The organism is Terribacillus saccharophilus, assembly GCF_000725365.1.
GTDB lineage: Bacteria > Bacillota > Bacilli > Bacillales > Amphibacillaceae > Terribacillus > Terribacillus saccharophilus.
Genome location: NZ_CP008876.1, coordinates 875,003 through 990,345, shown reverse-complemented (window position 1 = coordinate 990,345; position 115,343 = coordinate 875,003). Strand labels below are relative to the sequence as shown.

General features: G+C 42.9%; 123 protein-coding genes and 1 other annotated feature (2 of these 124 running past the window's edge). Of the genes, 41 read left to right on the top strand and 82 right to left on the bottom strand.

Going from position 1 to position 115,343, the window contains the following annotated elements; genetic code table 11:
- On the top strand, positions 1-182 hold the final stretch of the coding sequence (locus GZ22_RS05105) for a polysaccharide deacetylase family protein (protein WP_038559440.1). It extends 694 nt beyond the left edge of the window; the window shows 182 of its 876 coding nt (coding positions 695-876); its start codon lies off the left edge, out of view; it ends in the stop codon at positions 180-182.
- Positions 183-190: 8 nt separating this feature from the next.
- Here GZ22_RS05105 and fosX read toward each other — a convergent pair whose 3' ends face one another.
- Positions 191-595 carry a FosX/FosE/FosI family fosfomycin resistance hydrolase gene (fosX, locus tag GZ22_RS05100; RefSeq protein WP_038559437.1) on the bottom strand — a complete coding sequence of 135 codons (405 nt, stop codon included), beginning with the start codon at positions 593-595 and terminating at the stop codon, positions 191-193.
- Entirely contained in the window at positions 592-1,203 is a 612-nt protein-coding gene (locus tag GZ22_RS05095) for an HD domain-containing protein (RefSeq protein WP_038559436.1), read from the bottom strand. Before GZ22_RS05095 ends, fosX begins: the two co-directional genes overlap by 4 nt.
- Positions 1,204-1,405: 202 nt before the next feature.
- Between GZ22_RS05095 and GZ22_RS05090 the strand changes: the two genes are divergently transcribed.
- The 9 genes from GZ22_RS05090 to GZ22_RS05050 all read left to right on the top strand — a co-directional run bounded on the left by GZ22_RS05090 (position 1,406) and on the right by GZ22_RS05050 (position 7,877).
- Positions 1,406-2,335, top strand: coding sequence for a metal ABC transporter solute-binding protein, Zn/Mn family (locus GZ22_RS05090; RefSeq protein ID WP_038559435.1), 930 nt, complete (start codon positions 1,406-1,408; stop codon positions 2,333-2,335).
- A gap of 11 nt (positions 2,336-2,346) precedes the next feature.
- Entirely contained in the window at positions 2,347-3,096 is a 750-nt protein-coding gene (locus GZ22_RS05085) for a metal ABC transporter ATP-binding protein (RefSeq protein ID WP_038559434.1), read from the top strand.
- Entirely contained in the window at positions 3,093-3,764 is a 672-nt protein-coding gene (locus GZ22_RS05080) for a metal ABC transporter permease (protein WP_051748050.1), read from the top strand. The genes GZ22_RS05085 and GZ22_RS05080 overlap by 4 nt, the downstream gene beginning before the upstream one ends.
- Positions 3,761-4,627 (top strand): metal ABC transporter permease, encoded by an 867-nt coding sequence (locus GZ22_RS05075; protein WP_038559433.1) that lies wholly within the window; start codon positions 3,761-3,763, stop codon positions 4,625-4,627. Before GZ22_RS05080 ends, GZ22_RS05075 begins: the two co-directional genes overlap by 4 nt.
- Before the next feature lie 142 nt (positions 4,628-4,769).
- The gene (locus tag GZ22_RS05070; RefSeq protein ID WP_038559432.1) at positions 4,770-5,165 is read left to right on the top strand and encodes a VOC family protein; all 396 of its coding nucleotides are present in this window, start codon (positions 4,770-4,772) and stop codon (positions 5,163-5,165) included.
- 188 nt (positions 5,166-5,353) lie between these two features.
- The gene (locus GZ22_RS05065) at positions 5,354-6,079 is read left to right on the top strand and encodes an alpha/beta hydrolase (RefSeq protein WP_038559430.1); all 726 of its coding nucleotides are present in this window, start codon (positions 5,354-5,356) and stop codon (positions 6,077-6,079) included.
- 96 nt (positions 6,080-6,175) lie between these two features.
- The gene (locus GZ22_RS05060; RefSeq protein WP_038559429.1) at positions 6,176-6,691 is read left to right on the top strand and encodes a 2'-5' RNA ligase family protein; all 516 of its coding nucleotides are present in this window, start codon (positions 6,176-6,178) and stop codon (positions 6,689-6,691) included.
- 2 nt (positions 6,692-6,693) lie between these two features.
- Positions 6,694-7,116: a GNAT family N-acetyltransferase gene (locus GZ22_RS05055; protein WP_038559427.1), complete on the top strand. Its 423-nt coding sequence runs from the start codon at positions 6,694-6,696 to the stop codon at positions 7,114-7,116.
- 80 nt (positions 7,117-7,196) lie between these two features.
- A complete protein-coding gene (locus GZ22_RS05050) occupies positions 7,197-7,877 on the top strand; it encodes a DUF421 domain-containing protein (protein ID WP_038559425.1) in 681 nt (226 codons plus the stop codon).
- On the opposite strand, the gene GZ22_RS05045 is transcribed toward GZ22_RS05050, so the two are convergent.
- Both GZ22_RS05045 and GZ22_RS05040 read right to left on the bottom strand, forming a co-directional pair.
- Positions 7,874-8,149, bottom strand: coding sequence for a hypothetical protein (locus GZ22_RS05045; RefSeq protein WP_038559422.1), 276 nt, complete (start codon positions 8,147-8,149; stop codon positions 7,874-7,876). The genes GZ22_RS05050 and GZ22_RS05045 overlap by 4 nt on opposite strands.
- Positions 8,150-8,238: 89 nt before the next feature.
- Entirely contained in the window at positions 8,239-8,619 is a 381-nt protein-coding gene (locus GZ22_RS05040) for a hypothetical protein (RefSeq protein ID WP_038559419.1), read from the bottom strand.
- 220 nt (positions 8,620-8,839) lie between these two features.
- Between GZ22_RS05040 and GZ22_RS05035 the strand changes: the two genes are divergently transcribed.
- Positions 8,840-9,328, top strand: a complete 489-nt coding sequence (locus tag GZ22_RS05035) for a CotY/CotZ family spore coat protein (RefSeq protein WP_038559416.1) — start codon at positions 8,840-8,842, stop codon at positions 9,326-9,328.
- A gap of 56 nt (positions 9,329-9,384) precedes the next feature.
- Here GZ22_RS05035 and GZ22_RS05030 read toward each other — a convergent pair whose 3' ends face one another.
- Complete coding sequence (locus tag GZ22_RS05030) at positions 9,385-9,819, bottom strand: CotO family spore coat protein (protein WP_051748049.1); 435 nt, start codon at positions 9,817-9,819, stop codon at positions 9,385-9,387.
- Between the two features lie 116 nt (positions 9,820-9,935).
- Positions 9,936-11,303 (bottom strand): magnesium transporter, encoded by a 1,368-nt coding sequence (mgtE, locus tag GZ22_RS05025; protein ID WP_038559414.1) that lies wholly within the window; start codon positions 11,301-11,303, stop codon positions 9,936-9,938.
- Between the two features lie 229 nt (positions 11,304-11,532).
- On the opposite strand from mgtE, the gene GZ22_RS05020 reads away from it, so the two are divergent.
- Both GZ22_RS05020 and prpE read left to right on the top strand, forming a co-directional pair.
- Positions 11,533-12,711 (top strand): FtsW/RodA/SpoVE family cell cycle protein, encoded by a 1,179-nt coding sequence (locus GZ22_RS05020; protein ID WP_038559410.1) that lies wholly within the window; start codon positions 11,533-11,535, stop codon positions 12,709-12,711.
- A 62-nt stretch (positions 12,712-12,773) separates the two neighbouring features.
- Entirely contained in the window at positions 12,774-13,511 is a 738-nt protein-coding gene (prpE, locus tag GZ22_RS05015) for a bis(5'-nucleosyl)-tetraphosphatase PrpE (protein ID WP_038559407.1), read from the top strand.
- Here prpE and GZ22_RS05010 read toward each other — a convergent pair.
- Genes GZ22_RS05010 through yjbM form a run of 3 tightly spaced genes read right to left on the bottom strand, consistent with a single transcriptional unit; the run spans position 13,500 to position 15,810 of the window.
- On the bottom strand, positions 13,500-14,363 hold the full coding sequence (locus GZ22_RS05010) for an RluA family pseudouridine synthase (protein ID WP_038559405.1): 864 nt from the start codon (positions 14,361-14,363) through the stop codon (positions 13,500-13,502). The two genes, prpE and GZ22_RS05010, sit on opposite strands and share 12 nt — an antisense overlap.
- A 5-nt stretch (positions 14,364-14,368) precedes the next feature.
- A complete protein-coding gene (locus GZ22_RS05005) occupies positions 14,369-15,166 on the bottom strand; it encodes an NAD kinase (RefSeq protein ID WP_038559402.1) in 798 nt (265 codons plus the stop codon).
- A 14-nt stretch (positions 15,167-15,180) separates the two neighbouring features.
- Complete coding sequence (yjbM, locus tag GZ22_RS05000) at positions 15,181-15,810, bottom strand: GTP diphosphokinase (RefSeq protein ID WP_038559399.1); 630 nt, start codon at positions 15,808-15,810, stop codon at positions 15,181-15,183.
- A 131-nt stretch (positions 15,811-15,941) separates the two neighbouring features.
- Here yjbM and GZ22_RS04995 point away from each other — a divergent pair, with 131 nt between their 5' ends.
- The 4 genes from GZ22_RS04995 to GZ22_RS04980 all read left to right on the top strand — a co-directional run bounded on the left by GZ22_RS04995 (position 15,942) and on the right by GZ22_RS04980 (position 18,797).
- Positions 15,942-16,520 (top strand): CYTH domain-containing protein, encoded by a 579-nt coding sequence (locus GZ22_RS04995; protein WP_038559395.1) that lies wholly within the window; start codon positions 15,942-15,944, stop codon positions 16,518-16,520.
- A 100-nt stretch (positions 16,521-16,620) separates the two neighbouring features.
- Positions 16,621-17,022, top strand: a complete 402-nt coding sequence (locus tag GZ22_RS04990) for a globin domain-containing protein (RefSeq protein ID WP_038559393.1) — start codon at positions 16,621-16,623, stop codon at positions 17,020-17,022.
- Positions 17,019-17,897, top strand: a complete 879-nt coding sequence (locus tag GZ22_RS04985) for a ClpXP adapter SpxH family protein (RefSeq protein WP_038559391.1) — start codon at positions 17,019-17,021, stop codon at positions 17,895-17,897. Before GZ22_RS04990 ends, GZ22_RS04985 begins: the two co-directional genes overlap by 4 nt.
- 102 nt (positions 17,898-17,999) lie before the next feature.
- Complete coding sequence (locus GZ22_RS04980; RefSeq protein WP_038559389.1) at positions 18,000-18,797, top strand: alpha/beta fold hydrolase; 798 nt, start codon at positions 18,000-18,002, stop codon at positions 18,795-18,797.
- A gap of 436 nt (positions 18,798-19,233) precedes the next feature.
- Here GZ22_RS04980 and pepF read toward each other — a convergent pair whose 3' ends face one another.
- The 11 genes from pepF to GZ22_RS04920 form a co-directional block, all read right to left on the bottom strand.
- Complete coding sequence (pepF, locus tag GZ22_RS04970; RefSeq protein WP_425427798.1) at positions 19,234-21,045, bottom strand: oligoendopeptidase F; 1,812 nt, start codon at positions 21,043-21,045, stop codon at positions 19,234-19,236.
- 139 nt (positions 21,046-21,184) lie between these two features.
- Positions 21,185-22,291, bottom strand: a complete 1,107-nt coding sequence (locus tag GZ22_RS17980; RefSeq protein ID WP_051748048.1) for a competence protein CoiA — start codon at positions 22,289-22,291, stop codon at positions 21,185-21,187.
- 108 nt (positions 22,292-22,399) lie between these two features.
- The gene (gene mecA / locus GZ22_RS04960; protein WP_038559382.1) at positions 22,400-23,071 is read right to left on the bottom strand and encodes an adaptor protein MecA; all 672 of its coding nucleotides are present in this window, start codon (positions 23,069-23,071) and stop codon (positions 22,400-22,402) included.
- Positions 23,072-23,353: 282 nt separating this feature from the next.
- Positions 23,354-23,749, bottom strand: a complete 396-nt coding sequence (gene spxA / locus GZ22_RS04955) for a transcriptional regulator SpxA (protein WP_038559379.1) — start codon at positions 23,747-23,749, stop codon at positions 23,354-23,356.
- 225 nt (positions 23,750-23,974) lie between these two features.
- Positions 23,975-24,565 carry a GNAT family N-acetyltransferase gene (locus GZ22_RS04950; protein WP_038559376.1) on the bottom strand — a complete coding sequence of 197 codons (591 nt, stop codon included), beginning with the start codon at positions 24,563-24,565 and terminating at the stop codon, positions 23,975-23,977.
- A gap of 92 nt (positions 24,566-24,657) precedes the next feature.
- Entirely contained in the window at positions 24,658-25,857 is a 1,200-nt protein-coding gene (locus tag GZ22_RS04945; protein ID WP_038559374.1) for a putative glycoside hydrolase, read from the bottom strand.
- Between the two features lie 198 nt (positions 25,858-26,055).
- On the bottom strand, positions 26,056-27,000 hold the full coding sequence (locus GZ22_RS04940) for an ABC transporter ATP-binding protein (RefSeq protein WP_038559371.1): 945 nt from the start codon (positions 26,998-27,000) through the stop codon (positions 26,056-26,058).
- The gene (locus GZ22_RS04935; protein ID WP_038559368.1) at positions 27,000-28,052 is read right to left on the bottom strand and encodes an ABC transporter ATP-binding protein; all 1,053 of its coding nucleotides are present in this window, start codon (positions 28,050-28,052) and stop codon (positions 27,000-27,002) included. The genes GZ22_RS04940 and GZ22_RS04935 overlap by 1 nt, the downstream gene beginning before the upstream one ends.
- Positions 28,053-28,070: 18 nt before the next feature.
- The gene (gene opp3C, locus GZ22_RS04930) at positions 28,071-29,222 is read right to left on the bottom strand and encodes an oligopeptide ABC transporter permease (RefSeq protein WP_038565657.1); all 1,152 of its coding nucleotides are present in this window, start codon (positions 29,220-29,222) and stop codon (positions 28,071-28,073) included.
- A gap of 4 nt (positions 29,223-29,226) precedes the next feature.
- Positions 29,227-30,153 carry an oligopeptide ABC transporter permease gene (gene opp3b / locus GZ22_RS04925; protein WP_038559366.1) on the bottom strand — a complete coding sequence of 309 codons (927 nt, stop codon included), beginning with the start codon at positions 30,151-30,153 and terminating at the stop codon, positions 29,227-29,229.
- 135 nt (positions 30,154-30,288) lie between these two features.
- On the bottom strand, positions 30,289-31,992 hold the full coding sequence (locus GZ22_RS04920) for a peptide ABC transporter substrate-binding protein (protein WP_038559363.1): 1,704 nt from the start codon (positions 31,990-31,992) through the stop codon (positions 30,289-30,291).
- Positions 31,993-32,328: 336 nt separating this feature from the next.
- Here GZ22_RS04920 and GZ22_RS04915 point away from each other — a divergent pair, with 336 nt between their 5' ends.
- Both GZ22_RS04915 and trpS read left to right on the top strand, forming a co-directional pair.
- Complete coding sequence (locus GZ22_RS04915; protein WP_038559361.1) at positions 32,329-32,685, top strand: DUF3899 domain-containing protein; 357 nt, start codon at positions 32,329-32,331, stop codon at positions 32,683-32,685.
- A gap of 55 nt (positions 32,686-32,740) precedes the next feature.
- Positions 32,741-32,946: a binding site (T-box leader), on the top strand.
- A gap of 56 nt (positions 32,947-33,002) precedes the next feature.
- Positions 33,003-33,989: a tryptophan--tRNA ligase gene (trpS, locus tag GZ22_RS04910; RefSeq protein WP_038559358.1), complete on the top strand. Its 987-nt coding sequence runs from the start codon at positions 33,003-33,005 to the stop codon at positions 33,987-33,989.
- Between the two features lie 32 nt (positions 33,990-34,021).
- On the opposite strand, the gene GZ22_RS04905 is transcribed toward trpS, so the two are convergent.
- Positions 34,022-34,774, bottom strand: coding sequence for a YjbA family protein (locus GZ22_RS04905; RefSeq protein ID WP_038559356.1), 753 nt, complete (start codon positions 34,772-34,774; stop codon positions 34,022-34,024).
- A 198-nt stretch (positions 34,775-34,972) separates the two neighbouring features.
- Positions 34,973-36,211, bottom strand: coding sequence for a beta-ketoacyl-ACP synthase II (gene fabF, locus GZ22_RS04900; protein WP_038559353.1), 1,239 nt, complete (start codon positions 36,209-36,211; stop codon positions 34,973-34,975).
- A 226-nt stretch (positions 36,212-36,437) separates the two neighbouring features.
- Between fabF and GZ22_RS04895 the strand changes: the two genes are divergently transcribed.
- A complete protein-coding gene (locus GZ22_RS04895) occupies positions 36,438-36,644 on the top strand; it encodes a hypothetical protein (protein WP_038559351.1) in 207 nt (68 codons plus the stop codon).
- Between the two features lie 23 nt (positions 36,645-36,667).
- Here GZ22_RS04895 and GZ22_RS04890 read toward each other — a convergent pair whose 3' ends face one another.
- The gene (locus GZ22_RS04890; protein WP_123921887.1) at positions 36,668-37,270 is read right to left on the bottom strand and encodes a hypothetical protein; all 603 of its coding nucleotides are present in this window, start codon (positions 37,268-37,270) and stop codon (positions 36,668-36,670) included.
- Between the two features lie 98 nt (positions 37,271-37,368).
- On the opposite strand from GZ22_RS04890, the gene GZ22_RS04885 reads away from it, so the two are divergent.
- Positions 37,369-37,548 carry a DUF2929 family protein gene (locus tag GZ22_RS04885; protein WP_038559346.1) on the top strand — a complete coding sequence of 60 codons (180 nt, stop codon included), beginning with the start codon at positions 37,369-37,371 and terminating at the stop codon, positions 37,546-37,548.
- A gap of 29 nt (positions 37,549-37,577) precedes the next feature.
- Here the strand turns inward: GZ22_RS04885 and GZ22_RS04880 are convergent, their stop codons facing one another.
- The 3 genes from GZ22_RS04880 to GZ22_RS04870 all read right to left on the bottom strand — a co-directional run bounded on the left by GZ22_RS04880 (position 37,578) and on the right by GZ22_RS04870 (position 39,152).
- On the bottom strand, positions 37,578-37,901 hold the full coding sequence (locus tag GZ22_RS04880) for a hypothetical protein (protein ID WP_245609700.1): 324 nt from the start codon (positions 37,899-37,901) through the stop codon (positions 37,578-37,580).
- A 91-nt stretch (positions 37,902-37,992) separates the two neighbouring features.
- Positions 37,993-38,304 (bottom strand): metal-sulfur cluster assembly factor, encoded by a 312-nt coding sequence (locus GZ22_RS04875; RefSeq protein ID WP_038559343.1) that lies wholly within the window; start codon positions 38,302-38,304, stop codon positions 37,993-37,995.
- A gap of 83 nt (positions 38,305-38,387) precedes the next feature.
- A complete protein-coding gene (locus GZ22_RS04870) occupies positions 38,388-39,152 on the bottom strand; it encodes an alpha/beta fold hydrolase (RefSeq protein WP_038559340.1) in 765 nt (254 codons plus the stop codon).
- 155 nt (positions 39,153-39,307) lie between these two features.
- Between GZ22_RS04870 and GZ22_RS04865 the strand changes: the two genes are divergently transcribed.
- The 3 genes from GZ22_RS04865 (at position 39,308) to GZ22_RS18430 (ending at position 40,553) form a co-directional block, all read left to right on the top strand.
- A complete protein-coding gene (locus tag GZ22_RS04865; protein ID WP_038559338.1) occupies positions 39,308-40,135 on the top strand; it encodes a Cof-type HAD-IIB family hydrolase in 828 nt (275 codons plus the stop codon).
- A gap of 105 nt (positions 40,136-40,240) precedes the next feature.
- Positions 40,241-40,384: a hypothetical protein gene (locus tag GZ22_RS18560; RefSeq protein WP_164072032.1), complete on the top strand. Its 144-nt coding sequence runs from the start codon at positions 40,241-40,243 to the stop codon at positions 40,382-40,384.
- A gap of 1 nt (position 40,385) precedes the next feature.
- The gene (locus GZ22_RS18430) at positions 40,386-40,553 is read left to right on the top strand and encodes a DUF3813 family protein (protein ID WP_164072030.1); all 168 of its coding nucleotides are present in this window, start codon (positions 40,386-40,388) and stop codon (positions 40,551-40,553) included.
- A 38-nt stretch (positions 40,554-40,591) separates the two neighbouring features.
- On the opposite strand, the gene GZ22_RS17975 is transcribed toward GZ22_RS18430, so the two are convergent.
- The 4 genes from GZ22_RS17975 to GZ22_RS04845 form a co-directional block, all read right to left on the bottom strand.
- Positions 40,592-43,801: an ATP-binding protein gene (locus tag GZ22_RS17975; protein WP_051748046.1), complete on the bottom strand. Its 3,210-nt coding sequence runs from the start codon at positions 43,799-43,801 to the stop codon at positions 40,592-40,594.
- Positions 43,794-44,156 (bottom strand): response regulator transcription factor, encoded by a 363-nt coding sequence (locus GZ22_RS04855; protein WP_038559335.1) that lies wholly within the window; start codon positions 44,154-44,156, stop codon positions 43,794-43,796. Before GZ22_RS04855 ends, GZ22_RS17975 begins: the two co-directional genes overlap by 8 nt.
- A gap of 13 nt (positions 44,157-44,169) precedes the next feature.
- A complete protein-coding gene (locus GZ22_RS04850) occupies positions 44,170-45,738 on the bottom strand; it encodes a diguanylate cyclase (protein WP_038559333.1) in 1,569 nt (522 codons plus the stop codon).
- Positions 45,739-45,822: 84 nt separating this feature from the next.
- Positions 45,823-46,263, bottom strand: a complete 441-nt coding sequence (locus GZ22_RS04845) for a hypothetical protein (RefSeq protein WP_038559330.1) — start codon at positions 46,261-46,263, stop codon at positions 45,823-45,825.
- A gap of 129 nt (positions 46,264-46,392) precedes the next feature.
- Between GZ22_RS04845 and GZ22_RS04840 the strand changes: the two genes are divergently transcribed.
- Entirely contained in the window at positions 46,393-46,656 is a 264-nt protein-coding gene (locus GZ22_RS04840) for a NifU N-terminal domain-containing protein (RefSeq protein ID WP_038559326.1), read from the top strand.
- A gap of 33 nt (positions 46,657-46,689) precedes the next feature.
- Here the strand turns inward: GZ22_RS04840 and GZ22_RS04835 are convergent, their stop codons facing one another.
- The 4 genes from GZ22_RS04835 to GZ22_RS04820 all read right to left on the bottom strand — a co-directional run bounded on the left by GZ22_RS04835 (position 46,690) and on the right by GZ22_RS04820 (position 51,301).
- On the bottom strand, positions 46,690-47,538 hold the full coding sequence (locus tag GZ22_RS04835) for a YitT family protein (RefSeq protein WP_038559323.1): 849 nt from the start codon (positions 47,536-47,538) through the stop codon (positions 46,690-46,692).
- Positions 47,539-47,688: 150 nt separating this feature from the next.
- Positions 47,689-49,536, bottom strand: coding sequence for an asparagine synthase (glutamine-hydrolyzing) (gene asnB, locus GZ22_RS04830; RefSeq protein ID WP_038559320.1), 1,848 nt, complete (start codon positions 49,534-49,536; stop codon positions 47,689-47,691).
- A gap of 117 nt (positions 49,537-49,653) precedes the next feature.
- Positions 49,654-50,025 (bottom strand): DUF1516 family protein, encoded by a 372-nt coding sequence (locus GZ22_RS04825; protein ID WP_038565649.1) that lies wholly within the window; start codon positions 50,023-50,025, stop codon positions 49,654-49,656.
- A gap of 70 nt (positions 50,026-50,095) precedes the next feature.
- On the bottom strand, positions 50,096-51,301 hold the full coding sequence (locus GZ22_RS04820) for a DUF418 domain-containing protein (protein ID WP_038559318.1): 1,206 nt from the start codon (positions 51,299-51,301) through the stop codon (positions 50,096-50,098).
- Between the two features lie 116 nt (positions 51,302-51,417).
- Between GZ22_RS04820 and GZ22_RS04815 the strand changes: the two genes are divergently transcribed.
- Complete coding sequence (locus GZ22_RS04815; RefSeq protein WP_038559315.1) at positions 51,418-52,032, top strand: PH domain-containing protein; 615 nt, start codon at positions 51,418-51,420, stop codon at positions 52,030-52,032.
- 35 nt (positions 52,033-52,067) lie between these two features.
- Here the strand turns inward: GZ22_RS04815 and GZ22_RS04810 are convergent, their stop codons facing one another.
- The gene (locus GZ22_RS04810) at positions 52,068-52,343 is read right to left on the bottom strand and encodes a GNAT family N-acetyltransferase (RefSeq protein ID WP_038559312.1); all 276 of its coding nucleotides are present in this window, start codon (positions 52,341-52,343) and stop codon (positions 52,068-52,070) included.
- A 129-nt stretch (positions 52,344-52,472) separates the two neighbouring features.
- Between GZ22_RS04810 and GZ22_RS04805 the strand changes: the two genes are divergently transcribed.
- Entirely contained in the window at positions 52,473-53,837 is a 1,365-nt protein-coding gene (locus GZ22_RS04805; protein WP_038559310.1) for a DUF2254 domain-containing protein, read from the top strand.
- A gap of 30 nt (positions 53,838-53,867) precedes the next feature.
- Here GZ22_RS04805 and addA read toward each other — a convergent pair whose 3' ends face one another.
- From addA to GZ22_RS04785, 4 genes are all read right to left on the bottom strand, one after another.
- Entirely contained in the window at positions 53,868-57,593 is a 3,726-nt protein-coding gene (gene addA / locus GZ22_RS04800) for a helicase-exonuclease AddAB subunit AddA (protein ID WP_038559307.1), read from the bottom strand.
- A complete protein-coding gene (gene addB / locus GZ22_RS04795) occupies positions 57,577-61,080 on the bottom strand; it encodes a helicase-exonuclease AddAB subunit AddB (RefSeq protein WP_038559304.1) in 3,504 nt (1,167 codons plus the stop codon). Before addB ends, addA begins: the two co-directional genes overlap by 17 nt.
- A 128-nt stretch (positions 61,081-61,208) precedes the next feature.
- Positions 61,209-61,751, bottom strand: coding sequence for a signal peptidase I (lepB, locus tag GZ22_RS04790; protein ID WP_038559302.1), 543 nt, complete (start codon positions 61,749-61,751; stop codon positions 61,209-61,211).
- A gap of 53 nt (positions 61,752-61,804) precedes the next feature.
- Positions 61,805-62,452, bottom strand: a complete 648-nt coding sequence (locus GZ22_RS04785) for a TVP38/TMEM64 family protein (RefSeq protein ID WP_051748044.1) — start codon at positions 62,450-62,452, stop codon at positions 61,805-61,807.
- A 199-nt stretch (positions 62,453-62,651) separates the two neighbouring features.
- Between GZ22_RS04785 and GZ22_RS04780 the strand changes: the two genes are divergently transcribed.
- Entirely contained in the window at positions 62,652-63,041 is a 390-nt protein-coding gene (locus tag GZ22_RS04780; RefSeq protein WP_038559299.1) for a YhjD family protein, read from the top strand.
- Here the strand turns inward: GZ22_RS04780 and GZ22_RS04775 are convergent.
- The 4 genes from GZ22_RS04775 to GZ22_RS04760 all read right to left on the bottom strand — a co-directional run bounded on the left by GZ22_RS04775 (position 62,989) and on the right by GZ22_RS04760 (position 66,679).
- Positions 62,989-63,513 carry a competence protein ComK gene (locus GZ22_RS04775; RefSeq protein WP_051748042.1) on the bottom strand — a complete coding sequence of 175 codons (525 nt, stop codon included), beginning with the start codon at positions 63,511-63,513 and terminating at the stop codon, positions 62,989-62,991. The two genes, GZ22_RS04780 and GZ22_RS04775, sit on opposite strands and share 53 nt — an antisense overlap.
- Before the next feature lie 128 nt (positions 63,514-63,641).
- A complete protein-coding gene (locus GZ22_RS04770) occupies positions 63,642-64,811 on the bottom strand; it encodes a M48 family metalloprotease (RefSeq protein WP_051748040.1) in 1,170 nt (389 codons plus the stop codon).
- Positions 64,812-64,861: 50 nt separating this feature from the next.
- On the bottom strand, positions 64,862-65,857 hold the full coding sequence (gene lplA, locus GZ22_RS04765) for a lipoate--protein ligase (protein WP_038559297.1): 996 nt from the start codon (positions 65,855-65,857) through the stop codon (positions 64,862-64,864).
- 90 nt (positions 65,858-65,947) lie between these two features.
- Complete coding sequence (locus tag GZ22_RS04760) at positions 65,948-66,679, bottom strand: MBL fold metallo-hydrolase (RefSeq protein ID WP_038559294.1); 732 nt, start codon at positions 66,677-66,679, stop codon at positions 65,948-65,950.
- 155 nt (positions 66,680-66,834) lie between these two features.
- Between GZ22_RS04760 and GZ22_RS04755 the strand changes: the two genes are divergently transcribed.
- Positions 66,835-67,392, top strand: a complete 558-nt coding sequence (locus GZ22_RS04755; protein ID WP_038559292.1) for a DUF6434 domain-containing protein — start codon at positions 66,835-66,837, stop codon at positions 67,390-67,392.
- A 57-nt stretch (positions 67,393-67,449) separates the two neighbouring features.
- On the opposite strand, the gene hemY is transcribed toward GZ22_RS04755, so the two are convergent.
- The 4 genes from hemY to GZ22_RS04735 form a co-directional block, all read right to left on the bottom strand.
- Positions 67,450-68,871 (bottom strand): protoporphyrinogen oxidase, encoded by a 1,422-nt coding sequence (gene hemY, locus GZ22_RS04750; protein ID WP_038559289.1) that lies wholly within the window; start codon positions 68,869-68,871, stop codon positions 67,450-67,452.
- Positions 68,864-69,811, bottom strand: a complete 948-nt coding sequence (hemH, locus tag GZ22_RS04745) for a ferrochelatase (protein ID WP_038559286.1) — start codon at positions 69,809-69,811, stop codon at positions 68,864-68,866. The genes hemY and hemH overlap by 8 nt, the downstream gene beginning before the upstream one ends.
- 15 nt (positions 69,812-69,826) lie before the next feature.
- Positions 69,827-70,876, bottom strand: a complete 1,050-nt coding sequence (hemE, locus tag GZ22_RS04740) for a uroporphyrinogen decarboxylase (RefSeq protein WP_038559283.1) — start codon at positions 70,874-70,876, stop codon at positions 69,827-69,829.
- 123 nt (positions 70,877-70,999) lie between these two features.
- Positions 71,000-73,183, bottom strand: a complete 2,184-nt coding sequence (locus GZ22_RS04735) for a transglycosylase domain-containing protein (protein WP_084160652.1) — start codon at positions 73,181-73,183, stop codon at positions 71,000-71,002.
- Between the two features lie 167 nt (positions 73,184-73,350).
- On the opposite strand from GZ22_RS04735, the gene GZ22_RS04730 reads away from it, so the two are divergent.
- On the top strand, positions 73,351-73,848 hold the full coding sequence (locus GZ22_RS04730) for an antibiotic biosynthesis monooxygenase family protein (protein WP_038559280.1): 498 nt from the start codon (positions 73,351-73,353) through the stop codon (positions 73,846-73,848).
- Between the two features lie 45 nt (positions 73,849-73,893).
- On the opposite strand, the gene GZ22_RS04725 is transcribed toward GZ22_RS04730, so the two are convergent.
- Positions 73,894-74,550 carry a phosphatase PAP2 family protein gene (locus GZ22_RS04725; protein WP_051748038.1) on the bottom strand — a complete coding sequence of 219 codons (657 nt, stop codon included), beginning with the start codon at positions 74,548-74,550 and terminating at the stop codon, positions 73,894-73,896.
- A gap of 97 nt (positions 74,551-74,647) precedes the next feature.
- Here GZ22_RS04725 and GZ22_RS04720 point away from each other — a divergent pair, with 97 nt between their 5' ends.
- Both GZ22_RS04720 and GZ22_RS04715 read left to right on the top strand, forming a co-directional pair.
- A complete protein-coding gene (locus GZ22_RS04720; protein WP_038559277.1) occupies positions 74,648-75,109 on the top strand; it encodes a ferritin-like domain-containing protein in 462 nt (153 codons plus the stop codon).
- A 124-nt stretch (positions 75,110-75,233) separates the two neighbouring features.
- Positions 75,234-76,397: a M20 family metallopeptidase gene (locus tag GZ22_RS04715; protein ID WP_038559275.1), complete on the top strand. Its 1,164-nt coding sequence runs from the start codon at positions 75,234-75,236 to the stop codon at positions 76,395-76,397.
- A 35-nt stretch (positions 76,398-76,432) separates the two neighbouring features.
- Here GZ22_RS04715 and GZ22_RS04710 read toward each other — a convergent pair whose 3' ends face one another.
- Genes GZ22_RS04710 through GZ22_RS04700 form a run of 3 tightly spaced genes read right to left on the bottom strand, consistent with a single transcriptional unit; the run spans position 76,433 to position 79,111 of the window.
- Entirely contained in the window at positions 76,433-77,146 is a 714-nt protein-coding gene (locus tag GZ22_RS04710) for an EcsC family protein (RefSeq protein WP_038559272.1), read from the bottom strand.
- Positions 77,147-77,157: 11 nt separating this feature from the next.
- Entirely contained in the window at positions 77,158-78,372 is a 1,215-nt protein-coding gene (locus GZ22_RS04705) for an ABC transporter permease (RefSeq protein WP_038559269.1), read from the bottom strand.
- On the bottom strand, positions 78,365-79,111 hold the full coding sequence (locus GZ22_RS04700; protein ID WP_038559265.1) for an ABC transporter ATP-binding protein: 747 nt from the start codon (positions 79,109-79,111) through the stop codon (positions 78,365-78,367). Before GZ22_RS04700 ends, GZ22_RS04705 begins: the two co-directional genes overlap by 8 nt.
- Positions 79,112-79,554: 443 nt before the next feature.
- Between GZ22_RS04700 and GZ22_RS04695 the strand changes: the two genes are divergently transcribed.
- Positions 79,555-79,980: an HIT family protein gene (locus GZ22_RS04695; protein WP_038559262.1), complete on the top strand. Its 426-nt coding sequence runs from the start codon at positions 79,555-79,557 to the stop codon at positions 79,978-79,980.
- Positions 79,981-80,049: 69 nt separating this feature from the next.
- A complete protein-coding gene (locus GZ22_RS04690; protein WP_318540562.1) occupies positions 80,050-80,424 on the top strand; it encodes a YtxH domain-containing protein in 375 nt (124 codons plus the stop codon).
- Positions 80,425-80,453: 29 nt separating this feature from the next.
- On the opposite strand, the gene GZ22_RS04685 is transcribed toward GZ22_RS04690, so the two are convergent.
- From GZ22_RS04685 to GZ22_RS04655, 7 genes are all read right to left on the bottom strand, one after another.
- The gene (locus tag GZ22_RS04685) at positions 80,454-81,380 is read right to left on the bottom strand and encodes a class F sortase (protein WP_038559256.1); all 927 of its coding nucleotides are present in this window, start codon (positions 81,378-81,380) and stop codon (positions 80,454-80,456) included.
- A gap of 65 nt (positions 81,381-81,445) precedes the next feature.
- Positions 81,446-82,780: a hypothetical protein gene (locus GZ22_RS04680; RefSeq protein ID WP_038559253.1), complete on the bottom strand. Its 1,335-nt coding sequence runs from the start codon at positions 82,778-82,780 to the stop codon at positions 81,446-81,448.
- Positions 82,781-82,911: 131 nt separating this feature from the next.
- A complete protein-coding gene (locus GZ22_RS04675; protein ID WP_038559250.1) occupies positions 82,912-83,664 on the bottom strand; it encodes an anti-sigma factor in 753 nt (250 codons plus the stop codon).
- Between the two features lies 1 nt (position 83,665).
- Positions 83,666-84,217 (bottom strand): RNA polymerase sigma factor, encoded by a 552-nt coding sequence (locus tag GZ22_RS04670; protein ID WP_038559247.1) that lies wholly within the window; start codon positions 84,215-84,217, stop codon positions 83,666-83,668.
- Between the two features lie 189 nt (positions 84,218-84,406).
- On the bottom strand, positions 84,407-85,294 hold the full coding sequence (locus tag GZ22_RS04665; RefSeq protein ID WP_038559244.1) for a glycine betaine ABC transporter substrate-binding protein: 888 nt from the start codon (positions 85,292-85,294) through the stop codon (positions 84,407-84,409).
- 61 nt (positions 85,295-85,355) lie between these two features.
- Complete coding sequence (locus tag GZ22_RS04660; protein WP_038559241.1) at positions 85,356-86,210, bottom strand: ABC transporter permease; 855 nt, start codon at positions 86,208-86,210, stop codon at positions 85,356-85,358.
- On the bottom strand, positions 86,203-87,399 hold the full coding sequence (locus GZ22_RS04655) for a quaternary amine ABC transporter ATP-binding protein (RefSeq protein WP_038565638.1): 1,197 nt from the start codon (positions 87,397-87,399) through the stop codon (positions 86,203-86,205). Before GZ22_RS04655 ends, GZ22_RS04660 begins: the two co-directional genes overlap by 8 nt.
- Before the next feature lie 324 nt (positions 87,400-87,723).
- On the opposite strand from GZ22_RS04655, the gene GZ22_RS04650 reads away from it, so the two are divergent.
- Entirely contained in the window at positions 87,724-88,161 is a 438-nt protein-coding gene (locus GZ22_RS04650) for a GbsR/MarR family transcriptional regulator (protein ID WP_123921885.1), read from the top strand.
- Positions 88,162-88,251: 90 nt separating this feature from the next.
- On the opposite strand, the gene GZ22_RS04645 is transcribed toward GZ22_RS04650, so the two are convergent.
- The 4 genes from GZ22_RS04645 to GZ22_RS04625 all read right to left on the bottom strand — a co-directional run bounded on the left by GZ22_RS04645 (position 88,252) and on the right by GZ22_RS04625 (position 92,112).
- Positions 88,252-89,142, bottom strand: coding sequence for a glycine betaine ABC transporter substrate-binding protein (locus GZ22_RS04645; protein ID WP_038559238.1), 891 nt, complete (start codon positions 89,140-89,142; stop codon positions 88,252-88,254).
- 59 nt (positions 89,143-89,201) lie between these two features.
- Entirely contained in the window at positions 89,202-90,062 is an 861-nt protein-coding gene (locus GZ22_RS04640; protein WP_404819753.1) for an ABC transporter permease, read from the bottom strand.
- Positions 90,049-91,245, bottom strand: coding sequence for a quaternary amine ABC transporter ATP-binding protein (locus GZ22_RS04635; RefSeq protein ID WP_038559232.1), 1,197 nt, complete (start codon positions 91,243-91,245; stop codon positions 90,049-90,051). The genes GZ22_RS04640 and GZ22_RS04635 overlap by 14 nt, the downstream gene beginning before the upstream one ends.
- A gap of 519 nt (positions 91,246-91,764) precedes the next feature.
- Entirely contained in the window at positions 91,765-92,112 is a 348-nt protein-coding gene (locus tag GZ22_RS04625) for a DUF1878 family protein (protein ID WP_038565632.1), read from the bottom strand.
- Between the two features lie 174 nt (positions 92,113-92,286).
- On the opposite strand from GZ22_RS04625, the gene GZ22_RS04620 reads away from it, so the two are divergent.
- Complete coding sequence (locus GZ22_RS04620) at positions 92,287-92,823, top strand: DUF3267 domain-containing protein (protein ID WP_038559226.1); 537 nt, start codon at positions 92,287-92,289, stop codon at positions 92,821-92,823.
- Between the two features lie 153 nt (positions 92,824-92,976).
- On the top strand, positions 92,977-93,855 hold the full coding sequence (locus GZ22_RS04615; RefSeq protein WP_038559223.1) for a peptidylprolyl isomerase: 879 nt from the start codon (positions 92,977-92,979) through the stop codon (positions 93,853-93,855).
- 43 nt (positions 93,856-93,898) lie between these two features.
- On the opposite strand, the gene GZ22_RS04610 is transcribed toward GZ22_RS04615, so the two are convergent.
- The 8 genes from GZ22_RS04610 to GZ22_RS04575 form a co-directional block, all read right to left on the bottom strand.
- A complete protein-coding gene (locus GZ22_RS04610; protein WP_038559221.1) occupies positions 93,899-94,078 on the bottom strand; it encodes a sporulation YhaL family protein in 180 nt (59 codons plus the stop codon).
- A 64-nt stretch (positions 94,079-94,142) separates the two neighbouring features.
- Positions 94,143-95,408 carry an MDR family MFS transporter gene (locus GZ22_RS04605; protein WP_038559218.1) on the bottom strand — a complete coding sequence of 422 codons (1,266 nt, stop codon included), beginning with the start codon at positions 95,406-95,408 and terminating at the stop codon, positions 94,143-94,145.
- 35 nt (positions 95,409-95,443) lie between these two features.
- Positions 95,444-96,391 (bottom strand): 3'-5' exoribonuclease YhaM, encoded by a 948-nt coding sequence (yhaM, locus tag GZ22_RS04600; RefSeq protein WP_038559216.1) that lies wholly within the window; start codon positions 96,389-96,391, stop codon positions 95,444-95,446.
- Positions 96,392-96,457: 66 nt separating this feature from the next.
- Complete coding sequence (locus GZ22_RS04595) at positions 96,458-97,006, bottom strand: GbsR/MarR family transcriptional regulator (RefSeq protein WP_038559213.1); 549 nt, start codon at positions 97,004-97,006, stop codon at positions 96,458-96,460.
- 84 nt (positions 97,007-97,090) lie between these two features.
- Positions 97,091-99,916 (bottom strand): ATP-binding protein, encoded by a 2,826-nt coding sequence (locus GZ22_RS04590; RefSeq protein ID WP_084160651.1) that lies wholly within the window; start codon positions 99,914-99,916, stop codon positions 97,091-97,093.
- Entirely contained in the window at positions 99,913-101,142 is a 1,230-nt protein-coding gene (locus GZ22_RS04585; protein WP_038559208.1) for a metallophosphoesterase family protein, read from the bottom strand. Before GZ22_RS04585 ends, GZ22_RS04590 begins: the two co-directional genes overlap by 4 nt.
- Before the next feature lie 116 nt (positions 101,143-101,258).
- Entirely contained in the window at positions 101,259-101,609 is a 351-nt protein-coding gene (locus GZ22_RS04580; protein ID WP_038559205.1) for a YlbF/YmcA family competence regulator, read from the bottom strand.
- Between the two features lie 72 nt (positions 101,610-101,681).
- A complete protein-coding gene (locus tag GZ22_RS04575) occupies positions 101,682-102,809 on the bottom strand; it encodes a DUF445 domain-containing protein (protein WP_038559202.1) in 1,128 nt (375 codons plus the stop codon).
- A 92-nt stretch (positions 102,810-102,901) separates the two neighbouring features.
- On the opposite strand from GZ22_RS04575, the gene GZ22_RS04570 reads away from it, so the two are divergent.
- On the top strand, positions 102,902-103,783 hold the full coding sequence (locus tag GZ22_RS04570; protein ID WP_038559200.1) for a PucR family transcriptional regulator: 882 nt from the start codon (positions 102,902-102,904) through the stop codon (positions 103,781-103,783).
- Between the two features lie 45 nt (positions 103,784-103,828).
- On the opposite strand, the gene GZ22_RS04565 is transcribed toward GZ22_RS04570, so the two are convergent.
- The 6 genes from GZ22_RS04565 to GZ22_RS04540 form a co-directional block, all read right to left on the bottom strand.
- A complete protein-coding gene (locus GZ22_RS04565; protein ID WP_038559197.1) occupies positions 103,829-104,023 on the bottom strand; it encodes an alpha/beta-type small acid-soluble spore protein in 195 nt (64 codons plus the stop codon).
- A gap of 88 nt (positions 104,024-104,111) precedes the next feature.
- Positions 104,112-105,497: a class II fumarate hydratase gene (gene fumC / locus GZ22_RS04560; protein WP_038559195.1), complete on the bottom strand. Its 1,386-nt coding sequence runs from the start codon at positions 105,495-105,497 to the stop codon at positions 104,112-104,114.
- 314 nt (positions 105,498-105,811) lie between these two features.
- Positions 105,812-106,651: a M15 family metallopeptidase gene (locus tag GZ22_RS04555; RefSeq protein WP_038559192.1), complete on the bottom strand. Its 840-nt coding sequence runs from the start codon at positions 106,649-106,651 to the stop codon at positions 105,812-105,814.
- Between the two features lie 121 nt (positions 106,652-106,772).
- Complete coding sequence (locus tag GZ22_RS04550) at positions 106,773-107,012, bottom strand: IDEAL domain-containing protein (protein ID WP_038559189.1); 240 nt, start codon at positions 107,010-107,012, stop codon at positions 106,773-106,775.
- Between the two features lie 82 nt (positions 107,013-107,094).
- Positions 107,095-108,363, bottom strand: a complete 1,269-nt coding sequence (locus tag GZ22_RS04545) for an MFS transporter (RefSeq protein ID WP_038559187.1) — start codon at positions 108,361-108,363, stop codon at positions 107,095-107,097.
- A gap of 89 nt (positions 108,364-108,452) precedes the next feature.
- Positions 108,453-108,677 carry a hypothetical protein gene (locus GZ22_RS04540; RefSeq protein ID WP_038559184.1) on the bottom strand — a complete coding sequence of 75 codons (225 nt, stop codon included), beginning with the start codon at positions 108,675-108,677 and terminating at the stop codon, positions 108,453-108,455.
- A 118-nt stretch (positions 108,678-108,795) separates the two neighbouring features.
- On the opposite strand from GZ22_RS04540, the gene GZ22_RS04535 reads away from it, so the two are divergent.
- Positions 108,796-109,656 carry a cation diffusion facilitator family transporter gene (locus GZ22_RS04535; protein WP_038559182.1) on the top strand — a complete coding sequence of 287 codons (861 nt, stop codon included), beginning with the start codon at positions 108,796-108,798 and terminating at the stop codon, positions 109,654-109,656.
- Positions 109,657-109,691: 35 nt separating this feature from the next.
- Here GZ22_RS04535 and map read toward each other — a convergent pair whose 3' ends face one another.
- Both map and psiE read right to left on the bottom strand, forming a co-directional pair.
- Positions 109,692-110,447 carry a type I methionyl aminopeptidase gene (map, locus tag GZ22_RS04530; RefSeq protein WP_038559179.1) on the bottom strand — a complete coding sequence of 252 codons (756 nt, stop codon included), beginning with the start codon at positions 110,445-110,447 and terminating at the stop codon, positions 109,692-109,694.
- A 97-nt stretch (positions 110,448-110,544) separates the two neighbouring features.
- Positions 110,545-110,967 carry a phosphate-starvation-inducible protein PsiE gene (gene psiE / locus GZ22_RS04525; RefSeq protein ID WP_038559176.1) on the bottom strand — a complete coding sequence of 141 codons (423 nt, stop codon included), beginning with the start codon at positions 110,965-110,967 and terminating at the stop codon, positions 110,545-110,547.
- A 145-nt stretch (positions 110,968-111,112) separates the two neighbouring features.
- On the opposite strand from psiE, the gene GZ22_RS04520 reads away from it, so the two are divergent.
- Both GZ22_RS04520 and GZ22_RS04515 read left to right on the top strand, forming a co-directional pair.
- A complete protein-coding gene (locus GZ22_RS04520) occupies positions 111,113-111,835 on the top strand; it encodes an ABC transporter ATP-binding protein (protein ID WP_038559173.1) in 723 nt (240 codons plus the stop codon).
- Positions 111,828-113,462 (top strand): putative ABC transporter permease subunit, encoded by a 1,635-nt coding sequence (locus GZ22_RS04515; protein WP_038559170.1) that lies wholly within the window; start codon positions 111,828-111,830, stop codon positions 113,460-113,462. Before GZ22_RS04520 ends, GZ22_RS04515 begins: the two co-directional genes overlap by 8 nt.
- A gap of 45 nt (positions 113,463-113,507) precedes the next feature.
- Here the strand turns inward: GZ22_RS04515 and GZ22_RS18165 are convergent, their stop codons facing one another.
- The 4 genes from GZ22_RS18165 to GZ22_RS04500 form a co-directional block, all read right to left on the bottom strand.
- Positions 113,508-113,630, bottom strand: coding sequence for a YjcZ family sporulation protein (locus GZ22_RS18165; RefSeq protein WP_084160650.1), 123 nt, complete (start codon positions 113,628-113,630; stop codon positions 113,508-113,510).
- Positions 113,631-113,709: 79 nt separating this feature from the next.
- The gene (locus GZ22_RS04510) at positions 113,710-114,465 is read right to left on the bottom strand and encodes an SDR family NAD(P)-dependent oxidoreductase (protein ID WP_038559167.1); all 756 of its coding nucleotides are present in this window, start codon (positions 114,463-114,465) and stop codon (positions 113,710-113,712) included.
- Positions 114,462-114,989 carry a mismatch-specific DNA-glycosylase gene (locus GZ22_RS04505; protein ID WP_038559165.1) on the bottom strand — a complete coding sequence of 176 codons (528 nt, stop codon included), beginning with the start codon at positions 114,987-114,989 and terminating at the stop codon, positions 114,462-114,464. The genes GZ22_RS04510 and GZ22_RS04505 overlap by 4 nt, the downstream gene beginning before the upstream one ends.
- Positions 114,990-115,068: 79 nt before the next feature.
- A protein-coding gene (locus GZ22_RS04500; RefSeq protein ID WP_084160649.1) for a C39 family peptidase crosses the window boundary here: on the bottom strand, positions 115,069-115,343 show its 3' end. Its footprint extends 478 nt past the window's final position; the window shows 275 of its 753 coding nt (coding positions 479-753); its start codon lies beyond the right edge, outside the window; the stop codon is at positions 115,069-115,071.

The window sequence follows — 115,343 nt, the reverse complement described above, 5'->3', positions numbered from 1 at the left end:
CGAATGACAAGGTTGCTCAAGTTGTCAAAGACGCCGGCTTCGAACAAGCAGCTATTCTTGCGCCGCAATCAATTACTGTAAAAGATGACGCTTATTATTTGAACCGAATTGTTACTAATCCGGAAACATTTGAATCAATCATATTGCCTTATTTAGAAGAACAGAAAAAGGATGAAGCTTAGCTAAAGCTTCATCCTTTTTTATATGCTTTTAATCGCTCATCCAGCGTGCCCGCATACAATTCGAACAAGTTATTGTCAAAGTCGTAGAAATAAATGGATTCCCCTTCTCCGGAAACCCTAGAGCGGGGATGTCTTAATTCTAGGCCCGCCTTCTCTATTCGATCTCTATACTTGTTGAGATCCGTTGCCTTTACATTAAAAGCGACGTGATGATATGTCCGGTTCACAACCTCATCTGCTTGCATGACAGCAATCCATTGACCGCCTATCAAGAAAAACTTTTCCGGATATAAAGAATGGCGTTCACTTCCGCTGTCGTATACTTCTTCTGCATCTAAAATCTCTTTAAAAAAAGCAGCAGTACGATCCAGATTTCTTACAACAAAAGTGATATGGCTGATCCCTTTAATCATTCCGAAAATCCCGCGCTTTGTACAGAATCTTTCTCTTTCAATTTTTCTTCTGCTTCGGTAACGATCATTTTCCGTAGGTCCTCCAGTACCGGATGGAATTCCGTATGAGGTTTCAGCAAATATACCATTTCTCTTTCAACCTCAAGCCATGTATCAATCGATGCTTCATTATGCTGTAGCTGTGCTTCAAGCTTATCTAAAGCGTTGGCAACTTTTGCTTCGAATGTTTTCTTTGCTTCAAATTCCAGCCAAAGCTCCTGCAGTTCCTTCCCTGGCTCTTCTTTAAGCATTGCTTTAATGTTTTCCATAGCTGTTTGTTCTGCCAGCTGCTTTTGTTCTTTTCTTTCCGTATCAAACAACGTATCAAAAGCAGGAACATCCTTTGCCTCTGCTTCCACTAAATCGTGAATCATAATCATCTTCAATAATTTTGCCATGTCTAATTTTTCTTCTATGTATGGTTCAATAAGCACTGCCATCAGACCTACACGCCACGTATGTTCTGCTACACTTTCTTGTCTGCCGTTAGACAGCCAGCTGTGTCGCATCTCAAATTTGAGCTTTTCAGCAAGTCTCAATACTTGCATGATTCCTCTCATCCGCTCCATTGATACCATCCCCTTCCCACCATATTACCATAAATTCCATGCAGCAGATGTCGTTTTTTGCCCTAGGTAAATTTATTTTCTTAATTGATTATTTTTTGCAAACATGCACTTGACTTTCCCATGTACATAATATAATTTTGCACTAAGGCAAAATAAGTGCGCACGCCTAAAGGATTGAATTTACTGAAAAGGAGTGTTTTGTATGAAAAAGCTGTTTTACTTTGTTTCCTCTTTGTTTGCTGTCTTCTTACTTGCTGGTTGTGGTGCTTCCGATTCTGCTTCTAGTTCTGAGGAAAACAAATTGCAGGTGACGACGACTATTGCTCAAATTGCCGATGCTGCTGAACAGATTGGCGGCGAACATGTGGAGGTTGAAAGTCTAATGGGTCCAGGAATTGACCCGCATTTGTACAAAGCAACGCAAAGCGATATGCAAAAGCTTCAAGATGCCGATGTCATTCTTTATAACGGGCTTCATCTGGAAGGTCAGATGTTGGAAGTGTTCGAAAATATGCAGGATAGTACTCCTACAGTAGCAATCGGGGAGAAAATCGACGGCTCGGGTCTGCTTACTGATGCGGAGGATAACTCTTTATCTGATCCTCATATCTGGTTTGACGTTGCAATCTGGAAGGATGCAATTGGCAGTATTACAGACACATTCATCGAAGAAGATCCTGATAATAAAGCAGACTATGAAAATAACGAAGCAGCTTATTTAAAGGAACTGGATGAGCTAAAGGCTTATGCCGAAGAACAGATAGCTTCCATTCCAGAAGAACAGCGGGTTCTTATTACAGCGCATGATGCTTTTCAATATTTTGGTGAGGCATATGACATGGATGTGATGGGACTGCAGGGGTTGTCTACTGACTCCGAATTCGGTCTGGCTGATATCCAAAGACTGGTTGATACGCTGACTGAACGTAAAATTGGTGCTTTATTCGTCGAGTCGAGTGTGTCGGAGAAGTCAATCAATGCTGCGATTGATGGAGCCAAGGAAGCTGGACACGAAGTTAAAATTGGCGGCGAACTTTATTCTGATGCTATGGGTGAGGAAGGCACGGAAGAAGGCACGTATATCGGCATGTATCGTCATAATGTAGACACGATTGTTGACGCTTTGAAATAGGAGGATGACGAATGGAAGCTTTGAATGTAAAGGATTTGCAAGTTGCATATGATAGAAAAGCTGTTCTCGATCAAGTGGAACTCTCTATACCTAAAGGAAGCCTTACAGCCATCGTCGGACCAAATGGCGCAGGAAAATCGACATTAATTAAAGCAATTCTCGGAATGCTGAAGCGTTCATCAGGACAAATCTCCATTCTCGGAAAGCCTTACAGCCCAAAAAATCGGAATGTTGGATATGTACCACAGCGGGGATCAGTTGATTGGGACTTTCCAACGAATGCGCTTGATGTCATTCTGATGGGTCGGTATGGACATATCGGCTGGTTCAAACGGCCTTCAAAGCAAGATATTGCGCTTGCGAAAGAGGCTTTGCACAAACTCGGCATGGCGGATTATGCAGATAGGCAAATCCGCCAGCTTTCCGGCGGACAGCAGCAGCGTGTCTTTTTAGCACGCGCATTGGTGCAGGATGCAGAAGTATATTTCATGGATGAGCCCTTCGTCGGAGTAGATGCTAAAACAGAAAAAGCGATTATCGATCTGTTACGGGAATTAAAGCAAAAAGGCAAAACGGTCATTGTCGTGCATCACGATTTACAAACAGTTCCGGAATACTTCGATCACACACTTCTATTAAATCGCACTGTGATAGCTAACGGACCCACCGAGCAAGTATTCACAAAAGATTTGCTGCAAAAAACCTATGGCGGTGCGTTGGCTTTCTTCTCAACAAATGGCGATAAGCGAGTTATGTCATGATCCAGGATATGTGGAATGCACTGCTGCATCAGCCGAATACGCAATGGGTTGTGCTGAGCACAATGCTGCTTGGGATTGCCAGTGGCGTGCTTGGAAGCTTTGCTCTCTTAAAAAAACAGAGTCTTATTGGTGACGCTGTTGCTCACGCAGCACTGCCGGGCATATGTATAGCTTATCTCCTTATTGGTGAGAAACAGCTGCTTGTCCTGCTGCTCGGCGCAACTGCAACCGGACTGCTGGCAACCTATCTCATCCAGCTCATCACTACAACGACGAGGATTAAAAAAGATGCTGCCATCTGCCTCATATTAAGCGTCTTTTTCGGTACAGGAATTGTTTTGCTGAGCAGAATCACGCAGCAGGCAGGAGGAAATAAAAGCGGACTCGACCACTTCATCTTCGGGCAGGCTGCAGCGATGACCCGAAACGATGTTTATACAATGGCCGGCGCTGCTGGCGGATTGATTCTCATCGCTGGATCTATTGGGGCATGTTCCGGGATAGTTGGTGCGTTGATCAGTACAATCAGTACCGGTTTGGCGACCGGTCCGCTCATCGTTGTCACGGCTGCTGGCTGTTTTATTGTCTCCTTCACTATCGGACCAAAGCGCGGTCTTATTCAAAAGCTGATGGCACATCGTGTACGCCTGAAGGAGGAAAGCATATGACGTATGAGGGCTGGATTTTGTTGACTGCTTGTTTAGTCGGAATCAGCTGTGGTATGGTCGGTTGTTTCTTAATTGTTCGGCGAATGACAATGCTCGCTGATGCGATCAGTCATAGCGTTTTGCTTGGTATCGTACTCGCATTTCTTGTCGCAAACAGTTTGAACGGCATCTATATGCTGATTGGCGCAACCGTAATCGGATTGGTGACGACATTCGCCATCCAATCACTCCATAATTCGGGTGTTCAAGAAGATGCCAGTATCGGTATTGTGTTTACGACTTTCTTTGCCATCGGGGTTATACTTATTTCGCTTTTCGCCAGAGATGTCCATCTCGATGTGGAGCACGCATTAATGGGAGAAATCGCCTTTATTCCATGGAATACGTACACTGTCTTTGGAATTGAAATACCGAAAGCAACAGGAATGCTCCTATGTATCACAATATTCGCATTGCTCGTCATTCTCATGTTCTACAAAGAATTAAAGCTTACTAGTTTTGATGCCGCGCTGGCGGTAACGCTTGGCCTTCCGGTTGCCTTGATCCATTATTTGTTGATGGGTCTTGTATCCATTACGGCTGTCGGCTCCTTTGATGCTGTTGGGGCCGTCCTTGTTGTCAGTATGCTAGTCGTGCCCGGGACCTGTGCTTACCTTCTGACCGATCGACTATCGGTAATGCTGCTTTACAGTTGCTTGTTTGGCGCAGCTAGTGCCATCTTCGGTTATTATGGTGCCTTGTGGCTGGATGCTTCCATATCCGGCTCGATGAGTGCTGCGGGAGGTATTTTATTTCTGCTGACATGGGTGTTCTCCCCAAGATATGGGTTGCTGCGACGTTATCGAGCGATGATCACGTCTTGAACTTAGCCTTCTCTCCTTTACTTAGGTCACACGCTACGCTGTGTGACCTATTTCTTTTTACAAGAATTGAACTTTTTCTTACAGGTAAATCCACGACATTGTTGAATTGTAATAACCAAATACATTCAGAAGGAGAAATTAAATGATTAATTCTGTCGGTCAAATTATGCTGTATGTAAACGATCAGGATCAGGCGGTCCATTTTTGGACAGAAAAACTGGGATTTCAAGTGCTTTCACAAGAAGACGATGGTCAGGGTATGAGATGGATTGAAATCGCACCTTCAAATGGTGCAGAAACAAGTATCATTCTTCACAACAAAGCATTCATCTCCAAAATGGAGCCTGAACTAAATCTAGCTACTCCCTCTTTGATGTTTTTCACAGGTAATCTCGATAAATTGCACAATGTTTTACTAACTGATCATCTTACAGTCGGAGAAATAGTTACAATGCCTTCTGGAAGAGTATTCAATTTTGCAGATTATGAAGGAAATTACTTTGCAGTCATGGAAAAAAAGATTGATTCCATATCATAAGACTAGATATAACACGAAAGGATCTATTTCGATTAATTGAAACAGATCCTTTTTTCTATGGAGTCGAAAATTAAGTAATGCAGTTATTAAGTTGTAAGGTTTTCGCTGACAACCTGTATTATTCTTACTCTTCCTATCATTCATGGTAAAATGACATCACAACCCTTTCATAAAGCGAGGTTTATCAGATGAAACGAAATGGTAAGATGGAAAGCGCCATTATAGACAGTATCTATTTAGATGAGAGCTTAGAAGTACGCTGGTATAAGCCGGAGTCCTTTTCTCCTTTATATAAGTACCAGCTATGCATCATGCAGGATGGCAACGATTATTTCCAAATGGGGCGTATCGCGACATTAAGCGATCAGCTGCATAGTGACGGGCAGATTCAGAATACGGTTTTCGCAGGCATTCATTATCGGGACCGTTACGACCGGATAGATAAATACTATCCTGATGGAAAGAAACATGAAGCTTTTCTGCAGTTCCTTCTGCATGAAGCACTGCCGGTTCTGGAGGATGATTTACCCACGTTACATATGGGAGCTGCAAGGACATTAATGGGCGATTCTCTGGCTGGTACCCTCTCCCTTGTTGCTGCCCTTCGCTTCCCGCATACATTTGGCGGCGTTGTGATGCAATCTCCATTAGTCGATGACGCTGTCATGCGGGAAGTAAGAGATGCAAAGCAGCTAGATAGTTTGTCCATTTATCATACGATTGGAACAAAAGAAACGAAGGTTCCTACTAGCTTCGGAAAAGAGATGGACTTTGTGGAGCCGAATCGCAGCTTGCAAGAATATTTCCGCACAAAGGCTGTTGATTATACGTATCGGGAACTGGAGGATGCGGAACATACATGGAAATATTGGCAGCGTGATATGAAGCAGGTACTGACTGACGTATTCGGCTGAACCTTCGGACGCATACAGCAGGCACTATCTCTGGTATAATAAGACGCATAAAGCAAACGATACGCATGCTATTCATTCTTATTTGGAGGTATTGAGATGAACTACACTGTAGCAATTTTTCCATCTGAGCAAGTGCAGCAAGAAGCCAATTCGTACCGCAAACGATACGACTCTGCTTACGCACTAATCAAACCGCATATGAAGGTAAGACAGCCATTCCCATTGAATGAAGAAGATGATCTTATCGACGCTGTAAGTGAGCTGAAACGAATCGCACGCGAAACAGCTCCTTTCTCTTATCACATTGAGAAAGTAAGTACGTTTGCACCTGCTCATAATACACTCTATTTCAAGGTGACGCCTTCTGAGGAATTAAAAACACTGCACGAAAAGTTGTATCATGGTTTCTTTGAAGGTGAAAAAGCATATGCTTTTATTCCGCATATCACGATTGCGCAAGACCTTTCGAATGGGGAATATGCTGATTTGCACGGAACGCTCAAGCTAAAGCAATTTCAATATGAAGAACAAGCCACACAGTTTCATTTGCTTCAGGAACAAGAAGACGGGAAATGGATTGTGAAAGAAACTTTTACATTAGGTGAGGAATAAACATGGAAATAACGGTAGCAGAAAACAGTATCCAACAGCAAGATGCTTTTCAGGTAAGAACATTAGTCTTCGTTGAAGAACAAAAAGTACCGGCAGATCTTGAAATCGATGAACTGGAAAATGAGAGTATTCACTTCGTTGGATACGAGGATGGAACTCCGGGAGCGGCTGCAAGAATGCGTTTGGTCGATGAGTATTCCAAGATGGAACGCATTTGCATCCTGAAAGAATTCCGAGGCAAACATTACGGAAATGACCTAATGTGGGTCATGGAGGAAGAAGCAAAAAAACGCGGTATGCAGAAAGCGAAATTGAACGCGCAGACTCAGGCAATCCCTTTCTACGAACGATTAGGTTATACAGTCGTTTCAGATGAATTCATGGATGCTGGTATTCCGCATAAAACAATGACAAAACAGCTGTGAGACTTCCTTTTGGAGGTCTCTTTTTTTGTATAGTCACGTTTCCTTTGGGCAAGCTTTCTCTTAGAAGGGGTGTGTTGCACGTGGGAGAATATGGACATATCATCGTAGAAGTAATATTCGGCTTTTTTGGCCTGTTTATATTGACGAAGGTGCTCGGAAAAACCCAAATGAATCAAATTACCGCATTTGACTTCATCGCTGCAATTGCAGTTGGTGAATTGTTTGGTAATGCTATTTTCGATACAGAAGCTGGTATTCCTCATATTGCTGTTGCAATCATCACTTGGGGCTTACTAATGGTGATTATTGAGAAAACCACCCAGCGCTTCAAAGGCACCCGTGGTTTTTTGGAGGGAAAACCAACTGTAATCATTTCCAAAGGCGAGCTCCGGTATGAGGATATGAAAGCCAATAAAATGGATTTTAATCAGCTTATGCACCAGTTGAGGACCAATAGCATTTTCTCACTAGCTGAAGTCGATTATGCCATAATTGAAGCAGATGGCAGTTTAAGCGTTTTAAAGAAAAGCGCCTACCAAAATCCTACACGAAATGATCTCGATTTGAAAGAACAGCCTAACCCGCTCCCTGTTTCCTTCATATTGGATGGTGAAATAATTAAGGATAACATCATTAATAGCGGTCAGACATTGGAATGGTTGCAGCAGGAATTAAAAAAGCAAGGCTTTGGCAGTGTTTCCGAAGTAGCATATGCGGAATGGACACCCACTGATGGACTATTTACCAGAGCATATAATTAACAGACCGTGTTAATATAACGCCCTTTACCGGTTAACAAGCTATAAGTCTGCCCGTCAAATTGTGTCTCTTTGATTGTTTGATTACGCTTTTGACGAGGCATGGCAGCTTGGTAGTCAAGTCGATCCTGAACGCGCTGTTCAAACGTATCCTTCGTTTTATGGGACATAACAGGATTCGTTCTTTCAATTACATAACGATCGCTTTTAGGGCTGTTGATCCTATTTTGATAATCCATATATTGATAAGATGAAACTGGCACTGTCCAACTCATGCAATCTCCTCCTCTTTATAACTTATTCTTCTTTTTCCCTCTTCACTCCTTGTCTAACCATATAAAAAAAGCAGCCTAGGCTGCTTTTATCAGAACCAGAAATTCCGGCGTCTTTTGTCATCATCGTCTTCTTTCTTTTTATCATCATGATCATCATCTTTCTTCCGGCGGAAACCGAAAATCGGATCAAAATCAAAGTTACGATCATGCTTTTTATCATCATGATCGTGTTTATCATCATGTTTTTTATCATCATGTTTATCATCATGATCGTGTTTATCATCATCTTTTTTCCGGCGGGAACCAAAGAACAGATCATAGTCTTGTTTATGATCATGCTTTTTATCATGATCGTGTTTTTTATCGTCATGATCGTGCTTATCTTTGTGTATATCGTCTGCATCCAACACTACTTTGTCTGCTTTGATGATGAGATTTTTCACATGGATGATCTTTTTTTCCTCTGACATGTCTTTCACTCCTTTTTCCTTGGACTCAAGTCTTGATAGTTTATGTAACCCATTAGGATAAGGTGTGCTATCTACGCCTAATCCTGTGTTTTTTCTTCACAAACAAATACCTACCAACTTCTTGCATTATGCGGTTAAGTGCCCACACATAACAGATGCCCCCTCATATCTTATTAAAGACGAAACGTCATTACTTTATCATTTCGAGAGGGGTAAAATCATGAGTAACGCAAGGCGTGAAAGTTCATCAATCGTTGTGGATATCGTCAGAGAAATCGCTAATGCACAAAGAGATATTTCCAGCGAATGCTGTGCAACAAGTGCGGAACAATCCATTAATGATCTTCTTGGTAACTTCGGAGGATCTGCTGGTTTCGATACAGTACCAATCTGCCTTTATAACGACCTTGGAGGTATCTTCCGCGGGTACGGTGTAGCTCCTGGAGCAACTCCAGGAACACTTGGCCCGGTAGCTGCAAGCTACTACTTCCGTGTGAAAGCAGTATACGATGATGACGCTGCTGTATTGGAACTGCTTCGCAGCCCAGCTGATATCACACTCATTCCTGATGGTATAGATGATCAGATTGTTACTGGTCTGGCAGCAACTGGTCTTTGCTTCACTGTTGATCTGACTAAATTCGCACACATCACTACTTTGCCAGCTATATCTGCATTCCTTACTGGCACAACTGGCACAACAGTTTAATCCAGTTCTCAAAACAAGAAAAAGTTCAATCTTGATTTCAAGATTGAACTTTTTTTTTAGAAACCAAGTAATTTTATGTCTTGAATGTCTTCAAGCTTTACTTCCCGTTTAAACGGACGCCGGATAGATTTAAATTGAATTGAATCTCCTTCCATATCTGAAATGATACCAATCAAACTGCCTTCTGTTGTAACAAGTTCACATTTCATACGGGGAATCTGAGAAGGGATATTCAAAATATAATCAATCTTTTCTGCCGTCGATAAATCTTTGAAATTCACTTTTCTATTGGACGGAGCTACCTTTTCGGTTGCCTGTGCTTTCTCTTCTTTCGGCGAAACAGCTTCTTGTTTTACCTCTTCTGTTACAACTTCTTTCTTTTTTCCTTTTGTCGTACGATAAGCCTGCTGCATTTCTGCCTTTGGCAGATCAAGCTTCGGCTGGGCAATGAACAGCAATGGCTGCTGGTGCCTTACCTTTTCTTTGGACACTCTGCGTCCTCCTCTGCATTAGGATTCCTACCCATTATATGCAGTTATAAAATGAGGGTGCCCAATTTCCCCAAAAGAAAGAAGACTGTCTTCAGACAGTCTTCTTTAGCTTTACATTAACCTGTCAGCAGTCCCATAAAAGCTGTTGCCAGCCCAAAATAAATCAAAATAGAAATAATATCATTGATTGTCGTAATGAACGGCCCTGAAGCGATAGCCGGGTCAATGTTTAGCTTATGCATAAGAAGCGGGATGATCGCTCCAGCAAGTGTTGCAATGATCAGCGTTGCAAAAATGGATAATCCGACGAGTAAGCCTAGGAAGAAATCTTTCTGCCAGATAGTCACAACTAAAGTGATGACGATACCACAGCTAAGTCCTGTGATAATACCTGTCAACCCTTCCCTCATTACCATCCGTGTCTTTCCGCGCTTGGCAACATCTCCTGTCGCCATACCTCGGACCGCAACCGCTAGTGCCTGGGTGCCAGTATTCCCCCCCATCCCGCCGATAAGCGGAATAAAGCTCGCAAGTATGGCAACTTGGCTCAGTGTATTTTCAAAACGGCTGATCATGCTGGCCGTAATCATACCGAGAAAAAGAAGAACAACGAGCCATGGCAAGCGTTTTCTAGCAGACACGAAGGCACTGTCCTCTCCTCTTTCTGTATCACTGACACCGGCTAAACGGCTGTAATCCTCATCTGCTTCTTCTTCCATAACATCCAAGATATCATCGACTGTGATGATACCGAGTATATGGTTCTGAAAATCGACAACCGGCAGTGCCAGGAAGTCATAATCTCGCATCATTTGGGCAACATGCTCCTGATCGCCACCGACATCGACACTGACAATCCTGTCGCTCATCACTTCGGATATGAGCCAGTCTTTCTCCGCTATAATGAGATTACGCAAAGAAATAACTCCGACTAGCTTCTTGTCTTGGTCAACGACGTACGTATAATAGATAGTTTCCGCATCTGGCGCTTCCGCTCTAAGATGCAGCATCGCTTCTCGTACCGTATCTGTAGCGCTGACACTGACAAATTCAGTCGTCATGATACTTCCGGCCGTTTTATCTTCATAATGGAGAAGATGCTTGATTTCATCTGCTGAATCCTTTTCCATAATTGCGATGAAACTAGCAACTTTGTTTTTATCCATTTCCTTTAATATATCCACTGCATCATCAGCAGACATCTCAGCTAGTACCTGCGCTGCATAACGAGAGTACATCTCCGTGAAATACAGATCAGCATTCTCCCAGTTAACGTTTTCCATGATTTCTGCTGTTTCATCTGGTGAAAGATAAGAATAAATCTGCTTTCGGATTTCTTCTGGCTGCTCCTCAAAAACTGCCGCCTGATCATACGGGTGGAGTTCTAGGTATTCAGCACGAAATTGGTCAATTTGCTGGTTAACTAGTGCTTCCCTGATTTTATTTTGGTATAGTAAGATTTCTTGGTTTTCCAAATGATCCATACGTCTTCCTCCTCGCTTGCAAGAACACTCAATAGTAAGTAATAACTTGCTCTTTGTCAATGCAATAACGGCTGTTCTGTGAAAGGTTTAAGAAACTTTAATAGAGTTCACTTAATTTATCCGTCATTTTGTTGTAAACTGTAACAAGATTATATTCCACTCATTTGCAAAATCTAATCGCTTTTATAGCAGCTAGAGATGCGGAAGGAACGAAAGAAAGGTTTTGTGTATGAACTCTAACAAATTCCGGTTAGATCTAACAATTATATTAGTCTTGATATTGCTTTGTATTGTCTCTTCATTCACGTTATTCGAGCTGCAGCCGACATTATCTGGTCTGGCAGCCCAAACACAATATATGCCGCGCCAGATTATGTGGTACGTACTTGGTGCTGTTGTCATAGCTGTTATGATGCTGCTCGATTATGACCGGCTTCGCCAGCTTGTATGGATTTTCTATGGAATTGGAATAGTTATGCTCTTGATGCTGTTCTTCAAATTTCCAGCGGCCATCATCAATGAAGCAAATGGTGCGACAAGCTGGTTCATCTTACCAGGTATCGGTTCGATGCAGCCTGCTGAATTTGTAAAGGTGTTTGTTGTTATCGCATTGGCGCATGTCATTATGTCACACAATGAGAAAAATACTGTCCGCACGAATAAAACAGATTTACTCCTGCTTGTGAAGCTGTTTGCTGTTGCACTTCCACCTATGCTTTTGGTTGCGTCACAGCCAGACCTTGGCGGTTTCTTAGTATTGAGTGCAATCCTCGGTGCAACCATTCTAGTCTCTGGAATAAGCTGGCGGCTATTATTGACTATTCTTGGGATTGTACTTGGTATCGGTATATTTGTTGCTATTCTGTCGTTTATCTTTCCGAATCAAGTTGGTGGTTTCTTACAAGAAACGATTTTCAAACACGTTGAGAGTCGTTTCCTTGGATGGCTTTATCCGGAAAAATATCCGGATTCCAGTTACCAGTACAGATTGGGCTTGATGGCGATTGGATCAGGAATTCTTCTTGGAAAAGGTGCATCCAATTTCCAGGTTTCCATTCCAGAACGACATACGGATTATATCTTTTCTGCCATCGCTGAACAATTTGGGTTCATCGGATCAGCAATTGTCCTCTTCCTATTCTTCATTCTCATCTATCGGATGATTCAAGTAGGACTGGAGAGCAATGAACCATTTGGCAGTTATTTATCAGCTGGGTTCATCGGGATGTTTACTTATCAAATATTCCAAAACATCGGGATGTCGGTAGGACTTGTACCTATTACCGGACTTCCGCTGCCATTCCTCAGCTATGGAGGAAGTTCCACGCTCGCCTATATGATTGCGATTGGTATCGTGCTCAATATTCATTCGCGAACGCGTACGTTCATGTTCGAAACGCAGAAATAAGCCGCATTAAAAAAGGGAAAGCTTTTATAAGCTTTCCCTTTTTGTATATAGGAGTGATTCAAATGAAAATAGATTTTATTGGAGATGTGCATGGCTGCTTGCCAGAGCTTCTGGAGCTTTTCAGCAAATTAGGATATGACATAAGTAACAGATTGCCCATTCACCCAGAAAACCGCCGTCCATTTTTCATTGGTGATTTAACAGACCGCGGCCCTGATTCATTAGGTGTGATTGAGCTCGTCTATCGCCTTGTTGAAGAAGAGCTCGGATTTTACGTACCAGGCAATCATTGCGATAAGCTTTACCGTTATTTACTCGGCAACAATGTCCAAGTGAAGCATGGATTGGAAACGACGGTAGCAGAATTGCAAAACTGTGAGCCAAACAAGCGCAGGAAGCTGTCCAATATGTTTATGCAGCTATATAAAAAAGCCCCGCTATACAAACAAATCCCTGAACTCGGGGCCGTTGCAGCACACGCAGGTATCAAAGAATCTCTTATCGGTAAAGAAGGGAAAAAAGTAAAAAGCTTTGTTCTTTATGGGGATACGACTGGTGAAATGGACGAACTGGGCCGCCCAGTCAGGTTGGACTGGGCTAAGCATTATCATGGGAAAGACTGGATTATCTATGGTCATACGCCAGTTCTAGAGGCCCGCGTTATGCATCATACAATCAATATCGATACTGGCTGTGTGTTCGGCAACAAGCTTACCGCCTGCCGTTTTCCAGAACAGTCCTTGCACAGCGTCCCTTCCCAGCAGCCATTCGTTGAAGAGAAATTCCGTTCATTCGATTAAAAAGTCAGCCGGAATCGATGAATGAAAGTTCAAAACGCGCTTCGTAAACGGATGAACGAAGCGTAGCTGCTGTGAATGCAGGGCCTGCCGGTCGATGACATCCGTACTTCCGCCATATAGTGTATCACCAGCCAGTGGATGACCAAGTGATGCCATATGCACACGGATTTGATGAGTCCTTCCGGTCGCAAGCTTAATTTCAACTAATGTATGAGCAGCAAAGCTAGTCTGCTGGCGGAAGTGAGTGACTGCATCTTGTCCATCAGATCGAACTTCCCGTTCAATAATAGAGCCTTCCTTCCTGCCGATTGGTTTATTGATAGTACCTGATGATTCTGTCATACGACCTTCCACTAGCGCGACATAAGATCGCTGGATTTTTCCTTGCTTTTGGTCGGCAGCCAGAAGTGTATGTGCATAGCGATGTTTGGCAACAAGCATCAGCCCCGATGTATCACGATCCAGTCTTGTCAGAATATGTACAGTATATGTAAGACCTTGATTCCGGTAATGCCAAAGCAAACCATTCGCAATAGTACCCGACGGCTGGTTCATCGATGGAATTACCGCCACCCCAGGCTGTTTATCAAGAACAAGTACATGCTCGTCTTCAAAAACAATGGGCAGCTCAAGCGGCTCTGCATCCATATAAGCTCCGGCTTCCTCTTGTGGAAGCTCTACTTCTAAGCAATCACCATTTTTACCGATATGCCAAAGAGGCGCCGGCTGCTGATTGAGTGTTACCAGCTGCGGCTCCTCCTTGAATGTCTTAAATAATCTTCTAGAAACTCCTTGCTGTTTAAGGAAATCCTTAAGAACGATTTCCTCCTGCAAGGTCCAGCTTAATTTCATAGCTTTTACCTCTTATCTGCAATGAATGAGTCGTGCACTCGTTTCCAGAACGGGAACGGACGGAAGCGTGCAAACCGAACGCGCTGCTTCGCGACTGAGCAGGTAATTGACTCGATATCTGAATGATTTTCTGTCATATGATCAATGGCAATCAGGAAACTTTTATCCAAGGTTGGTCTTAGTGTACACGGATGATGGCTTGGCAAAATAAGCGGAGAACCTATCGTCCGGAAGACACGATTATTAATGGAAGCAAGCTCCGTTACTTGAATGGATGCCAAAGAAGGATGAATGATAGCTCCATTCAGTGCCTTGTTATAAGCCGTACTTCCCGAGGGCGTGGAGATGACAAGGCCATCTCCTCTAAATGTTTCAAAATGCTCTCCCTTTATCGAAACATCAAGTACAACTGAACCATCCGGTGTTTTGACGGAGCATTCATTCAGTGCCAGATGCTCGTCCACCCTGCCATCTTTATGGGTAATGGATATATCGAGCAAAGGATACTCCACGATATGGTACGGTTTATTGGCAATCTGCAGCAGCAGTTTCTCCAATTCCTCAGGAACCCAATCTGCGTAGAATCCTAGATGTCCGGTATGGATGCCGATAAATGCTGTACTGTCCAAACGATGGACATATGTATGGAAATTCTCTAGGAAAGTCCCGTCTCCCCCGACAGATATCGCGAGAGCCGGCTCCTTATCATCATACTCGAAATTGAAATGCGCCAGATGTTCGACAATTGTTTCCTTGATCGCATTCGACTTCTCATCTCCCCGTGAAAGAACCGTATATTTCATCCCAGCTTACACCCCTATTTATGCTTTTTGATTTGCTGCTGATCATGATAAATCCGCTGTGCTTCCTGCACTTCATCCCGAATTTTGGACATCTCCTCGTCCAGTCGGAATGCAGCTTCTGCGGCCGTTTTCAATCTTGTTTTTAATTCTGCCGGTATTTGGCTATCGTATTTATAATTGAGCGAATGCTCATTTGTAGCCCAAAAATTCATGGCAAGTGTTCGGATCTGGATCTCGGCCAGTACTTTCTTTTCACCGTGAATCGTCTCGACTGGGTATTCAATGATCATATGATATGACCTATAGCCGCTCTCTTTCGTTTCAACGATATAGTCAATTTCATTTACGATAGTAAAGTCATTTCGTGCTTTTAGCATGCCCACAACCGTATAGATATCATCGACGAACTGTGTCACGATTCTCAGCCCGGCAATATCCTGGATTTCTTGATGCAAAAGGTCGACAGTGACCTGCTTGTTAGCTGCTTTTTGTAGGATACTGCGTACTGGCTTTACCCGACCAGTGATAAATTCAATCGGAGAATGGCGTGATTCATTTTCAAATTGCGATCGCATCCCCTTTAATTTCACTTTCAGTTCTTCTACTACCTGTACATATGGTGCTAAAAATACTTCCCAGTTCATACTTTCATAGCCCCTTTTCTTCCCAGCAGCGTCTAGTTGTTCCAGATGCATTATATCTGCTTTCAGTGTATCATAAAAGCAGCTTGGCATAACAATGGAATACAACAGATGGACGCACAGGGGGTATTAGCATGCCGCAAGAGATAGAAATCGAATTTAAGAATCTGCTGACAAAAGCAGAATTCAACAAATTATATATAGCGTTTAATATGGAAAGTGTGCCTGAAATACAGCAGGTTAACCACTATTTTGAAACAAAGGATTTTCAGCTGAAGCAGCATGGTGCTGCACTGCGAATCAGAGAAAAGAACGGACAATATCAATCTACGCTAAAACAGCCGCAAGGTGAGGGGCTCCTGGAAACGCATGACTATCTGACAGAGCAGGAAGCAAAATCCTGGCTGCAAGGTTCTATTACGCTTGGTCCTGAAATCAGCAAGCAGCTGCAGGAATTGGGTATTTCAGCTGCTGCTTTGACTTATGGCGGATCTTTGGAAACTATCCGCCGGGAGCAGCCATATAATGATACAATCATCGTCCTCGATAAAAGTAAATACAGTGATGTAACTGATTATGAATTGGAACTCGAAGCCCAGAGCTATGCACATGGAGAGCGTGTTTTCAGCACCATCCTCACCGAAAATGACATAGCGAAACGAAAAACACCGAACAAGATTCAGCGCTTCTATGATAGCCTCCGAAACAGATAAGTTGCCCAACTTAGCAGGTGGCTGATAAAATAAATTTACAGTCAACCCCGCTTGGGCAGATGTTATGTTGATTGCTCTTTGCATAAGAAAGGAAGAATCAATGAATCAAGCTGAAACATTGTACGATGGCATAGGCGGACAAGCCATATTAAAGCAGCTGGTAGATGCATTCTACCGACGCGTGGCAGAGAATCCAGATTTAAAGCCGATTTTTCCGGATGATTTGACGGAGACCCGCCGCAAACAACAGCAGTTCCTGACACAATTTCTCGGAGGTCCGCCGCTCTACACAGAAGAGCATGGCCACCCGAAGCTGAGATACCGGCACCTCCCTTTCGAAATTACACCTACACGCAAGGATGCATGGCTTTCCTGCATGGCAGCTGCCCTAACGGAAACTGACATAGAGGAACCTTATAAAAGCATAATATATGAACGACTTGCGTTAACCGCACATCATATGATGAATACACCAGACGAAGAGAAAGGAGAATCGATATGAGCTGGGAATCTTCTAATTCAATACAGCAAAGGCCTGAGGATGACTGTGGCGGATTTTGCGGGTTGTTTCCTTCCTCGAAGAAACCCGTGGAGATTTACGTTTTTATCGATCCGCTTTGCGAAGATTGCTGGTCACTCGAGCCTTTTCTCAAGAAACTTACGATGGAATATGGTCAATATTTCACTTTACGCCCGATACTGACAGGAGATTATCAGCCGCTCGTTCGTGAGCGAAGCGAGTGCAGCTACCCAAAAACGGTTCTGCAGCCAGATAATATCTTGTTGAACAATGCTGTGTCCTTCCCATGGCGCACGTCGCTTGCAATAAAAGCAGCGGAACTGCAAGGAAGAAAAGCTGGTACCCGTTTCCTCCGGACTATTCAGGAAGCACTGTTTTTGAATAAGCAAGATATCACTGCAGATGAGATCCTGATTGAATGCGCTAAAATAGCTAAACTCGATTTGGAAGAATTTCATGAAGATATGTATTCTGCTTCAGCGAAAAAAGCATTTCAATGCGATGTGAAGCTTTCGAAGGAACTGGAAATTGACGAATCCCCTTCCATTGTCTTCTTCAATGAATCCGAAGAAGACTCCGGCATCAAGATTTCCGGTATATATAGCTACGACGTCTATGTCAATGTCCTGCACCAGATGCTGCAGAGAGATCCTCAGCCAGCGGCAAAACCGCCTGTGGAAGAATTCCTTTCCAGCTATAAATTTGTTGGCAGCAGGGAGATTTCATTGATTTATGATTGGACGAATGCGCAGACAGAAAAGGAAATGAAAAAGCTACAGCTTAAACAGATGGTAGAACGCATTCCAATCAAGCACGATACTTTCTGGAAATATAATATTACTTCGAAAGCTGAATAACTTTTTGCAGCACTTATCCCAGACAGCCGTACTTTTGTGCGGCTGTTTTTCATTGTCTGGAATCGGGAATCTAGGAAAGATGTACAGAGGAGGTCAAAACATATGAAACAGCATTATTTCTATTCAAACGGCTTGCAGTTAGCTTATTGGGACAATGGTGTAGAGTCAGAATATGTCCTTGTACTAATGCATGGCTTATTTGCACGAGCGACTCTTTATAAACCATTTATGGAAAGAATAAAAGGCTGGCGAATTATCGCTCCTGATCTGAGGGGACACGGCAGAAGCAGTCATGCAACAGAACTGACAGGGTATGACCGAAAATCATACCTTCAGGATTTGGAGTCTTTACTCGATGAGATTGGCGAGACGAAACATATCATCCTGCTCGGTCATTCTTTATCAGGTGTGACTGCTTATCAATTTGCAGCCAAGTATCCAAACCGAATAAGTGGACTGATTGTAGAAGACATGGGTCATAAGGTTTCCGGTGAACTAACATATGCTTTGCAGTTCCAGCAGCCTGCAGATACTCTTGCTGCTCTGTCTCACAGTATTGAACAAGTACAGAATGAAAACCACTTCCTATATTACGCAGAGAGTGCATATGAAGCAAAAGACGGCTGGAGGCTATGCTTCGACTCTCAAGGTATTAAAGCATCTCAGGATTACCTGAATGGCGATTATACGGATACCTATCAAAAAGTCACATGTCCGACATTGCTTATGCGCGGTGCTCACTCCCCCATCTTGTCGGAAGAAGTATGGGAAGAGATGAAACTGCTAAGACCGGAAGCAGAAGCCGAACAATTTGATAAATGCGGCCATAGTATTCATTTTGAGGATTTGGACAGCTTCACAAGTTCTGTTCACCAGTTCTTAAAAAAATGGAAAGCATAACAAAAAGGCCTGCCTTTCGGCAGACCTTTTTGCATGTATAACTTCTACTGAGGGGATGGGAGAACAATAATCCAAACAAAGGGGACTTGTTTGTGATGTTTCTCACAAATATAATGTACCATAATATATTATTAGATAGCAACTATTATGTGCACAATTTCACAAAAAAGTCACAAGCTCTCTTAGTCTAGTCTTTTCCATATCTGCATAAAGTGATGATAGTTGGAGGTGGTATGGTGAAAGGAATCGGAATTCTGTTGATTGCCTGGGTCATTTTCGCTTTATGTTTCAATATTCTCGGTATGCTACATTTCATTTCCTTGGCGATTACATTACCTTTGCTATTTTTATCGTTACTAGCCGCATGCTTTTTCTTTACCAGAAAAAGAACTTTCAAAGGCATGAAAAAACCGACGCGTTAGCGTCGGTTTTCTTTTTACTTCTGTAATAGTTTTTCCATTTCGTCCAGTTTTGCCTCGAATACATCGAGTGCAGATAGGATAGTCTGTTTATCCGTCATATCTACTCCAGCTGACTTCAACACCTCAATTGGATAGTCACTGCTTCCAGCCTTGAGGAATCCTACATATTTATCGACAGCAGGCTGTCCTTCATCAAGGATTTTAGCAGAAAGTGCAGTTGCAGCTGCGTAGCCTGTAGCGTATTGATATACATAGTAATTGTAGTAGAAATGTGGAATGCGTGCCCATTCCAAACCGATTTCTTCATCGATTGTCAAACCTTCACCAAAGTATTTCTTGTTTAAATCATAATACATGGACGTGAGATTCTCGGCAGTAAGCACTTCCCCGTCCTGCTGATGCTTATGAATCATATGCTCAAACTCAGCAAACATCGTCTGACGGAAAACAGTGCCGCGGAATCCTTCCAGGAAGTGATTCAGCAAATACAGCTTCTCTTGCTCATCATCCACGTTATTAATCATATATTCATTCAGCAAAGCTTCATTACAAGTAGATGCAACTTCTGCAACAAAGATGGAATAATTACCATATCGGTACGGCTGATTTTTGCGTGTATAATAGCTATGCACGGAATGGCCGAACTCGTGTGCCAATGTGAACAAATTATTAACGTTATCCTGCCAGTTCATCAGGATATAAGGATTTGTTCCATACGCACCCGATGAGTATGCACCACTGCGTTTGCCTTTGTTCTCTTCTACATCAACCCAGCGATTCTCGAAGCCTTCCTTCAGGATAGACTGATATTCCTCTCCTAATGGCTCCAGACCCTTAAGAACATAATCCTTCGCTTCGTCATACGACACATTCATGTCGACATCTTTTACTAGCGGTGTGTAAAGATCATACATATGCAAGTCATCAATACCAAGCACCTTCTTGCGGAGTGCCACATAACGATGAAGCAATGGCAGACGCTCATTAACCGCTTCTACGAGGTTATCATAAACCTGTTCAGGAATTTTATTATTATCCAGTGCAGACTGACGAGCTGACTCATAATTCCTTACTTTTGCATAGAAGTTATTCTTCTTCACTGTACCTGAAAGTGTAGAGGCAAAAGTGTTGCGGAATTGACCGAATGTGTCATACATGGACTTGAATGCATCTCGGCGCACACGTTGATCCTTCGATTCCAGAAACGTGACATATCGACCGTGCGTAACGTCTACCTCTTCCCCTTCTTCATTCTTAATGCTTGGGAAAGTCAAATCCGCGTTATTAAGCATACCGAAAGTAGCAGAACCATTATCAGTCACCTCAGAAGCTTGAGCAAGTAATGTCTCTTCCTTCTCAGACAGCACATGCGCACGCTGACGGCTGATTTCGTTCAAAGTATGCTCGTACACTTTAAGCTCGTCATTCTCTTTCAGAAACGATTGGATGCGGCTCTCGTCGATTGCGAGTAATTCAGGAACAATATAACTCATCTTGCTTGAAATCTGCGTAATCAGTAGCTCCGCTTTTGATTGCAATGCCTGATAATGCCCGTTCGTCGTATCTTGGTCATAACGCATGTGAGCGTATGTATAAAGCTTGCCGATACGTTCAGATAGCTCATCCTGCAGCTTGAACATCTTATACAAAGTGTCTGCGGATTCTTCGAGCTTGCCTTGGAATGCAGAGATCTTATCTCCATCCTCTGCCAATGCTTTGCGCTCTTGCTCCCATAAATCATCTGTCGCGAATATATTCTCTAGGTTCCAAGTGTTTTCTACTGGTACCTCGCTTCTTTTTGGTAAAGATTTAGCTGATTTTGACACGAACATCCTCCTCCAATGCTGCTTACCTTTTCTGTTCCAACTAACTATTTCGTAAATTAGCAGGGAAAATCCTTCAACTATAAGCATTTTCTCTCTTATATTATATATAAAAGCGATAGAATCATGCGAAGAATATCCCTCAGAATAGAGATAATCCCTTTTTCTTTACGAAGGTGTCGGAATCAATTTGATCGAACCAGCCGTGCTGGCATAGACGCTGCATGTATGACTGCACGGGATGCTTATTGGAAGATATGGCAAACGGCTTTGTGGCTACTTCCCATTTTCTGCAGATATACATAAGCCGTTTGAGAGATATGCTTTCCGTGACAGATAGGTGATTCAATACTTCAAGCCACATATCAGTTTGCCAAATATAAGGTGGTACAGACATTTGATATTGGGTTTCAACAGGCTGCAAAATGGAGAGCGGTATATCTTGCAGCAGCAATCCGTTATCATACAAGCGCATTACCCATCGCTTCATAGCAACTGGAGCATATGTCAGAGGCTTTGCTATCGCTCTAGCTTGGATACTATGCCAAGCTTGATTAATCTCTAGAAGGTTTTTCGGAAGGGGCTGGAATATTTGTGGAAAACATAAACTTTGGAGAGGACGGAAAAAGAATTGACCAACAGTCTGTTTTTTACCCGTAAGGAGAATATGCTGGACGTTACACAAAGTTTCAGTATCCGAACAATAATATAATAGCTGTAAAGGCATGTTTTGCTTGTGCTGCATTAGGAATCGCTGTTCTCGTTTCGGCAAGTCAAACATATAAGTAGAAGTACGTTTTAAACGATTTCCCCCTAAAATCCATATAGGAACAATTCCATTTCGCTCATATGCTTCATTTCGTCGCATCAGCTCTTCATCCGATATAGATGCACATTGATATTCAATAGCTAGCTCTCTTCCGTTAGAGGTATGCAGCAGCAAATCTGGACGTCTAGCCGAATCTTTGACGCGTTCCTCCAATCTGACTGCATAGCCCTGCTTTTTCAACCAATGAAACAGCTGCAGCTTACCTCGCATATGGTATAAACTTTCCCCTGTTTTATTTAGCTCGCAGTCATGTATTTGTTCATGTGCAAAATGAGGAATAATCTTCTTGCCAGCACGAATGATGACTGACTTTCTACAGGCTGGACAGAAAAAACGCTGCTTTCTGAAATTATGGATTTGCTCTTTTTGATGTGAAGCAAGCAGGATGAGTCTGCCGTCCTCTAACTGGGCCTGCAACATATCTATCACCTCCATGAGGTAAGTATATATCAGGAAATTATCAGCACTGAAAAACTGATCAAAAAAGTCGTTTTAAGCACAAAAAAATAGACATTCTGTAATGAATGTCTATTTACGAGGGAAGTATTGCTTCACGTTGGTAAGTGCGTCTTCAGCGAATATCACCTTGCCGTATTCTTCCAATCGATATATCGTTATCTGGGAATCATAGCCGAATTCAAGTATCTGACTTAGAACATCTTCCTGATCGTCATCTCCAAGAATGGTGTCATCGAATTCTACATACAGCATATATTTGTCTTTGTAATGGAATAATCTGTTTTCGATGCCATACGTTTCTTCGAAGTAGTGGCTAAGCTGGATTACATCCTCGAAGTCACGGAATTGAATAACGAAGGACAATTCCTCTTCATCCTCTTCTTCACTATCTTGCTGATGTGAGCCGAATTTTTCCTCAAGGACAGAATCGACTTTCTCCTCTACAGAGGATTGAATTGTTTTATCATCGACATTCAGCTCTAGGCTTTCTCCATCTTTAGAAAGCTGAGCCTTTGTAACGACAATTTCCAATCCCTTATCCATGGCCTGCACTTGAATCCACAGCGGACCATCGACACTGAAGTCCTCTTTGTAATTGACTTCATCCATCATCTGCCAGAACAATTGCTCACTTCGTTCACGGTTATACCAAATATCTTCTTTATCGAAGCCGCGATCTTCAATATCTATATAAGATATAAAAAATTTGATTGTATTTTCATTTATTCTTTCTATTTCCATGGTTTTCTCTCCCTCCAGTAAAGTGGCAGGTGAAAAACGCCCTCTTGCCTTTACACTTCCCGTATTCCCTTACCCTCAATCTAACTTTTTCTGTGTGTATTTCTATTTTATGATAAATCCTCCCGTAAGGAAAACAGAAAGGCTTAAGATTGCCGAAAAAAGGCGAATGACCTTAGAAGGATTCTGTCCATTGTAGCGCATTTCAGATAATTTGTCATCCGAGGCAGCTGGAAAGAAAAAAGACGCAGATCCGAATGGATCCACGTCCTTTTTTGTATAAGGTCAGTTGACCATACGCTGTGCTTCACGCAACTGGAAAGTACGCACAGTTCTTGGCAAGAAGCGGCGAATTTCATCCTCATTGTAGCCTACCTGCAAGCGTTTCTCATCAAGGATGATCGGACGTCGCAATAGACCTGGGTTTTCTTGAATCAAGCTATATAACTTCTTCAATGGTAATTGATCTAAGTTCATATTTAGGCTTTGGAAAACCTTTGAGCGTGTAGAGATGATCTCATCTGTACCATCTTCTGTCATACGCAGGATTTCCTTGATTTCATCAAGTGATAATGTCTCGGAGAAGATGTTCCTCTCTGTGAATGGAATATCGTGCTCTTCTAACCAAGCTTTAGCTTTGCGGCAAGATGTACAACTTGGTGAGGTATAAAGTGTTACCATTAAACTTCACTCCTCAATACAGAATATGTTTCTATTTCTTTGCCATGGAAAGATTTTATTTAAAATAATTTTAATTTAATCTCTCTATGTACAAGTATACTACAGTGGTCAAGTTATTAAAAGGCTTCCTGGAAGATACCACAGTTTTTACACAAATATACGTATGCAACGTTGTTATGGTTCCTATATACCCTGCCTATACGGTTTGAAACCCATCTTAATAAATTATTTCTGATTTTCTTTCAACGTATTAAAAATGCTATCCTTCTCCGTATCCTTAGAAAATGTCAGCACTTCATTCGATGCTTGATAAGACTCACCATACAGTTGTTTATCCTTGTATGTATGAATCTGCTCGTACATATCCTTCATTGCGTCAAATATTTCCTCCTCTGTCTCTCCATTTGGAGCCCAGTATAGGATTTCCATCGGATTTTCCTCTGCAGTGGCAAGGGAACGGCGGTTGTAACCAATTGTCTGGGCATGCTGGAAACCTTGTTTTTCGTAGAAGCGAAGACGTTTTTGGGAATCAGAATCCTCATACTGCAGTGGCTCCACTTCCAGCAGAATCGGCTTCCCATGTTTCTTCAGCTTATCAATTAACTTGCCACCGATACCTTGACCGCGTGTCTTAGCAGCGACATATACATAATCGATAAATAGAAAATGGTCGAATTCTGCGTACATCAGGACATGCTCTTCGCTCTCATCCTTGAAATATACATCTGCCTTCTCTTTCAACAGTAATTCCATATGCTCCTTCGACTTCATCTCTTCTATCGGAAAATACTTGCTTAGTTTCTCATACCAATTCATAAGGCAGCTCCTTCAGCGAAAGTTTAACTTAGTTATACCCGTGAACACCCTCCATAAACAAAACAGCCTCCCAAAAGAGAGGCTGTTTTAGATTATGGTGTAAAATCGACACCTTCTGTATAGTTGTTAGCTGCATTCCAAATGAGAAATTCATCGATTCCATTCTCATTTAGCGCGCGAATTTGATCTTCTACTTCTTGCTTGCCATACTGTTTAGAAGATACCCATGGTGCTTCGAAATCCTGAATCCAAGGTCTCGATACCGGTTTATTCTCAAGCTTACCTAACACGTCATTCTCCACTTTCGCATACTCAGCCGTCAGCTCATACGGGTGATCATTCGGAACATCCAATCCAAAATACGATGTCCAGTGGCTTGGGTAGATCATCGAGGAAATAACATCAACATTGGATGATATTTTGGAGAAGTTCTGACCAATCCCTGGTGCTTCCTCCAACGTAGCAGCGTAGCCGAATATATCAACTGATGTTTGTACATCATAGTTGGATAATTCCTCTTTTGCATATGCTACGAAATCAGTTACCGCATTCACACGTTTCTGTACATTGTCCGTATTTTCATCGGTATAATCACCATGATCATACTGCAGTTCATCGTCCTTCGTCTCAAACCCTTCCGGGAAACGAACGTAATCAAACTGTATCTCCTGGAAACCCATCATAGCGGCTTCCTTTGCCAGCTCCACATTATACTCCCAAACTTCATGCTGAAACGGGCTGACGAAGGCCTCTCCGCGCCCATTCTTCCATACGCTGCCGTCCGCATTACGGAAGGAAAGCTCAGGCTTCTTCTCGGCTAATAACGTATCTTTGAATACAACGATACGGGCAATCGGATAAATCTTATGCTTTTCTAATTCCTCCAGCATCTTTTGCGGGTCGTCTATGTAGTTTTGTGCTATATCATAATAAGGAGACTTTTCATCAGGAGTGTATGTAATGTTACCATGATCGTCTTTGATATCAATGACCATTGCATTGAGGTCTGTCTCATCCACCAGCTTTACTAAGCTGTCGAATTTCGCTCCCCCTGCACTAGGTCCGGTCACGTAAATACCTCTGACAGCATCGGGATAATCAAATGTTAAATCTGATGAATATGTAAATCGTTTCATCACTTGCGGTACTTCATATGTTTCGACAGTTGAGGAGCGAGCAGTAAGCTGTTTTCCTTCCAATTGTTCCCCTTCATTAGCTGCAAAGGCAGCCGTTGGCATCAACGCAGTAACAGCAAGTGCAGCAGTCATCATCGACTTCTTGAATTTTCCCATTCTATCAATCTCCTATTTGGTAGTTAGTTTCATTATAAGGGAGATATTTGGCAGATGAAACCGTTTTTCCCAAGTCTCTGACGAAATCACCAAGTTTATGTCGGATTATACCCCCTCTTCCTACTTAACCTATTTTTTCATATCGCAAACCTAAATTAACATACAAAAAAACCGCAGCAATGGCTGCGGTTTTGCACATTAGTTTGTAACAGTGTTTTGTTTTTCTTTTTTGTATTCCTCAAATTCCTTCGAGGTGCACAATACCCAATGTCTTGGGCTGATTTCACGGAATTCAGGCTCTTCGCTCGTATCATGCTGGCTTGGATCATATACGATACGTTTACGATTGCGCTCGTAGATTGGATCCGGCAGCGGAATAGCGGAAAGAAGGGAGCGTGTATACGGATGCACTGGATTTTTATAAAGCTCCTCTGCATCTGCAAGCTCAACTAGCTTACCGAAGTACATAACACCAATTCGGTCACTGATGTATTTAACCATGGAAAGATCATGGGCGATGAATAGGTAAGTAAGTCCTTTTTCCTTTTGAAGCTGCTTCATCAAGTTAACGACCTGTGCCTGGATTGATACATCAAGCGCTGAAATCGGCTCATCGGCAATGATGAATTCTGGGTCTACTGCCAAAGCACGAGCGATACCGAGACGCTGACGCTGACCGCCACTGAATTCATGCGGATAGCGGTTGGCATGCTCTTTGTTCAAGCCAACTGTTTCCAGTAATTCATATACTTTTGCTTTTCTTTCTTCTGCATTTTTCGCCAAGCCATGAATATCAATACCTTCTGCAATGATATCCATAACAGTCATACGCGGGTTCAAAGAAGAATACGGATCCTGGAAGATCATCTGCATCTGACGGTTGAATTTCTTCAACTCAGTTTTGTTTTTCTTGCCTTGGACGTTTTCTCCTTTGAAAAGCACTTCACCATCTGTGGAGTTGTACAGACGGATGATAGAGCGGCCAGTTGTGGATTTACCACAACCTGACTCTCCTACAAGTCCGAATGTCTCTCCTTTATAAATATCAAACGTCAATCCATCTACTGCTTTGACGACGTTATTTCTTCCAAGTTTGAAATGCTGCTTCAGATTCTTGATCTCAAGTAATTTTTCCTGACTCATTATCGCGTCGCCCCCTCAGAATGATCCATTGACTCGATCCGCTTTTTAACTGACTCAGGCGGCTCGACCTTTGGTGCATTTTCATGCAATAGCCACGTTGCTGCATAATGCGTATCGGACACTTTGAACATTGGCGGCTGCTCAACAAAGTCAATTTCAAGCGCAAATTTGTTACGCGCTGCAAAGGCATCCCCTTGTGGAGGTGCAATCAAATCAGGAGGTGTACCTGGAATCGCGAACAGTTCCTCTTCGTCACTTTCTAGTGTCGGCATGGAACCGAGCAGACCCCATGTGTACGGGTGCTTCGGATTGTAGAACACTTCATCAGTTGTTCCAATCTCAACAATTTTACCAGCATACATTACTGCTACTCGATCTGCCACATTAGCAACAACACCAAGATCATGAGTAATGAAGATGATAGATGTTTCTACTTTCTTTTGAATGTCTTTCATCAACTCTAGAATCTGAGCTTGAATAGTTACATCCAATGCAGTTGTAGGTTCATCTGCAATCAAAATACGAGGATTACATGCAAGTGCCATAGCGATTACAACACGCTGACGCATACCACCGGAAAATTGGTGCGGGTATTGCTTCATACGTGATTCCGGATTTGGAATTTGCACCAAATTCATCAATTCAATTGCTTTTTTCTTTGCTTCTTCCTTGCCAAGTTTTTGGTGCTTAAGCAAGCCTTCCATGATCTGTGTACCGACTTTCATCGTCGGGTTCAGAGATGTCATTGGATCCTGGAAGATCATCGCCATCTCTTTGCCTCGGATAGCTTGCATATTCTTATCTTTCATTTTCGTAATATCTTTATCGTCGAACAAAATAGATCCTTCTTTAACAAAGCCGTGCGGTTGAGGAAGTAAACCCATTAGCGCTTTTGTCGTTACAGATTTACCTGAACCTGACTCACCTACGATTGCTAGAGTCTCCCCTTTTTTCAGATCAAAGGAAACGCCCCTTACTGCTTGTACTTCACCACTGTGGGTCTTAAATGAAACTTTGAGGTTATTCACCTCAAGGATATTATCTTTTTTCAAGGTAGTCGCCTCCTTTAATTATTTTCTCATCTTAGGATCGAATGCGTCACGTAGTCCGTCACCAAGAATATTGAACACGATCATAAGGACTGAAATTATTACTGCTGGGAACACAAGCAACGTTGGTGTCGTTAACAATGTTTTGAATCCATCATTAATCAATGTACCTAGTGATGCCGCTGGTGATGGCAGACCTAGTCCAATGAAGCTTAAGAACGCTTCGAAGAAGATAGCTGATGGGATCGAGAACATTGTATTAACAATAATCAGACCCATAACGTTTGGCACTAAGTGTCTTGCAATAATTTTCCGGTTAGGCGCACCTAATGTACGAGCTGCGAGAACAAACTCATGTCCTTTAAGTTTCAGCACCTCACCACGTACAATCCTGGCCATACTTGTCCAGCCTGTTATCGTAAGTGCTATGATAATCGCCCAAATACCTGGATCAAGAATCAGAATCATTAGAATTACGACTACCAAGTTCGGTATACCAATAATTACTTCTAAGAAACGCATCATGTAGTTGTCTACACGGCCGCCATAATAAGCAGCGATACCACCGTATGCAACACCAATTACTAAGTCAATCAATGCTGCAGCTACTGCAATTAGAAGTGAAACTCGTGTACCATCCCAAACTCGCGTCCATACATCACGGCCTAAACGGTCGGTACCGAAATAGAAGTATTCATCTTCTACACCTTTAGCTGCATATTTATCATAAGTAGCTTTTACTTCCGCGGAGTTACGACTGCCGTCTCCCTCGTTGACAGTTTCAAATGTTATAAAATCTTCTTGATTATCAAACTGCATTTTTGCTTTCATTTCAGCAGCTTGAACATTATTTCCATTAAATGTCTTTGTTTGTGTACCATCTAGACCGAGGAAAGATATGTTCTCGAGAACAGGAATTCTTGGACCCATCAAGGAACGGTTCAGATCCTGCTCTTTATACGTATAGTCGCTAGCAACCGGAGCGAAGATACTCATTAAGACTATAATAAGTAATAGAACCAGCGAAATCATGAAAAATACATTTTTCCGCAAGCTTCTTACTGCATCCTGTAGAAGTGTAGTACTTTTACGAGCCATAACATCGCTTTGCTCTTCGGTGCGGTCGGCAGGTCGGAAAAGGTTTTTATCCAGCTCTTTTTTTCTGTTTTCCATCATCTCAATCCTTTCCAGAAAGCCTAATTCTAGGGTCGATTAATCCGTACAAGATATCGATGATCAATATCATTACAATAAACACGACAGCGAAGAACATTGTCGTACCCATGATGATAGGGAAATCATTCGATGTAACAGATGTTACGAATTGTTCGCCGATACCAGGAACAGAGAAGATTTGCTCAATAACAAGCGTACCTGTAAGCAATCCTACAGCCAGTGGACCTAGAATTGTAACCAAAGGAATCAAAGCATTTCGGATACCATGCTTGAAGATGATAGCGGTACCAGCCAAGCCTTTTGCTCTTGCAGTAGTAATGTAATCTTCATTCAAAACTTCAATCATCTCTGTCCGCATGAATCTCGCACAAGTAGCCATTGGGAAGATAGCTAGAGCTATAGTTGGCAAAATTGAGTATTCAAATCCATTCCAAGTCGCAACTGGGAGAATTCCCCACTTTACTGCAACAAAATATTGAAGCAGCCCTGCAAAAACAAAGGAAGGGATTGATGTACCTAAAACTGCAACGATAGTAGACAGATAATCTGATATTCCATTGTGATAGATAGCTGATACTAAACCAAGCAAAATTCCCAAAACTGTACCGATAATTAATGCTTGAATACCAAGTTGAGCAGATGGTCCGATTCTATCAGCAAGTATATCGGAAACTCCTCGATTATCATATTTGAAGGAAATACCTAAATCTCCTTGGATAAGGCCCCCTAGGTAGTTTACATATTGAACAGGAATAGGATCATTCAATCCATATTTCTCAAAGATTACTTCTTGCTGTGCTTCTGTCAATTTGTCTGCATTTGCCAAAGGTGAACCCGGTAATAACTTCATCAACACAAATGATATAGTAGCTATTAGAAATAGCGTTATAATCATATAAATGACTCGCTGCCCTATATAACGCGCCATATGAGCACCTCCTAAATTAATTGTCGAAACATTCCTTATTATTTGATAATGGATGTCAATGGAAAAGAGAGTATATGCCATAGCGGGCTATACTCTCTTTTTCCTAATTCACTTCATATAAGTTTATTTTTAAACTTATTCTTCTGCAGCAGCGTTATCCGCATATGCCCATTTGTATTCGAAGTCGTTTCCAGCTGGGTTAGAGAATACACCTTGCAATTTTGGACTCTGTAGGTAAGAGTAACCTGCTTGATACAAAGGAGCAATTGCTGCGTCTTCAAGCAATACTTTCTCAGCATCTAGGAAATTCTGCCAGCGAGCCTCTGGGTTTGTTGCATTATCAGTAGATGCTTGCTCTACTAGAGAATCATATTCCTCGCTAGAATATGCCATGCGGTTGTTTTCACCGTCAGTAACAAATAGATTCATGAAAGTATAAGGGTCGATATAATCCGGTCCCCAACCAGAAACTTCGATATCAAAGTCTCCAGCAGTATCTAGATCAAGTCTTTGTTGGAATGGCACTTGCATGACGTCTACTGTCAAACCTTCCAAGTTCGTTTCCAACTGCTCTTTCAAGTAGTCAACCATTTGTGTAGAAAGATCAGTATCACCTGTAAGGATTTCAAGTGTAATTTCGTCCTGTCCAAGCTCTTCTTTCGCAGTAGCCCATGCTTCTTTTGCAGCTTCTGCATCATAAGTCAATAGATCACCGTTAGTCTCACGGAAGTCCTTACCATCTGGACCTTTTACAAAGTCTTTAGGCATTAGTCCGTTGGATACTGTAGAACCATTGTTCAATACTACGTTAACAAGACCATCTTTATCGATTGCCTGCGCAACAGCTTTACGTGCATTTTCATTCGCAAGAGGAGTTTCCTCACCCATACGGTTTTGGTTCAATTTCAAGTACCAAGAAGCCATGTCTGGTACTGGCAAGTAGTCTTCATCGTTAATGCGTTGATCAACGAATTCAGCAGTTAAAGAAGTTCTATCAACTGCACCAGTATCATAAAGGTTAACCCCTGTAGCTGTATCTTTAACAACTTGAAGATTGATTTCCTCTAGCTGTACAGTATCAGCATCCCAGTAAGTATCATTTTTTACAAATTGCATTGTGCTACCATGGTTCCATTCAGTCATCTTGAAAGGACCGTTAGAAAGCAGGTTATCTGCTTCAAGTGCATAGTTTTCGCCTTGTTCTTCAACGAATTTCTGATTCAAAGGCATAAATGTAGGGAATGTAGTTAATGACTCGAAGTATGGAACTGGCTTTTCAAGCTGCACTTCCAATGTATAGTCGTCAACTGCTTTAACACCTAGTTCATCAAGTTCTGCTTCGCCAGTATTGACAGCAGTAGCGTTCTTGATAACGCCGCCCATCATGTATGGACCGTACTCGGAACCTGTATCAGGATTGATCGCTCTTTGCCAAGCGTAAACGAAATCGTTTGCTGTTACAGGATCACCATTTTCCCACTCAGCATCTTCACGAAGTGTGAATGTCCAAGTAAGACCATCTTCGCTTACTTCTGGATCACCAGTAGCAATACCTTCTGCTAGGGAACCATCTTCTGCTAGACGGTAAAGACCTTCTTGAATCTCGGAAGTCCACTGGATACCATATTGGTCATCCGCAAGTGAGGAATCCATGGATGGAATTTCATCACCAATTGTTAGATTGTATACCTGATCGCCATTAGCAGATCCTGAAGCACTATCTCCGCTTCCTTCTCCGCCGCCGCTTCCGCCTGAGCTGTTAGAGCCGCCGGAACATGCAGCAAGGAATGAACTAAGTACTAAAACAAGTGCAAGCAATAGCCAGTTCGACTTTCTCATGTTAAAACATGACCTCCCCAAAAATTCTAAATTTTATCACTTTTCTACGAACAACTTGTTCGCAATTAGAATTATACAAGTTTTCTCACAATTTGTGCACCCCTAATTTTATACGAATTTTACAAAAGTGCGAAAACATTGCATTTTCATAACAAAAAATAGGACTAATTTACTAGTTTATTTTGCGGATTTCATACTTAATTTTATACTTTTTACACAAATCCAAGTATAATTACCCCTATGAGCAATCATACGTAATAGGAATAAATGTTCTCCCTTGTCCTTTTCGCACTTGTGCTATAATTGTTCATAATCTTTTGAAGGCGGTAATGTAAATTGTTTGGTAAAAGAAACTTGATTCTATTATTAATTAACTTAGCAATCACAGGATTGCTTTTCTTCTTATCAGATCAGCACAATCTTCTTGCTCTAATAAACTCCCTCTTCTATATAGCTTTCTTCTATTTTATCGTAGCACTGCTGTTGTTCGTCATAAAAGGAAGAGTACTGGATGGGATAACAAGAAGTTTCCGGAGATTTGGTAAGTATATGAGCAGAGGTATGATTGACTTAGAAGAAAATGGAGAGCCCTCTGAATGGGTAAATCGTTCTTTCCTAAGTTACATGCAGATTCAAGCTGCTGTCTTAATTGTACTAATGCTTATCTTCCTTGCGATCTACTACCTTATCTAACAGACCGGCTTGCAAACCGGTCGCAACATGCATATAATGAATAACTAACAAGAATATAAAAGCGACGAAGAAAATATAGTACGTTACTCCTCTGGTTGAAGAGAGCTTGTGGCTGGTGAAAACAAGCACCATGGGTAGCGGAAATTGGGTTTTTGGAGCTGCGGGATTATTTCCCGCCGTCTACGCAGGCGTTAACTGTATCAAGTGATCCTTCATATAGGAGGATAATTAGGGTGGCACCGCGGTCTATTCGTCCCTGCAGCAAATGCAGGCAGCGAATGGATTTTTTTGTGTCTTTTTTAGGAGGATGATTTAAAATGAAAACAATTTTTTCAGGTATCCAGCCAAGCGGCAGCTTGACACTGGGCAACTACATCGGCGCTCTTAGCCAATTTCCTGCTTTACAGGAAGAAAACCAATGCTACTTCTGTATTGTTGATGAGCACGCGATTACTGTACCACAGGATAGATTGAAGCTGAAACAACAGATTCGTTCACTCGCAGCACTTTATTTAGCTGCTGGAATCGATCCGGAGAAATCCGTTCTCTTCATTCAATCCGAAGTACCTGCGCACACGCAGCTAGGATGGATGATCCAATCGATCAGCTATATCGGAGAACTGGAACGAATGACACAGTACAAAGATAAGTCAGATGGTAAAGATGGTGTTTCAGCTGCTTTACTAACATACCCACCGCTTATGGCTGCCGATATTCTTCTATACAATACAGATATTGTTCCGGTCGGCGATGATCAGAAACAGCATTTGGAGCTGACGCGCAATGTAGCGGAACGATTTAACAATCGTTTCAATAATATCTTTACTGTACCAGATATCCAAATCACGAAAGTCGGTGCTCGAATTATGTCCCTGCAAGAACCGACGAAGAAGATGAGTAAATCAGATGTGAACTTGAAAGCTTCTATCTTCATATTGGATGAACCGAAGCAAATCGAGAAGAAAATCAAGAGTGCGGTTACCGATTCCGAGGGCGTCGTACGCTTTGATAAAGAAAACAAACCAGGTGTCAGCAACCTGCTTACAATCTATTCGGTTGCAACTAATAAGACAATCGAGGAAAGCGAACAGGAATTTGCAGATAGCGGTTATGGCGAATTTAAACAAGCGGTTGCGGATGCAGTCGTTAACATGCTCTCCCCTATCCAGCAGCGTTATTACGAATGGATGGAAAGCGATGCGTTGGATGAAGTTCTTGATAAGGGCGCAGAACGCGCACAAGCAGTTGCAAACAAAACATTACGTAAAGCGAAAAAAGCGATGGGATTAGGTCGCGGAAAATAAAAAATAACCGGCAGATTACTGCCGGTTATTTTTTATGAGGTTTTTGCTTGATCATTTTGCTCAAGCTCCCATAGCTTTTCATAGAAAGGCTGGCCTTTTACCATTTTTTCGCATAGTTCTTCCTGCTTCTTGCTCCAACCGACGGAAACTCCGTCATAGAGCTTCTGCCATGCTTCCTGAAATTCTAATGAACGGATCACATGGTACTCCTCAGGTTTCCACTCTGTCAGCCAGTATCTAACCTGCTCTAAATTTTCACTTGTCTCAAGCTGATCCATTGTCATCATCAGAAGCTGCTTCAACTGTCTCTCTTTTCTTGTGAGTCCAACCATTAAATCAGGCTTTAAAGATAGGATGTGGTACTCTTTCTTTTCCTCTTCTTCCTGCCAGTTGAAGATTTCGGGCTTAGCATCTTCAATCATCTGGTAAACAAGCCGCTCCTGCCGGGGAATGAGCCTGCTTTTTCTGACAGGCGTGATATATCCCATCGTATCGAGTGCAAGGATTGCTTTTCCGTTCGTTACAATGCAAGCATAGTCGATGGCGATCCGCTCTTGATTCTTGCGAAGGAACGCTTTCCGGTGAATCATGTCCAACATAGGCTTTGGAAGCTCCCTCAAGTCATTCTCGATGTATGCGAACAGCGCATCTTCTATGTAGAGAAGCGGTACCTGATCGAGCAGCTCGATGCCGTCTTCCTTTCGCCATTCATGAAAGGAGCATACGTTATAGCCATTCTCTTCTCCTTCAAACCAGTTCACCCAAATATCATGCATAAATAACATAGATAACCCTCACTTTACTTTTCGATTCTGCTAATCCGACTCCGGTACGCGCTTGCATGCAGCTAAAACATTGGGTGTAGGAGCGCGTGCCGTGTGGCTTGTAGTAGGATACATTATGACCAACCAGCAAGGATTTATTCTTGTATTATATGATTGAACAAAATAAAAAAACCCCTAAGAATTAGGGGGTCTTCTAGATCATTGATATTGTTTGAATACAAGTGCAGCATTATGGCCGCCAAAACCAAGGGAATTACTCAAAGCTGCGCGAACTTTTTTCTCACGCTTCACGTTTGGTACATAATCCAAATCACAAAGCGGGTCGTTCTCCGTTTGATTAATTGTTGGAGGAATCATGCCGTCTTGGATTGCTTTGACACAAATAATTGCTTCTACTGCTCCAGCAGCACCAAGCATATGTCCTGTCATTGATTTAGTTGAAGAAATAGCTGTCTGATAAGCATGATCTCCAAGAAGCTGTTTTAGAGCTGCTGTTTCAAATTTATCGTTAAGCTCTGTGCTTGTCCCATGTGCATTAACATAGTCGATATCTTCTGCCTGCAGCCCAGCGTCCTCAATTGCCTGACGCATCGCACGTACAGCACCTTCACCTTCTGGAGCTGGTGCAGTAATATGATAAGCATCACCAGATGCTCCGTAGCCGACAATCTCTGCATAAATCGTTGCACCGCGTTCCAAAGCGGAATCCAGTGATTCTAAAATCAAGATACCCGCACCTTCACCCATTACGAAACCATCTCGGTTTGCATCAAATGGACGGCTAGCTGTTTTTGGATCGTCATTAAAGGAAAGTGCTTTGGCAGCTGAAAAGCCTGCGAAAGCCATTTTTGTTAAAGGTGCTTCCGATCCGCCTGTGATCATCGCATCTGCATCACCGCGTTCAATTACCTTGAAAGCATCTCCGATTGAGTTTGCTCCGGATGCACACGCTGTAACAGAGCAAGAGTTGATTCCTTTTGCACCAAGCTGGATGGATACTTGTCCGGAAGCCATATCCGGAATCATCATTGGTACAAAAAATGGACTTACTCGACGAGGCCCTTTAGTCATTAGCTTCTCGAACTGTTCTTCATATGTTCCCATTCCGCCAATACCAGAACCAATCCATACTCCAATACGATTTGCATTTTCGTCTGTAATCTCGAGTTTCGCATCTTCGACAGCCATCTTACTCGCTGCCACAGCATATTGCGTGAAAAGATCCATGCGTTTCGCATCTTTCTTTTCCATATAATCTTCAGGGTTGAAGTCTTTTACTTCCGCTGCAACCTTTGCTGGGTAATCATCTTTATTTACTCGAGTTAAGACATCCACACCCGATTTACCTTCTAAGAGATTCTGCCACGTTGTAGCGGCGTCATTTCCAACTGGTGTCACCGCACCTAGTCCCGTGACAACTACTCGTTTCTTTTCCATACAATTGTTTCCTCCTTCTTCAGCAAAAAACATGCTGAAGCTGTTCTGACTGGTCTAATTAAAATAATGACCATGATAAAGTGCATAATCTGAGATATATTGTAACGTATTTTTCATGTTCTGTAAGCTCTTAAGTAAAAACAATCTATCTTCCCTTTCAATATATAGGTAAAGACATAGACAAGATGTTGTCTGCGAACATACTGTAACGTATGGAGGTGCGTTGATGAGAAGAGACAATCGTATGGATGAATTTCTTTTTGGAAAGAGAAGGAATTCAGAGCCGGAACAAGAGGAAGTAAAAAAAGAGGAACCGAAAAAAGAATTTAATTTAATGGAGACAGCAGGCACAATCATGGAGACTTATGAACAGCTCTCTCCATATGTAAAACATTTAAAAAACCACGCAACAAAATTCATTAAGAAAAAATGAAGATTAAACTGGACGGAGCAGGCTTATTCATAAAAAAATCTGAATTGTGCATAGTGTTTGTGTAAAGCAGATAAATCATTCCTTATATTACGCGTGAGAGCAATAGCTGCTCGATCTTCCTGCTCCGGACATACCTCTTTTGTATAAAATCGATATTTGTCCAGGTTTCCATCTCCTGATAACAGCTTGCTAATCGTTTGCATCACAGGTTTGATTGGCAACGCATTTCTGTGGAAATAATCGTCATCAAATAGCATCCGTTTGCCATTCCATTCAACTGCTTCCTCATCTCTTGGCATCCATTCACCGTATAAGATTGGTAACAAAATTTGTTTTTCTTGTTCAGAAGTATCGTCTGTAGCATAACTAATATCTACATGTTGTTGGCTTTCAGCACTCCTTTCCGCAGTGCCGAAAAAACTGACATGTGCCTTATAATCTGTGTCCTGTACACCTTCACGGAACATAGCATGACGCCCTAAATACATACTTAAATGTGTCTCTCTATCTGATAAGGTTTGCTCCTGCAGGCCTGACACTTCATGGCCATCTTCCAATAAAGCTTGGACTAAATGATACCCTTCCCAGGAATAACACTGACTAACGAGGAAACGCATGAAATTCACTTCTCCTATCCATGTGAGGATTTGCACAAGAATCATTTTCTTTTTGACCGGAACCTGCTATGATAGAAGTATATGTGTGAATAATAGAGGTGATACTAATGCGGTTTGTCGCAACAATTATTTGGGCTTTCGTCCTTAGTGCTGTCGCAGCGTTTGTGCTGTCAAGTATGTCCGGTGATCCATACGATATGTCAATAGTTATCGTCATGACAATCATCTTCAGTCTGGGTATTTGGACTCTATCTGCTGTTCTTCCAAAAGGAGAAGAACACGAATAAAACCTTGCCATTTGGCAAGGTTTTTTCTTTTACCACGGAATAAGACTGAGTGCTGCCAAGCCTACAAGCGGTAATACCAACCGGCGAAAACGTCCGCCGGGATATCCATACCCGTATCCGTACCCTGGATATCCATATGGATTGCGATAATCGTCGTCGTCCTCTTCCACATAATCATACTGCTCATCCGCTGGTATTGCGAGATGGACATACTCATCATCCACATCCAATACAATACCATCCATCTGATAGCCATCCATAAGCTGCACAAGGACATATTGATTTTTATGCTGCCTACACATTTCCATCATATGATGGGACTGCGGATGTGATTGTTCATAAGAATTCGTCACGATGAACCTTCCCCCTTTACATCTTCAGCCTATGCCGGGAAAGTGTCCTGTGTGCAAAAAAAGCCCTCCTGCTTACGCAGAAGGACTATTATCAATCCGGAATCCCTAACGCTATTTTCGCATAGCGGGACATGCGGTCCTTAGACCACGGCGGACTCCATACAATATTTACTTTCGTTTCCTTTACTTCTGGAATATCCATAAGGACCCGTTTGACATCTTGTTCGATATGGCCAGCCAGCGGGCAGCCCATCGCAGTTAAAGTCATCGTAACGATACCAGTACCATCTTCATCTATATCTACTCCGTACACTAAGCCAAGGTTAACGATATCAATGCCTAACTCAGGGTCGATTACGTTTTCCAGTGCACCGAGCATATTTTCTTCCAACGCTTGATCCATTTCTGCTCCTCCTTTATGCCAGTTCAAGAAACTGTCTGTCTGCATCTATTTAAACATATTTTCATCAAAATAGAAATAAACTGCTACAGTACCTTCTCCAGCCACGCTGTCCCAGCAAGCATAGCTTTTCTGGAAACTTTGTGGCCCGAACCTTCTTCCGTAACATATGTGAACTGCTCCTGATCTGCGGCTTCGTATTCCAATGTCTCATAGAAACTGCGGGAATGTATATACGGAACGACAGGATCTTGGTCACCGTGCCAAAAGAACATTGGCCGATCACCAATTGCTTCCGGATGAAGAGATAGATCGATTTTCTCAAGAGAGGTAAATAAATGCTCCATTTCTTCTTCTGGTATATTCATTTCGACACCGGATTTCTTTACCGCATCCACCATACCGCGAGCAAATGCAGCAATCTTCGGTGAACCCATCATGACCATACCAGATTTAATCCAATCGAATTGTGTCATCGCAGCACATGTCGTGATACCGCCCATGCTTGTACCGCCAATTGCAAAGCGATCTTGCTGTATTAATCTTCTTTCGGATGCGTATTGATGAATCTGCTGCAAATCATGCAAATTTTCCTTTACGATTGCGAAAAACTCCATCTGACGTTTATTGCTGCTAACACCATCTTCTCGTATACCATGGTGAAGAGCATCCGGCAATAGTACACGGTAGCCTTTTTCAGCCAGCATGTACGCAATTGGAAGATTATGTTCCCTGGCGCTAGTGAAACCATGGAAATATGTAAACACAGGAAGTTCTTGATCTTCGGCACCTGCTTGCTCTATGCGAAGCAATGGCACCTCGTTCCAGACTTCTTCTTTAATGACGATCATTTGCTTCATCCTCTTCAACGTATTCCATTACCTACTGCTTCATCTTAGTATGTCCAGTCAGCTTTTGTAAATCGATACTCCTTCGACTTGACGTTTTCTTTACAGATACGTAAGAGAAGGATACACTATAATGTACAATATAGAGGTGATAATAAATGGAAAAACATTTGATAGCACTTGATTTAGATGGAACACTTTTAACAGATGATAAACACATCTCAGAAAAGAACAAGCAAGCCATAGCGGCAGCAATACATGCTGGCCATGTTGTCGTTATCGCAACAGGAAGACCACATCGTGCTTCCTTGGCATACTATCGTGAACTCGGGCTCACTACGCCAATGGTGAATTTCAACGGAGCGCTCATCCATCATCCGGATGATAAGAAATGGGACGCTGTCCACTCTCCAATGCCGGTCCGGACTGCACGTAAGATTGTGGACACATGCAATAAACTTGATGTGAAAAATATCATTGCAGAAGTGATGGATGATGTATATATCGATCGCTTCGACCAATACTTACTGGATTTGTTCCACTTAGAGGAAGAAGATGATCCAATTAAAGTCGGCAGCTTGAAGCAGGCACTTCAGGATGATCCAACTTCTTTGCTCATTTATCCGCATGAAAACCAGGTTGCTTCCATTCGGGAATCGCTTGAAAAAGAGCATGCTGAAATAATCGAGCATCGACGCTGGGGCGCACCATACCATATCATCGAGATTATTCGCAAAGGACTTAGCAAAGCGGTCGGACTGCAAAAAATCTCCCATTACTATGACATACCGCAGAAAAATATAATCGCCTTCGGTGACGAAGACAATGATCTGGAAATGATCGAGTATGCTGGTGCAGGAGTTGCAATGGGCAATGCAATCGGACCATTGAAAGAAATCGCAAACTATACAACAGGATCAAATATGGAGGATGGCATTGCAACCTTCCTTCATTCTTATCTAAAGCTGGAAGTTCCGGCAAATTAACAATTTTTACAAATCATAATTCCTGCGTACAAGGAGCAAAATAAAAGCGTAATCGGGTAAAGCCGGTTATGCTTTTACTTCTTTAGACGTTCGGAGGGGTAACGAATGAGTAAGAGGAGTAAATCAAAAAGGTTCACAAATCAAGGAGCACAATCGGTTAGGCAGCATGACGATGTTTTTGTCTACCGCGAACGCTTCAGCGATACTGTGAAGAAGCAACAATCAGAAAACCATAATGGAGGGTTTTAGGATGGAAAACTTCTTCGATAGAGCCAAGAAAAAAGTGCAGGGCTTGACAAATAAACCAAGCCAGGATGACTCTGCTACAGCGCAAGAGGCCATTCAATCTGCATACAACGATGCATCTGCAGAAGAAAAGCAGCAATTGCAGGACTTCCAGCAGAAGTTAGACCAGTAACAAAAAAGGCAGATCCGTTTTTCGGATCTGCCTTTTTATTATTCCTCTTCTTTTTTGTATGCAATAAATCCTTTGTTTCCATGCTGCAGGATTGATTGCAAAATAACAGTCGACAACTTATTCGGCGGATATGGTTTGATCAGATAATGATTGATTTGATAGTGCTTTGCCTTGTCCATTTCCTGAATAGCACTAGAAATAAAAATTGGAATTTGCTTTAGTTCTGGATGCTGCTTGATCTCATGAATAACATCCCAACCATCCAAACCTTCACCAAGCATCAAATCGATTACGAATGCCGCTGGTTTTAAATGCTGCAGCTGTTTGATCAATGCCTCTCCAGTGATAAAGCGACTCACAGCAAAGCCAGCATCTTTCAACTCATCCTCTAGAAGAAGTGCTAAACTGCGATCATCCTCAAGCAGGATAATTTGACGGCCGCGTTCTACTTCAGGCAAGAATTGCTTATCTGCTTCAACCATTGGTAAAACAATTGAAAAGACACTTCCCTCACCTTCAGCTGATCTGACCATAATTTTTCCGTCATGTGCTTCAACTATTTCTTTGCAAATTGCAAGACCTAACCCAGTACCCCCAATTTTACGGCTGCTGGAATTATCAAGTCGATTGAATTTCTGGAACAGTCGCCCCAGTTCTTGATCTGGTATGCCGATACCTTCATCTGAAATATGGACAAACAGCTGATGCTCCTGCTGTTGAACAGATACGACCACATCTCCGCCTTCCGGTGAAAACTTGATAGCATTACTGAGCAGATTCGTCAGTACCTGGATCATTTTGTCCCGATCAACACTCACATGATCGTAAGCACTATTTTGTTGTAGAACAAGATTATGTTTGTTGCTTGTAGACTGGAAGTTCTCAATCACCTGCTCTACAATCGGAGTGAAGTGCTGTTTTTCTTTCACATATTCCTGTTTTCCGGCTTCCATACGCTGCAAATCGAGAAAATCATTAATGAGGTTCGTCAGTCTCGTCGCCTCCTGATGAATCGTTTGCAAGTATCTAGCTTGGCGCTCAGGTTTCAGATCCTTCGTGATCATCAGCTCTGTATAGCCTAGTACACTTGCCAGCGGTGTTCTTAGTTCATGACTGACCGTACTAACCAGATTGGATTTCATCTGATCCACTTCATATTCCGCAGTAATATCACGGTAAACAAAAAGAGTACCGATTTTCTCATCATGGCGTTTAATGCTAACGTGGTAAAGAAGCAGCATTTTATTGTGCATTCCGCTAACACGCAGTCTCAAGCCGCCCTCCGGCTGCGCCTCCTCGAAGATGGCTTGTTTTACATATGCCTCGTATTCTTCTTGATTATCAATGTATGTTTTACTATATTCCATCCAACTTCCATAATCATTGCAGGCTTCCCGACGGGATTGTACAGCATCAAGCTGCAGGTATGCCTGCCAATTCGCATTGTACTGCAGCAAATCCCCGGTATTACTGACAAATTGGATACCTTCATTGACATTATCGATAATATCCTGATTAAGCTGTCTATTGTATTCAGTTAGCTCATAGGATTCAATTTTATCAAGGAATAAGCTGAGTCGTTTTAGAATCCAGTTCATTTCTTTCTTTTCTGAATCTCGGAAAGGTCGCTGAAATCTCGTGCAGATAAAAACAGCAACGAGTTCTCCAGCCGAGTTATGCACTGGAATATGAAGATCTTCGCTCATACCAGCTTCACGGTAACCGGCTTCCTCTTTGTCTGCTTGTCTTTCAAGTACATATGGTTGTGGATGTTCTTCAAGACGCTGCATTACTGTCTGGAAATGTGCAGCTACAGGTTCATCAAATTGTTTCGTGATTCCGATTGCAGCGTATTCAGGTGTTTCTGTCATGAAAATGATTCCTTGGTCATACCGATAAAGAGCAGCCAATTCCTTTATAATTGTATTCAACAACGCTTGCTTTTCCATCGTAACGGATAGTGTATTATTCATACGGTTCATTCGTTCGATGCCTTGTTTAGTTTCCTCGGTCTCACTTAGAGAGTCACGAAGCATCTTTTCAGACTCTATAATTCGTGTGATATCCTGTTCGATTACGATAAGCTGCTCCATAACCTGCTCTTCATTTGAATACGGCACAATTGTTGCATGAACCCAGTAGCTTGTACCATCTTTTTTACGGTGTTCCAGCGTACCGCTCCATGCCTGCCCTTTAAACAGCTCAGGAAAAATCTTTCTGACCTCTGTCGTATTCTCTTCGTGTGCGATAATACCAACAAAATTCCTACCGATAAGTTCTTTCTCCGGATACAGGGAAGTGGAACTGAAATTCTCATTCACCTGTTTGACGACACCTTTTTCATCCAGCACTAACACCATAGAAGATTCATTCAATGCCCAATTCAAGTTACGCAAATCATTGACAAAGCTCTCCAGCTGTTCTTGCTGTTCAGTGAGTTTCGTATTCTTTTCAGAAAGGTTCTGCTCCCTATTTCGAATACGTTTCGTCATATCACGGAATGCATCCGAAAGAATACCAATTTCATCGTTACGATCAAGCGGCGCAATGGTTACATTTTTCCCTTGTGCCACATCATAGGAAGCAATAGATAAATCATACAAAGGCTTTCCAATATTCCGCGTGAACTGTCGGTTAAAGAATAACAAGATACCAAAGATAAGCAGAACAAAAAGAAACAGCATATAAGATTCCTGCGTATTATCCTGCATAAATTCATTATGCAATTCGGTTACAGCATCCTCGTTATGCTGTCTCAAGTTTTCCGTAACACGCAAAATATCATTGATTTCATCTATTCGTTCATCTGCTACCTCTTCTGCAATTCCCTGCAGATTATCTGACTCGATAGCTTCCCGCAGCTCTGGATAATAGGTATCCCAATAAATATCCTCAAAAGTCTGTAGACGCATCAGATTATCTCGTTCTTGCAAAGAAAGATCGAATGCTTCCAGCTGGGTCAGGTTATACTCAAGAGAAGCGTGAGAGCTTTCTGCATTTTGTCTTTCCTGCTCATTCGTATAAAGCGCATAGCCCCGCATATGAAATACCATATCACTGAAGTCAGATTTAATATTCTGTAAAACGCCTCGCTTTTCTACTAGTACATTCCGTTCCTTCTCATACTGCTTATTCGTGGAATAATGCATATAAAAGAAGGCGGCAATGCCTATCATCGTAGCTAGCAGAACAAAGAAAAGAATATAAAGAAACTGCCTCTTAATCGATTTTCGAAAGTAATTAGGCATTTAGAATGTCCTCTACTAACAAGACCAGCTGAGCCGGACTAAACGGTTTCGCCATATAATATGGTATTCCCACTTTTTTCGTCTCTTCTATATCAGACTGCTGTGTCTTTGCCGTCAGCATAATGATTGGACAGTTCTGCTTCCATTCTGCTGAAAGTGACTGGGCTACCTCGATACCTGTTTTACCGGGCATCATATTGTCCAGAAGCACTAAATCATAAATCTCTGTTTGCATCTTTTGCAGTGCTTCGTTTCCATCAGCTGCATTATCAATCTCATGACCTTCATCTTCCAAAGTATCAGTAATTAACATCCGCAATACCTCTTCATCATCAGCAACTAATATTCTTGCCATCTTATTCCCTCCTCTAGGTGCGAAGCGTCAGTCTTTTGATTCTCGCTGCCACTTCTTCGACATGAAATGGTTTTGTCATATAATCGTCCGCTCCAAGCTCCAGCGCTTTTACTACATCCTGGTTATCCTGTCTGCCTGTCAGCATCATCACGAACAAATTCTTTTCGTTTGGATATGTGCGTAAAGCTGACAGCACTTCGAGTCCATCCATATCCGGCATGACACCATCAAGAAGAACAATGTGCTTGCCCGCCTGTCTGATCCAATCGGAGTCTAATAAAGAGCTACCGTCTGCAAAAGCCTTTAGCTGTACACGATACCCATCCATTTGCAATCCTTCCAAATTGTCCTGCAGCAAGGAACGAATGATAGTATCATCATCTACTACCGATAGATAAAGAGATTTGTAAGGCTCTTCCTCCATATTATGATGACAAGATTCGTAAACATTCACTTGCTGCTTTCCATTGCGTTTCCCGTAATACAGAGCATGGTCTGCTTGTTCGATTAGCTGATCCAGCATTAATCGTTCATCACTTACTTTTGACGCCACTCCTGCTGTAAAGGATGTATAAATAATTGTCTGTGCCAACTCATGTGGCTGATGTATGTAGCCTTCTAGGATCTCGCGCAAGCGGCTTGCTGCCAGCTCGTCCTTTATTCCTGGCATGAGCAGAAGAAACTCTTCTCCACCATACCGGATGACATAATCCTCTTCTCTCACAGCACCTTTCAAATAGGCAGCAAAATTCCGCAGGACAATATCACCGCTGGCATGACCATATGTATCGTTCACTTGCTTGAAATTATCGATATCAAGTACGGCACAAGTAAGCTCTGACTCACGACCAGCCGGAAAACCAGCTAAGAAGGAGCGGTTATAAACTTGCGTTAATGGATCGACTACAACTCGCTGCTCCATCGTATCTAACAGTTTCAAACGATTGAAAATGATTTCAATTACCAACTCATCCACTTCATGCTGATCAATTATATCTGTGATGCCATTCCGAAAATAACGCTGCTTTTCCTCAAAATTAAGATTTCCGCCAATAAACATAACAAAAGAAAACATCTTCTGCTGAATATAAGCTGTATCTTCTTTCGTAATATGCTCTCTCCATCTGCCATCTATAAGCGTTATAAGCGGATGTGCATCATAAAGATGTGCAATCGCACGTTCCTTGTCCGCAGCTACAATAACTTGGAGGCCTTCTTTCTCGATACGCTCTCTCGCTCGCATAAGCCAGTCGTTATTAATGGATATCAGCAGCACAGGCTCCTGCCTGATGAATACTCGAGGTCTGGCAGGAAGTTCAGCTTGTTGCTGCAATTCTGCTTCGATTGCCTCTATAATAGGCATCCAAACATCTTTTGACAGTCGTTCTCCTTCAATTTCCGCTATACGGAGCAGTTGGGCTTCTGCGACTTCAGACAAGGTATTCAGACCTATGGATGCTCCTGTGCCTTTAATTTGATGGACTAACTGATACAAATCTCCTTTTCGTATCGTGTCCTGCTGCTTGAACATCGCAAAACTTTCATTAATTTTTGTCGTAAATATCTCTTGGTATTTCTTCAAACTTTACACCTCTATCTTTATTAAGCACTTAACTCTTGGTGTATTAGCTAAGATTGCAGGTTGATTATATCACAACAGCAACCTTCAGCTTTGTTTCCCTAAAAATTTACCATTATAAAATAAATCAGTAAGTTTTACTACCAGGAGACCATACAGTATATGACCAGAAAACCAGATAATAATAGCTTGCCAATTATCAACAGTGGGCACGGGCTGGTTGGCAAGAAGTGATAAAGGAAAATAGACACAGGCAGCACAGAGGCTTAAACCAATACCGATTAACCACCTGTTTCTCCCTCGTTTCTTTTTCAACACGATGTAAATAAGGACTATTGCCCAGGAAATAATAATATGAAAGAAATTGAGCATAAAATCATTCCAATCCACTTGTCGAATAAAGGGGATAAAATCGACATTAAGCAATAATGTATAAACCTTAAGAGCCGTCATTTGCTGCCAAAGATACATCCAGGCTGACAGCGCAATACCAGATATACTACCAATACCCAAAACACGAATCACCATCAAATAACCCTCCTCTTTACCTTTTCACTACCCAACCCCGTTTCTGCTTAAGCAAGTTATTTCCCGCTTTTTAAAACGTTCCATATCTGCTATGATAGTGGTAAGTATGGACGCTAGGAGGCCAATAGCATGAGTATAAGAGTAGAAAATACCCCGAATCCGAATGCAAAGAAATTCACTACTGATAAAATTATCTTTGAAGGCAACGGCAGTGTGTCTGTTATGCCTGGACAAACGAGCGAATACGCTATCATGAATCAGCTGATGACAGTTGAAGGTGTTGATAATGTTTTCGGTTTCCAAAACTTTATTACAATTAACAAGCTGCCGAACGCAGATTGGGACAAGCTTTCTGCGAAAGTCGTCGCTGTCATGGAAGAAGCAGGCTATTAAAAAAAGCTGAGGAGCCAAAATGCTCCTCAGCTTTTATTTATCTTTACGGAAGAATCCATAGATACCAGCAGTTTCTACGACGTTCATGAAAGCTGATGGATCCACTTCTTTAATAATATGTTCCAAATCATATAATTCATATCGTGTGATAACGAGCATCAGCATATTTTTGTCCTGCTGTGTGTAACCACCTCGGACAGGTATAATCGTAATGCCTCGTACCATTTTATTATAAATCGCTTTTGATAGCTCGTCCGCCTTTGTTGTGACAATCATTGCAGTCACCTTCTCATAGCGGGTATGGATCGCATCGATAACTCTCGTCGAGACATACAGGGTGACCAGCGTATACAAGGCATTCGCTGGTTCATTAAGGACACCTGCCAAAATAATGATGATTCCGTTTAACAGCAAGAAATACGTGCCAACAGGTCTATCCTTTAGACGGGATAGAATCATGACAACTATATCCATTCCTCCAGTAGAAGCACCCCATTTTAGCGTCAGTCCAACACCAACACCGGCAATAACGCCGCCGAATACAGCATTGAGGATAATATCATCCGATAGAGCATGAATCGGAAGCAACTCAAGCATAACTGTCATACAAGCAACAGAAAAGAGACTATAAATCGTAAAACCCTTGCCCACCTTCATCCAACCCAGGATAGCTACTGGAATATTCAATAGGAATAGCCAGATCCCTGTCCCAATTGAGGTAATGCCAAGAACTTGTGCAAAGAAATCGAATAAAAGCTGTGCAGCACCGGTAAAGCCGCTGCCATATACACTTGCAGGTATCAGGAAGAAATTCAGTGCTACTGCATTGAGTAAGGCTCCGAATATAACGACCACGATACGTTTCACTTCAAAATAGAACAATTATGTACCTCCTCAAAAGTCCCACACATTAAAAAGCTTGCGCAGAACGGCTGAAAGCTATTCCTGCGCAAAGCCCGCGAATTATTATAGCCGAAATAACTCCGAATGAAAATAGTTTTATTATGTAAGGAGCTAAGATAGCTCCCAAAGTCATACACGAATCTTTACATCATGATGTCGTAGCCAAAAGTCAATCTGTCCAAGATGTGCAAGCAACTGAGGACCGGTCATCAATTGACCGAACCATGGCGCAGTCACATCCTGCCCTTTGCTTTTGACAAGAGCATCGATAGACTTTCGGTCGAATAAATCGAATAACCTCGCATCATCATCCCGAAGGATTTCTTCCATCCACTGAACGACAGCAGCCGTATAAACCGGATTATGTGTTTTTGGATATGGACTTTTCTTCCGATAAAGCACTTCATCCGGTAGGATTCCTTCGAGCGCTTTTCGAAGTATGCCCTTTTCCTTATTGCCATACGTCTTTATTTCCCACGGGATGTTCCACACATATTCCACTAATCGATGATCACTAAACGGAACTCGGGCCTCGAAGCTTGCTCCCATGCTCATCCGGTCTTTTCGATCGAGTAATGTCGGCATGAACCAATGCATATTCAAATAAAACATTTGTCTCCGTTTTGCCGCTTCCGCTTCCTCACCAGGAAGGAGTGGTGTTTCATCGATTGTATCCTGATATCTATCTAGCATATAGCCATGTAAATCAAGGTCATGCTGCCATTCTTTTTTTAGCAGACTGTTTCGAACTTGAGCCGACCGGATCCAAGGGAAACCTTCTCTGTTCAAGTCATCCTCCCTGTAAAACCACGGGTAGCCGCCGAAGATTTCATCTGCACATTCACCTGATAATGCTACTGTCACGTTCTCCTTGATTCGTTCACAAAACCAGAACAATGAGGCGTCTACATCTGCCATACCAGGCAGATCACGTAGAATGGTCGCTTCTTTTAGTGAGCCAGCTAATAACAGATTATCCATCACATATGTCTTGTGATTCGTTCCAAAAGCCTTCTGCATTTTCTTGACGAAAGTCTGGTCGCTCGCTGGCTGGAAATCACTTTTCTTGAAAAACGTATCGTTCCCATCAAAATCAATCGAGAATGTTGAAAGCTGCCCTTTGCCTGTTTCCTTATAGTGATTTGCTGCAATAGCTGTTATCGCGCTGGAATCAACTCCGCCTGAAAGAAAGGTACCAAGCGGTACATCCGATACAAGCTGCCGTATGACGGAGTCTGTAAGCAGTTCCCTTACTTTTGCAGCAGTTTCTTCTATTGAATCTGTATGCTCTTTACTTTCCACATTCCAATAACGAGTCAGTTTCAAGCCATTCCGATTAAATCTCCCTATGTGAGCTGCCCGCAATTCCTTGATGCCTTTGAAAACGCCATGGCCAGGTGTCCGTGACGGACCGAGCGCCAAGATCTCAGAAACCCCTTCATTATCAAGCACTGCTTCCACTTCTGGATGAGCAAGGATTGCTTTCAGTTCTGAACCGATCAATAGCCCGCCATCTTGTTCCATAAAGAAGAGTGGTTTTACACCTAATCTATCTCTTGCAAAAAAGAGTGTTTCCGTTTTGTCGTGCCAAATAGCGAATGCAAATATCCCATTAAATTTCTCTACACATGCTTCCTGCCACTCAATATAGCTCTTCAGCAGCACTTCCGTGTCAGAATGCCCTTGGAAGGTCCATCCACGCTGCTGCAATTCTTTCCGAATGTCTTCTGTGTTGTAAAGCTCACCATTGTAAATCAATGTATAAGTCCCGCGCTCATCAGTGTGCTGCATCGGCTGTTTGCCTCCTGCAGCATCTACTACAATCAGACGACGATGACCGAACAAGACATGTGGTGCGCCCCAATCGTTGTACTCATCCGGACCCCGTTTCGATAATGTTTGAGCCATTTTTTGGATCACAGGTTTTTCCTGCTCCAGATTACGTTTGAAATTAACCCACCCGGTAATACCGCACATATGCCCGCTCTACTCCTTTTCTCGCCTATGTCATATATTAAGCCGTTACTTCTACAACATATGAAAAGCGGCGCTAAACGTGAGCAAAAGAAAAAAACCTGCCTTAGTAGGCAGGTTTTATGGCAGGAATCCCATCGGAAGGATACCAAAACCAAGCAATAATGTAATGACGAGCGCGATGAAGAAAATAATCCACCAAGCTTTTGCAGACTTTTCCTTCTTCATTTTCACGAGAATCATCTCCATGCAGACGATGACGATCAGCCCGGCAATACCTTTAATGACGGCTTGGACAGTAAAGGAAGATCCAGATTCGTCAAAATATCTCCATAGTAGTACAAATCCAGTATACAAGATGAGCAGATAATCAAGCCGCAGAATCATATGCGGAATTGTTGCCTTCTTTACTTTCTTTTCGCTATAAAGAACAAGCGCAAAGAAGAAAAGCAGAAGACCGAGTCCCCAGCCGATTATATGTGTAAGTATCATTCCGTCCACGGTGTGCGCCTCCTTTTGTTATGTACCCGTACATCATACCATGTTTCCCATTATTGCCGCATCAAGACACACGTTGTTCGCTTTTCTTACGAAGCGGCTGAATTTTTCCATACGTCAGTATGCGCCACAGCCATTCAACAGGTCCGAAGGTGAAATATCGGAACCAAATGCGGCTTAGTACAACTTGAATTACAAAGACGCCAATAACAAAGCAAATGAAGCCTGCTAATGAGAATGTCGCATATAAGCCGAAGCCGACATTGTAGAACAAGATGAACATCAATAGAGACTGGAATAAGTAATTGGACAAAGACATACGTCCGACATAGCTTAGCTGATGTGCAATCCAGCTGAATACAGGGACATTTGACAGGAGCGTTATCAAAGAAAGATAAAACAAAGCACTTGAAGGTCCACCAATAGAGTCCTGAACAATGCTTAGCCAATATGGAGCACCAATCAAGTACGGTCCAGCTTTAAAGATAAGAAAAAGAAAGCCCGTTACAACTGTAAACCAAATAAGTTTACGGCGATTGGCTACCGGATCATGAAACAGCTTTATACGAGCAAGGTATGCACCAAGCATCAACAATGGCAGCATCAAGAATACGTTGAGGATTATGCCGCCACCCCCACTCGCCATAGACCAGTCCGATAAGTTCTGCTGCAAGATATCAGCGTAGGTTCCATTACCATAAGCAGCCATTTTACTAGGTATATCTATTAAGCTTGCCATAATTTGTTCCATACCCTCATCGATCATTGATGCGGCAAGATATATTAAGGTAAACAGCAGCACCACCGGAAGAAGCAAAACCGGGATCATCGTCAGCAACACCCATCTTGGTGTGTAAAGAAAAGGAATAAGCAATAATCCAAGAATCGCATATGTAAAAAGAATGTCGCCATGCCAAATAAGAAATGCATGCACTGCTCCCAAACCCAGCAGCACTAGCATCCTTCTGCTCAAGAACCAGCCGGGCTTGATACCGTCTCGTTTTCGGCTATCAAAAATTAACTGCATTCCGAATCCGAATAATATGGAAAATAACGTGTAAAAACTAGCTTGGAAGAATATATCGATGCCGCCTAGTAGAAAAGTATCAAGTGGTGAATCCCATTCAGGCGAATCAAATCCTGGCATATAAAAGGGAGATCCGAATGAAGGTGCATTTACCATGAAGATACCGAGTATGGCTGCTCCTCTTGCTGCATCGATCCAATTCAGCCTTTTTGTCTGTGGCATAGGTCTTATTTTTTCTTTCATCTCATTCCGCCTTTCGCTTAGTACAGATGCATCATTTACAAAAATAATATGGATGCTCTCTGTCAAAATTGCTAAAATTAGTATATCACATGCTACATAGCGGAAAGGGTTAAATTATGTTTAAGAAACTAGCTTCTGATGCTCTAGGTCTCTCTGATATCGGCAAGATTATTCCTCCAAGTGATTACGATAAGACGGATGCCGATGATTATGTCATGAATGAAGATAATGAAAAAATCTACTTTTTGATTAAAACGAAGCAGGATGAGTATTGCTTTACAAATCTCTCAATCATCCATGTTGACGGTGAAAGCGCCGTTTCTTCCAAACGCACTCTTCGCCGTTACCCTTATATGCAGCATCGCATCAGCAACGTGTATTTAGAAACGGCCGGTAAAGTGGATCTGGACATCGAAATTAAATTTTCCATCGATAATCAGGTAATCAGTATCGACGTGAAGAAAGACCAGATTGATCAGTTGAAGGATTTGTATAAAGCTCTGCTGCGCATTGCGGAGATCAATTATGAAAACAGCTTATTTACAGATATGGCGCATACCAGTCTGGATAAAGCAGCAGCCATACTCCAGCAATCTCGTTATACAGACGGTACACTGGATGAAACATACAAGAAACTGACTGAATTTGGCTTTGAATGGCTGACATCTACCAAACATAAATATCATGCGCATGATTTCGGTGCAGTTTACGAAAAATATATCAACAACTAAAAAAGAGTGACTCGTACTATGCGAGTCACTCTTTTTTATAGCGGGCCTTCCCAGACCCCGTCGTATTTTTTGTCAGTACTCAATATCTCATGTGCAAATGTGCATACCGGCACGATTTGTTTTTCCTGTTCTCTTGCATAATCTACAACTCGATCTATCAATTGCTTTCCAATACCTGCGCCCTGTTTGTCCTCTATTACCATAGTATGTTCAATGACAATATCATCAGATTCTGTGAATGTCACCTCTGCATCAGGCTGGTCACTATTTCCGATATAAAATCGCCCTTTTTCTTGTTTGATGTCGGCCATCGTACCACTCCTTCCTTTCCTTACTCTACCCGCATGTTCAGCTAGGTATTCATCTGGCTGCCAGGTGTTTGCCGATTGTAAATATAGGGTAAAATCCAATGATCAAACTCAAGTAGAAAGGCGTCCAATATGCTTATCAAACTATTGCCAAGATCCATTCGAAAATATCTACATATGTCAAAACGTCAGCGCAAGTATGAAGCGCAGCTCAATCTTTGGATGATGCCAGCCATCTATATTGCTGGGACACTCGTACTCGTATCAATTCCTCTTTTATTAGATCTCTATTTGGATTTGCCTACGATGACAACTGGTTTCTTTAATGCTTCCGCTTCCAATACAGGGACGCTTGTAAGTGTCCTTGTCAGCGGCACACTGCTATTAGCAGCATATACGTTAAACTCAATCCTAGTAGTCTTAACTAGTTTCAGCTCAGAGTATTCACCGCGAATGCTGTTCAACTTTATCTCTGATCGGACGACACAGCATATCCTCGGTTTATTTTATGGAAGCTTTGTATTTATGCTCGTATCCTTCTTGTTCGTCACGAATAGTTCACGAGATTATTTTACAGCTGTACCGATTGCCTGTACGCTTGTGACACTTGCGGCCGTTATTGGTTTTGCTATCTTTGTGAACCATACGACAACTTGGATGCAGATGCATAATATTGTATATGCCATGAAAACGGAGTCTGAAAGGATCATCCAATCGACGTTGATTGATGAACTGGAACCGTACCGCTGCGATGAACCTGGTTATACATTTGAGGATTATACCGGTTACACATGCAAAGCATCTAGTTCCGGTTATATCCAACTTATTAACTTTGTGGATATGATCAAGCAAGCTAAGGAAGACAATGTCGTTGTAAAGATGAATGCTAAAGCAGGTGACTTCGTATTAAAAGGCAATCGTTTATTCAGCTATCGCGGACCAGGCGCACAGGATGTGCAAATCGAGAAATACAGTAAGCTTATCCAAATCGGACATAAACGATCAGAGATTCAAGATGTGGATATGAGTATGAACAAACTAAGTGAAGTTGCCATCAAGTCAATCGGAAATGATGATCCAACCTCTGCAATCAATACTTTTCATCAAATGGCGGATCTGATGATAAATATCGATGCATCGACCACTCTGCACCCTTACCTGCAGGATGAAGAGGAGCAAACGCGCGTTGTCTATAATACCGTCACCTTTTCTACGTATTTGCATGAAGGCTTCGGGCGGATACGGCATTATACACAAAAGGATTATCTTCTCATCTTGGAAATGATTCAAGTTTTCATCCGGATGACTGATACTATCTCTGAAAAGAACTTCCCGATTATTTGGGAGTTTGCTCAAGACACGATCCTGCATATTTCAGATTCTGCTTTCTTCCGTGCAGATCGGGTCCGTTTACTCGATTATTTAAAACACCTAGCAGAAGTTACCGGCAATGCAAAGGATTATTACCAGCTGGAACGTCATTTGCAGCCAAATTAAAAAGGAGACAGCATTTGCTGTCTCCTTTTCTTATACACGTCGCAAGAAGCCTTTATCAAAGAAGTATAGATAGCTTTCTTTGACCGGTTTCTTCCAAATCCGTTCAATTGCCTTAGCATAAAGTTCAATCTGAACCCGGTACTTCTCTGTGAGAATTTCTGCTCTCCTATTAGGATCTTCTCCATAAAGTGTATCGGTTTTGTAATCCAGGAGCACAAGTCCGTCTTCTTCCACTAAAATCTGATCGACCACTCCCTGAACTACTACCTTGTCAGAAGCTGCACCTGCCCAATCGTTGTATATTTCATTTGCAGGAAGCGCCAGTGTAAAAGGAGTTTCCCGATAGAAGTGTTCAGCCTGACGTATGCGATCTGCTATTGAAGACTCCAGGAAATCAAGTATCAGCTCCACGTCAATGGACGCTGCAGCATCCTGCTGTAAAAATTCCTTATCTACCAATTCTAGCAGGAACTCCTCCAGCTTCTTCTTATCCCATTCTTTTTTTATGTCAAGCTGCTGCAAGACAGCATGGACTGCACTGCCTCGTTCTGCCGGTGTAAGTTCCTTTGATTCCTGCAGGAAACGTGGTCTGCTGGCGATCGGAGCTCTTTGCTGAATACGGTTCATCACACCGCTATCACTGTAACTGTCCCGTATTTCGCGCTGACGTTTAATTTCTGTCACAGTCTGCTTTGCACGGAACTTTGTCGCTTCAGTATGCAGGTAATGATAAGTCAGCCGGTTTTCGACTTCTTCCTTCCAATCTGAATCTTCTTCACCTGGATTCCAGTCAGTAATACGTTGAAGCAGCTCTTGGTTTGCTTCTTCTTCCTGCTCATCAGAAGTTAGATAATCTCTGCTTTCTTGGAGACGAATTCGCCACTGCGAACTGTCTGCCGTGATTTCTGTCGGCAGCTGCTGGGATAGCTCTTCAGCTCTGAGATCCATTGCTTGTTCGTGTCGCAGCAATGCAGGTGCTACCCAATCCAAATAAGAGGTTGCTTCCAGTCGATAATGCGATGGCAGCACCCATGAAGGATGATCAGCAATTTGACGCCATTTTTGCAGCTTTTTCTCCAATGATGCGACATTGCCTACCATGACCAGTTTTTCCTTTGCACGTGTCAAAGCAACATAAAGCACCCGCATTTCTTCCGCAAGTGATTCACGCTGTTTCTCTGCCTTTAATGCATGGTAAATCAAAGTAGGATACATAAGCCGTTTTACCGGATCAATATATTTACTGCCAAACCCTAAATCTTTATGCAGCAAATAACGTTCCCTCAAGTCCTGCTGGTTGAATGTTTTATCCATCGCACCAGTGATAACAACAGGAAACTCAAGACCCTTACTTTTGTGGATGGTCATGATTCGAACGACGTCTTCTTGTTCACCTAAAGCCTTCGCAGCTCCAAGATCGTCTCCGCGCTCTTCCATACGTTCAATGAACTTAACAAAGCGGAACAGTCCGCGGAATGATGTATTCTCATAGTTCCGTGCCCTATCATAAAGAGCACGCAGGTTAGCTTGACGCTGTCTACCGCCTGGTATACCACCAACAAAATCGTAGTAGCCTGTTTCTCTCATGATTGACCAAATCAAAGCTGATAATGCACCCTGCCTTGCTTCCATTCTCCAGGACCGAAGCCACTCCAGCAGCCGTTCGATTTTTATAGAAATCTCATCATTTGCAGTACGAACGTAGGCCCTCGCAGCTTCATAATAGCTGCTTCGTTGATCTGCTAGTCTTACTTTTGCAAGGTCATCTTCCTTTAGACCAATAATAGGACAACGTAAAACGGCTGCGAACGGTATGTCTTGAAGTGGATTATCGATGATTTTCAGCACACTCATCATCACTTTGATTTCGATGGCCTCCAGATATCCTGTCGAAAGCTCCGCGTATACCGGAATGCCTTGCTGCTTCAATTCCTCCACAATTGCCGGCGCCCAAGTCATGGAGCGCAGCAAGATGACAATATCCCGATATTGAATATCGCGCTGCTGCTGTGTGGATTTATCGACAACCTTCATTGCACCATGGCCATCGTGGCCGATCCATTGCTGAATCATCCTGCTGTACGCGCGCCCTTCCAGCTGCGCTTTCTCCAGGTCCTCCACCATTTCCGTGTCGGTGTCAGCATCTTCAGCTTCTTCTGTACCATCACGATTAATGATAACTAGTTCAACATCGGTGTCATCCTGTTTCAGGTCATCATACATTTTGTTTGCATAAATAAGCTCTGCTTCTTTTTCATACTGCATTTCTCCGACGTCTACTGAGAAAAGCTGACGAAAAATATAGTTAGCCCCGTCCAGCACTTGCTGACGGCTGCGGAAGTTGCTGGCCAAATCAATACGCATAGCTGGATGTTCCGGGTCAGAGAAAGCCTTATATTTATTTAGGAATAATGTCGGCTCTGCATGACGAAAGCGATAAATGCTCTGCTTTACATCTCCAACCATGAACATATTACCGCTGCCTGAACGGTCAGAAATCAATGTAACAAGTGTTTCCTGTACTAGGTTAGTATCCTGATATTCATCTAATAATAATTCCTTAAAACGACTCTGATAGCTTTCGGCAATGCTTGATGGAATAATCTGTTCTGGTGTGCTGTTTTCGTCTATCAGCACCTCAAGACAAAAATGCTCCAAATCCGAAAAATCGACTAATGCCCGCTCTCTTTTCTCTAATTGATAACGGCTGCGGAATTGTTTGACTAGCAATGCAAGTTGCTGGATCGACGGATAAAGCTCAATCATATCTGATAAGTAGATTTCGAGCTTTCGAGCAAACCAATCGCCAGAAAGCTTGCCCCATCTCTTTTTATAAGAATCACGCAGCGCTTTTGCCTGCGATTTTTTCATGTCATCACATTCAACCTTTTTACCGGAAAGTCTGCCGAACGATTGCTCTTTAATGAAACTTACAGCATCATTCCAGCTTCCTTCCACAAGGAGCTTCGCTTCAGCAATGAATTTCCTTTCAGCCTCGAAAGTTTCTGCGTAATGATACGGTCCATCCGGTTCCTGTGTCAGAGCGAGACCCTGATCTGCTTCCTGCAGCATCGCCTGCAGCTGATCATTTGCTTCACGTTTTAACACTTGCAGCCATGGCAGTTCATTCTCATCCTGGATAGCAGATACATTATACAGCTCTGCCATCTGATCCAGCCAAGCCTCCGGATATGGATTCTGGGTAGCAAAATCATATAATTTCAGAATCAGATCTTCTACTTCCAGATCATTGCGGTCATTACTGAAACGATCAACTACTCCAAAGAAAGCTGCTTGCTCCTCGCCTTCCTTACCGTACCATTCTTCCAGCAGATCCCCCATTACTTCTTGGCGAATCAGATCCGCTTCTAAGTCATCTGCAATACGGAATCCTGGATCCAAATCCAGCATATACGCATATTTGCGTACAACATCCAGGCAAAACGAGTGGAGCGTGGAAATAGACGCATTCTGCAGTAATGACAGCTGCTTGCGAAGATGCTGAGAAGTAGGATTCGCCTCCAGAGCCTTTTCAAGAGCTGTTCCAATCCGGCTGCGCATCTCTTGTGCCGCTGCATTCGTGAAAGTCACGACTAGCAGCTGATCGATATCAACCGGATCATCTTGATTCACAAGCTTTTGGATAATCCGTTCAACAAGAACAGCCGTCTTACCAGAACCTGCTGCAGCTGCGACTAAAATATCATGTCCTTTGGCGTCAATAGCAAGCTGCTGTTCGTCAGTCCACATTACCATGTCGTTCCACCTCCTTCTTGATGCTATTCAGTACATCTTCATCCTTCATATCTTTTATTGCACGATATTTATTACCAGCAAGTGATGCGTCGAATTGGCACACTGCCTTGAAATCACAAAACGTACAAGCACTTCTATCATGATGGCGATATGGATTCAAATGCACACCGCCATTCGTTATATCCAGGCCGGCTTGCTCCATTAAGAATCTAGTATGCTGCTGCAAAGCGTGGAAAGTGTCTTGATCAGCCGTCTGGGAACCAGCGCGGAATGCACCATCTTTTTTCAGACCAGCCGGAATGATCTTGCTCATACCTGATTCCAGTGATGTATCCATCATCCGGGCAACAGATTCGTTTTCCAGCAACATGCCTTGCATCTTGAATTTCTTGAAAATCTCGTCCTCTATATCCACCTGTGATCTGCTCGATTGCGAAATGAGCGGATTATGCACATGGAAGTATAATACACCAGCTGGGGTCGCTTGCAGGCCTAGCCACTGCTCCGAATGAGACAGAACAACATCCAAGTAAGCGAGCATCTGAAGCGCGAGACCATAGTAGACTTCTGTCAGGTTCAGCGCTTTGCTGCTGGATTTATAATCGATGATACGAAGAAACAGATCTTCTTGATCGATTGCTTTATCGACGCGGTCAATTCGTCCTCTTAGCTGGACATCATAGCCATTTGGCAGCGTGATCTCAATTGGCGGCAGTGTCTGGTTTTCCCCGAAGTCAAGCTCAAGCCCGACTGGAGAGAACTTACTTTGCCGCGCCTGTTCACTTAGCGTGTAGGCAGCACGCGCGATAATTTCCTGAAGCTTTTGCTGGATATACTTGAACCGATTGGAGCTGTGGAGAATTTGATTCTGCAATACAGGCGCGAGGTTGCCCATCGCTCGTTTTGCGTATCCTGTTGCATCTTCCCGGTTAAGCTGCGCATAATTCCGCCCATCGAGCTGAACCCAATCTGTGATCTGCTTCAATGCTTCATGGAAAAGCTGCCCGATATCCGGGGCATCCAGCTTATAAGTCCGCCTGTTTTCCAACCCAAGACTGTACTTGGCAAAATGCTGATAAGAACAGCGATAGTAGGTTTCCAAGCGTGATACACTTGCCTTCACCTTTTTAGGGAAAAGCTGCTCTTTTGTCTCTTCCGCCAAATCCTCTGTTTCGTTTCGATAGAAGAGGCTTTGCAGTATTCTGCCTGTCAGCTCATGCTCGCTCTCATGGCTGATGAACCAGTTCAGTACGCTATCCCAGACAGGATGCACTGGATAACCACGCATTTTGCGGGCAAGCTGCGTCGTAAGAGCCGAACGACTTTGATCGATAGTAGCAACAAAACGAGCCGTATCCAAGCTGTCCTCTGGATCCTGAAGCATACGCTCGTCACAGCACCAGTCGAATAAATCTTTCATGCGCTGCACGAGTGAAGAAGCCATCTTCGCTTTTCCTTCCTGGTCACTGATGGGATAGCTTACCCAAAGCCGTTCACTTGCAGCCGTGAATGCAAGATACATATAAAAGCTCTCATCCAGCAGCTGACGTTTGCTTCCAGCCGCAAGCTGTAAACCGTATACAGCCAGTACTTCCCGGTCTTCCTCGCTGATGAGTCCATCAGGCTTCGGCTTCATCGGCCATACCCCTTCGTTGACTCCAAGCAGGAAGGCACATTTCAACCCACTTACCTTACTATGGTCTATTGTGCCGACAATCACTTGATCCAAACTAGGAGGGATATGGGCAAATTCAAGTGATTCAAAACCCGTCTCCATCGTATGGCGGAAAACTTGAAGGGAAACGCGTTCATCCCCAACAATCTCCACTGCTTCATCCAACAGTTGAAGTACACTATCCCATACTTGGTCCTGCTCTCTTGCTCTTTCCAGCTCACCGCGATCGTCGAAGATAACTTGCATTTCCTCAAGGCGCTGCGGTACTTGCAGCTGTTCCAGCCAGTTGTATACAGCAATCGATCGCTCACGGAATGTCTTACCTTCCCGCAGCTTCCGATCAAATTTCTTCATCGCCTCTGCTACCTGACGGCGATAATGATTGATCCGTTTCTGGGTTTCCAGTTCCTTGTCAGTTTGCCGTGTTGTATCAAATCCACGGAATCGCTGGAAAATCCAGTCTTCTTTCTGCAGCCAGCGATCCCTGGAACGTATACCATATTCAAGACAATAGTTCTCTAATTCATCAATCGCTTCCTCTGTTAGTGGATAAACGTCATCAGACGATGGAATCAAACCTGTTTTTAGTACGCGGAAAACAGCTTCATATCGCCAATTCCCATCAACAACTTCCATTCCTGAACGAATCAGTTCCAGCAGCGGGTGATGGATCATCGGCTTTTTCTGATCAATGAAAACAGGTATATGATAATCCGCAAATACTGTTTCGATTAGCTCATGGTATACATCCGCCTGTCTGAGCAGTATCGCAATATCTTGATAACGATAGCCTTTTTCCCGTACGAGTGTGACTATCTCCTGCGCTGCACCTTCGACCTCCGCTCTTGGGTGGACTGCCTGTGCCAAGGTGATTGGTACTTCCTGCTTTAACGTTGGAGCTGGACGTGTTTCCAAATGCTTCTCTAAATGAAGGAAAGCTGGGTTATGCCCAAAGCGCCCATCTGCAGGATCGAGCTGCTCGATCGAAGTGATCGGCACATTCCTTTCCTGCGCCGTCTGTTTGATCTGAAGGAATGTATCATGTGTGCGCGCAAATAAATCCAGCTCGTCTACATCGTGGCGATTCGCTCCATCCAATGTAAGTGTCACTGTCACTTGCTCTGCTTCTGTCATCAGTGCACCAATCACCTCTAGCTCCTGCGGCGTAAACTGGTGAAACCCGTCCAGGTAAATCTCCGAACCTTTTATAGAACGCGACAATGGTATTTTAGACGCAAGCAAATGCAGCTGATCCTCGCTGTCGATATACTTATCCCGTAAAAGCGCGGTCAAACGATCATAAATATAGCTGATATCTTCCAGCTTATCCCGTAGTGTAACCTCAGGGGAATGCTGCTGTTGAAACTGCTTCATTTCCCGGATTTGAGCATGAAGAAGTTCCGGCGTAACACGATAGCGCTTCAGCTCTGTGATCATGCTTTCCAGCTGCCCCATAAAGCCGTTCTTCTCAATTGCTTTCTGGAAGACATTCCAGTCAGATTTACGTTCCTCGGTAATCTTCCGGAGCATCATCTGAACACCTGTCGAGGTAATGAACTGCTTAGTCGCACCGCCTGTCTCCTGCAGGATATACCAAGCCAGCCGTGACAGACTGTATACCTGTGCACGGATGCTTCCTTCTACACCGGTTTGCCTGATCAGCGCCTGCTCCTGCTGAAAGGTCATCTGGTCCGGAACCAGATAAAATATATTCGATCCCATTGGATCACTTTTTAATTTAGCTGCAATCTCATCGAGACATGCACGGCTTTTTCCTGCTCCAGACCGGCCGATGATAAAACGTACACCCATTCTAAGCTCCACTCCTGTCTTCCAAACTAGTAATCTTATTCTATCATGTTCAGCGGTTTATGGGAAAACAGATGCGCACGTTTGTTCGCTTGTATATATTGGAAAAGCTCCTTATCAAAGATAAGGAGCTAAATGCTAAGTCCAGATGCAGACATTGGCCAGAAATGGGCATCCACCTTCCCAACAACTTGTTCGATCGGGATGAAGCCAAATGAGCGGCTATCAAGGCTGTCCCTTCGATTATCACCCATTACGAACAGCATTCCTTCGGGCACTGTCGTTCGCCCGGTGACGTCTTCCAACGTGAAATCATACGTCAGCTGACCATCGACATCATCTTTATACGTTTCCAGATAATGCTCAGGTCTGTATTCACCGTTTACAAACAGTCTGTCATTGCTAACTTCCACTGTATCCCCTGGCATTCCAATAATCCGCTTCACATAATCCTCATCTTTTGTTGCGTGAAAGACGATGACATCGAAACGCTGGATACTATCTGCGTCGTTCATGAACTTGTTCACCATCAGGAAGTTACCGTCCTGTAAGGTCGGCTCCATTGACTCCCCTTCCACTCGATAATCTGCAAAGATTAATTCTCTGGAAAAGAAGATCAAAAGCACGATGCCGGCAAACAGGAAGAAAAACTTCCAATGTTTTTTCTTTTTCATGTGCTTTCCTCCGGTGTAAGTGTTTGCAACACTTTACCCCGGCTTGAATAGCTTTAATCCTTATGTGATTGCTCCTGCTTGCCGTTTTTCTTCTTCAATCTTCCTTCTACGTATTTACCTACCATCCAGAACAAGATGATCGCAACAGCTACGACAACCGTCTTGATCGGGTTCTCCGCAAAGGAAGTCAGACTGTCACCGACGTAAGCAATTGAGAAAATCATCAGCGCTTTACCAAGAAATACCGCTAAAGCGAATTGCTGCACACTGATTCTCGATAATCCTGCGACTACATTGATGATAGCCGAGGGCGAAAATGGAAAGCATAAAAGAATGAATAACGGACCAAATCCATGACGATCCAGCCATTCTGTTATTCGATTTACTTGTTTATTATGTCGCAGCCAATTGATTACACGTGTATGTTGATAACGGCGTATCAGCCAGAAGACGGTGATCGCTCCAAGTGACGTACCGATCCACGAATATAGGAAGCCCCATAACAGACCGTAAGCTACAGTGTTCGTTAGTACGAAGACAACAAGCGGCAGAAATGGCAGGAAAGCTTCCAAAAAAGGTAGCCCAATGCCGGGTATAGGACCCAGATTCTCATATCGATCAAGCAGGGACTTCGCATAATCGTCCCATGTTCCATTGCGGAACATTTCCATCAAATCGTTCCATCCAAAACCTAAGACCATCTAACCATTCTCCTATTCCCAGCAAAAACATCTTTTTACTATTCTAAACGAAAAGCCCAAGCATGCAAAGTCTGACAGGATTATCCCTTCTTTTCCTGCATTTGGTTAGTCATTTGAAAATTACCTGTACTATCCTGTTTTCACTTTGCATAGCATAGGGTATAATGGAACACATGTTCGTATTTAGGAGGAAAGGCATATGCGTTGTCTTAGTGAGTCGGAATATAAGCTGGGATCCCGCTTCCTGTTTCTGTCAATGGCCATTGTTGTCCTGCAGCAGGATATCCGGATTGTAGAAGAAGGAAAGCATAAGATAAAAGCGCATCTGTTACATACATTACAATCGATGGAGAAAACTGCATTGGAGGAGCGCCGTCAGCTGCGTATTCAATTGCGTCAGCGTAATATGCAGATTGTGACAGCGGAGAAAAACGACGCCTTCACCACCTTCCTGTTCATCACAAAGGAATGTGAGGAAAAGCGTAACTATTTTAATCCGGCAATACGGAAGAAAGTCGAGGCTATCCTGATGGAGCTTACACAAAAGGCTCCGCAATCTGGTCCCCGCCATACTTCCACAAATGCCTGATCCGCTTATCCAGCAGAAATCGGTATTGCGCAGTACGCTGGACCTGGTTCATCATGGATCCATAAGAAACATCAAGGATGAGTGTATGGCCATTCTTAAATGTGAGGGTTGTTCGCTGATGCGGGGCGGCTTCTATCCGCTTGATGTGGGAATGAGAGATCCAGGAGCATGCATGGGAGAGTGGTGAAGAGGTGGGAAAGAAATACATACCGCTGACAGGGTCTATCGATATCGGGGCCTTATGAGTGATTCCACATATATCTTTCACACCTGCCTGCCTTCCTTTTAAGCTACTTCCATAGAACTTGCAGGCCAAATCGATGAATCTGCTCGGAGGGGTGCGAAAAGTAAAACTATCTTCAGTCTCGATTACTTCACAACCTGCTTGACCATTGTCGAGGAGCTTTGGCAGTACAGCCATTGTAAGCGGCGTAAGTTCTGCCATGGTTGGATTTTGTTCTATCTGCTGCATCCTGAAACATCCTTTCTGATGCAGGAAAAGAGGGATTGATTCTACAATAGCAAAATTTCAGGCGTGAAAACAGGAGAATACCCTTTTCTTAATAGAATCCTTACAAAAAACAGGTAGAGCTAATGTCTCTACCTGTTTTCCTGATAAGATTCTATTGTTTTGATACGCTCCTGGTTGGATGGATGTGTGGAGCGGAGCCATTGGAATAGCGGCCAAGGGTTTGGATCGCCTTTAGAAACCTGCTGCATATTCTGAAACATATGAATGCCTGCTTCTGTATCAGGTGCATGCTCCAGCGCATAAGCATCCGCCTGCCGCTCCATTTCTCGGGAAACATAAAGGGAAACAGGCTCGCTCGCAAATTGCAAAGAGCTAAGGATAAGCAGGAAGAGTGGCACTGCTCTCAGCTGATGAGCACTTATCTGTTTTTCAGCCAAAAATTTATCTGATAGTTTTTTGGTTACCCAAAGGAGGACAAAGCCTAGTAAAAGAAAACCAGCTGTCCCCCAATACACATGATGCAGCACATAATGACCGATTTCATGGGCGACGATGAACAAAACCTCATCTTGGGCCAAGCCGTCGACAGTCGTATCATAGAGTACTACACGAGCACTGCCGAACAGTCCCGTGACATATGCATTATACGTAACCGTTTTGGCGCTTTTATCCACTTCCAGCAGTGTTGCATCAGGAATTCCTGCCTCACTAGTCAGCTGCTCTATTTCCGTACGCAATTCGCCATCAGGAAGGTGATAGAAATCTTCATACAATGGATCAATCCACATCGGCTGGACATAGACGACGAAAATCGCACTAGGCACAAGCAAGAACCACAAAATGATCCACCAGTTTTTACGGAATCGTTTCATCAGTAACTCTGATACGAAAACGACAGCTGTGACAGCCAAATAAAAGAGAAATAAGCTAAGCACGTATTCTCCTGCCCAATCCCCGAAATTCTGGACACTGATTTGCGCTTGACGCGCATTCCAATAACCCGCCAACCGGAATGGAAGCTGAACAATACCGTATACGCTAGTCAATAAAACCATATAGCCGGCAGTTGCGAAGAATTTAGGCAGTCGTTTTTCCATGCTAGCAGCTATTTTCTGCAGCTTATCGTTCTTCCAAACAACATAAAGAAATAGCGGCAATAACGGCAGTCTGGAAAAGTAGACTGCATGACCGATACTTGCGTATGTACTTACATCCACATTCCACTCTGTATAGACGAATGGAAAGAAAATCCATATTGCTAAAAGATAGATCATATAAGCAAGAAGTACCCGTCTCATCCGATTCCTCCTGTAAAAAAGAGACGGCCCGAAGGTCGTCTCATAGATGATTAGTACATAAGATCAATAAAGTCATCTTTCTCGATCTTACCTAAGTAATGGCTCACATTTACATCCGCTAGCGCTTGCTGAATCGACTCGCGCTCATAACGGACACCTTTCAGTTTTTCCTCAAGCTCCCCGACTTCACCGACACCAAAGTAATCACCGAAGACACGGATCTGCTCAATGATACCACTCTTCACATCCAGACGAACATCAACATTCCCTGATGGGAATTTATGCGTCTGCTGAATATTGAAGCTCGGCGATTTACCGTAGTTCCATTCCCATTTCTGATAGCGTTCTTCACTGATTTTATGGATGGCTTTCCAATCCTCTTCTGTCAGTTTGTAACGTGGTACATCCTTCGTATCCTTCACATCGAAAATATAACGAAGCAAAATTTCCTTGAATTCATCCATTGGAATTTTGTTATCCATAAATTCAGAGATATTCGCTACACGGCTGCGAATAGATTTGATCCCTTTGGATTCGATTTTCTCTTTCTTCACCTTCAAAGCTGACACTACGTGTTCAATCTCTGAATCGTACATTAATGTACCATGACTGAACATTAAGCCACGTGTGGAGAATTGCGCATTTCCGGAAATCTTGCGTTCACCAACAAGCAAGTCATTCCGTCCTTTCAATTCTGCTGGTACACCGAGCTTGTTCAATGCATCTGTAACCGGCTTAGTGAATTTAGCAAAATCCTGGAAACTGTTACCGTCGTCCTGTGTGATAAAGCTGAAATTCAAATTCCCCATATCATGGTATACGGCTCCGCCTCCGGATAAACGGCGTACGACCTTAATGCCATTATCGTCTACGTACTTCGTATTGATTTCTTCAATCGTGTTCTGATTCCGGCCGATGATGATGGATGGTTCATTGATATAGAAAAGCAAATATGTATCGTCTTTGCCGAAATTTTTCAGAACATACTCTTCGATCGCAAGGTTAATCCTCGGATCTGTAATACCTTCGTTATCGATAAAACGCAAAATAAAGACCCCCAGTGTCAAAATTGTTTATCCTACTAATATTCTACCGAATCCTCAGCATGATAGCAATTCAGACAAAACGGGAAGGTTCTACCCTTCCCATGTCAATCCTTCATATGCTAGCTTTACATGTCCACTGTAGACGCTGCTTGCTTCCTCCAGCAGCTGACGGTGTTCTCCAAAATGCGGAAGATGACTGAGAAAGAGATTTTTCACACCAGCCTGCTCCGCAATGCCGCCTACTTGCAGGCTGTTCATATGACCGGCAGACTCGCCATCCTGATGCTGATAAAAATTACAATCAGTAATAAGCAGATCCGCATCTTTGCTGAACTCCGCCCATTCCTCTAAATAACTGGAATCAGCTGTATACACAATATCAGAGACACCGTCCGAAATCCGCATACCATAGCACGGGACTGGATGCTTCGTTTTCATAAATGTAATAGCAAAAGGCCCTATACTCAGAATTTCATCTGGCTTGTAAGCAATCCCATCGGTAAATTTATGAGATAAATTCTTAAAGCCTTCCTCATCTTCTTCGTGACCATAGATTGGCAGCACCTCTTCTGTTCCTTTCAAGCTGTTTTGTACTTGCCAAACATGCTGCAGTGCTCCGATATCTGCTATATGATCCGGATGATAATGACTTACAACAACCGCATCCAATTCCTTTGGATTAACGAAAGCTGGCATCCGCGATAGCGCCCCGCTTCCGCAATCCAGCAGCAAGGCATATCCGTCCTTTTCTACTAAATAACACGAGCTGGCACTCTCTCTGCCAGGGTATGCTCCCCAAAATCCTATTACTGTCAATTTCATAATTTGTGCACCTCTCCTTCTACTGTTACATTACCGAAATTCATGCATGTAAACCACCTAATGTGTAAGGAGTTCTCCAGTCAAGGGCTGGTCTCCTTTTTGTAAATATGACATAATATAACAAAAAGAGAAAAAACGCATGCGGGGGATATAACATGAGACCAGAATTGACACGAATCACTAACGCAGATGATTTTTTAAATTATTATTGGCTGAAAGAAGAACTCGTCCAATTCTGCCGGGAAAATGAATTACCAGTCTCTGGATCCAAGATGGAGATTACAGCAAGAATTGAAAGCTTCCTGCGGGACGGTCTCATAGAAAAACCGAACCAAAAACAATTACGCAGAAAGAAGAAATCCAAAGAACCGCTCAGCCGTTCCACCGTCATTACAGAAGACCATCGATGCAGCCAGGATGTACGAGCATTCTTCAAGCAGGAAATCGGAGAGCATTTTCATTTTTCGACTTATATACAAGACTACTTCCGTGCAAACATCGGCAAAACATACGAAGATGCAATCAATGCATGGCATGAAGAACAAACCCGTAAGCAGGACCCTGCTTATAAGAAAGATATTGCCCCTCAGTTCGAGTATAACCGATTCATCCGCGAATTCTTCTCTAACCCTACTAACAAAGGAAAGTCGCGCAGCCAAGCTGTTGAGGCTTGGAACAAGAAAAAAAGCAAGCCGTATTCGCATAGTTCCTAGAATGTTACCTGTTTACATATATCTATGAAATGACAAGTTACAAAAAAAGCTTCTCCCTTAGGAGAAGCTTTTTTCGCGCAAGTAAGCAAGTACGTTTTGTACAGCTTGTTCGCCACTATCGATACAATCCGGAATACCAATTCCATCGTATGAACCACCCGCAAGGAATACACCTGGAAGGTTGATGGCCATATTGGCACGTACATCAGCGACGCGCTGCAGATGGCCGACAACGTATTGCGGCATCGCTTTTTTCCAGCGGCTGACCACTGAAAATAGCGGCTTGCTTTTTATTTTCATGATTTTATTCAAATCTTTTAAAGCGATCCGGACGATTTCCTCATCGGACAAGTCCACTATCCCGCTATCATCAGGTCTTCCGACGTAGCAGCGGAGCATGACTTTGCCTTCTGGTGTCGTGCCTTCCCACTTTTTATGAGTCCACGTACAAGCTGTAATCCGATACTTACTGTTGCGGGAGATCACAAAGCCTGTACCATCAATATCCTTCTTGATAGCAGAAGCATCGAATGTCATTGCAACCGTAGCTACAGATGTCGCCTTCATCTCTTTCAGCTGTTCCATGAAATCATATTGGCTCAGCATACGCTGAACCGCAAAGAAAGGTGAAGCAAGCACTGCAGCGTCAGCTCGGAATACCTCTCCGTTGCCCAGGAGCAGATGATAATGATCTTCTTTGCGCTCGATATGATCCACAGTTGTATCTAAGTGGACAGTGCCTGGATCAAGCTTCGCTTCCAAACCTTCCACCAAAGAGCTAAGCCCGTCCCTCAAGGAAAGAAATGCACCTGGAGGCTTCACATCTTTCTTTTGTTTTGGCGGCTTCGGCATAGTTGCCTGCAGTCCTTTAATCACACTTCCATACTGCTGTTCTACTTCATAGAATTTTGGATATGTGGCCATCAGACTTAACTCATCGATTTCACCGGCGTATACACCAGACAAAAGCGGCTCCAAAACATTCTCTACTAATTCATCGCCGAAGCGGCGTCGGAAAAATAATCCCATAGATTGATCCTGGGCTTCTTTACCTTTTGGCAGCATCGGCTCGACACTGATACGCGCTTTCGCCTTAGTAGAAAGAAGACGTGACTGATAGAACGGTTTTAGTTCTGTCGGCACACCCATAAAAGCTCGCTTCGGCATTTTATGTAGCTTCTTGCCAGCTAGGATATAGGATTGTCCCGTATTGTTCCGCACGAGATCCTTTTCCATGCCGATATCGTGAATCAGACGGGATGCTGATTCTTTACGTGCTAAAAAGGAATCAGGACCGCGTTCAATCACGAATCCATCTTTTTTCAGCGTGTCGATCTTTCCGCCAAGATGGCTGGAGGCCTCAAACAGCTTTACTTCATAATCCAGACGATAGGCGCGAATCTGCTTTTGAAGGTAATAAGCGGTCGTCAGGCCGGCAATACCGCCCCCGACTATCGCAATCTGTTTTTTCTCAGCCATGGCGCTCAACTCGTGCCTGCTGCTCCAATACCACCTTCGCCAATGTATCGATGAACTGCTGGTCCGTGTTAGGCATTGCCGGACGGTAGTATTTCGCGCCTAGTTCGTCACAAACAACCTTACATTCATAGTCATTATCATAAAGTACTTCCAAATGGTCCGCAATGAAGCCAACTGGTGCATATACAAAGGAGCGATAGCCTTTTTTCTCGTAAAGCTCGCGAGTAAGGTCTTGTACATCCGGTCCAAGCCATGGATCTGGTGTATTACCTTCACTCTGCCAGCCAAGCTCCACATTCTTGATGCCAGTTTGCTCTTGAATCAAATCAGCTGTACGTTTCAGTTGATCCGGGTAAGGATCGCCATTTTGAAGGATTTTCTCCGGAAGACTGTGAGCAGATACGATAAGCGCTGCTTTTTCACGCTCTTCCTTGTCCATAGCAGCGAAGATCTCAGAAATATTATCTGACCAGTATTTGATGAATCCTGGTTCGTCGTACCAGCTTTCTACAGACGTAATTTGAAGATTACCTGCTTCTGCAGCAGCTTTATGAGCACGCTCGTTATAGGATTTCACACTGAATGTGCTGTAATGTGGTGCCAATACAAGTGAAATAGCTTCTGTAACGCCATCTTTCGCCATTTCAGCAACACCGTCTTCAATGGAGGGCTCAATATGCTTCAAACCGAGATAAGCCTTAAATTCGATAGCATCCTGAGATTTGTTCAAAGCTGTTTCAATTGCTTCAGCTTGTTCCTTCGTAATACGTGCAAGCGGTGAAATACCGCCGATTGCTTTATAACGGCTAGTCAAATCCTCTAGCATTTCCGGTGTAGGCTTACGTCCGTGCCGGATGTCTGTATAATAACGTTCAATGTCTTCTTCTTTATAAGGCGTGCCGTACGCCATAACTAGTAAACCAACTTTTTTCTTTGTCATGTCTTACACCTCGGGTTATAAAATTGAGTTTTGTTTAGCGGAATACGAATGGATGAAGGCAGTCAGCTTCTTCAGCACACTAGGGCTTATTTCAGGCGTCACGCCGTGGCCAAGGTTGAACACGTGCGGTCCTGCTTCCCGGCCTTGATCCAAAATCGATTTAGCTCTCTCTTCCAGCACCTTCCAATCACTTGTAAGGAATGCTGGGTCAAGATTTCCTTGAAGCGTCTTTGTAATGCCTTTTTCTCTTGCTTCTTTAATGGAAAGTCTCCAGTCAAGTCCGATGACATCCACCGGCAGATCGTTCCATTCCATGATCAGATGACTTGCTCCTACACCGAATAGGATGAGCGGAACGTTTGTTTCACGCAGTTCGTTGAATATACGCTCCATTGTCGGTTTGATGTACATACGATAATCTGCTGCATTCAAAGCCCCTACCCAAGAATCGAAAATCTGGATAGCTGATGCTCCGGCTGCCACTTGCGCTTTTGCATAAGTGATAGATACTTCCGCAAGCTTATCCATCAATGCGAACCATGCAGCAGGATCACTATACATAAGTGACTTTGTCTTATGATAGTTTCTGGATGGTCCGCCTTCAATCATGTAGCTAGCCAATGTAAATGGCGCACCAGAAAAACCGATCAACGGTATTTCCAGCTGTTCCTCTGTCAGGAGCTTGATCGTATCCAGAATGTAAGGCACGTCACGCTTTGGATCCAGGGTGCCAAGCTTCTCCACATCTTGAATGTTGCGGATAGGGTTGGCGATCACCGGACCGATTCCTGACTTGATATCAACATCCACGCCAATGCCTGGCAATGGTGTCATGATATCTTTATATAAAATTGCTGCATCGACATCATACTGTTCGACCGGAAGTCTTGTCACATAAGCTGCAAGCTCTGGCTGATGCGTAATTTCAAACAGAGAATATTTTTCTTTGAGCTCGCGGTATTCTTTTTGCGATCTCCCTGCTTGACGCATATACCATACCGGCGTGTAATCCGTTGCTTCCCCGCGGAATGCACGCAGTATTGTATCATTTTTGATGTTAGGCATAATCGTTCTCCTTCGTCTCCTCATTATCCGTTCCCACTATACGAAATTTCATGAGTATTTGTATAGCATTTGACTCATAAAAACCCCAATTTTTGATGAATTGTGTCAGAGTCGTGAAAATCGTCAGAATCCGAATCCCGATAGGACAGTATGGTTGGATTCAGCGCCGTTTTCATCTGTCAGCGGGTTGAATGGAACTACATAATAAGTGGCGTCTTTCAGCGGATTAACTTTATCCACTGTAAAGGATCCTTTTCCTTGTACTTCCCCGATTTTCTCTGCACCATCGTCTGTTTCTTTGTAAATATGATAGATGATTCGCTTGTCATCGCTTGCTGTCCAAGTCAAATCTGCATTCACGATCCGAAGACCACCGAAACCATATGAGATAGATGCATCCGTAATGGTTGGCAATTCAACTGGCCCACCGATATCTTCTGCATTTTCCGGCTTCTCAAAGCTCGTCGACATTGTCCGATATTGGGAAACTTGCCGCAAAATTGATTTCGTGAGGGCAGTAGGCATCGAACTTCCGCTCTCCAGGTAGTTTTCATCATTCGTTTTGTCATAACCCATCCAGCTTACTGCGACATATTCCGGTGTGTAGCCGGCGAACCAGGCATCCTTATCTGCTCCATCTACTGTCGGGTGCTGTGTCGTTCCTGTCTTTCCAGCCAGAGCTCCATAATAGGTACCTGCAGTTCCGGTACCTCCAGTAATGACTCCCTGTAGCATGCGTGTCATATCCCAGGCCGTCTGCTCCGAGAATACGTCTTCTGTTTGCGGCTCTGCTTTGAAGGCAGCTTCCCCGTTACGATCATAAATTGCGTTGATGGACTGAGATTCGATCCACTGCCCTTCATGTGCGAACGTTCGGAAACCTTCCGCGATTTTCAGCGGTGTTAACCCTTCCTTCAAGCCGCCAAGAGCAATGGATAGACCTTTGTCCTCTGGCAGGTCGATATGCATTTTCTCTAAATACGATTTGCTTGTTTTGATGCCGATTTGATCAAGCAGCCAAACAGCTGTCGTATTCTTCGATTCCTGCACGGCCTCATACATCGTGATATCACCTTCATACTGATCGTTGTGGTTAGATACCGTGTACTTTCCATTGTCATATGACTTCTTCTCATCCGGCAGCTCACTGTACGCATTGTAATCGCCTGTATCCAATGCTGGTCCATATACCGCGAGCGGCTTCATGACCGATCCTGGCTGTCTCTGCACTGTCACACGGTTTATATCCCCGTATTGGAACTCACGCGCCCCGACAGCTGCAACGATCTTACCGGAATTCTGGTCCAGCATGACAAAGGCACCTTCAATGCTATCTGTCGAGCCATCGAAATACGTGTCATCCTGCATTGTATTGTAAGCTGTGCGCTGGATATCTTCATCCACATTCACCACAATCCGATAACCGCCAGTCCGCAGATTTTCCAGAGATAAATCATATTTCTCCTGCGCTTCTTCTGCTACCAAATCGATATAGCTCTCAATCCAAGGACGCTCTTTCTCCTCCTCAGGTTGAGTCACACCAAGTTCCTCTGCTTGAGCAGCTTCTTTCTCTTCGGCTGTGATATAGCCTTGCTCTTCCATTTGATCCAGAACAAGATTACGTCTTTCTTTCGCCAGATCCGGATTATTATTCGGCGAGTACGTATTCGGCGCTTTTGACAGTGCCGCAAGCATCGCACTTTCCGATAGAGTCAGATCGCTTGCACTCTTATTGAAGTAATAATTAGCAGCAGACTCAATTCCATAAAGACCATGCGCAAAATAAATTTCATTCAAATAATATTCGAGGATCTGCTTCTTCGTGTACTGTCTCTCCAAGTAAATAGCAGCCATCGCTTCCTTCGCTTTCCGGGTGAAGGTCTTATCATTTTTGAAGAAGAGATTTTTGGCAGTCTGCTGTGTAATCGTACTTCCGCCCTCCACTTTGCTCATCGCCAGAATATCACGGTATAAAGCTCGTGCTGTTGCCCGAAGATCGATACCATGATGCTTATAGAAACGAGCGTCTTCTATGGAAACAAAAGCATTTTTCACATGTTCGGAAATCTCATCGAATTTGACAGGTTCCCGGTTTTCTTCATAGAATTCCGCAATTACTTCCCCATCCTGATTCTCTACTGTTGAAGCAGCCTTCAAAGTCAAATCATCTTTATCAATTACGAGTCTTCCCCCGAAAAATAACAGGATATAGACTGCGGTTATGCCCGCCAATATGATACCAGTCCCGAGGAGATATAAAGTCTTCCTGCGCATCCGTTTATGCTGCTTATGTTCTGATCGTTTCATATCGTTTCTTTCACCTCTTACGAATCCCCCATGTTCATTCTATAACCTTTATTATACGACAAAAAATGCCATTTACCCATCTTTCTATCGATTGGAGTCCAAGCTTGCATTACACTATGCGTAATTGCTACACTGACTGTAACATACTGCCAGGAGGTTGAATACAAATGACCGCACACTTCACCAATGGTACGACTGACTTTCTTCGCCAGCTGAAGGCAAAAGAACAAGCAAAAATCTGGGTGTTCGAAGGGCCCGAGGGTGCTCTGGCTTATACAGAGGAACCAGATGCCGCAAGTTTCACAACACCTCGTACATATGAACGCGTAACGGGTACAGGCGACCTTCCTGACGAAGGTTATATCGCAATTAATAACATTCCTGTTACAGACGAAGGTCGCCCTATATTTGAAGATGTATTCAAACGCCGAGCAGGCAAAATTGATCAAACTCCCGGTTTTAAAGCACTTCGCGTGCTTAGACCTAAATCTGGCAACACATATCTTGTATTGACAGCATGGGAATCCAAGCAGCATTTCGAGGATTGGAAAACATCTGAAGCCTTCCAGCATGCACATAAAAAGGATTCCGACCAGCCGAAAAAACCACCCTTCAGTGCTGGACCAGCATATGTCACCACATATAAAATTGATAACGAAGAATAAACAGAGCCTGTCCGACTAAGCGGACAGGCTCTTTTCTTAACATATTCAATTGGAGCGTACTTTCTCTCTTTTCTCCAGTTTATTCTGCAGCCATTTATATAACAAAATCCAAATGACCAGAAAAATAATTCCATAAGCATAACCAGCCAGTACATCGGTCAAGTAATGAACGCGGAGAACATACCGACTAAAACCGACTAGCACGATGATAAAAGCTGCCGTGAAAGCCGCAATATACCGCTTGCTGCTCTTCATGTATTCCCACATAAAGTAAAGAATGATGCCATATGTAATTAAAGACACCATCGAGTGACCGGATGGGAAACTAAAACCCTCTCCGTCCACTAATGCTAGAATGGTCGGTCGCTCCCTTTCTACCAGCTTTTTGATGAGGAAATTGAATTGATAACCAAAAGCTGCGGCTGTAAACACAATACCAGCACCGATTAGATTCCTCTTCCTAACAGCTAAAAATAGTCCAAAAACAAATGTAAGCACGCTAAGCACGATACTTGATCCGAGTTCAGTTATCCAGCGGAATAAATCGTACCATAAAGTATCCTGTAAGGATTTCGCAAACGGCGCTGTCCACTGATCCAGCAGCGGATCTGTATGCAGTCTGACGTCAGTTGTAAGTATAGTTGCTACGATAATTGCAATCGTAAATAGTACTATATATCTTTTTCTATGCGGGAGTTCCATCTTTTCACCTCTGATTGATTGTACTATGGCACTTGTTTAGAAAACAAACACCTGGGGAATATACTCTACAGATAGCCAATCAGAAAGGATGATAAACATGGCAGACAATATTAGAAAAATTAAAGATGACTCTCAATTACAGGAACTTATCAATGGATTGAACGTGGACTTAGCGAATGAGTATGCAGCTTCCATCATGTATACAACATATAGCTCCGCTGTTTCAGGTCTGTCTCGAGCGTATTTGAAACCATTCTTCGAGGATGAAATTACGGACGAAATCGGACATGCAAAATATTTAGCAGATAAGATTGTAACACTCGGCGGTGTACCGACTACAGTTCCAGCTGAAGTACCGTATCACACCGATGTTAAGAAAATGCTAACAGAAGCACGTGATGCGGAACAGGATACGATTGACCGTTATGAAAAACGCAGAAAGCAGGCTGAAGAACTTAATTTGACAGAGCTTGCAACCAAGCTGGAGGATTTAATTACGGATGAGACAAATCACCGTGATGAGCTCAACCGTCTTTTGAGCGACTCACGCCTATCCTAAATTGCTAAACCCATAACCAATTGGTTATGGGTTTTCTTATATATTTTCTGAATAAAGCAATAATTATTAACAAGAACTATGCTATACTGGTCTTATTTCATATTAATAAGGAGGCTGGTGCAGCATGCTAGAGAAATTATTCACCAAAATAGATGAACTTTATGAAGACATGGTTGCGACTAGAAGGTACCTTCATCAGCATCCAGAACTGTCCTTTAAAGAAGAAAAGACAGCTGAGTACATTGCAAATACATATGAGGAACTTGGTATCCCCTATGAAAAGAATGTTGGAGGTAACGGAGTAGTTGCCACTCTCCAAGGCGGAAAACCTGGTAAAAAGATTGCCTTGCGAGCTGATTTCGATGCGTTGCCAATCCAAGAAGAAAATGATGTCCCTTATAAATCCACAGTACCAAATGTGATGCATGCATGCGGTCATGATGGACATACAGCAACACTGCTAGGCATTGCCAAAGCAGCCAAAGCATTGCAGGACGAATTACCAGGCACGCTTGTTTTCGTACACCAGCATGCAGAAGAATATGCACCAGGAGGCGCGAAACCGATTATTGAAACTGGTATCCTTGATGATGTGGATGCTGTATTCGGAACTCACCTCTGGTCGAACACCCCGCTTGGCACAATCGAAACAGCGGATAAAGAATTCATGGCAGGAGCAGATCGCTTCGAAATTGAAATCATCGGCAAAGGCGGGCACGGTGCTCAGCCACATCAGACGAAAGATGCCGTTCTAATCGGATCTCAAGTCGTAACTGCGCTTCAGCAAATTATCAGCCGCCGCTTAGATCCACTGGATACAGCCGTCATCACCGTCGGCACTTTCGAAGCAGGCGCAGCGTTCAACGTAGTTGCCGGAACAGCTAAGCTTACAGGAACAGTCCGTACATTCGATACTGCTGTACAAGAACAAATTAAAGCAGAAATCGAAAATGTATTAAAAGGTATTACAATAGCTAATGATGCAGAATACACGTATGACTATATCGAAGGGTATCCACCAGTAATTAACCACCCTGCCGAAGCACAATTAGTTCTGGATGCTTCTAAGCAAGTGGAAGAAGTTCAGGAAGCGAACAAGGTGCTGCCAACGATGACTGGCGAAGATTTCTCTTATTATCTGCATGACAAACCAGGAGCTTTCTTCTTCACTGGCGCTAAGAAAGAAGATCATTATTATCCGCACCACCATCCGAAATTCGACTTTGACGAAAGAGCAATGAGCATTGCTGCCAAGACACTACTCAGCACGTGCATTGCTTACCAATGAAAAAAGATCAGCGTGAAAAATCACGCTGATCTTTTTTATGTTAACATGCGGATCCGATATGCATGCATGGCAGCTGTACCCAACTGTTCGAGAAACTTGCCGTTGATGATGGCTCCTACGAAGGCTCCAACACCGGGCAGCATCTGTATCATTTTGATTAAATCAATATGATCACGGTATTCCTGCTGAAGTACCCTCCAATTTACATCTTCGATGGCACCGGTAACTTTATTCCAATCACGGATTTCCTCCCACAGCTTGACCCTCGTTTCACTGCTAGAGAAAGTAGCACTGAAAATCTGCAGCAAGAAAACCCGTTCGCTGAATGCCGTTACATCAAAACCATAAATTCTGCCAATATCGAATAAGCATTTCATCTTAATACTAAGAAGAAGCGGAAAATCGGCCATACCTAAAATAATACCTCCAGCACCAGTGCCGGCACCTTCCAATCTTGCAGTCGTTTTATAACGATTGATGACTTTCCGAACTTCTTTCTCACGTTGTTCAAAACTCCATTTATGATCGATCTTGATCGGATAGATGTAGTTAGAAGACGTCAGGCTGAGTTCTATCATTTGGCGAATAGCAGTTGTAATTGCGGTGTGCACAGCTGCTGGAATCTTATCGGTAATTGTATCCTGTGTACCTTTGGAAAGCCGGTGAAACCTGCCGCCGCGCCGCTGTAAGGAATGATAATAAAACATCGCTTCCTTCAGTTTTCTTTCCTTATAATAGTCTTCCGCCATCTGAATCCCTCCTATTTCAACCGTTTCGGTACATACATACGGACAAATCCGAGACCGAAGGCAAGTCCGGCAACAAGTGCCAAAACAAAACCGACCACATCGACGCGGAGAAGGAATACTAGACTAAGCAGCACAGCTTGTATAATGGCCAGCTGCTGAAGAAGAGATAATAATGCACGCTTTCGAGTGTCTCCCGCAACAGGATACAGATCCATCCAGGCGATTGTCCGGTGATGCTTCCACATTCCAATAAGCTGGAAACCAGTCAAATAAAGAAACAACAAAGCAAACGCCAGCTGCACCCAAAGATTAGGGATGAAGTAGATGATAACTCCAGCTAAAATCGTCAATCGCAGAAAGAGTCCGAAATAATCCCCGCCTCTTACAAAAGTGATCCGGAACAGATAATCATATGTATGTTTCTGTTCGAACGGAACTCGTTTAGTGAAAAGATTGACGATGGACTGCCGTTTATGGACTTTCGTCTTCAAGTGCGGTACATCTGCAAATTGGTTTGCGATTCGGTAGAATGCCTGCATTCGTGCTTGATCTTTTTCAATAAGCAAATCCCAAGCCAAGCCACCCTGTTTCCGGGTGATAGTATAGTCCACAAAAAGAAGTACGACGAATAGAATCGTCAAAACTGTTGCTGCAATAAGATTGCCTCGTAAAAACAGCCAAAAACTTCCGACGTTCAAAACAAGCCGCAGCGTCTGCTCCATCCTTCTTATATTGACATTCCGTATCTTCAGCATCCACCAATTCATGTGAAGATTCCACAGCTTGAATACAAGCAGAACAATAAAGACAAGCAGATAAGATAAAAATCCTTCTCCTAAGTCTGCAGCAAAGAACAATGGCGCTAGCGCCGCAGCAGCTAATACTAATAAGTAAAGCTGCGTAAAGAAGCTATAGCCGATAGTTAATTTGAAATAGCGGTGCAGCTTTGGCTCAAGCGGCAGCATGAATATTAAATCTGCTTCTTTTAATAAAGTACGCACAGGACTGTAGCTGGCCAGGAGGCCGAACACAGCACCAATTAAAAGTGCAGCAGGAAAGTCCGGAGTTAATCCCTCTAGCCACTGCTGATAATAATAAGCAAGCCCCGAGATCAGGAACAGCATCGCTATCATAAGATGCTGGTTAAATATGTATCGCAAATAGCGATTCATTTCCTTCATATGATCGGTAAGCCGCTGTTTGAAAAATGTTTCTGCATTAAACATGGCTGTCTTCTTCTTTCGTCAGCTGTACATACAAATCATCCAGCGTGGCATTTTGCATATTGAATTCATTGCGCAGCTCTTCCATCGTACCCGCTGCCCGCAGCTTTCCATCATGCAAAATAACAATGCGGTCGCAATAAAGTTCTGCTGTCGCCAAAATATGCGTGGACATCAATACGCCGGCCCCATTATCCTTCGCCTGATTCATCAGCTGCAAATAGGATTGAATACCAAGAGGATCGAGTCCGACAAATGGCTCATCCACGATATAAAGGTCAGGTTCGACAAGGAAAGAACACATAATCATCACTTTCTGACGCATCCCTTTCGAAAAATGGACAGGAAACATCTTTAGTTTCTTTTCAAGTCTGAATTCCTTTAACAAAGGAGGAAGGCGTTTATCAAACTCCTCTTTTGACAGCTCATATGCTTGTGCTGTAAGACGAAGATGATCGTATAAAGTCAATTCATCGTACAGCACCGGCATTTCCGGTATATAGGAGAAATTGCTCCGATATGTCTCAGGTGAAGCAGCAAATGTACTTCCATTGATCTTGATATTACCGCTCTTTGGCTGCATAAGACCGATAATATGTTTGATCGTCGTACTTTTACCTGCTCCGTTTAGGCCAATGAGCCCGACAATTTCCCCAGCATCTACTTGAAACGATATATCATGCAGGACATTTTTATGTGTATACCCACCGGTCAGTGAATTAATATGTAATAAAGGCTGCATTACCCTTTCCCCTTTCTAAAAGCACGCTTCTGCTAAAAGTTTACCAAAGCCCGCCGTATTTGCCAAAATAAAACGGTTATAACCTCCGTCAACCTGCACATACTAATTTCGAAGCAAAGAAGTTGCCAAGAGGTTTCCGAAAGCAGTACCCATTCCTAAAAAAATGAGGTGTTGGTTGGAGATACAGACCGCTACGTCCGAAAAGTAAGCTGATTTACATTTGTAAGCAAGCTGAAAGTGTACTGGCGCAAACATCGTAAGCCGCTGTACAGTTCGAAATGGTTTTACTCTTGGCAACCTTGCTTCAAAGGCAGACACTCCCAAAACGCGAAGAATTCCAATATTCCGGTCGTTACGGGATGTCTGCCTATTTTTATTCGACTTACTTTACAAGCATGTCCATTCCTTTATACAATATGTATACACTTTAAAGGAGTGATCGTATGCACGAAAAGGATTGTATCTTCTGTAAAATTGCTGCTGGTGAACTGCCATCTGCGAAAGTATATGAAGATGACCACGTACTTGCTTTTATGGATATCGGCCAGGTGACGAAGGGGCATACCCTCATCATCCCCAAAACACATACGAAGAATATATACGAAACACCGCCAGAAGTAGCCCAAGAAGTATTTTCTCGTGTACCACGGATTGCAAATGCAATTAAGGAAGCTTTTCAGCCGGCTGGCTTGAACGTATTAAGTAATACGGAAGCTGCTGCAGGTCAAACTGTATTCCATCTGCATGTGCACCTTATCCCAAGATACGGAAAAGATGATGGCTTCAAAGCTACCTTTGAACAACATGACAATGTTGCCAGTGAACATCTTGGTGAATTGGCGGAAAAAATCAGCAGTAAAATCCAGTAAGATTGTCTCAATAGGTTTCACTGCTACATAGGAAGAGAAAATAGTATAATGAAGTAGGAAGGAGTGGATATGATGGCAAGTGGCAAATCAATCGCTTTAGGTATACTCGTAGGCAGCACAGTCAGCGCTGCAATCACATTGCTGACTGCACCGTCCTCCGGCAGTGAACTGCGCGCAGATGCTAAACAGCGCAGTGACGAATGGAAGGTAACATTCAATAACTTGAAGAATGAAGGTACACAATTGAAAGAACAGATCGCCAGAACGTCTAAGGAAGGCGCTGTTATGTTCAAAGAATTATCGGCTGATGTTAAAACTTCTATTGATAGCTGGAAACGTACGGTTGAACCGCACCAAAAGAATATCCAGAAAAGCCTGTCTCAAATCGAGAAAAGCTTGAAAGACCTGGAAGAAAAAGCGAATCAAAAGAACGGCAACGAATAAAAAATGCTCTCCGTTATGGAGAGCATTTTTTATTTCATTTCATTCATTTCGGATTCTTGTTCGTCCATATCAACCGCCGTCACCGCATACGTCGCATCCTGATTATCAATTGAAATATTCTTCCGTTCAAAGGCAGCTACACTTGTAACTAGCTCTCTCTTTTCCCCATCCAATTTGTAGATACGATAACCAACAATATCTTCATCTCGTACCGCATGCCAGCTCAACGCGTTTGTACTCTTCTTTACCTCGGTAGGCGCTTGTGGCAGTTTTGGCTTATCTTGCTTAAGCTCTGTTGTCACAACCAGACGATCCGGATGTGTCTGCCGTTCATGGTCGAATGTGCCTGTACAAGTAATCAGATTCAGTACAGCCTTGTCTGATGCACCAAATATTTGTCTGATTGGTGCATTTTCAGCCGGATACGCATGCATCTCCTTCACAACAAAGGTCAGTTTCTTTCCATCCTTATCTGTAATGTACACTTCATCGCCCTCTTCCAGGTCGGTCAAGTAAAAAAACACTGCCGGTCCTTTCTTACTATCAACGTGGCCAGCGATGACAGAACTACCTGCACTGCCTGGTTTATAACCCGGCTCATACCATCCAGTAATATGATCGTCTGCCGGGACTTCCATCTCTCCGTTCTCCAGTTCCCCCTTCGGTTGTACAGTTGCATCAACATCAATTGCCGGAATTTCAATTCGATCCGGTACTATTCCTTCCATTTGCTTCTTTCTCTCTTCTCGAATTTGATCTAGCTTCTGACTCTGTTTTTCCAAAAGAGGAAATTCCGCAACCTTCTTAGCTGAAAATTCATTTTCAGTACTCGTTTGTTCCGTTTTGGTTTCAGTTGTTGGCGGCGGCGCTGCCTGGCGCTGGAATGGATTCATCTCGAGAAGGAAAAAACCGATTACAAGAACACCTGTAATGAGATAAAGTATCGTCAATCGCATCGTATCACCTGCCTATAGCAGAAAGAAGAGAGGACCCACGCCTCTCTCCATTCTAGTGTTTTATTTTATTTTAATTTATTTGCTTTTCTTTGAATAAGGAATCCACTACCGACAACAAATAAACCAGCAGCAGTTACCCAAATGATAGATGCTGTGTGGTCATTGCCGTCGCCTAAGCCTGTATTCGGCATTGCTTCCGGCATGTTCTGACCGGCAAACATATTGGGGTTCTGTTTCACAATTGCATCGCTCAATGTCTGCCCTATTGTGAACATAAGAGCATATCCATCACGATATGTTTGATAAGATTGTTCATAATCACCAGCAACATGCTGTTCAAAAGTCATAATGACACTATTCTCATGCTGCATGATTGCGTCTTTGGCAGCATCCGCTGGTAAGTTTCCTTCTGTTGCAGTACCTAGGAATTCACCAAACTTGGATGCAAAATCATTTTCCAATCTGCTCTTCGCAGCATCGATTCCCTCTTGATCCTCATTTGCTACCGCACTTGCCAAGTCACCTTGTGCATTGATGTGATCTGTTGTCCATATTTGTTCAAACTGATCCGCACCTTCATCACCATAGACAGAAGCGATAGCTGCTTTGAAGTCAGCTGTGTTCTGATCTTCAGCCCATGTCACGAAGTCATAATCCTCTGCTCCCATTGCTCCTTTAGCCAAACTCATTTCAGCTAAGGCGAAATGCTCAGCAGCTAATTTATTCATTGCTGAACGAAGATCTGCTGCTTGCGTATCAACTGCAGTGTTTTCGAATTTATCAGGGCTTTGTGCTGTAATCGCTCCGGACAACGCTTTACTGATATCGAAAATATTATCAAAGCCTTTTAAATAATCGGAATAAGCTGATTTATAATCACCTTCTACATACGCATCAAATGTATCCTGTACATAATCTTCATGTGCCTGTACAGCTTCAATTGCTGCTTCTTCCGGAAGATTGCCTTCTGTTGCTGTTGACAGGAAGGATCCAAATTCATTTGCGAAATCCTCCACTTCCTGCTCCGCTTTTGCTTCAGCTTCCTCGTCTCCATCCTTTACAGCCTTAGCCAAGTCATCTGTATACATATTATGCGGAGTGAAAATGTCTTCGAATTGCTGAGCTGCTTCCTCACCATAAATCGATGCAATTGCTGGAGTCATATCTTCTCCGTTCTGTTCTAATGCCGCTTGCGCCGCAGCTGCATCTGGCGCACCATCATACGTTTTCATCATGGATTCCACCGCAAGTGTATAATGTTCGGAAAGTAAATGATCCAAATTCGCTCGCAGGTCAGCTGCGGGTGTAGTAACTGTTGGAGCTTCTTCCGCTTGTACGCCGACGGCCGGGAAAACAAGTGCAAGTCCTAGTGCTGGTGCCAGTAATTTTTTCATTTTCATGTGTATCTCTCCCTTTTTGTATTGAAAGACTTTCCTTTCTCTATAACTGGCTAACGCATAGAGTTCTAAAGTGGATCACTATTTTTTTAAAAAAATAAAAAAAGCTGCATCATGTATGATGCAGCTCTCCTTTATGTCAATGGAGCACTCAATAAAATATCACCCTGCGGTGTTTCGCTTTCTGGTGTAGGTTCCTTTGTTATAGCTACAGTATCCCAATCTTGCAATTCTTCATCCAAACTGAAGGAAACTGCTCCTTTTCCTTCGGTATCCGGAAGAAAAGTACCTGCACGAGATGGGACGCCATCTTTGAGGAGCCACACCTGATAGGCTTCTTCTCCTTCGAGCGCCTCCAGATTAGCTGCCTGTACGATTAATTCACCTCGATCACCCTGACCTACGATCGCTGCACTGCCTTGAGCTTCATACCCCTCACTGGCAGCCAAATCGACAGCCTTCCGTGTTTCATCCAAATCAATCGTCCGTTCTTCTGGTATATCATCTTCAGTATTTTCTCTCTCATTCATAACCAAATAAACATTACCAAGTAGAGATGCCGCTAAAGCTGCGGCTAGAACCGGCATGACAATTCGACGCTTCTGCCGTTTCGAAGTATCAGTTGATTGTGGAATAACTGTCTTAACAGAATTGCTCTCTCCATGCTCCTCGGAAAAGATATGATCCAATACACGATCCTTCATACCTGCAGGGGGGGTAACTGCTTCCGATGCATACGGCAAATCATCCATCATTTGCTGCAGTTCTTCTAATTCTTCCCGACAAGAAGGACAAGTTGCCAAGTGCTTTTCAAATTCAGCAGATTCTTCGTTTGTCAGCTGTCCATTCAAGTAATCCAATAGCCGTTCACAATTGTTTTCTTGCATCCTATACCCCCCCTTTCTCTTTCACCAATTTGCTTTTCATATGTTTTAAAGCCAAACGGACACGCCCTTTGACCGTACCGAGCGGAATATCCAGCTGACGTGACAGCTCTGCTTGAGAATATCCTTTGTAATACAGCATTTCGATAATTTGCTGCTGCTCCTTGCTCAAATCTCCCATCGCCTTTCGCAGAATCTCACCTTTTTCTTTCCACTCCACAATGTCTTCTACTGCATCCTGATCTGCTTTATCGTCGTTCTTTTCTTCAACTGGTGCCGGGGCCCGCTGCTTCTTCCTGATCAAATCGATACAGGTATGTCTGGTAACCGTCAGCAGCCAAGAAGAGAACTTCCCTTTTTGCTCGCTATAAATATCTCGCTTCGTCCAAAGCTTCAAGAATACTTCTTGCACCGCTTCTTCTGCGATTTCCTGCTGCTGAGTCATGCGGAAGGAGAAGGAGTAAATCAGTTTTTCGTATTTATCATATAGCGTTTCGAGCGCTTGCTTGTCCCCTTGCTGAGTCATGGTATATAACTCAACATCATTTCGACTCATAGCTGCTCCTCATTTCATAAGTAGAATATCTTCCTTGCATAGCGTACCAAACTTCATGTGAAGTAGATAGTCTGTAAGCTAACGGCCGACAGTGACTTTTGGATCACTATACTGTTAATGTAAACGTTCATAATTCTTGTTTATAGGAAAAACCCCTTCCAAAGGGAAGAGGTTTTTCCTATAATTCATTTATTTCGCTTCCAGATCCTCAATAGAATCTGCATCTACATAGTTTGGAACAACTAATCCAGTTTTCGCACCTTCCAAGTTAGGCCCTAGATCAACAACTTGGTCTTTGTATTGCTCATACAAATCACCGTGCGTAGTCGGCAGCCAAGCTGCTACCATGGCATCAGCTTCTCCATTGGCAATCGACTGCCACATAACTGCATTATCAAGTGGAGTAATTGACGTGTTGTATCCTAGGTCGTCCAGTACAACTTTCATCACATTCGTAGAAGCAACTTCAGAATCCCACTCTACATATGCAAGGCTGACTTCCTGACCGTTGCCTTCTTCGGCACCTTCTGTCCATTCAGCTACTTGATCAGCGTGTCCATCAACCCAATTCCGGGCAGCTTCTGCTGGGTCTGCACCTTCACTTACTTCCAGCATAACTTCACCCATATCGTCTGTAGACCAGTTAAATTGATCAAGCACTGTGTTAGCTCCTGGTACATCGTCAGCAAATCCCTGGCGAGTCATTGTGTTGATTGTTTCTTCACTTCCGAATGAGCCCTTCGGATCTTCGAGGTACTTCAGATCATATTTACTGAACATCCAATGCGGCGTCCAGCCAGTGATGATGATTGGCTCTTCATCCTTGATAGCCTCACCTAGAGTTGTAGCCATGGCACCGCTTGAGGATGGCTGCAATGTCCAACCATTCAGCTGGTCATAATCTTCGATTGCTCTTTCTGTTGCACTCATAACACCTGCTCCAGCTTCGATTCCAGTAATTGTGTAATCTACTTGTTCGCTGAAACTGTCTGAACTAGAACTGTCATTACCGCACCCTGCTGCCACTAATGTCAACGCTAGTCCTGCTGCTGCACCTAATGTTTTCCACTTTTTCATATAATCGAACTCCCCTTTTCCTTTAGTTATTGAAAGCCTGTTTCAGGCTAGGCTATATCACTTATTTGGATCTATCTTTGTAGATGTTTTGTGTAAAACGGTCAATGATGATTGCAAGTACTACGATGCTTAGTCCCGCTACGAAACCAGGACCAACCTGTGCTCGCTGTAAGGAAGACAGTACTTCACGGCCAAGACCTGGTGCACCGATCATGGATGCGATTACGACCATGGAAAGTGCCAGCATGACTGTTTGGTTGATACCTGCCATGATAGTGTACTTCGCCATCGGCAATTCCACTTTAAATAACTTCTGTGGTCCAGTTGAACCGAAAGCATCTGCAGCTTCTACCAGCTCCTCAGAAACTTGGCGGATACCAAGGTTTGTGAAACGAACAGTTGGCGGTGTTGCAAAGATTAAGGAAGCAAAGATACCTGGTACAACTCCGATGCTGAAGAAAGCAACTGCCGGAATCAAGTAGACAAAGGCAGGCATTGTCTGCATGAAGTCAAGAATCGGCGTGATAATTGTTTGCGCAATTTTACTTTTGGACATTAAGATACCAATCGGGATACCGACGATAATACACAAAATACTGGAGGTCAGTACAAGTGTGAACGTATCAATCAGCTGATCCCACATACCTTGATTCCAAATGAACAACAAACCGACAATACTGAATACTGCCAATCCAAATTTCCTACCTGTCATGAAAAAGGCTAATATTGCAACTAGCAAGATGAAAATGATAGGAGGAATAGCATCGAGGCCTGATGTAATAACATCCATTAAATTTCCTAAACCATCTTTAATTGGATCAAACAAGAAAGCAAATGTATCTGTGAGCCAACTGACAAAATTAGTTGTCCATTCTGCAACTGGCATAGCCTCTACGTTTTCCATGAAATTAAGCATTCTCGTTCACCTCACCCTCACCAGCAAGTGCGCCAATAACTGCACCTCTGACGATAATTCCTAATAGCTTACCGTTTTCCGTAACAGCTAACGGAACCGGCGAGTCATGGATGACTGCGAACAAATCATGAAGCGGCGTATCCTTCTCAACTGTCGGCACATCCCGCTGGATAATTTCAGATAATTTTTTCACTTCGTTCTTTCTGGCTTCATTCGCTGCATCGGCAGTAATAATACCTTGCAGTACCCTTTTGCTATCAACAACCAAGATACTGGACAAACCAGCTTCTCGCATACGTTCCAATGCTACTCGAGGACCATGTTTTTCTATGTTGACAGTTTCTGGCCGTTTCATGATCTGCTGAGCACTAAGTACTTTTGCACGATCAACATCCTCGACGAACTTCTCGACATAGCTATTGGCCGGATTCATGAGGATTTCCTCAGGTGTCCCGATCTGAACGATGTTTCCGTCTTTCATCAATGCGATGCGATCACCGATCCGAAGCGCTTCGTCCAAGTCATGCGTTATAAACAATATCGTTTTTTTCATCGTTTCCTGCAAATCTAATAATTCATCCTGCATATCTTTTCGGATTAGCGGATCCAGAGCTGAGAAAGCTTCATCCATCAGCATCACTTCTGGATCGTTTGCTAGCGCCCTTGCCAGCCCGACACGCTGCTGCATCCCTCCGGACAATTGACCTGGATATTGATCAAGATAGCTTCCAAGACCAACAAGCTCCAAGGATGTTTTCGCTTTTTCGCTTCTCTCTTGTTTGCTCATTCCTTGCACTTCGAGTCCATATTCCGCATTCTGCAAAATCGTTCTGTTCGGGAATAGTCCGAATCGCTGGAATACCATACTCAGCTTTTGCCGGCGTACTCGGCGAAGCTCCTTCTTATCCATCTTTGCTAAGTTTTCCCCATCAATGTAAACATCGCCTGTTGTAGGTTCAATCAGGCGGTTGATTAAACGTACTAATGTGGATTTACCACTTCCTGAGAGACCCATAATAACGAAAATCTCACCAGCTTCTACTTCAAATGAAGCACGATTTACACCAACTGTGCTTCCTGTTTCTTTTAGAATCTCTTCTTTCGTCTTACCGGCTTCTGCTAATTGCAATGCAGCCTTTGTGTTTTTACCAAACACTTTGGAGAGATTTTCCACTTTAATAATCGGCACAGTATTCACCTCTTTTTTCTGTAACATGATTGTCATCATTAAGATAACTTTCTGTAACAATGACCCGACTCAATTTATGTTATACAAAAAGTTCATACAATACAAACTCCATAAATGGTTATATCAGTCCATAAAGTTCATACAGAATATACTGTACAAACGTTAACGCCATATTTACTCTTATTTACTCCTTAATGCTCCCAAATACTATACTAAGCATTAGTTCCTTTAACCAACTATTTCATGTAAGCTTGAAACAACTGTTATAGGTAAGAGGAGGTAAAACTAGTGAATGAAAGGATTTCATCATATGAGGCGCTTATAATGGAATTAACGAGAACAGGTGAGATGTTTCGTTTATCCTCAACTGAAGCTCGGCTGCTAGCAGTGTTATATATTGAGAACCGTTCACTTACCTTGGATCAAATGGCAAAGTTAATCGGAAAAAGTAAAACTGCTGCAAATATAGCTATTCGTAATTTATCTCACTTAGAGCTCGTTGATCGAGTATGGGTTAAAGGCTCAAGAAAGGATTATTATACGAATGTCGAGCCTTTATATAAAAAACTGATGACACTGCAAGTCAAACAATGGCATACGCAGACAAGCCGGCAGTTCGAAGCTATGGAGCAATTAAAACAGACCATCCCCGATGATGATCCGGATTGGAAGCATATGCAGGAGAAACTCTCCAGCAGCCTTCAGTTCCAGCAAGAAGCAGCTGCTTTACTCAAAAAAATAACCGCTTTCAGCTCCAGCTGATAGCGGATTTCTTTCCATTCATATAGCACTTTATCTTATTCGGCAGCATTAACTCATAAAAAAAACCCTTCCAAAAGGAAGAGGTTCTTCTTAGTTATCTTTAGGTTCTAGATCTTCGATAGAATCTGCATCTACGTAACTAGGTACGACCAACCCGGTTCTTGCACCTTCCAAGCTGGCACCAAGATCAACGACTTGGTCTTTATATTGTTCATATAAATCCCCGTGAGTTGTCGGCAGCCATGCTGATGCCGTTGCATCTGCTTCACCTTGCACGACAGCTTGCCACATGATGGCATTATCAAGTGGTGTGATTTCTGTTTTATAACCAAGGTCATCAAGGACAACTTTCAAGACATTTGTAGAAGCCACTTCGGAATCCCATTCTACATAAACGAGACTTACTTCCTGTCCATTACCTTCTTCAGCGCCTTTTGTCCATTCAGCTACTTTATCTGCATGCTTATCCACCCATTTTCGGGCTGCTTCCGCTGGTTCTGCTCCTTTATTCACCTCGAGCATCACTTCTTCCATATCCTTTACTTCCCAATTAAACTGGTCAAGGACTGTATTTGCTCCAGGTACATCCTCTGCAAAACCTTGGCGTGTGAGCGTATGAAGTGACTCAGCTTCACCATAAGATCCTTTAGGGTCATCCAAATACTTTAGATCATATTTAGCAAACATCCAGTGAGGGGTCCAGCCTGTGATCACAACCGGCTTTTTGTCCTCAATAGCATCTTCCAGTGCAATGGTCATTACACCGCTTGAAGACGGCATAATTGTCCAGCCATCAAGATGGTAATCTTCAATGGCCTTTTCTGTTGCTTTCATAACACCCGCACCAGCTTCAATACCAACAATAGTGTAATCAACTTGCTTACTTAAGCTGTCTGAGCTGGAAGTGTCATTGCCGCAGCCTGCTGCTACAAGTGTCATTGCCAAACCAATGGCAATACCAAATGGTTTCCACTTCTTCATGTAAACGAACTCCCTTTTCCTCACTTATAAATGAAAAAGCCTACTATAGGCTTTTCCAGTTATTTCGATTTATTTCTATAAATGTTTTGTGTAAAACGATCAATGATGATTGCCAATACAAAGATACAAAGTCCGGCTACGAAACCAGGACCTACTTGTGCGCGCTGTAAAGCAGACAATACTTCTCGTCCAAGACCTGGAGCACCGATCATAGATGCAATTACGACCATCGACAGAGCAAGCATTACTGTTTGGTTAACACCAGCCATGATTGTGTATTTTGCCATTGGCAGTTCAACTTTAAATAGCTTCTGCGGACCCGTTGATCCGAAAGCATCTGCCGCTTCAACAAGTTCATCAGATACTTGACGAATACCAAGATTCGTAAAACGAACAGTCGGCGGAGTTGCAAAGATAAGAGAAGCAAATATACCTGGTACTACACCAATACTAAAGAACGCTACTGCCGGGATCAGGTACACAAAGGCAGGCATCGTTTGCATAAAGTCTAAAATAGGTGTGATGATTGTTTCTGCAATCTTACTTTTCGCCATAAGAATACCAATCGGGATACCAATAATGATACAAAGAATACTTGCTGTCAGCACAAGCGTAAACGTTTCAATCAGCTGATTCCAAAGATCCTGGTTCCAGATGAATAGTAAACCAATGATGCTGAATATCGCTAACCCTAATTTTTTCCCTGTCATGAAAAAGGCCAAGATAGCTACTAACAAAATAAATATGATTGGCGGTATGGCAACCAAACCATTTGTAATAACGCTCATAAAACTGCCCAAACCTTCTTTGATCGGATCGAACAAGAAGGCGAATGTATTTGTCAGCCAATCGACGAAATTAGTCATCCATTCCCCAACTGGAATCGTTTTTATATTCTCCATGAAATTAAGCATGTTCATTCACCTCACCCTCACCAGCAAGTGCACCGATAACTGCACCTCTGACGATAATTCCTAATAACTTTCCGTTTTCCGTTACTGACAATGGAACCGGTGAATCATGGATGACTGCGAATAAGTCATGGAGTGGTGTATCCTTTTCTACTGTCGGCACATCACGTTGAATGATTTCTGATAAGTTTTTCACTTCATTCTTTCTAGCTTCATTCGCTGCATCAGCAGTGATGATTCCTTTCAGCATACGCTTACTGTCAACAACAAAGATACTAGACAGACCAGCTTCCCGCATACGCTCAAGTGCAACACGAGGACCATGCTTATCAATATTGACCGTTTCTGGACGTTTCATGATTTGGTGCGCAGTAAGTACTTTCGCCCGATCGACGTCCTCAACGAATTTCTCAACAAATTTATTTGCTGGATTCATAAGAATTTCCTCTGGCGTGCCGATCTGAACGATATGCCCGTCCTTCATCAAAGCGATACGATCACCAATACGGAGTGCTTCGTCTAAATCGTGCGTGATAAAGAGAATCGTCTTCTTCATTGTTTCCTGCAAATCCAACAACTCATCCTGCATATCTTTCCGGATGAGCGGATCAAGAGCTGAAAAAGCTTCATCCATCAGCATAACTTCGGGATCATTTGCCAGTGCACGAGCTAGTCCAACACGTTGCTGCATCCCACCAGATAATTGATCTGGATATTGATCAAGATAGCTTCCCAAGCCTACAAGTTCCAAGGATTCTTTTGCTTTTTTGGTTCTTTCCTGCTTACTGATTCCTTGAACTTCCAATCCGTATTCTGTATTCTGCAAAATCGTTCGGTTCGGAAATAATCCGAATCGCTGAAATACCATGCTAAGCTTTTCACGACGTACACGGCGAAGTTCTTTTTTGTCCATCTTCGCCAAATTTTCTCCATCAATATAAATGTTACCTGTCGTTGGCTCAATCAGACGGTTAATCAATCGGACTAAAGTGGATTTACCACTTCCTGAAAGGCCCATGATAACAAAAATTTCACCTGCTTCTACTTCAAACGATGCACGATTGACACCAACTGTGCTTCCTGTTTCTTTTAGAATCTCTTCTTTCGTTTTACCGGCTTCTGCTGATTGCAGTGCAGCCTTCGTGTTTTTTCCAAACACCTTAGAGAGATTTTCTACTTTAATAATCGGCACAGTATTCACCTCTTTTTCACTAGTCTTCTGTAACTTATCTGTAATAATCAGGAATATTTTCCTATCCCTCTGATTCGACCCTATTAATACTAAACATAAAAAACGAACAAATCAAACGAAACGAATCGTTATATCTGAACATATAGTACGTACAGAATATACTGTACAAAGTTTAAGCTTGTTTTGCTTCTATTTCCGCCGAAATGCTCCAAATTACTGTGTTTCATATTATTTTCTTACCATACAGGTTACTATTTCCTCGAAAAAAGCTAAATGAAAGCTTGGAGTAAAACTTCATTATATGAAGCACTTACTTCAATGCGGGACAAGACCTGCACGCTGTTCAGGCTTTCTCAAAATTGGGCTGAGCTGATGGCTATATTATATGTAGAAAATCGTTTAATCACTCTGGAGCAGATGGCAATTTTATTTGGTAAAGTAAAACTTCTGCTTATCCGGAATCAGTATTTGCGGAGCTTCATAAACATGCTGCCGACAAAAAACCGCCATCAGCATATGCTAATAGCGGTTTTTCATATCCAGTAAAATCAGTTCATCCACTAGACCTTTATATGTATCGTCTTGTTTTTCTTCACGAAGTGCCAGCAGTACATCCCAATAATACAGCTTCTCGGGCATCATCCCAACGAATTCCAGCAGCAGCGACGTGTAATCGAGCAAGCCTTCTTCCTTTTGCTCCTTATATAAGCGGTTAAGCCGCTGGAGCATTTTTAGGACAGCAGCATACTCCTCCTCATTTATATTCCGTTCAATGAGGAGCTTACGGAAAGGGTATTTATCCAACACTCCAGTCTCTGCAATTAAATGCAGATGAAAAGACAGCGTACTCTTTTTTTCTTCCTCCATAAAAACGCTTCCTTTGCCTTTCAAACTGACCGTTTCATACAAACGGATCTTGTTCTTATATTTTAAAGTAAAATTTCCAGGAAAGCTATTGATTTTCCCGTTCAAACGTACTATTATCTCTTAAGTGAAGAAAGCTCACCCTATTTTTAAGTTAACAGAAGGGAGCCACCGGACATGAATTGCTGGAGAAGTGTCGATGCGAAGAAAGATCTCGGTACCAATCGAATATGCCTTATTTCCTCGATGATCGGAATCCTGACTTTCATCATTCTTTATCCAATGCTGACGCTGATCCATCCTAAAATGAAAATTGAAGAAACAGGTCTAATACTTGTATTAATTTCTCTATATTTACTTCCATTCATCCATGGAATTACGCATTTGATACCTTTTTGGATAACAGGGAAGCGCTGTGAATACAGACTGCATTGGCTCGGACAATTTATCCCAAACCTGCATTTTAAGGTTAGGAATGAAACAAGCCGTTTTGTACCGTTTATTTCATTAATCATGCCAACTGCTTTAATTACTTTGCCCTTGCTTGTAGCCGCGATTTTCATGGATACAATGCCCATTTATTATATCCTACTTGTCAGCGTGAATGCAGGTATGACCTTCTCAGATGGCTTCTACCTTTCCAATTTATTGCAGGCACCGCGTAAATGTGTCATTGCAGGGACAGATAAAAGCTACGATATCTTGGTCAAATAACGCTCCCTTCCCGGAGCGTTTTTACATATGGAAAAACTGTGGAATTGCCTCCACAGCTTGCCTTTTACCCTTCAATATGTGATATATTGTCTTATGGGGAAACGGCGGAGAAGCCGCCAATCAAATATAAGTGGATTAGGAGTGTTTGTTTTCATGAAGAAATTAGCTATCGCTGCAGTATTCGCGACAAGCGTTGTCGCACTATCAGCATGTGGTTCAGGTGAGACAGTGGTAGAATCAAAAGCTGGGGATATCTCTAAAGAAGATTATTATCAAGAATTAAGTGACAAATACGGTTCTCAAGTATTACAGACAATGGTTCTCGAAAAGGCCCTTGACGATAAATATGATGTGGACAAAGAACAAATTGACGAACAAGTAGACAAACTGAAGGATCAGTATGGAGATACTTTCGAATCTGTCTTGCAACAAGCAGGCTATGCAGATGAAGATGCCTTCCGTGAATCTGTGAAATCAAGCCTTCTTCAGCAGCAAGCAATTGCAGACGGCGTAGATGTTTCTGATGAAGAAATCCAAACTCGTTATGATCATATGAAAACAGATCTAAATGCAAGTCATATCCTAGTTGCAGATGAAGATACAGCGAAAGAAGTTAAAAAGAAGCTGGATGATGGAGAAGATTGGGACAAGCTTGTTGAAGAATATTCCACAGATACTGGTACAGTAGAAGCTAAGGGCTCTCTGGATTGGTTCACTGCTGGTACAATGGACGCTGCTTTTGAAGATGCAGCTTACAAACTGAAAAAAGGTGAAATCAGTGATCCGGTAGAATCAAGCTTTGGCTGGCACATTATCCGTTTGGATGACTCTCGTGATACGGAACAGGAAGTTGGCTCTCTTGATGATGAACGTGATCAAATCAAGACAGAACTAGCTATCCAGAAAGTAGATTCAACTGAACAGCAAGAAAAAATCAACAAAATACTAAAAGATGCAGACTTCGATATTAAAATCGATGAATATAAAGATTTGATTAGTGATATGACATCTACGTCAACAACTTCTGGTTGATAATAGAAAAGACCGAAACGAATTCGTTTCGGTCTTTTTCTTATTACTTTTTATCTGCACGTCTTGCTTTTTCTTCCTCGATACGCTCCATATAAACATTTCCTTCTCGCTCGATGAACTGCTTCTCTGTTTGGTAATCATGCCGCTGCGTCCGGAATGCCATGAAGCCGCTGCCGATCATGCAAAGAAAAACAAGCATGACCCACAATGGAATATCTGGCATTGTCAAACCCCCTTGTCCTTGTTCTGTAATATCTATGCTAGTGGACAAGGATTCATGACAGAGATTATGATGCTACTCGCTGTTCTTTGTGGTAACGTTTGAACATCGCATTATAGACGAAGGCACTCACTAGAGCCAACAGAGCTAAAATTGTGAATGTGAGCTGATAGCTCATATAGCTGACGAGCACAAGACTGAGCGGTGCGAGCAGCTTCCCAAGCGTGAAACGCAAGCTTGCAGCTGAAAAGTATTGCCCCCTGCTCTCTTCAGTGGCTAGTGTTGCGACAAAGCTTTCTTGTAAGCCGACTACCATTAGCTCCCCGATTGTGAAAAGGATGATTGCAACTACAAAAATCCAGAAGCTTTCTGTCATCCCGTACAGCAAAATACCCGCTGCATAGGCAATGCTGGAAGCGACGAACACACGGGCAATGCGGAATTTGGTGACAAACTTTGATGTAAATACTGTGAATATAGCTACTAACAAACCATTCAAAGCTAGAATAAGTGAAAATGCTTGTTTTCCATCCACTTCTATGCGGAGATCACCAAGTGCAAAAACGGTTTGATTGGTAATGACTTCGCTCGTATAAACAGCTATCAGTATATCCAGCTGCATAAACGTCTGTGCTACTAAAACACCTGCCACGATGAAAAGCAGGAAAGTCCGGTCTTTGGCAATGATGCGATATGTCTGAAGTTCTTTCCAGACAGCTTTGTACCATGCTGCATGATCAGCTTTCTCTTGTTTCTTCTCCGGCACAGTTTCCCGGATGAAGACTTGCATAATGACAAATAGAATGGCAGTAAGCAGGAAACCTGCCAGCAGCATTTGAAACCGGTACGAATAAAATAAAACAGTTCCGATCAACGGTCCAATTACTACAGCTATATTAAGGCTTGTATAGAAGACAGCGAAAACAGAAGCCCGATCTTTCTCCTTAACCACATCTGCTACCATCGCATGTGATGCAGGCCAATACAGCGCACTCCAAATGCCAAGGAAGCTAAACGCAAGGAAAGTTAAAGCTGATGATGTCAGCCACGGTGAATTCGCATACGCAAACACTAGGAAAGTGATGGATTGACCAGCAACCGCGATGCTCATCATCCTTCTTCGCCCAAAACGGTCGGCACAATATCCCCCAACTAAGCTTGCCAATACGGAAAGCGCTTGGGATAACATGAGCAGCCATCCAGCTTTGTCCTTCCCGAAGGCGTCTTGGAAAAAGATCGTCATGAACGGGAAGTAGGCCCAAAACAGGAAATTCATCATTGCTTCCCCAAGCAAACGGATCTTAAGATTACGATCCCAATCCTTCCATCTCATATAATTCCCTCTATTCTATTTTTCTCTCTATTTCTTCATTCCCGCTCAAAAGTAGGCTTATAGAAGCTGCGATTCTCCAAGGAAAAGACACGCTCTGAAAAATCTCCAGGCGCCACCTTATCCATGACACGCTGCAGCGTATTCATCTTCGCATCAATCATGTCAATCATATGCAGGAGCTCCGCTTCACGTACGAGTGGCGGCTTCGGACTGCCCCATTCCCCTTTACCATGGTGGCTTAAAATCATATGTTGCAAAATCATTACTTCTTCAGTTTCAATTTGCAATTCTCTGGCGGCCTGGGCAATTTCATCTGACATGATGGAAATGTGACCGAGCAGCTTCCCTTCCACCGTGTAAGTAGGACTCGTAGCACCGGACAGCTCTCGTACTTTACCGATATCGTGCAGAATGATTCCCGCATAAAGCAAATCCTTGTTGATCTCCGGATAAAGATTTTTTAATTCGCGAGCAATCCGCAGCATGGATACGACGTGGAACGCAAGCCCGGAAACAAACTCATGATGATTACGTACTGCCGCAGGGTAAACGAGCAGCTGTTCTTGATAATTAGATAAAAAATACCGCGTAATCCGCTGAAAATTTGGATTTTCCATTTCAAAAATGAATGATGTCAATTCTTCCAATAGTTGTTCCTTTGTAAGCGGGGCCCGCTTAACAAAATCATGCGCATGTACCCCATCAGTTGGTTCTGCCACTCGAATAGCTTGTATTTTAAGCTGCAGCCGACCGCGGAATGCGTTCACTTCACCTTGGACCTTGATTACTTGATTAGCATGATATCGCTGTTCATCAGCAGGTGATGCATCCCATAGCTTCGCCTCGATATCTCCAGTATCATCACCTAATATCAATGTCATAAAAGCTTTACCATTACTTGCAATAGCTTTGTCTGCTTGTTTGATCAACAGGAAGCTATCAAATTTATCTCCTACCTGGTAATACCCAATACCTTTTTTCAACCCAATTCTCCTCCCTCATAAATACAGCCCTTACTATGCTAGCAAGGGCATCATGCTCCAAGCCCTTTATCTTTTTGGCGGCTTTGGAACGTATTTGAATATTTCTCCTGATTCGACCACATGAATGAACTGCAGGAGCCACGTATAATAATCGCGAGCGTACTGAAGCCGGTCAATGTCTTTATCGATTCTTTCAATCAATTCCGAATCATCGACACCTTCCTTCAGCTGCTTAAGCTCCTCAATCGTCTCATCAGCTTCCTCTAAATTTGATTGGGTGCTTTTCTCCCACTTATTTCCGAAGATTGATGTAAACGATTTGTACCAGTCTTCCTCCGATTTATATAGATCCTTCCGCATACCTTTCTTATATGCAGTTTCTACCATTTTCATCTCGGCTAATGCTCTGACGCCTGTGGACATACTCGTTTTACTCATTTCCAAAGCATCTCTCATATCATCCAATGTCATTGGTTGATCCGCAAAATAAAGCGCACCATATAGTCGGCCAACGGATGAGGTAATACCATATAAATTCATATTCTTGGCAATAACCTGTATGAATTTTTCTATCGATTCCTCGTATTTAGCCCAATTTTCTTCGTTACTTGGCACTGCCCGACCCTCCAGCTTACAATAATCCATTTTTTATCTTAACCAGTTTACCATTATTGTTACCTTTTTGCGAATGCTAAAACGCTACCATAAACCAGTTTTCTGCGTTTTTTCAAGATGAAGCAATTTAGATTGGCTAGTCCATTCAAATGTCGGTTGTTCCCAAGTGAATAAAATGATCTGCTGCACGTCTGCAGCAGCCTGCAGTATTGGGAGAAAGCGTTCCCTTCTTTCATGATCTGTGTGGCTGAATGCATCGTCAATCAATAACGGAAAGCTCTGCTGTACCCCAAGATGTCGGGAGAGTGCAAGCCGCAGACAAAGATACAGCTGTTCAATCGTCCCCCTGGAGAGCTGCTCCACAGCAATATTTCTGCTGTACCGATCCTTTACAACCAAGCTTCCTGTCTCTGTTAGCACAAGCCCCTTATACTGATCTGCCACCTTTGAAAATAAACTGCTCGCTTCACTAAGGACTCTTGGGAATCTCTCTTCCTGAAACGTCCTTTTTGTTTGATAAAGCATATCATAAGCAAGTTTTCGCACAGCCCACTTTCGTCCAGCTGTTGTTAACACTTGCTTTTGTCCCTGCAGCTCATGATAAGCCGCCGAAGCTGTCGTATCCGACTCAAGATCAGCCAGCTTGACTTGTAGTGTAGCCGCACGCTGTCGATGTTTATCTAGTTCTTCTTCCACAAACTCCTGTTCCGTTTCGAGACTGGCAATCACTTGCTCCACCTTATCCTGTTTATGTTCCATTTCTTCTGCTGAAAAATGTTGGTCAGGCAGGATAGCTCGTATTTGCAATTGATAGTGCTCCAATTCTTCCATAAGCTGCGTTTTTATTCGATATTGCTCAGCTAAATATACGAACTGTTTGTCATCTTTGGCTCCGGCATTTGCAAACAGATTTGCCTTTTGCTCCTGTAAAGGTTTAAGCTGCTTATCCAACTTTTGTATGTGCTGCTGAATATCCTGCTGGCGATCAAGCAGCTGCTCCTTTGTATGCCTTAGCTTTTGCTGTGTCTCGATCACATATTCTGCTTGTTCAATTGTTTTCGCTGATGGTAAATCCATCGGCAAATTCAATATGTCGCGTAGCCGGTCAATAGTACTCGTATAGTGTAGCTGCCGCTCTTCATACTCTTGATTTACCTTGTGCAGCATACCTGCCAGCTGCTCTTTTGTTTTCCACTCCTGGACGGCTTTCTCCCAATGTACTAGCGGAACATCTGTTAAGAAAGAAAACTTCTCAATGTGCATAGCAGTTTCTTGCTCAAGTTTCTCTCTATTTTTGATCTGCATTGAATAAGACTGCTGTAATTCCATAAGCTGTACTTCCAAAGGGTTACGCTGCTCCTCCAATTGACGCCAGCGGACTCGAAGTTCCTGCTGTTCTGCCAGTTTTTCGGAAGCATAGGAAGAACTCCCTGGCTGATTGTTAGGCTGATGTCCAAAGCGCCAATGCATAACAGCACCAACCAGCAAAAGAATTCCACTTCCAGCTAAAATCCAATTTGCAGTTAGAATACCAATACCACTTAATAGCACCGCAAAAACTAGCAAGAGGCCAATCGGAGAAAATGCTACTTTAGATATATCTTTTTCTGCACGTTTTGTGTCCTTCTTGGTGTGAAGTTCTCGATATTCCTTTTCAGAAATCAAGCTCTGGTGGATTCTATCCTGCAAATGATCTACCTTATCTATTTCCTGCCTCTTCGCAGCAATAGACTGTTGAATACGCTCACTCTCTGCATCCAATATCATCATTTTTTCCTGAAGCAGACGCCATTCCCCAGTTGCTTCGGCAATATATGAATTCCAATCGAATTCATCCGGGTAAGGATAGCTTACATGTGCACTAGCTAATTGGTTTTGAAGTTTATAACGCTCTTCCTCCAATAGTTGTGTACGTTTCATATCAGCTGTCCAATCTGTCTTAGCTGCCAGTTGGTATAGTTCCTTATACAATTCATCTTTCAACAGTTGATCCTCTGCTGAAACTAAATCCTTATGTATCGAAGCAGATTCCTTCGTGTGAACATGAAATTGAGCTTCCAAGGGCTGAAGCTGCTGTTGAATTTGCTGCTGCTGCGCAATCCCATCAGAAGGGAATGTCTCCACACTTGCCAGCTGCTTTAGCTGTTCCTTTGCGAAAGCTTCTTTCTTCTGCCACGGAATAGCTTGCAATACTTGTTTTTGAACACTAATCTGTGCGCGTAGCTCTGCCTTCCTCTTCTGTAACTCATCTGTTTTTTCTAGTATTTCCTGTAATTTTTCTTTATCCGGAAGATAAGCAGCTTCCCTATCAGTAAGCTCCTGTACAAGGCGTTCCTGTTCAGAAAAGGCATGCAGCATTGCATTTATTTTAGGCTTCCTTCCCTGTGGTCGGAATAACTGCTGCAATTCCTGCTGAAGCTTTTTCTCCAGCTTATGAACATCGGCTGAGCCTGTCTGTCCTGCATCCAATAATACTTTTCCCAGTTGTTCCTTGTCAGTCAGCTGCAAGGAAACAAGTGCCTCCGTATCCAAAGTGAAAACTTGGCGAAATATAGAAGCATCCATACCATCAAGCTTGTTTTCCAGCCACTGCTGATCTTTTTGCTCAGAGCCTACATAGCATACAGCCTGACCATTATGCTGGTCCAGGATCCGTTCGACAACTACTTCGCCATCAGGAAAACGAAGGTTGAGTCGTCCACCTGGAGTACCGCCAGTCCTTGGTCTATATGATTCAATTTCTCGTGAACGCATCCCGAATAATATATAGATAAGAAAGGCTTTTATGGTGGATTTACCTGCTTCATTCTCTCCCTGGATGATAACAAGCGAGCTGTCTTCGAAATCGAAAGTATATTCATGCCATTTGCCGAAATCATAAATATGTCCGCCGCTAATTTGCATCGTCATTCTACCTCCAATAAGGTTTGGAGCAGCAGTTGTTTTGCTTCCTCCAGCATCTCCTGTAATTCTTCCTCAGAATAAGACTGCTTGATTTTACGGAATTGACGATTTCCCATCAGCTCCTCCAAACTATGTGTCATATCATTCGCTGAATAGGTAGTAGTGTACAGAGCAGCAGTGAAATCATTACGCTCGAGAAGCAGTTCTTCCTTCATGTCAAGAGTTGCCTGAACAGAAAAACCAGCAAGTATGAGCTGGCTGCCAAGACTTTGCTGCTGCTCATTGACAATCTCAAGTAATTCTTCCAAACGTTCCTCCTGGTTCCATCGCATCAACAGATGTGCAGGACCATGGAAGATTATGTGGAGCACAGCCTCTCCAAATGCGTCCTCCCAATTCATACAGCTATTCAGTACATCCTGCTCCAAATCATATAATGCTGTTCCTTCTTTGACTTCCACATCCACTGTTTCAAATCGTATATCCTGCAGAGGAAGAAACGTCATGGCACAGGATTGCCCCTCCAACTCGACCAAATAACAGCCCTTCTCTCCAGATTCTTTACGATGTCTGCCTTGGATATTTCCTGAGTAGACAATTGGGGGCTGATCGGACAATACTTCACGCTTGTGGATATGCCCCAGCGCCCAATAATCAAAACCAGCTTGTCTCAGCTCATCTAAGCTGAAGGGAGCATAAATATCTGCTGCACTTCCAGTACCCAAACTAGCATGGAGCATGCCTATCTGGTAAATTCCATCTCCTTTAGATTCGTATTCCAGCGCTTTTCTTGATCTAATATGTCTCGTCGTATAACTGAAGCCATGGATTGCCGCTACTGGCTCGCCATTTTTCTCATAGAAGAATGTTTCCACTTTTTCCGATTGAAAAATATGTACATTGTTCGGGTATTTCATCATTGGTTTTTTCCCAGTAAAATCATGATTTCCGTACTGCATGTACACATCAATACTGTGCTTTTGCAGTTCTTTACAAGCTTCCCGCAAGGCAACGAGTGCTTTGAGAGATTGTCTGTTGGAATCGAAGATATCTCCTGCCAGTAAGACAAAATCCACTTTATTTGTAATGGCACACTGTACTAGCTGTTTCAAGGATTGAAAGGTACTGTCCTGCAAACGGCTTTTCATCGCAGGGTGCGCAGCAGTCAACCCTTCCATTAGGCTATCCAGATGAAGATCAGCAGCATGGATAAATGTTAGTTTAGGCGGCATAACGTTTCCTTCCTATAGTCGTTTGCTTCTATAGTAGCACGCACTCTTTACGAATGCACGTTCGGTTTTAAAAACAAAAAGAAAACCTCCTTGCCAAATGGCAAAGAGGTTATTGCTTACTCCTCTGGCTGACCGTAAAGCTCTTCCAAAGGTTTTGTGATGATACGGCTGATATCGTTGATCGCAATGTTCAGACGCTGTTCTTGTTCCATCAATTTCGCAATCTGTTCGTCCTGCTGAACTACTTGTACTACGCTTTGTGCTTTTTGTACTTCTTCTTCTGTAATTTCCTGTCCTTGCATTTGCTTTTGCTGCAATTCAAGTTGGATGTTACGGAAGTTTTCGAACATCTCTTTAGAAGATGGATCGTTCATTACCGTATCATAAGCGGCTTTCAAGCCTTTGAATTCTTCACTTTCACGGATTGCTTTTTCTAAGTCATACGCATGATCGTACATATTAGCCATGGGTACGTACCTCCTCATTTTTACTCAAGTTCCACTATAACAAACCGATAGAGCGCTGTATAGTTCGAGCCATCAGATAAAGAGTGCGATAATACCTTGAACGATTCCAATGATACCGCCCAAAAGGAATCCAAGGTATGTAATCAGCTTAAATTCTTTATTGGAGATAGCCAAGACTAGTTCTTCAACTCGTTCCAGCGGGAAGCCGGATACTTCTTTTTCAACCATTTTGGCAAGCTCAAGTTGTTCCATGATGACCGGAATCTGCTCAGAGAGACGCTGAAGGACTTGTCCCACCACCCTAGTCAGTTTCTCTTCAATTACATCGTCTTGTAGGTTTTGCATATACACTTTCATCGGTGTATCTAGCATCTCATCAAATGGTATCGACTTTCTGACCACTTGCTGGATAGCCTCATCCAGCGTATCTTGGCCGATTGATTCTGTCACTTGGCCTACCTTCTTGTTCATCAATTTATTCAGCTCATCTGCAAGCAACTGATGCAGCCAGCGATGAGTGCCTTCTGCACCGACCGACTCTATGATAACGGGCTGAATTTTATCGACAGCACTGTTAGGATCCATGAAGGAGGACAGCATACTGCCAAGAAAACCTCTGCCTTGCAGAAAGCTTTGGACAAGCTCCTGTATTTTCCGCCGTCCATCATAGCTGTCCACATAAGTTACGAGCATCTGCTGAATATGCGAAGCAGCCTTATCGGCTGCAATCTCTGTCTTTTGTTTCAATTCATCTGGCAACAGACTGCCTAGTTTCTTTTCTGACTGTTTTTCCAACTGTGTTTTTAATAATGATGCAGTCTTTGTATGAAGATCATCTGATATCACAGTTATATTCAAATCAGACAGCAGCTGCCGAGGCGTACGCTCCGAACGGAGAAAGCGAAACAATTCGCGCTTCGCCCATGTGTTGACCTTCATTTGAAAGCTTTCATCAATCAGTCTTGCTTGCATGCCTTTGGGCGTGAGTAAATGATCCACAACCGTTTTTCCAAGCGAACGTGCCAAGTCACTCCTGCGTTTAGGAATTAATCCCGGGGTAAATGGGACTCGCCATTTCCCTATATATATAGCGCGATGGGGCTTAAACAGCATCTTAATCGCCAAGTAATTCGTGATACCGCCAATCAAGGCACCGATAAGCGCCATGGACAAAATCAACCAAATATCTCCACTATTCATGTTGTATCGACCTTTCTGTTTACTTCGGTTTTAGTATAATACAATTAACACCAATTACAAAGAAACAGATTGTATGGATAGGAGAAGTGCGTATGCTGGAAGAACTAGAAAAACTATTTTCGGGTATCAAAACGGCAGACAGCCTTAATGGACTCGATGTAAATACACATCATTGGTTTCGATTAGAGGATGGCGAGATTGTAGGTTTGCCCGCCAATCAACTGAACGAACGCGAGCTTGCCTTACTTCATCATCTTGGTTCACCGATCACTATACCAATTGGCAGCAGTACAGATACAGCGTGGTATCAGCTGCTTCACGGCGATAAAATGACGGCTGAATTAAACGTGAATCCATTATATGCGTCCGGCTGCCGCTTCATTTTCTTTACCATAGAAGGGCACATTAAACCAGAGGTGTTCAGGGAAGCAATGGACAGTCTGACCGATCATCCGCTTGCATACATCTGGTTTACAAAACATACAGGAGTACTGGTTGAAAGCCGTCAAGCAGAAACTATTTTATATGAAGAAGTGGTTGATATGCTTATGTATGATTTATCTGTCCCAATCCGATTATTCGTAAGCCCTTGGCTGCATTCTGTAAAAGACGCCTCTGAGCAATACGATTGGCTGCTTGCAGCTTACAGACAGGTTTCCTCCCAATCAGCAAAACATGTTCTTCATTTTCATGATGCTGTACCGCAATTGGTAAGTATGCTGCTCCCGGAGATAGATCGACAGTATATCATGCATCACATTTTGCAAGGATTGAATGAGGACGAAGAATTGCTGCGGACAGTTCGAATGTATTTCTCTTGCAATCAAAATCTTACCCTTACAGCGAAAAAGCTGTACATACACCGCAATAGCTTGAATTATCGTTTGGACAAACTAACAGAAAAAACTGGTCTCGACATCCGGAAATTCCAGGATGCTTTTGCGCTTTATTTGGCTTTGCATAACCTTCCATAAAGAAAGAGGCACCGAAACGGTGCCTCTCTTGCCATCGATATGAAATTAGAATTGACCGCCGCTAAGCTGAGACTGTGCAGATGCTACAAGACGTTTTGTGATCTCTCCACCAACAGAACCGTTAGCACGGGAAGTTTCGTTACCGCCTAGAGATACACCGAATTCTTGTGCGATTTCATATTTCATTTGATCAATTGCTTGTTGTACGCCTGGTACTACCAAATCGTTTGTGTTCGCCATGTTTGTTCACCTCCTATGCCTATAGTTTGGGCAAGAAGGCGCTTTTTATCAGGCTTAGTTATTGGAACTTCTGGTCAATCATGGTAATTTACTTCGGATAGGTCATTTCCTCAGGTTTAATGTAGGAATCGAATTGTTCTTCAGTAAGCAAACCGCTAGCGATTGCTGCTTCTTTTAGTGTTGTATTTTCCGCAAATGCTGTTTTAGCGATCTTTGCAGCATTTTCATAACCGATATGCGGATTCAAAGCTGTCACAAGCATTAAACTATCCTGAAGATTCTTTGCAATCTTTTCTCGGTTCGGTTCAAGTCCAACCGCACAGCGATCATTGAATGACAGCATACTATCAGCCAAAAGCTGTGCAGATTGAATGAAGTTATAAGCAATAACCGGTTTGAATACATTCAATTCGAAATTTCCTTGGCTGGCTGCAAAACCAATTGCGGCATCATTACCCATGACTTGAACAGCTACCATGGTAACTGCTTCGCTTTGAGTTGGATTGACCTTACCAGGCATTATGGAGCTGCCAGGTTCGTTAGCCGGAATCTCAATTTCACCAATTCCGCAGCGTGGCCCGCTTGCCAGCCAGCGCACATCATTGGCGATCTTCATCATATCTGCTGCAAGACCCTTCAGCGCACCATGCGCATACACAATTTCATCATGACTTGTCAAAGCATGAAACTTATTCACTGCTGAACTGAATTCTTTACCAGTAGCCTCCGATAGTTCCTTACAAACCTTCTCCGAGAATTCAGGATGAGCATTCAAGCCTGTTCCGACTGCTGTTCCACCAATAGCCAGCTCTTGAACAAAGGGAATGCTTGTCTTAATCATCTGTTCCGACTTTTCCAGCATACGATGCCAGCCGCTGATTTCCTGTCCGAGCGTAAGCGGTGTTGCGTCCTGTAAATGAGTACGACCTATTTTCACGATATCCTGATAGGCATCAGATTTTTCCTTCAGCGTTTTTTTGAGCTGATTTAAAGCAGGTAATACCGTATCTTCCAGCTGTGTAACAGCAGCTATATGTAGAGCTGTCGGATAAGTATCATTTGAGCTTTGAGACTTGTTGACATCATCATTTGGATGCAAACGCACTTCTTTTCCTTGTTCCTCAAGCCACTTGTTTCCGACAAAAGCGATAACTTCATTAACGTTCATATTCGATTGTGTCCCGCTGCCTGTCTGCCAGACAACTAACGGAAAATGATCATCCAGCTCACCGCTAGTAATTTGATCCGCCGCATAGCCGATTGCATCACTTTTATCTTTTTCCAGCAAACCTAAATCATAATTGGCTTTTGCAGCACTTTTCTTAAGTAAAGCGAAAGCGTATACAATTTCTTTTGGCATTCTTTCTGAACCAATCGGAAAATTCTCTCTGCTGCGCTGCGTTTGCGCTCCCCAAAACTTGTCTGCAGGTACCTGAATTTCACCAATTGTATCTTTCTCCACACGAAATTCCATTTTACTTCCCCTCTCCAAAATCTTCATTTGATAAGGCACCTTTATTGTAACAAATTATCTTATACTTTGCGGCTATCATCTTCGGAAGGTTGGCCATCTTTTCATTTTTGAAAAAATTTAATAATTTCGCTACCTTTCCTGTTTACAATATGTTAGAATCGAGTTGAGTTAATAATCAATCAATTTATTTCGTGCAGCATCTATAAGCACATCTGACATGTAAGTCTATGGCATACCAGTTATGCCGCTAAATCTGTATGTGACCTCCCATCACATAAATTGGAGCCACTGCCCATTAGGACAGTGGCTCTTTTTCAGCTCTTAAGATCAGACTCCATTTGGAAGTGTTCTTCCAATGTTGTATCTTCTTCATATATTTGCTTCGCCAGATCTTTTCCGACGTAGCGGATGTGCCATGGTTCATAGCTGTAACCGGTAATATCGGATTTTCCTTCTGGATAACGAATAATATAACCATATTCATGAGCATGCTCCGCCAGCCATTTTCCTTCATCTGTATCGATGAACGTTTCCTCCAGCGCTAATGCCATCTCGGCAGATGTCAAATCAATAGCAAGCCCTGTTTGATGCTCACTCCGGCCAGGTCTTGACGATACTTTATCAGTTTCTTCCTGCCCTTGGGTTGCTACGTTATTCTCATAAATTTCTTTTTGTCTTTCTTCAGATCTGTACCCGCTTGCAGCGACCAGTTCCATCCCGTCCTTTTGGGAAGCGGCGAACAGCTCCTCCAATGCTTCAGCTGCTTCTTTGCGCATTTTCCGCTTCTCTAGATGCTCACTGAAGTAAAACGGTACGTCTGGCTCGACTAAGTCCTTTGGTTCCCAGCCATCCGGAAACTTCCTGGTTTTGTTTACGACAACTTCGATACTATCCGGATTATCTACCGTTACAGGTTTCTCGATTGAGCCTACCACATCTTCCGCTTCTTCCTGATGCTGATCAGGCTTTGTATCAGCTGTCTGATCCTCAGCAGCAGTATCTTCTTCCTGCGACTGTTCTGCCTGCTGGTTCTCCGTCTGCTTATCAACAGTCTTATTTTCATTTGTGTCTTGATTCTGGCTTGTTTGCTGGTTTTGACATCCAGCTGCAATTAACACAGCGCTAAGCGCAGCAAACAGCATCAAACGCTTCATTTCTAAAATCTCCTCTTCGTTCATCTAGTTTTGAGGATATTATAGCATAGGTGCCAAATATTTTCGCACGTAAAAAGACCTGCCTTGTCCCATGACAAAACAGATCCTGTAAAATTCTATATTATTCGAAAGTATAGGGGCGGTAAGCTGCACTTAACTCCTTGAATCGTTCCGCATCTCTTTGGTCAATACACTCATTGATTTGGGCTTCCAGTCTATTCTTGTTCCAGGTAAAATAAAATTCATCCAGCATAAGTCTTGTGGCCAGCTTCACTTCAAACGAAATCTCCCGTTTAGCAGTAACATAAGCACGCTTCCTCTTCGTTCTTTGCAGACGATAGACAACTTTATGCTTTTTCATGGAACGATTCCCCCTGGTTCCTTTTTTCCATTATGCTGGATTCACATTAATTTTGCAACAATTTTCTGATTTGTTCGTTAAATTAATGTAAATGCGGAACAGGGTGATGCTTTTGTTCATCCGGATCAGGCGGCTTGACGAATTTCAATGTGAGTAAAGCTGCAATAAAGGCCGCACCTGCAAATGTAACGATTAGCCAGATAAAATCCACTCTTAATAAAATAGCAACTACAGGCGGACCGGCGGCAACGCCCACATACCGCATTGCACTTAACAATGAGGTGATGGTCCCTCGAACATCCTTTTCCATATTGCTTGTCACCAAAGAATCTAAACAAGGCAGACCTGCTCCAATTCCTACACCTGCGATAAGGAATACTGCCATCATAAAGACAATTCCCTTTGAGAAATAGAGTGCTATTGTAACAACACCTGCAGCAACAACTCCTGTGAATATAATCCATTTCATCAGTTTACCATTGCTCTTAATCCATTTACCCGTCAGATAGGATGCCAGACACAATGCTGCCAGTGGTATAGCTAAAACCGCTCCCTTAAGTATGCCGTGCATTCCATACTTTTCTTCTAATACCGTGCTTAAATAGAAGAGGATGCCGAAAAGAAGAAACATAAGGATGGCACCTATTAGAAAAGTAGCAGTCAGCCAGCCGCCATGTTCATGGAATGTCGCCTTCGTGTTTTTCAGAAACGTTTTAAAATCATTGCCTTTCTTATCATCTTTTGGCTTCTTAATAAGGAAGAGGACTAATAAGAAAGAGATCGCACAAAAAACAGGGATTGCGTAAAAAGGCATATACCAAAGAAACCCCGCAAGCAGCGCTCCTAGTACAGGACTTAATACCTTCCCGAAAGTATTGGCCGTTTCGACAATACCAAGTGTGGCACTTACATCTTCATCTTTTTCGAACATATCACCGACAAGCGGTAGTACAACTGGTGCTGCACCTGCAACTCCTATCCCTTGAAGGATCCTTCCAATTAGAATCCAAAGATACGGACTATCACTGCCAACAGAAAAGATTCCAGCTATGAGACCGCCTGCACCAGCAATGACGAGTGAAGGTAGAATGACCGCTTTGCGTCCGAAACGATCAGATAGAAAGCCGGCAATCGGAATGAATATAATAGCTACAATGGAATAGAATGTAATGATAAAACTTGATTGAAGTTTAGTTATATTCAATTCCTCTTCCATTAACGGAAGCACAGGCAGCAGCATGCTGTTCCCAAGCGTCATTATCAAGGGAATGGAAGCCAATGCTACAATTGCCCAGCGCATATCCTTTGGTGATTTACCTGATTGACTTGATGACGCATTTCTTTCACCCATATGTCGTCTCCTGCCTTTCACATACTACTTTCATTTTTTGCAAGACAGGAGTTTTTTATGTAATGAAAAAAACCCAGATAAATCTGGGTTTAATTTGCCTGCTGCAGCAGGGCTTGATTATCTGCATAAGTCCAGTAACAATTGCGCCAGCCTTGTTCTCGGGCGAGCTTCTCGAAGTTCTCTGCCTCGCTTCCGTAAAAGCGAATAATCGCTCGCTCCGGTGTCTCTGCCTCGGGGCCGATCACGATATCCAGTTCCTTGTAAAACCGTACCCCTTCCAAGCTGCCTTCAATAATGATCTTTTCCTGGCTCATTTTTTTCAACCCCTTCGTATAATGATCAAACATAAGAATATAATGTACTATCTTGTACCCATTCTGGACATGCACTAACCGTTCCTGCTCCAGAATTAGATCGGAGGAAACTTTACATATGGGCCAGTACGATAATCTGAAAGCTGGTGAGAAAGGAGCTTTGCTTAGTATCGCAGCTTATTTGCTGCTATCCTTTATCAAATTGCTTGTCGCCTACATTGGAGATTCAGATGCCTTGCTTGCCGACGGGCTGAATAATACAACGGATGTCGTAGCTTCTGTTGCCGTGCTGATTGGACTGCGCATCTCCCGCAAACCGCCTGACACTGATCATAGATATGGGCATTTCCGAGCGGAGACCATCGCATCGCTTGTTGCAGCTTTTATTATGATCTCGGTTGGACTGCATGTATTATTCGATACTCTTGAGCGTTTAATGGAACCAGATTATGTCCAGCCTGATATGCTGACAGGCTGGACAGCCTTAGGAGCAGCTTTTGTTATGATGCTGGTATACCGTTACAACTACGCCCTGGCCAAACGAATTCAAAGCCCTGCACTTATGGCTGCTGCACAAGATAATAGATCTGACGGAATGGTCAGTATAGGTGCTTTCGTGGGAATCTTCGGAGCTCAGTTCGGTTTTTATTGGCTTGATCCGCTGGCAGGATTCGTTGTTGGAATATTAATCTGTAAGACGGCATGGGATATTTTTTACGATGCAACGTATTCGCTTACCGATGGATATGATGTGGACAGGTTATTGAAGATCCGTCACAGTATTCTCGAGGATAAAGATGTTCTTGAGGTAGTCGAAATCAAAGCAAGATTGCACGGCAACCAATCCCTTGTTGATGTCATCATCCGGGTCGATGCCTCCCTCAATGTGAAAGAAAGCCATGCCATCACCGAAAGATTGGAAAAGCTCCTCATTAAGAAGCATGACATCTTTCATACTTTTATCCATATTGAGCCATAGAAAAAAGCCTATACCGGCGCGGTATAGGCTTCTCTTTATTCTTCGTCTTGATTTGTTAGGATGACTGGGCCATCTTTTGTGATGACGATTGTATGTTCATATTGAGCAGATAAAGAACCGTCGACCGTTCTAGCAGTCCAATTATTGTCATCCATCTGGCTGCCCCATTCGCCGATATTAAGCATCGGTTCGATTGTTATGACCATTCCTTCTTTCAAACGAGGTCCTTTATTCGGCAAACCGAAATGAGGAATATGCGGTTCTTCATGGATAGTTGGTCCAATTCCGTGTCCTGTGAAGTCACGTACAACAGAATAGCCTTCTCCCTCTGCAAATTGTTGAATTGCATGGCCTATATCACCAATTCTGGCACCAGGCTGTGCTTTTTCAATTCCTTTGTACAAAGATTCCTTCGTTATATCCAGCAGACGCTGTGCTGCTTCACTGATTTCGCCGACACCATAAGTCCAGGCAGAATCAGCTAAACCTCCGTTTAAATTAACGACCATATCGATTGTTACGATATCACCATTTTTCAATGGCTGTTTTCTTGGGAATCCGTGACAGATCTCATCATTTATAGAAGCACAAGTTGCATACGCATAGCCATTGTAGCCCTTCTGCTCAGCTGTTGCGCCATGCTTAGCCAAATAATCTTCCACGAATGAATCGATTTCCATTGTTGTGATTCCTGGTTTAATCATGTTACGAATTTCTTTATGAATATCGGCAAGCAGCTTTCCTGCTGCACGCATCATTTCTATCTCACGCACACTTTTGCGATTAATCATTTGTTTCTCTTCCTTTCTGACGGCAAAGCTTACTTTTCCACTATAGAGTGTATCATATTATGCCAAATCCTTTAAATCGTTACGTTGTTTACTTTAATCAATCCAACGGTTCATTGTCCTTTATATTAGAATGGTTGGCAATCAGCAAAGCAAATACAAGCAAGACTATTGCCAACGCATACAAAAGGATTGTGAGCGGATTTTCGTGGTCAATGATAATGAGCCGAATGATTGCAGTAATTCCTATGTAGATAAAGTAGCGAAGCGGAAAATGGTAGTCATGCGTAAAGTACTTGATGATTAAACTAATGAACTCAAAATAGAGAAAATAAACGATAATACCTTCCGCCAAATAAAAATAACTTACCTCTTCATTACGGATAAGCAGTACATCAAAAATAAATACTGTTTTCTTTAACAGGAAGACAACAAGGATCATTGCAAGGATGGTCAAGGTAATATTCAATATCATTTGCAGAAATACAGCGATAAATGCTGTTTTCTTTTGCAGTTCCCGCATTTTTCTCCCTCCTATGCTTGTCTTAAATATACTGGCGGGAGCAAAATTATATGCGCCGAAGATATAGGCTTTTTTTATACGAGATACCCTTGAATAATTGGAAAAGAAAAGACAGAATGGAAGTAATAGACAAGGAGGTCATGTAGTGATTCAAATTGATCATGTACATAAGCAATATGGAAATAAGAAGGCTGTCAGCGACGTCAGTTTAACAGTGCCTACTGGTAAGATATTTGGTTTTCTGGGACCGAACGGCGCCGGTAAGTCCACCACGATTAAAATGGTGACTGGTATTCTGCCAGTTGATTCAGGGACAATCACCATTAATGGGAAGGACATTACTTCGGATACAATCGCTGCGAAACAAGAATTCGGCTACGTTCCGGATAGCCCCGATTTATTTTTGAGGCTTAAAGGATTGGATTATCTTCATTTCCTAAGTGATATTTATGGGATTGCTTTCGATGTGAGAGAAGCAAGAATTGAGGAATACAGTAAGATGTTCAGTATCTACGAGGCATTGGGAGATCAGATTAAAACATATTCGCATGGTATGCGGCAGAAGTTGTTCATAACCGGCATGCTCGTACAGCAGCCATCTGTCTGGATTCTCGATGAGCCAATGACTGGATTAGATCCGAAATCGTCTTATCAATTGAAAGAACTGATGCGAAATCATGCAGCGAACGGTAATACGGTCTTTTTCTCCTCTCATGTATTAGAGGTTGTTGAACAGCTTTGTGATGAAGTCGCCATTATTCGGAAAGGTGAGCTTCTTTTCCAAGGTACATTACCAGAAATGCGGGAGAGGTTCCAATCAGATGATAGCTTGGAGCATATCTTCCTGGAGCTGACTCAGGATGCATAAACCGATCCGATCCCTCATCCGTATTCAGCTCAAGATGCAGTATGCCAACGCATTCCAAAAACCGAGTGTAGTTATCGGATTGGTATTCGGTATAATCGGACTTCTGTTTCTTGCTATGATGTTCGGCGGATATATGTTGCAGATTATTGATGTCATGTACAGCTTACTGGAACCGTCCGGTAATACCGATGCAATTTTAGGCACCTTATTCTTGATGAATTTCTTCCTCATTTTCATCCTATCGCTAATGTTAATCATGAATACGTTCTATTTTACGGAGGATATTACGTCATTCCTTCATTTGCCGGTCCACTCTTATCAGCTGCTTATCGCCAAGTCGCTGAATCCGCTAATTTATGTCTATTTGCTTACAGCTGCTATGTATTTACCTGTCACTATTTTCTATGGCACATTAAGCGGCGCTGGCTTTATGTATTATGTATATGTCCTGCTTCTTTTCTTCCTGATTCCAACTATACCTTATGCGTTAGCGGCTGCTGTTGTCATGTTCGCCATGCAGTTCGTCAATAAAGGAAAGAACAAGGATAGAAGTAAGGTCATCGGCGGTATTATCGGATTTGTATTAATCATTCTGCTGAATGTCGTCTTACGCTTACAGCAAGATCCAGAGCAAATCGCACAAGTGATAGCTGACAATGCCGAAAAAGGCGGATTGCTGCAGATGGCAACATTGTATTACCCTCCTGCATCACTGATGTCATATATACTTACAACTGCAGGATCCTGGCAAAGCCTCTTTTACTTTGTCATCGTATTACTGCTTGCAATAGCCGCGGGGCTGCTGTTCTTTGCAGCTGCGCAGAAGTTCTATATGAAGGGCGCATTAGGTCTTAATACTGGTTCTGGCAAAGTATTCAATGGCAAAGGTCTAGGTCGTAAACCAAAGTCGGTAATCAGTGCATATCGCGCCAAAGAAATACAGACCATCTTTCGGACACCGACGTTTTTCCTGCAATGTGTCGCTGGCGCTTTCGTTATGCCTGCATTATTGGTCGTCATCTTCTTCATGGGTGATTTTGCTTCTGCTACAACCATGATTGAAGGAATAAGCGGCAGCATGTTATTTGTGGTTATCCTTTTCGCAAACGTCTTCTCAGTCGGATTAAATCCGATCAGCATCGTCAGTTTCTCAAAAGATGGGCAAAGCTGGGAAGCGCATTTATTTCTGCCATTAACCATGCGTCAAATTGTCATTGCCAAGCTGCAAGCTGCGTTTTTGATTAATTTGCTCCCCCTTACTGTTCTATTTGTGATCGCTATACCTGTGATACAGATGAATTTATGGGAAGCCTTGATATGGGTAGTCATCGCATTGCTTGTTAACTCTGCGGTCACAGTAGTCGGAATGGTCAGCGATTTACTTTATCCGAAGCTCGGGTGGACAGAAGAGACAGAGCTATTTCAAAACAGATTAGCAACTTTAATGTCTATCATAATAACAGCGAGTGCATTCGTTTTCCTGTTTGCTTTGCTGCTCATCCTGCAAATGTCGATGATCGCTTCATTTATTGTCACTGTGGTATGGATCAGCGTGGTTATCGTTCTCTTAACTTATATTGTCAGCAGGCTGCTGAAGACTGCCGACCGAACGAGTCTCTCAAGATAAAAAGAAGCTTTGCACGAATTTGTGCAAAGCTTCTTCATTTATAAATTAATAGCCGTAGCCATAACCGTAGTCGTTGCCACCTACATAAGATGAACCGACAATAATCAAAAGGATGAATAACACAACCAAAAATGCGAAGCCGAAGCCTCCCTCATTACCTTTAGACATTTTACTTCCCCCTTTTTCCTACAGGATAATGCATTGTATGTGCAGAACCCAGAAAGGAGAGGGCGCATACCTAAACTACTTAAACATAATCCTTCACAGCATAACGTTTCCCGTTTTCGATTTCACTTCCAGTTAGGATGTCAGCTAATACACCTGCGACAAACATTGGATCCCTAAGCGACTTGTTTGTCACATAATCCTTGAACTTCTGTACTTCTTGGAATTGTTCTGGTTCGCTCGAACGTATATCTGCCTGCATATCCGTATTCATAATGCCGGGATTGTAAGCAATAGCGATATTACCAGTACCAGCTTCTGCCTCTTCATGAGCTACTGTTTCTGTGTAGCGGTTCAAACCGGCTTTCGACGTACTATAAGCACTCCAGCCATGCACAGAACGTTCGGCTGCACCGGAGGTAACATTTACGATAACTAGCGGAATGTTATATGTTTTAGCATATTTGAGAAAAGTAGAGCATGCCAGCATTGGTGCAGTTAAATTGATGGCCATATGTGCTTCCCATTCAGAAAGACTGTATGAATCAGCAGTCGCAATCGGACCGACTACACCGGCATTGTTAATCAAGTAGACAGTATCATCGGCTTTTGTAAAAATGTCTTCTGCTAAATACTCAAAATCTTTCTCACAAGCCGCTGTATCCTGCAAGTCACCATAACGATATGTATAACTAGCATTATCCATTCCTTCATAAGAAGACAGATTGTCACTATTCTTTCTTGCAACTCCAATTACTTGGATTCCTCTTTCTAACAATTGCTTGGCAATCGCTTCCCCCAAACCGCGAGAAGCCCCTGTTACTACTGCTGTTTTCATTTTCTCTCCTCCAATTCCTGTAATAAAGCTGGAATCTCTGCATAGATACTAACAATTTCTTTTATAGGCATGCGCACTAGTCCGCTTGAAGATGGCGCAACAAACTCTATTACATTTTTCGTCACTGAAGACTCCTGAATACCCCAGCCAGTCTGTTTCACCTTACTGTACTGCTGGTAAACACCTTTGCCGACAAAGCAAGCGACTCCTGGACGATAATGAGCTAGTTTTTCACGGAGCAGCTGCGCTCCTTCTATGTACTCTTCCTTGGTTATATCTGCTGCGGCCTTGGTTGGTCTGGCTACTATATTCGTAAAACCAATCCCTTTACCTAGCAAATCTTGATCTTCAAAAGGTTCACATTTCCGTTCTGTAATGCCTGCTTGATATAGGATATTCCAGAAGCGGTTATTCCGATTTGCGTAGTGATGACCAGTTTCAGCTGAACGTACACTCGGGTTGAAACCGATGAACAAAAGCTTCAGTCCCTTATCGATATGATCCGGTATTGGTTCAAGACTCATTTCAGCACCTCCACTCTTCTTACATTGTAGCCAAAGGGTTCTCAAGACGCAAAAAAAGCACAGTGTCGCTGTGCTTTTCTTAACTTTCGATATAAATTGCCTGGCTACCTAGCTGTTCCCAAGCCTTCTCAAAATTCTCCCGATCCACTTCCTGGTCTTTTTGGCCATATGGGTTATTGATGAACACAGTGTCTTCCGTATAACCAGTAACAGCCACGCTATGAACACTATAAGTTACATCGACTTCTCCATTTGGTGTGTCCCATGTTTGCATGTCACTAACCGGTGCCAGACTCGCTGTTGTAATGATCCAAACAGGATTACCATTATCCAAAGGTTGATAAATAGCCTCTT

Bases quoted from the DNA above. Each gene is read 5' to 3' on its own strand.
- fosX (WP_038559437.1), bottom strand. From the start codon at position 595: ATGATTAAAGGGATCAGCCATATCACTTTTGTTGTAAGAAATCTGGAT.
- GZ22_RS05095 (WP_038559436.1), bottom strand. From the start codon at position 1,203: ATGGAGCGGATGAGAGGAATCATGCAAGTATTGAGACTTGCTGAAAAG.
- GZ22_RS05090 (WP_038559435.1), top strand. From the start codon at position 1,406: ATGAAAAAGCTGTTTTACTTTGTTTCCTCTTTGTTTGCTGTCTTCTTA.
- GZ22_RS05085 (WP_038559434.1), top strand. From the start codon at position 2,347: ATGGAAGCTTTGAATGTAAAGGATTTGCAAGTTGCATATGATAGAAAA.
- GZ22_RS05080 (WP_051748050.1), top strand. From the start codon at position 3,093: ATGATCCAGGATATGTGGAATGCACTGCTGCATCAGCCGAATACGCAA.
- GZ22_RS05075 (WP_038559433.1), top strand. From the start codon at position 3,761: ATGACGTATGAGGGCTGGATTTTGTTGACTGCTTGTTTAGTCGGAATC.
- GZ22_RS05070 (WP_038559432.1), top strand. From the start codon at position 4,770: ATGATTAATTCTGTCGGTCAAATTATGCTGTATGTAAACGATCAGGAT.
- GZ22_RS05065 (WP_038559430.1), top strand. From the start codon at position 5,354: ATGAAACGAAATGGTAAGATGGAAAGCGCCATTATAGACAGTATCTAT.
- GZ22_RS05060 (WP_038559429.1), top strand. From the start codon at position 6,176: ATGAACTACACTGTAGCAATTTTTCCATCTGAGCAAGTGCAGCAAGAA.
- GZ22_RS05055 (WP_038559427.1), top strand. From the start codon at position 6,694: ATGGAAATAACGGTAGCAGAAAACAGTATCCAACAGCAAGATGCTTTT.
- GZ22_RS05045 (WP_038559422.1), bottom strand. From the start codon at position 8,149: ATGAGTTGGACAGTGCCAGTTTCATCTTATCAATATATGGATTATCAA.
- GZ22_RS05040 (WP_038559419.1), bottom strand. From the start codon at position 8,619: ATGTCAGAGGAAAAAAAGATCATCCATGTGAAAAATCTCATCATCAAA.
- GZ22_RS05035 (WP_038559416.1), top strand. From the start codon at position 8,840: ATGAGTAACGCAAGGCGTGAAAGTTCATCAATCGTTGTGGATATCGTC.
- mgtE (WP_038559414.1), bottom strand. From the start codon at position 11,303: ATGGATCATTTGGAAAACCAAGAAATCTTACTATACCAAAATAAAATC.
- GZ22_RS05020 (WP_038559410.1), top strand. From the start codon at position 11,533: ATGAACTCTAACAAATTCCGGTTAGATCTAACAATTATATTAGTCTTG.
- prpE (WP_038559407.1), top strand. From the start codon at position 12,774: ATGAAAATAGATTTTATTGGAGATGTGCATGGCTGCTTGCCAGAGCTT.
- GZ22_RS05010 (WP_038559405.1), bottom strand. From the start codon at position 14,363: ATGAAATTAAGCTGGACCTTGCAGGAGGAAATCGTTCTTAAGGATTTC.
- GZ22_RS05005 (WP_038559402.1), bottom strand. From the start codon at position 15,166: ATGAAATATACGGTTCTTTCACGGGGAGATGAGAAGTCGAATGCGATC.
- yjbM (WP_038559399.1), bottom strand. From the start codon at position 15,810: ATGAACTGGGAAGTATTTTTAGCACCATATGTACAGGTAGTAGAAGAA.
- GZ22_RS04995 (WP_038559395.1), top strand. From the start codon at position 15,942: ATGCCGCAAGAGATAGAAATCGAATTTAAGAATCTGCTGACAAAAGCA.
- GZ22_RS04990 (WP_038559393.1), top strand. From the start codon at position 16,621: ATGAATCAAGCTGAAACATTGTACGATGGCATAGGCGGACAAGCCATA.
- GZ22_RS04985 (WP_038559391.1), top strand. From the start codon at position 17,019: ATGAGCTGGGAATCTTCTAATTCAATACAGCAAAGGCCTGAGGATGAC.
- GZ22_RS04980 (WP_038559389.1), top strand. From the start codon at position 18,000: ATGAAACAGCATTATTTCTATTCAAACGGCTTGCAGTTAGCTTATTGG.
- GZ22_RS17980 (WP_051748048.1), bottom strand. From the start codon at position 22,291: ATGTTGCAGGCCCAGTTAGAGGACGGCAGACTCATCCTGCTTGCTTCA.
- mecA (WP_038559382.1), bottom strand. From the start codon at position 23,071: ATGGAAATAGAAAGAATAAATGAAAATACAATCAAATTTTTTATATCT.
- spxA (WP_038559379.1), bottom strand. From the start codon at position 23,749: ATGGTAACACTTTATACCTCACCAAGTTGTACATCTTGCCGCAAAGCT.
- GZ22_RS04950 (WP_038559376.1), bottom strand. From the start codon at position 24,565: ATGAATTGGTATGAGAAACTAAGCAAGTATTTTCCGATAGAAGAGATG.
- GZ22_RS04945 (WP_038559374.1), bottom strand. From the start codon at position 25,857: ATGGGAAAATTCAAGAAGTCGATGATGACTGCTGCACTTGCTGTTACT.
- GZ22_RS04940 (WP_038559371.1), bottom strand. From the start codon at position 27,000: ATGAGTCAGGAAAAATTACTTGAGATCAAGAATCTGAAGCAGCATTTC.
- opp3C (WP_038565657.1), bottom strand. From the start codon at position 29,222: ATGGAAAACAGAAAAAAAGAGCTGGATAAAAACCTTTTCCGACCTGCC.
- opp3b (WP_038559366.1), bottom strand. From the start codon at position 30,153: ATGGCGCGTTATATAGGGCAGCGAGTCATTTATATGATTATAACGCTA.
- GZ22_RS04920 (WP_038559363.1), bottom strand. From the start codon at position 31,992: ATGAGAAAGTCGAACTGGCTATTGCTTGCACTTGTTTTAGTACTTAGT.
- trpS (WP_038559358.1), top strand. From the start codon at position 33,003: ATGAAAACAATTTTTTCAGGTATCCAGCCAAGCGGCAGCTTGACACTG.
- GZ22_RS04905 (WP_038559356.1), bottom strand. From the start codon at position 34,774: ATGTTATTTATGCATGATATTTGGGTGAACTGGTTTGAAGGAGAAGAG.
- fabF (WP_038559353.1), bottom strand. From the start codon at position 36,211: ATGGAAAAGAAACGAGTAGTTGTCACGGGACTAGGTGCGGTGACACCA.
- GZ22_RS04895 (WP_038559351.1), top strand. From the start codon at position 36,438: ATGAGAAGAGACAATCGTATGGATGAATTTCTTTTTGGAAAGAGAAGG.
- GZ22_RS04885 (WP_038559346.1), top strand. From the start codon at position 37,369: ATGCGGTTTGTCGCAACAATTATTTGGGCTTTCGTCCTTAGTGCTGTC.
- GZ22_RS04875 (WP_038559343.1), bottom strand. From the start codon at position 38,304: ATGGATCAAGCGTTGGAAGAAAATATGCTCGGTGCACTGGAAAACGTA.
- GZ22_RS04870 (WP_038559340.1), bottom strand. From the start codon at position 39,152: ATGATCGTCATTAAAGAAGAAGTCTGGAACGAGGTGCCATTGCTTCGC.
- GZ22_RS04865 (WP_038559338.1), top strand. From the start codon at position 39,308: ATGGAAAAACATTTGATAGCACTTGATTTAGATGGAACACTTTTAACA.
- GZ22_RS18560 (WP_164072032.1), top strand. From the start codon at position 40,241: ATGAGTAAGAGGAGTAAATCAAAAAGGTTCACAAATCAAGGAGCACAA.
- GZ22_RS18430 (WP_164072030.1), top strand. From the start codon at position 40,386: ATGGAAAACTTCTTCGATAGAGCCAAGAAAAAAGTGCAGGGCTTGACA.
- GZ22_RS17975 (WP_051748046.1), bottom strand. From the start codon at position 43,801: ATGCCTAATTACTTTCGAAAATCGATTAAGAGGCAGTTTCTTTATATT.
- GZ22_RS04855 (WP_038559335.1), bottom strand. From the start codon at position 44,156: ATGGCAAGAATATTAGTTGCTGATGATGAAGAGGTATTGCGGATGTTA.
- GZ22_RS04845 (WP_038559330.1), bottom strand. From the start codon at position 46,263: ATGGTGATTCGTGTTTTGGGTATTGGTAGTATATCTGGTATTGCGCTG.
- GZ22_RS04840 (WP_038559326.1), top strand. From the start codon at position 46,393: ATGAGTATAAGAGTAGAAAATACCCCGAATCCGAATGCAAAGAAATTC.
- asnB (WP_038559320.1), bottom strand. From the start codon at position 49,536: ATGTGCGGTATTACCGGGTGGGTTAATTTCAAACGTAATCTGGAGCAG.
- GZ22_RS04825 (WP_038565649.1), bottom strand. From the start codon at position 50,025: ATGATACTTACACATATAATCGGCTGGGGACTCGGTCTTCTGCTTTTC.
- GZ22_RS04820 (WP_038559318.1), bottom strand. From the start codon at position 51,301: ATGAAAGAAAAAATAAGACCTATGCCACAGACAAAAAGGCTGAATTGG.
- GZ22_RS04815 (WP_038559315.1), top strand. From the start codon at position 51,418: ATGTTTAAGAAACTAGCTTCTGATGCTCTAGGTCTCTCTGATATCGGC.
- GZ22_RS04810 (WP_038559312.1), bottom strand. From the start codon at position 52,343: ATGGCCGACATCAAACAAGAAAAAGGGCGATTTTATATCGGAAATAGT.
- GZ22_RS04805 (WP_038559310.1), top strand. From the start codon at position 52,473: ATGCTTATCAAACTATTGCCAAGATCCATTCGAAAATATCTACATATG.
- addA (WP_038559307.1), bottom strand. From the start codon at position 57,593: ATGGTAATGTGGACTGACGAACAGCAGCTTGCTATTGACGCCAAAGGA.
- addB (WP_038559304.1), bottom strand. From the start codon at position 61,080: ATGGGTGTACGTTTTATCATCGGCCGGTCTGGAGCAGGAAAAAGCCGT.
- lepB (WP_038559302.1), bottom strand. From the start codon at position 61,751: ATGAAAAAGAAAAAACATTGGAAGTTTTTCTTCCTGTTTGCCGGCATC.
- GZ22_RS04785 (WP_051748044.1), bottom strand. From the start codon at position 62,452: ATGGTCTTAGGTTTTGGATGGAACGATTTGATGGAAATGTTCCGCAAT.
- GZ22_RS04780 (WP_038559299.1), top strand. From the start codon at position 62,652: ATGCGTTGTCTTAGTGAGTCGGAATATAAGCTGGGATCCCGCTTCCTG.
- GZ22_RS04775 (WP_051748042.1), bottom strand. From the start codon at position 63,513: ATGCAGCAGATAGAACAAAATCCAACCATGGCAGAACTTACGCCGCTT.
- GZ22_RS04770 (WP_051748040.1), bottom strand. From the start codon at position 64,811: ATGAGACGGGTACTTCTTGCTTATATGATCTATCTTTTAGCAATATGG.
- GZ22_RS04760 (WP_038559294.1), bottom strand. From the start codon at position 66,679: ATGAAATTGACAGTAATAGGATTTTGGGGAGCATACCCTGGCAGAGAG.
- GZ22_RS04755 (WP_038559292.1), top strand. From the start codon at position 66,835: ATGAGACCAGAATTGACACGAATCACTAACGCAGATGATTTTTTAAAT.
- hemY (WP_038559289.1), bottom strand. From the start codon at position 68,871: ATGGCTGAGAAAAAACAGATTGCGATAGTCGGGGGCGGTATTGCCGGC.
- hemH (WP_038559286.1), bottom strand. From the start codon at position 69,811: ATGACAAAGAAAAAAGTTGGTTTACTAGTTATGGCGTACGGCACGCCT.
- hemE (WP_038559283.1), bottom strand. From the start codon at position 70,876: ATGCCTAACATCAAAAATGATACAATACTGCGTGCATTCCGCGGGGAA.
- GZ22_RS04735 (WP_084160652.1), bottom strand. From the start codon at position 73,183: ATGAAACGATCAGAACATAAGCAGCATAAACGGATGCGCAGGAAGACT.
- GZ22_RS04730 (WP_038559280.1), top strand. From the start codon at position 73,351: ATGACCGCACACTTCACCAATGGTACGACTGACTTTCTTCGCCAGCTG.
- GZ22_RS04725 (WP_051748038.1), bottom strand. From the start codon at position 74,550: ATGGAACTCCCGCATAGAAAAAGATATATAGTACTATTTACGATTGCA.
- GZ22_RS04720 (WP_038559277.1), top strand. From the start codon at position 74,648: ATGGCAGACAATATTAGAAAAATTAAAGATGACTCTCAATTACAGGAA.
- GZ22_RS04715 (WP_038559275.1), top strand. From the start codon at position 75,234: ATGCTAGAGAAATTATTCACCAAAATAGATGAACTTTATGAAGACATG.
- GZ22_RS04710 (WP_038559272.1), bottom strand. From the start codon at position 77,146: ATGGCGGAAGACTATTATAAGGAAAGAAAACTGAAGGAAGCGATGTTT.
- GZ22_RS04705 (WP_038559269.1), bottom strand. From the start codon at position 78,372: ATGTTTAATGCAGAAACATTTTTCAAACAGCGGCTTACCGATCATATG.
- GZ22_RS04700 (WP_038559265.1), bottom strand. From the start codon at position 79,111: ATGCAGCCTTTATTACATATTAATTCACTGACCGGTGGGTATACACAT.
- GZ22_RS04695 (WP_038559262.1), top strand. From the start codon at position 79,555: ATGCACGAAAAGGATTGTATCTTCTGTAAAATTGCTGCTGGTGAACTG.
- GZ22_RS04690 (WP_318540562.1), top strand. From the start codon at position 80,050: ATGATGGCAAGTGGCAAATCAATCGCTTTAGGTATACTCGTAGGCAGC.
- GZ22_RS04685 (WP_038559256.1), bottom strand. From the start codon at position 81,380: ATGCGATTGACGATACTTTATCTCATTACAGGTGTTCTTGTAATCGGT.
- GZ22_RS04680 (WP_038559253.1), bottom strand. From the start codon at position 82,780: ATGAAAATGAAAAAATTACTGGCACCAGCACTAGGACTTGCACTTGTT.
- GZ22_RS04675 (WP_038559250.1), bottom strand. From the start codon at position 83,664: ATGCAAGAAAACAATTGTGAACGGCTATTGGATTACTTGAATGGACAG.
- GZ22_RS04670 (WP_038559247.1), bottom strand. From the start codon at position 84,217: ATGAGTCGAAATGATGTTGAGTTATATACCATGACTCAGCAAGGGGAC.
- GZ22_RS04665 (WP_038559244.1), bottom strand. From the start codon at position 85,294: ATGAAAAAGTGGAAAACATTAGGTGCAGCAGCAGGACTAGCGTTGACA.
- GZ22_RS04660 (WP_038559241.1), bottom strand. From the start codon at position 86,210: ATGCTTAATTTCATGGAAAACGTAGAGGCTATGCCAGTTGCAGAATGG.
- GZ22_RS04650 (WP_123921885.1), top strand. From the start codon at position 87,724: ATGGAATTAACGAGAACAGGTGAGATGTTTCGTTTATCCTCAACTGAA.
- GZ22_RS04645 (WP_038559238.1), bottom strand. From the start codon at position 89,142: ATGAAGAAGTGGAAACCATTTGGTATTGCCATTGGTTTGGCAATGACA.
- GZ22_RS04640 (WP_404819753.1), bottom strand. From the start codon at position 90,062: ATGAACATGCTTAATTTCATGGAGAATATAAAAACGATTCCAGTTGGG.
- GZ22_RS04625 (WP_038565632.1), bottom strand. From the start codon at position 92,112: ATGGAGGAAGAAAAAAAGAGTACGCTGTCTTTTCATCTGCATTTAATT.
- GZ22_RS04620 (WP_038559226.1), top strand. From the start codon at position 92,287: ATGAATTGCTGGAGAAGTGTCGATGCGAAGAAAGATCTCGGTACCAAT.
- GZ22_RS04615 (WP_038559223.1), top strand. From the start codon at position 92,977: ATGAAGAAATTAGCTATCGCTGCAGTATTCGCGACAAGCGTTGTCGCA.
- GZ22_RS04610 (WP_038559221.1), bottom strand. From the start codon at position 94,078: ATGCCAGATATTCCATTGTGGGTCATGCTTGTTTTTCTTTGCATGATC.
- GZ22_RS04605 (WP_038559218.1), bottom strand. From the start codon at position 95,408: ATGAGATGGAAGGATTGGGATCGTAATCTTAAGATCCGTTTGCTTGGG.
- GZ22_RS04590 (WP_084160651.1), bottom strand. From the start codon at position 99,916: ATGACGATGCAAATTAGCGGCGGACATATTTATGATTTCGGCAAATGG.
- GZ22_RS04585 (WP_038559208.1), bottom strand. From the start codon at position 101,142: ATGCCGCCTAAACTAACATTTATCCATGCTGCTGATCTTCATCTGGAT.
- GZ22_RS04580 (WP_038559205.1), bottom strand. From the start codon at position 101,609: ATGGCTAATATGTACGATCATGCGTATGACTTAGAAAAAGCAATCCGT.
- GZ22_RS04575 (WP_038559202.1), bottom strand. From the start codon at position 102,809: ATGAATAGTGGAGATATTTGGTTGATTTTGTCCATGGCGCTTATCGGT.
- GZ22_RS04570 (WP_038559200.1), top strand. From the start codon at position 102,902: ATGCTGGAAGAACTAGAAAAACTATTTTCGGGTATCAAAACGGCAGAC.
- GZ22_RS04565 (WP_038559197.1), bottom strand. From the start codon at position 104,023: ATGGCGAACACAAACGATTTGGTAGTACCAGGCGTACAACAAGCAATT.
- fumC (WP_038559195.1), bottom strand. From the start codon at position 105,497: ATGGAATTTCGTGTGGAGAAAGATACAATTGGTGAAATTCAGGTACCT.
- GZ22_RS04555 (WP_038559192.1), bottom strand. From the start codon at position 106,651: ATGAAGCGTTTGATGCTGTTTGCTGCGCTTAGCGCTGTGTTAATTGCA.
- GZ22_RS04550 (WP_038559189.1), bottom strand. From the start codon at position 107,012: ATGAAAAAGCATAAAGTTGTCTATCGTCTGCAAAGAACGAAGAGGAAG.
- GZ22_RS04545 (WP_038559187.1), bottom strand. From the start codon at position 108,363: ATGGGTGAAAGAAATGCGTCATCAAGTCAATCAGGTAAATCACCAAAG.
- GZ22_RS04540 (WP_038559184.1), bottom strand. From the start codon at position 108,677: ATGAGCCAGGAAAAGATCATTATTGAAGGCAGCTTGGAAGGGGTACGG.
- GZ22_RS04535 (WP_038559182.1), top strand. From the start codon at position 108,796: ATGGGCCAGTACGATAATCTGAAAGCTGGTGAGAAAGGAGCTTTGCTT.
- map (WP_038559179.1), bottom strand. From the start codon at position 110,447: ATGATTAATCGCAAAAGTGTGCGTGAGATAGAAATGATGCGTGCAGCA.
- psiE (WP_038559176.1), bottom strand. From the start codon at position 110,967: ATGCGGGAACTGCAAAAGAAAACAGCATTTATCGCTGTATTTCTGCAA.
- GZ22_RS04515 (WP_038559170.1), top strand. From the start codon at position 111,828: ATGCATAAACCGATCCGATCCCTCATCCGTATTCAGCTCAAGATGCAG.
- GZ22_RS18165 (WP_084160650.1), bottom strand. From the start codon at position 113,630: ATGTCTAAAGGTAATGAGGGAGGCTTCGGCTTCGCATTTTTGGTTGTG.
- GZ22_RS04510 (WP_038559167.1), bottom strand. From the start codon at position 114,465: ATGAAAACAGCAGTAGTAACAGGGGCTTCTCGCGGTTTGGGGGAAGCG.
- GZ22_RS04505 (WP_038559165.1), bottom strand. From the start codon at position 114,989: ATGAGTCTTGAACCAATACCGGATCATATCGATAAGGGACTGAAGCTT.